Genomic DNA, 82,279 nt, shown 5'->3' on the forward strand with positions numbered 1-82,279 from the left:
CTCTCCCCAATCTAACTTATCTTTCTAAAATCACTCTCAAACAAGAAAGGACAGGCATTCTAATCGAATACCCGCCCCAACAATTGACAAAGAGCCTAATTTAATAGCTTCTAAATATAAATTCATATTAAAACCCCTTTAAAGCTTTTTTTAAAATTATATACTTTAAAGGGGTTTTTTATACTATTTAGATCTTAAATTGTTTGTCATTTGCCACATTTCTTCTGAGGTTTTTAGTGCTCTTGAATTTAATTCAAATGCTCTTTGGGTAACTAAAAGGTCTGTTAATTCTTTTGAAATATCAACGTTAGATTTTTCAACATAACCTTGTTTAATTGAAGAATTTGTAGATTTTGGATTAATACCTTTAAATAGGCTATTTCCGATAGGATATAGATTATCTTCACTATCAAAATCGTAAATATCAATTTTACCTATTATATTTTCGTTGTATAAAATTTCGCCATTTTCTTTAACAGATATTTTGTCATAGTCTATATTATCTTTTGTGTTTAATGATATATCTAATTTGTTACCATTAGAATCAACTAAATTATTATTAGCATCTATATAAAAATTCCCTTTTCTTGTATATAATTCATTCCCTTTACTGTCTATTAATCTAAAGTATCCTCTTCCTTCAATAGCAAAATCTAAATTTCTGTCTGATTTTTCAATAATTCCTTGAGAATCATCTCTAATAAATCCGCTTATTCTAGAACCACTTCCAACAAACTTTTCTTTTTCATTTTCAGTTACTGGTACACCTAATCTATTAACATTTTCAACTAATATATCTGAAAAATTAACATCAACACGCTTATAGCCATTTGTATTTATATTTGCAATATTATTTGATATAGCATCTATTCTTGTTTGATTAGAATATAGACCAGATGTACTGTTCCAAATTGATCTTAGCATTTGATCACCTCATTTTATCTATTGACATTGCCAACTTCATTAACTGTTTTTCCAAGTGTGTCGTCGATAGATTGTATTACTTTTTGATTTGATTCATAGTTTCTCATAACTTTAATCAATTCTGTTATCATTTCAATAGTATCAATGTTAGCTTTTTCAATTTTGTTTTGATGTATAATAGAATTATTATCAATTTCTACATTTGTAGAAGAATACATATTTTCATTTTCTTTTTTCATATCGCCCTTTACAATGTATAGTCTGTAATTACCATTGGTAGTGTTAATCTGATTATTATTAAATTTAAAGTTATTGCTATCAATTTTTATAAAAACTTTTTGATTGTTTTCATTAACCCCTATAACCCTCTTATTATCAGTAGTAGTTAAATAACCATCTTTGTCAATTTTAAATCTACCATTTCGTGTATAATATTCCTTATTATTATCTAAAACTGTAAAAAAACCATCTCCTTCAATTGCAAAGTCAAGGTTTCTACCTGTTTCTTCCAAAATTCCTTGAGAAAAATCTGTCTTTGTTTCATCAATTCCAATGCCCATAGGCATTGTGCCAAGAATTTGCTTAAAATTTGTATTGCCAACTTTTTTATCGTAATTTTGTAAAAGCACTTCGTTAAAGGATTTAAAGCAAATTTTATCGTTTTTAAAACCAGGATTATTTATGTTTGCAATATTGTTACTTAAGTTTTCCTGTTGTATTTGTCGTGATATTAATCCACTTGAAGCAATATAAAGTCCTCTTATCATTTTCCATCCCCTACTTTTTTTCAAAATATGATTTAATTTCATCTGGATATAACATACCTAAGTCTCTTGCCATTTTTTCAATCTTATATTTTGGTATATTGTTATATGAATATGTTAACATAAGAAGGGTTGCTATTAAAATACCAACTCCAAGACCAAGAATGAAATCTTTATTTTTTAAATACGTTTTTATTATATTTATTATTTTTTTAATCCTAATCTTAATAATACTTCCCCCTTTCCTATTCTAAGGGTTGAGGATATTTCTTCAATAGACAAACCTTTATTATGTAATTCCTTTATTTTATCATTTAAGTTTTCACTTTTATCTTCAAAATTTTGATAGGTATCATTAATTTTTATTTTTTCTTTGTTATTTAAAGAACTTAAAATGTTATTATAATTGCTTTGTATATCTTCTATTTTTAAATTTAGAGCAAAAATAGACTCATTTATATAGTTTACATTTTCTTTAAGTTCTTCGATATCTTTTTTATATAAATCTAATTCACTTTTTGTATAATAATTTTTAAATACATTTTTATTATTTTGAATATTTTTTGGATAGTGTGCTTTAGTACCTAACCTGTATGAATAATAGATTAAAGAAGCACCTAATATAATTAATACTAAAGGCATAGTTCCTCCTTAGTCTAAATAGCTTAACTTTTTCATATTTTCTCTTAATCTTATTATGGCTCTGCTATGCAATTGTGATACTCTTGATTCAGTGATTTCTAAAATTTTTCCTATTTCCTTTAGAGTTAACTTTTCATAATAATATAATTGTAGGACAAGCTTGTCCTTTTCAGGTAGCATATTAAGTGCCTTTTTTAAAGTAATTAACATTTCTTCTTCTTCAAATATTTTATCAGGCTGAGGACTATTTTCATTTTCTATCATATTTTTAAATTGTATATCTTCATCATCAGATTTATAAAATATATCTTCTAATGAGATAACAGATAAATAGTTAATATAAGATTCAGTAGTTCTAATATCATTTACAGATACACCAAGATAGTCGGCTAATTCTTTTTCCGTAGGTTCTCTGTTTAATTTTGATTCTAAATTTTCTCTTGCTAAATTAAGCTGAGTTAATTTAGAAAAAGCACTTTTAGGCATCCAACTAATTTTTCTTAATTCATCGATAATAGCACCTTTAATTCTTAAGGTAGCATAGGTTTCAAATTTTATTCCTTTTGTTGGATCGAACTTTTCAATTGCGTCTATCAAGCCTATAATACCATAACTGACTAAATCATCGAATTCAATTCCAGGGGGAATACCTATAAGAAGCCTTGATGCTATATATTTAACATAGGGAATATATTTTAAAATCATTTCCTCTCTTTCATCAAACTGCTTATAGCACTTCAATAAAATCACTCCTATCTAAGCAGTTTACTTTGTTCACGTAATTTATTAAATATAAATTGTATTATCTTATCTCTGGTTTTTTCTTCTATATCTTCATACTTCAATGCTAACTTAAATTTATTTTTTTCTTCTGTATTTTCAATTCTTACTACAGAGCATAAAATATTTATTTCTTGTGGTATATTAATTGATATTATTACATAGTCACCAGGATTGTGGATTTCGTTTGAAACGATTTTAATTCCTCCACCGCTTATATCTAATGAAACTGAATTTATTAATCTTGAAAAATATCCAGAAGGCACATCTCTTAAGGATGTGTATATCCTATCTTTAGGTAATCCATAATATCTAATTGGCATTGTAATAGGTAGTCTGAAATACTCTCTTCTTTGGACTCTCTCTATAACTTCTGGTAAACTTAAAACTAACAAATTAATATTTTCTTCCCTTTTCTTTCCTAAAACTACAGATTTGCATTTTACAATATCTCTTTCTGTTGTAACATAAAATTCTATTACACTACCAGAATGTATTAGAAGTGGTTTATTATGATGAATAGGATAGCTAATACACATACCATCCTTATTTATATCCTGAACAATACTTTTATAGGTAACTTCATTATCTATAATTTCGATGTTTTGATTAATTTTTAAATTAATAGATAAGTTCATTTCCCCACCGCCTTAAATAATTTTGTTATATAATCTTTAAATGAAGTGTATTTACTTTTGTTACTCTCTTCTATCCCCATTATTTTAGCAACAATTTTATTAATACATAGTGTAAATTCAGTATTTGGGTGTTCCGATACATAAGGTGTTTGTTTTTTAATAGCTTGTCCTATTTTTATATCTTCCACAATATATCCTAAGTATTTAATGTTTTTACCAATAAAAGTTTTAACAGTATAGCAAATTTTATTAAATGTTTCTTCGGCATCTTGATTGTTTTTTGCTCTATTTACTACGATATTTATGTTTGAATCTAAATTATTTAAATAAATAATTTTTATAAGACTATAGGCATCTGTTAGTGCAGTAGGTTCAGAATTTGTGACAACAATAACTTCATCAGCTATTTCAATAAATTTTAATACATTTTCTGAAGCACCTGCACCTGTATCTATAATTAAGATATCATAATTATTTAATTTGTCAAATTGTGATATTATTTGATTTTTTTTATCTTCATCAATAGTATAAATTTTACTTAAACCAGAACCACCAGGTATTATTTCAACACCTTCTATTGTTTTTAAAATAATTTCATCAATTGATTTATTTCCTTCTAAAACATCAATTATACTAAACTTTGATATACATCCAAACATTATATCTACATTTGCCATACCAAAATCTGCATCAAGTATACAAACTTTCAAGCCTCTTTTTGCAAGAGTTGTAGCAAAGTTAACGACAAAGCTTGTTTTTCCAACTCCTCCCTTTCCACTTGATACAGTTATTACTTTAAACCTTTTTTGTTGCAATTCTTGTTTCTTTCTTTCTACTAATTGCCTTAATCTTTGTGCCTGATCCATGGCTATTCAGCCTCCAAAATCATGTTTATTAGTTTTTCTTTTTCTGCTTCTTCAATATCATCTGGAACATTTTGGCCTGTTGTTATATAAGATATAGGAACATTTGCATAATATATTGTTGTTAAAATAGAACCATAATAACTGGTTTCATCTATCTTAGTTAGAACTATACTATTATAATCTAATATTTTATAATCTTCTACAATACGCTTTATGTCCTTTTCTTTCGTAATCATACTTATCACTAAATGAACATAATCTGGATTAATTTCTTGTATAAGTCTTTTTGTTTCTTGAATTTGCATAACATTTTTGCTGTTTCTTCCTGTTGTATCTACCAAGATTATATCACAATTTGTCATTTCAGATAATACTTTTTTAATTTCATTTATTGAATATATTACACTAAAGGGTATGCCTAATATTTCAGCATAGGTTTTTAACTGTTCAACAGCACCAATTCTGTAAGTATCCACAGTAATAAGTCCAACTTTTTTGTTTTTATAAAGCGAAAACAAACTGGCTAACTTAGCTATGGTTGTTGTTTTACCAACACCTGTTGGACCAACAAAAACGTGTATTTTCCCATCTTCGTATTTTTTGGTTTTAACTATTGTATTTAATAAAGTTTTAAATTCATTTTGATAAATTTTTTGATTCATTTTTTTGCCTTGATTTTTTCTTTTATTGAATCTATTATTTCAGTTGCTATTTCCTCTGGAACACCAGAATTAATTAAGTTTCGTTTGAACTTGTTTTTATTAACTTCACTCTGTTTGTTTGTTTTTTTGATTGATTGATTATTTAAGTTTTCTATTAAATTTTTTAATTCTTTTATTTCTTTTTCAAGTTCATTTGTTTTAACTGTAGATTCTTTTTGTTTTTTATCATCTACTGCAGCTGTAACTTCAATTTTTTTAGGCCTTAAAAAACCTAAAATACCTTTTTGTCTAATTTTACGTTGACTTACTATTACTGCATCATTTCCTAATTCGTAGCGAATTCTTGTCATTGCTTCGTTCATATTATCAACTATATATCTTTTAATTATCATTGTAATGTCACCATCCCTATGGTTTCTATTTGTATGTCAGTTGGTATTTCATTCATAGATAAAACTTGAACTTGAGGGAATACCATCTCTATCATTCTTCTAAAAGCTGGTCTTATTTTGGGATTTACTAAAATTACAGGTATATCATTATTAAATTGATTTAGTTCGATATTATCCTTAATAGAATGATAAATTTTTGTAGTTATATAAGGTTCTAATGCAGGATATGAACCCTGCAGTGATTTATGAATGTTTTCAGAAATCATATTTTCCAAATTCATATCTAAAGTAATAACGCGAATTATTCCTTGTTCATCAATTAGATTACGGCATATAGTTCTTGATAATGCAATTCGTACATATTCTGTTAAAAGCTCAATATCTTTAGTTAAAACTGCATTATCAGCTAATGTTTCTAAAATTGTAACCAAATCTCTAATTGGGACAAGTTCACGCAATAGGTTTTGAAGAACCTTTTGAAGTTCACCTAAACTCATAAGATTTGGTATTAATTCTTCGACTACTGCAGGATAGCTTTCCTTTATGTTATCAATTAATAATTTTACTTCTTGACGACCTAATAATTCGTATGAATGTTTCTTAATTATTTCACTTAAATGAGTTACAAGGACTGTTGTAGGATCAATAACTGTAATACCCATAATTTCAGCTTCATCTTTTTTATTATCAGGAATCCATACAGCAGGTAAACCAAAAGCTGGCTCTATAGTCTTAATACCATCAATAGGCAGTCCTTCTCCCGCAGGATCTATTGCAAGAAAATGATTACATAATATTTCACCTTTACCTACTATTGTACCTTTTATCTTTATTCTATATTCGTTAGTAGCAAGTTGTAGATTATCTCTGATTCTGATTGGTTGAACAATTATTCCAAGTTCAACAGCACACTGACGTCTTACCCCTGCAATTCGGTCTAATAGATCTCCTCCCGAAGATACATCAGCAAGAGGAATTAAACCATAACCTATTTCAATTTCAAGTGGTTCTACATTTAGTAAATGAAGTACATTTTCTGGTTCTCTTGTAGGAGATGCTTGTATCTCAGAAGTAGCTACTTCACAAATTATTTCCTGATTTTTCTTTTCTTTTGATAAAAGATACGCAGAAAAACCTGTTGCTCCAGACATAATTAAAAATGCTGGTGCTGGTAAATTAGGTATCAAAGCCATTAAAAACATTATAAAGCTTGCAATTGCTAATACCTTTGGATATGAAGTAAACTGCGTTGAAAGTTCTTTACCTAATGAAACATCACTTGATGTTCTTGTTACTATAATACCTGATGCTGTAGATATAAGTAATGCTGGAATTTGACTAACAAGACCATCACCAACAGTTAATAGTGCAAAATGTTTCAATGCCTCAAGTGCAGGAAGACCCAAAAATATCATCCCAATAATTACTCCTCCAATAAGATTTATTATTGTAATAACAATTCCTGCAATAGCGTCTCCTTTAACAAATTTGCTGGCACCATCCATTGCACCATAAAAATCTGCTTCCTGTTGAAGCTTTTTTCTTCTTATTTTAGCTTCTTGCTCAGTTATAATTCCTGCATTTAAATCGGCATCTATACTCATTTGTTTTCCAGGCATTGCATCGAGTGTAAATCTTGCAGATACTTCAGCAACTCTACCTGCTCCATTTGTAATAACAACAAATTGAATAACAATTATTATAATAAATAAAATAAAACCAACAACATAGTTTCCACCAACAACAAAATTACCAAATGCTTCTATTATTTTTCCTGCTTCTCCTCGTCCTAATATTAATCTTGTGGATGAGATATTTAGTCCTAACCTAAATAAGGTGGTTACTAACAGAATAGTTGGGAAAGCAGAAAATTCAAGTACATCTGTGGTAAACATTGTTAAAAGAAGAATTATTAATGAAAAAGTTAAGTTTGTAGCAAGAAGAATATCTAAAACTGTTGGAGGTAATGGAATTATAATCATAAAAATTATAAGAACCACAAGTAATGATATTATTACATCCAGATATTTTTTTATAATATTATTATTTTTATTGAAATCCATTATATTTCACCCTCACTATTTCTTTAAGCTATAGATATATGCGATAATCTCAGCAACTACTTGATATAGTTCAATAGGTATCTCATCATTTATTTCACATTTATAATAAAGACTTCTTGCAACTTCTTTGTTTTCTATTATAGGTACATTAGCTTTATTGGCAACCTCTTTTATTTTTAAGGCTAAAAAGTCACTTCCTTTTGCTATTACTTTAGGTGCACCACTTTGTGCTTTTTCATATTTTAATGCAACAGCAAAGTGCGTTGGGTTTGTTACAACAACTGTTGCCTTTGGTACTTCGTGCATCATCCTTCTCATTGCTATTTCTCTTTGTTTTTGTTTTATTTTTGATTTAATTTGTGGGTTACCTTCGGTCTGTTTCATTTCTTCCTTTATTTCTTCTTTAGACATTTTTAATTCTTTTTTTAGTTGACGTTTTTGTATTACAAAATCAATTATTCCAAGAATAAATAGTATAAAAACTAATCTAACTAATTGACCATTTATTATTCTTGATGCAAATGGAATAATACCCTCTGGATTTAAATCAGATATTTTTAATATATCGAATATTACAGATGAAACATATTTGTAAGAATAATATGCTATTAGTGAAATTTTTGCTATTGATTTAAATAGTTCAATTATTGAGCGTTTTGAAAAAAATCTTTTAAAACCATTAATTGGGTTTAACTTAGATATCTGTGGCTTTAATCCTTCCTTTGAGATAATAAGTCCAATTTGAGCGATATTAGATATAATACCTAATATCATAACTGTAAAAATAATTGGCATAGAAGCAATAAAACCATTCTTTATCATAAACAAAAGAACAGACATTATGGATTTATAGGTTAATTCATTTTTGCTAATTAGCATAAAGCTTTGATTTATAAATGCTCTACCATATTCAAAATAAAAATCAGATAATATTATTAAAATTACTGTTGCTCCCATTAAGATAATAGAAGAAGTTAAGTCTATGCTCTTTGCAACTTGCCCTTTTTCTCTTGCTTCCTTTAGCTTTTTAGGTGTAGGTTCTTCTGTTTTGTCATCTGTAGCTAAAAGAATTACAGGAAACAAACTAAAAAATTTTAGAAAATCGCCATTTAATCCTTCAAATATTTTTATATACATATGAAGTAGGCCTCCAAGAATTGTAGAAATTGATAAAAAGCCTACTATAACTTTTATTGGCATACCTAAAATGAATACATTTATTTGTGGAACTGCACGTGCAATAAGTCCCATTGTAAATTCAGTTATAAATAAAACTAATACAATAGGTGCAGCAAGCTTTACTCCTAAATAAAAACTTTTACTAAAAAAATAAATAAAGGATATAAAAATTTTTTCATTATTTAAGAAAAAACCTAATGGTATGACTTCAAAACTTTTAATAATTGCTGATAATATAATATGATGAAAATTAAGTGTAACAAATATAGCTAAAGATAACCAATAAAAAAACCTCTCAATATTGGTTGATGTACTATTGGTATTAGGATCATAATATTGAGACATTGTAAATCCAATTGAAAAATCAATAAATTGACCAGAAATTCTTATAGCATTAAAAACAAATAAAGCAATATATCCTATAAATAGTCCAATTAGTATTTCGTTTAATATTAGTATGAATAGATCAAGGTTGCTATTTATACTAATATTAAACGGCAAATTATAAATTGATACTATTAAACTCGATAAAATCAATGACAAACCTACTTTAACTATATTTGGTATACTTCTTACTGAAAAAAAGGAGCTACAATCATCATTGAGGTAATTCTAATAATAATTAAAAAATAAATAATAAAGTTTTGCATTATATCACCTAATTATATATAGCATACTATTTATCATAGTTTCTATAAAATTTACCAAAGTATTCAACATCCAGGGCCCAAGTAATAGTAATACAAATATAATAGCTAACATTTTAGGTACAAATGTTAATGTTTGTTCTTGTATTTGAGTAACTGCTTGGAAAATACTAATTATAAGTCCTATAATCAAAGAAACTAATAAAATTGGTGCAGCTACCTTTAATGCGGTAAAAATAGCTTCTTTTCCTATATATTGAATAAAATTTTCACTCATAAAATCACCTACATAAAGCTTTCGATTAATGTTTTAACGACTAAATGCCATCCATCAGCCAATACAAATAGAAGTATTTTAAACGGAAGCGAAATTGAAACTGGTGGTAGCATAAACATACCCATTGACATAAGAACACTTGCCACTACCATATCTATAACAATAAATGGGACATAGATTAAAAATCCCATCTGAAAAGCAGTTTTTAATTCACTTATAACATAGGCTGGTACTAAAATATTAAAAGGTACATCATATTTATTAGAAGGTTTTTGTAGTCCACTGTATTTATAAAATAGTGCTAAATCTTTTTCTCTGGTTTGCTTTAACATAAAATCCTTTAGTGGTTTACTGCCTATATTTATTGCTTCAGTTTGAGTTATTTTACCTTCAACATATGGTTTTATAGCATCATTGTTTATTTTTGTATATACTGGTGACATAATAAAAAAAGTCATAAACAATGCTAGACCTATAAGAACCTGCGTTGGAGGTGATTGCTGTGTGGAAAGAGCGTTTCTTAGAAAACCAAATACAACAATAATCCTTGTAAATGAGGTCATTAGTAATATAATCGATGGAATAAAGCTTAAACTTGTAAGAAGTATTAGTAGTTTAATATTATCAACATAATCCTTTGGATTAGTTGCGTTATCTACAGATATATTTACTTTTGGAACAGTTAAATTGACTGGTTGAGCATATGCAATACCTGAAAATAAAAAAATAGTAAATAATAAAAATAAAATTTTTACTTTCCTTTTCATTCTTTATCTTCCCTCTTTAAATTTAAGTTGTATTTCATAAAATTTAATAAGTCAAATTCCCTATTTTCTTCATTTAATTTTAATGGATTTTCTATTTCAAATAGAATTTTAGATTCATTGTTGTTTGTAGACATAACATATATTTTGTCAATTATTTTAATTAATAATATATAATTATTTGGAGCTATTTGAACTCTATCTATTACCTTAATATGTTTTGATTTATATTGATAATTATTTAATATTTTGGTTGTTAAAACAATTAAAAGAAGAATAAAAGGGAGTATTAATAGTATTTTAAAGGCATAAATTAAATAATTCATATCATTCACCTACTGAATTATTATATCTTGAATATATATATTTATTATTTCTCCATTAGTCAAGTTGTTATTAATAGCTTTTATTAATTCTTTTTTAATATTATCTATGTTGTTAGAATTGAAGTCTGCAGTTTTCTTTTTTCTTAGTATCTCTATAATAACATCTCTTATTGCAGGTACTTTATTTGGTAATTCTTTATCAAGTTTTTTGTTTTTCTTATCATATGCTAATGATATAGCTATTCTTATATACGTTTTATCTTCATCTGATAAATTTACAACAAATTCCTTTAAGTCCATTATTTTTTCTTCAACCTTTATGTTAGTTTGAGTAGATGAGTTTGTTTTGTCCTTAAAGAATATAAAATAACCAAGAACTATACCGAGTCCTATAACTAATATTAGAGTAATAACTACTAATAAAATCAATAATTTATTTCCTTTTTGTTCACTCATTTTTACTTACTCCCCTTGTCCTTTGTTAAAATTAATATATTTACTCTTCTATTTTTTTTTCTTCCTTCAGGTGTATCATTTGAAGCAATAGGTCTAAATTCCCCACACCCTACTGACTGAATTTTTTTAGGGTCAAGTCCCTTAGATTCAACTAAAAATCGAGTAACTTTAACTGCTCTATCTGCAGACAATTCCCAGTTAGACTTATAATATCCAGTATTTATTGGTACATTATCTGTATGTCCCTCTACAATTATTTCATTTTTATATTTTTTTAGTATATCTGCTATTTTAGAAAGAGTTTGTATACTTTCATCTTTTAAAATAGCTTTACCTGGATCAAACAGTATTTTTTCCTGAAGTTCGATAATTACTCCCCTTACGTCTTCTTTTATTGTTATTTTAGTTTGTAGATTATTTTGTTCAATTTCTTTTGATATTGAATTAAATAATTTTGTTGTTTCACTGTTTTCAAGTTCAGATTTATTTTTAATTCCATCTCCAGGGTTTTGGTTTATCGGAACTGGACCTAAATTCCCACCATTATTAATTACACCTGATTTTCCACCAAGTGCTTTGGCTAATGACCAAGAAATTTTCTTGAATTTTATAGCATCTATAGTAGAGAAGGAATAAAGGAGAACGAAGAAGGTGAGAAGCAAAGTCATTAGATCAGCATATGTTGTTAGCCATTCTCCTCCCCCTCCAGATTCCTGTTTCTTTTTTCTTCTACTCATTTTCAGTCACCGCATTTCCTTGTATTATGTTTTCTTGATATCGTTTTCTTTCAGTTGGTGAAAGATATGTTTTTAACTTATCCTCCAATATTCTTGGGTTTACACCAGATTGAATTGTTAAAATACCCTCAAGCATCATTTCTCTTCTATTGGATTCTATTTCACTTTTCAGCTCTAATTTATTTGCTAATGGAGTAAAAACGAGGTTGGCCATAAGTGCACCATAAAAAGATGTAATAAGTGATACCGCCATTGCAGGTCCAAGCTTTGATTGATCCTGAAGTTGAGACAACATTTGTATAAGCCCAATCAGAGTACCAATCATACCAAAAGCTGGAGCTAAACTTGCCCAAGTCTTTAATACAGCAATACCACTTTGATGCCTTTTTTCCATTTCTCCTATTTCTAACTCAAGAATATCTTTAATAGTTTCAGGTTCCAGTCCATCAACTACCATTTGAATTCCTTGTTTTAAAAATTCATCTTCAATTTTAGATATTTCATCTTCTAATGACAACAATCCATTTCTTCTTGCTTTTTTTGAAAGCTCTACAAATGTTATTATTAATTCATCTGTTGGTTTATGTTTATCTATAAAGGCATTTTTTAATACCGCAGGTAATCTTTTTACAGTATCAAAGGGAAATGATATTATAACTGCAAAAAGAGAACCAAAAACGGTTATAAAAAAAGAAGGTGCATTCCAAAACGTACTTAGACTTCCATCCTGAAGCATACCAAATATAACAGCTGCCATTCCTAAAAGCAGCCCTGCAGCAGTAGAAAAATCATTCTTTTTCATTTTAATACCTCCGGTCTTGTTGACATATACGCTCTCTTAAATTGAATGATTCTTTGAATTATAATTTCAGGATCTTCGATAACTACATATTTCTTATTTGTTGTTGTTGTAATAACTGTATCAGGAGTAACTTCAATTTTTTCAATAAGATCACAGTTCAAATAAAATTCATTATTGTTTAATCCTGTTAACTTGATCATATCTTATACCTCATTATCTCTTTAGGTTTAATAGTTCTTGAAGTAATTCATCAGAAGTAGTAATAGTTCTTGAATTAGCCTGAAATGCTCTACTTGTTACGATCATTTCAGTAAATTGTTCTGCTAAATCAACATTAGACATTTCAAGTAGACCTTGTTGAATAGTTCCATAGCCAGGAGAACTTGCCTCACCAAGTTTAGGTTCACCTGAGTTTGAAGACTTAACGTAAAGATTCCCACCCTGCTTCAATAGTCCAACTGGATTTTGGAATGTAGCAATTGCAATTTTTCCAATAATAACTGTATTATCACCATATATAGCTTTTATTGTTCCATCTTTTTCAACATTAAAACTTGTTAAATTTACATTCGTAGGTGGATCTCCAAAAGAGGCTTCTAAAGGAATATATATATTTACTAAATCACTAAGTTGTGTGTTTTCATCAATAATTTGACCAGGATTATATCCTCTAACATGCAATCCTTCAGAAGTAACTAATGCTCCATTTTTGTCAAGGGTGAAAGAACCGTCTCTGGTAAATTTTGTTTCAACATTATTGTATACAACAAAAAATCCATTTCCTTCAATTGCAAAATCTGTTGCTCTTCCTGTAGGCTGTAATCCACCTTGATTCATATTAGTATCAACACTTGCAACACTAACACCTAAACCAACTTGTTTAGCATTTGTACCACCTATATTTTCATTTGGGGCACTTGTACCCTGTAAGGTTTGATTTAACATATCTTTAAAATTAACACGTGCTCCTTTGAAGGCTATGGTATTGACATTAGCAATGTTATTACCTATAACATCCATTTTAATTTGATTAGACTTCATTCCACTTACACCAGATGACAAGGATCTTAACATTAAAAACTCCTCCTTTTATAATTTACTTTCGCTTTCTATTTCATTATTTGAATTCTCTTTTAATTTAACACTAACTATATTATCTAATTTATATTTATAGTCTTTAGACACAAGAAAAACTTCATTGCCTATTAATCTAACCGATTCAACATTAATATTTATAATTGAATTGTTTTCTAAAACTTCGACACTTTTTCCTATTAAATTTGTAGCTTGACTAAATTTTTGAGACAGAAAAAACTTTTCCAAAGTATTATTTAAATTTTGAATTTGTTCTAATGATGAAAATTGTGCCATTTGAGCTATATATTCAGTGTTATCTTTAGCATTTAAAGGATCTTGATTGGAAAGTTGTACAGTTAAAATTTTTAAAAAGGCATTCTTATCTAATACAGAATTATTTGTATTTCTGCTGTTATAAAAATTATTCAGTATTTTATTTACTTCCATGATATATCACCTACATTAAAATTTTCTTGTTCGTCAATATCTTTAAATAATTTAGATTTTATATTTTTTTTGACTTTATATTTATTACTTTCATACTTGTCTCTGTTATTATCTTCAACATTGACATTAATGTTTATTTCTTTATAATTATGTTCATTGTGTTTTATTTGTTCTTTTAATGTTGATAAATTATTTTGTAACATATTTGCTACTTCTTTATTAGAAGATGTTATATTTCCATTAATTTTACCTTCATTGTAAGAAATTTGTATATTTATTTCCCCAAATTCTTTTGGCTTTAAAATAATTTTTAATTCATAAAAATCTTCATTTTTTACATAAAAATCTTCATTTTTTACATTTTTTATTCTATTTGCTACTATACTAATTATTTCGTTTATGCTTTCTATTTTTTCATGTATTATTTGTTGAATATTTTGGTTTTGAAATTGTTCTAAATTATTTGTTTTTAAGTTGACTTTATCAATCATAATAGGATTTTTATTATTATTTAAATAACATATTTTACTTAATTGATCTTCTATTTCTTTTAACTCATTAAATTCAGCTAATTCATTAATGTTATTTTTTAGAACATTATTTAAAATTGATATTGAGTTATTTAGACTAATTTCTTTACTATTAATTTTTTCATTTATTAATAAGATTAATTTTTGTTTTATATTATTAATTACCATATTATCAAAATTATTAATTTGATCGACATTATTTATCATAAAATTATCTTGAACACAGTTTTTTATATTTGATTGCTTGATATTATTATTAATTAAACAATTTGTTATATTAGTTAATGTGTTAAAATTACGTTCAATATTTTCTAAAGGTATAGAATCTATATTATCTATTTTATTTATGTTTGTATTTAAATTTAAATTATTAGTTAAGTAGTATGTATCAAGGTTATTTGTTGTTTCATTGCTTTTATTTATAAAATTTATATTTGAAGAGTTAAAATTAGAAATTATACCACTGAGAATAGAAATAAATAATTCATTTTCAGTTTCATTTAAATTAGTATTTTTCTTTTCTTTACTTGGGGTCGAAGCTTGAATTTTATCTATCTTCATATAATTCCCCCATTCTTTTTAAAATAGTTAATTATTGCCATTTCATCAATTATTTTGTTTTCAATTTTATTTAATTCAGATAAGAATTCGTTATAAGATTTTTCCTTTAGATTTTCTAATACCTTTCTTTCCTTTGTAGCATTTATTAACTGTTCCTTTATTTTTTCAAGTTCATTTTCTAATATAATAAGGTTCTTTTGTTCTTCAATGAGTTTGCTTTCTAAATAATTTATATAACTAATATAATTTTTCAAATCATAGCTAAATGCTGAATTAATTTTATTATTTTTGCTAAAATTTATTTTTTCTTTTATATTTTCTATTTGATCTTTTTTTATCTTTATCTTATTTAAATATTCAGACACTTCTAATTTAAGAGAGTCTTCTCTTTTTAATTTTAATTCCAATAGCTTTTCCAATTTAAATTTATAATTCATATATATAACCACCTATCAATTTATAGAGTTTAACATTTCTAAAACTTCTGTAAAACTATAATGTTCATTCATTTTCTGTTTTAAAAATCCATTTATTTTATCATTTAAGGCTAATGCTTTATCAATCTTGTTGTTACTACCCTTTTGATATGCACCTACATTTATTAAATCTTCAGATTCTTTATAAATTGCAAGAAGGTCTCTTAATTCACTTGCCTTTTGATAGTGATTTTCTTGTGCTATTTGAGGCATCAATCTCGATATACTTGATAATATATCAATTGCAGGGAAATGGTTCATTGAAGCTAATTTTCTTGATAAAACTATATGACCATCTAATATACCTCTTACTGCATCAGCAATTGGTTCATTGAAATCATCACCATCAACTAAGACTGTGTAAAAGGCAGTGATAGAACCTTTATTTGAATTACCTGACCTCTCTAAAAGTCTTGGTAACATTGCAAAAACTGAAGGGGTATAGCCCTTTGTTGTTGGTGGTTCTCCAATAGTTAGACCAACTTCACGTTGTGCCATTGCAAAACGAGTAACAGAATCCATCATTAACATAACATTTAGACCCTGATCTCTAAAATATTCAGCTATGGCTGTAGCAGTAAATGCCCCCTTTAATCTAAGTAGAGGAGGTTGGTCTGAGGTGGCAACTACAATTACGGATTTTTTTAAACCCTCTTCACCAAGATCTTTTTCTATAAATTCTTTAACTTCTCTTCCACGTTCACCGATTAAACCTATAACGTTAACATCAGCTTCACTATATTTTGCAATCATACCTAAAAGAGTACTTTTACCAACTCCAGAACCAGCAAAAATACCAACTCTTTGTCCCAAACCACAAGTTAAAAATCCATCTATTGCTTTAACTCCTGTTGGAATTATGTCGGTTATTCTTTTCCTCTGTAAGGGATTTGGAGGGTCAGAGTCAAGATTATACTTTGCTTCATACATTATGTTTGAACCATCAAGGGGTCTTCCTAAACCATCAAGTATTTTACCAAGTAATTGTTTTCCAACTGGTACCTGCATTTGACTACCAGTTGGAAAAACTAAAGAACCTGTAGATACACCTGTTAAATCTCCTAAAGGCATTAACAAAATACCGTTATCTGTAAAACCTACAACTTCAGCTTGTACATATTTACCATTTAATAATTTTATATTGCAAAGTTCACCTATAAAGGCGTTTATCCCTTCAACTTCTATTGTTAATCCAACAACCTTTTTAACCTTACCTATAAATTTCATTGTTTCTGTGCCTTTAATCCTTTTAATAAGTTTATCATAGTCAATCTGAAACATTGACATCATTCCTTTAATAATTTATTTAAAATAGTTTTTAGTTGAGTTTCAACTGTAGCGTCTATTATACCATTATTTGTTTCTAAATATATATCACCATTTTGAAGATTTGAATCTGCAACAATTATTAATGCACTGCTTGAATCAATAAATTGTTCTAATTCTTCTTGCCTTAATTTTAGAATTTTATAATCATTAATTGATGTTTTTAAAATTATATTGCTTTTTTGTTTTACTTTTGAAAGAGCCTTTTGGGCACAATTTATAATAGCCTCACTACTAATAGATAATTCTGATTTTAAAACTTCCTTTGCTATTTCTACTGCTAAATTGATTATATCATCTTTTGATTTTTCGACATAACCATTGACTTCAGTGTATATTCCTTCTAAATATTTATTTGCTTTTTCAATAATTTTATATGCTTCTTCCTTTGCTTCTAAAATAGCCTTGTTGTATCCGTCATTATAGCCTTTAGTTAAACCTTCTTTATAACCTTCTTCCTTTGCTTCCTCTAAAATTTTTTTAGAATTATGTTTTGCATTGTTTATAATTTCTAAGGCATTTTTATTGGCTTCATTAATTATTTTTTTAGCATCAAATTCTGCATTTTTTTTAATTTCTTCAACTATTTCTTCTATATTTATTTCATCTTTATTTTTTATATTAGTATTAATAAATTTATCAATAGAAGGTGGTGATAGTGTAATCTTATCGCTAACAGAAGTATGTTTAATAACGTTATACGATAATTGCATCATTACCACCCCTTGACATTACAATTTCTCCAGCTTCATCTAATCTACGTATTATAGACACAATCTGTTGTTGTGCCTTTTCAACATCTATTAGTCTAACAGGCCCCATAAATTCTAAGTCTTCCTTTAATGTTTGTGCAGCACGTTTTGACATATTACTGTAGATTATATTTGAAACGTCTTCTGAACATCCCTTAAGAGCAAGGGCAAGCACCTTCATATCAACTTCTCTTAGTATTCTTTGTATTGAAGCATTATCAAGTGTAATAATGTCTTCAAATACAAACATACTATCTCTAATTTTTTCTGCAAGTTCTGGTTGATACCTATCAAGTTCTTCAATGATTGATTTTTCTGTTGTTCTATCTACATTATTTAATATATCAACTAATGTTTGTACACCACCTATAGTTGCAAAATCTGAACGCACTACATTTGAAAGCTTTTTTTCAAGAATTTCTTCAACTTCTTCTATAACTATTGGAGATGTATTGCTCATTGTTGCAATTCTTTTTGCTACATCAGTTTGTAATTCTTCAGGAAGTCCTGATAAGAGCTGTGCTGCTTTTTCAGGTTGCAAATAGCATAAAATTAAAGCAATAGTTTGAGGATGCTCGTTTATTATTACATTTAATAATTGTTGCGCATCTGCTTTACGTGCAATTGAAAAAGGTCTATATTGTTGTGTAATTTCAGAAACCTTTTCTATAATCTCCATTGCCTTTTGTGAACCTAATGCTTTACTTAATAGATTTTTAGCATAATCAAATCCACCCTCTATAATATAATCCTTTGCTTTATTTAAATTAACAAATTCTTGTAATACTTCTTCACGTAATTCTTTTTTAATTTTTTGCATATTTGCAATTTCAAAGGTAATTTTTTGTATATCATTTTCAGGCAATTTTTTTAATATTGGAGCTGAAGCATCAGGACCTAAAGTGATAAATAATATGGCTGCCTTCTGTACACCAGTTAATTTATCCTTATCTTTTGCCATAATTATCACCTCTCATCCTCTGCTAACCAAGTTTTAACCAGTTCAACAACCTGTTCTGGTTTCGTAGATGCATAGTTTTTAATTTCCTTTTCAAGGTTCATTTCTTGTTCTGTATCTTCAAGAACAGGTTCATAGGCAATAGGTTGTTTTTGTATTACATCTCCTATCAGCATATCTATTTGATTTTGTTCTATTTGTTCAACATTTTTCTTGTTTTTCTTTTTGTAAATAAACACTATAGCCAATAGAACTATAAGCCCTGCTACTGCTTCTCCAATCATAATATAAGTATTTCTTTTCTTAGCTAATTCTTCTTGTTTTTTCATCTCTTCTAAATCAGCTTGTGCCTTCTTTTTATATTCATCATTAAAGGCCAATGCTTCAATGTTAATTACATCTCCTCTTTCTTCTGATAAACCTGTAGCAGCTGAAACTATATTTCTAATTGACTGCTTTTCAAGTTCACTTAAATTACCATCAATTACTACAGAAACAGTTAATCTCTTTATTTCACCTGGTGCCTTTATTATCTTTTCTTCAGTTTGTCCAATTTCATAGTTAGTAATTTCTTCTTCTCTATTAAAAACTGATGATTGATTATTGTTCTGAAATGTATTTGACATATTATTATTTATTGGACTCCCTGCTGCACCTTGAGAATTTGAGTCGTTTGAATTTTCTTTTATTTTATGCTGACTTCTTATTATAGAATCTTTATCATATTTGATGGTTGATATTTGTCTTGAGTCAAAATCTAAATCAGCATTTATCTTTACAGTTACTTTATCCTTTCCAAAAACCTTTTCAAGCATATTTTTAACATCTGATTGAAGATTTTTTTCAAATTGATTCTTAAACTCCTGTTGCTTTGTTGAAGTTATGATTCCATTTTGTTCATTTTCAAATATATTTTCACTAAGAAGATTCATATTATTATCTATAATTTCAACATTTTCTTTAGGTAAGTTCTTAACACTTGCTGAGATTAAAGATATTATTGCCTTAACTTGTTCTTGACTTAACTTGCTGTTTCCTTTTAATTTTAAAGTAACAGATGCCCTTGCCTTTTCTTCATCTCTTGTAAAAACTGAATCTTCAGGTAAAACCAAATGGACTCTAGCCTTTTCTACCTCATCAAACCCCTGAATTGTTCTTGCAAGTTCACCTTCAAGTGCTCTTTGATACATTATTTTAGCTTCAGTATCAGTAACTCCGAATTTATTTTGGTCAAATAATTCAAATCCCTTTAAATTTGAAGGTAATGTTGTGTCAGAAAATATTGATAATCTAAGTTCTTCTACTTTTTCTTTTGGCACTAAAATTGAATTTCCTTCAATTTTATATTGTATTTTATCGTTTTTCAATTTTTCTATTACCTTAGAAGAATCTTGAGGTTCTAAGTTTGAAAAAAGTACATCGTATTCTACTCTATTTGAATATATTGCAAATATTATACAAGAAATTATAAGACCAGTTAAAATAATGATTAATGAAATTTTTTTTGATTTTGATAAGTTCTTCCATTTATCACCTACGCTTTTAAAAAAATTAAGAACTTTATTCATTTTTAGCACTCCTTTATGTTAACTATACCTGTATTCTATTTAATTCTTGATAAGCTTCAACAAGTTTATTTCTTATTTGAACTGCTAATTCCAATGAGAGTCGTGCCTCTTCTACCGTAAGCATAACTTCGTGAATATCCTTTGCATCACCTTTTATTAATTCAATTGTCTTATTTTCAGCATCTAATTGTTTTTCATTAAGCTTGTCTAACTTTTCCTTAATTATATTAGAGAAATCAATGTTATTGGTGTTGTTATTTGATTGCTTATTAACTATATTGTTATCTATCAAAAAATTAACTTTATCTATTGGCATTTATATCACCTACTTTCCAATTTCTAATGCTTTAAGTGCCATTTGTTTTTGTGAGTTTAAAGCTGTAACATTTGCTTCAAAGGCACGTGTTGCAGTGATAAGATCAACCATTTCATCTAAAATATTTACATTTGGCATTAAAACGTAACCGTTGCTATCAGCGTCTGGATGATTAGGATTATAAACTTTTTTAAAAGGTGAATTGTCTTCAATTATTTTATCAACTTTTACACCATTGTATTTTGCAGAAGAATTTCCATTTATATTATTTATTTGTCTTTCAAGATTTTCTTTAAATGTTACTATTTTTCTTTTATATGGTCCACCATTTTCAGTTCTTGTAGTTTCAATATTTGCTATATTATTTGAAATAATGTCCATTCTTAATCTTTCAGCAGCAAGACCACTTGCACTTATTCTCATTCCTGTAAAAATATTGTTCATATCATCACCCCTTATTTACCGCTAATAACTGTTCTTCTCATTGCAATTCTTGAATTAGCTTGACTTACTAAAGCATTATACAGTATTTGATTTGCAGCTAAGTTTGCCATTTCTAAGTCAATGTCAACATTGTTTCCATCTAATCTTAAAGAGTTTGATTTGTCCTGTATTATTTCATATTTTATATTTTCAATTGATTTTCCATCATTTATGTGTCTGCTGTTTGTTGTTTTTAAGTTTATCGAAGTGCCATCTAATGCACTTTTTAAATTTTCCTCAAAAACTACCCTTTTCGCCTTATATCCCGCTGTATTTATATTGGCTATATTATTAGAAATTGCTCTTCCTCTTTCGCTTGTTGCATCTAATCCTTTTTTTATTAAATAATATGACAAATTATCTATATTTTTTATCATACATACACTCCTTTTTTGAGTATTTCCAATTCTATATAACAATTTATTACAAATTATATCATAAGTCAACATAAATTACGTTAAATTAATAAAAATTACATATTAAATTTATTATTTAATATGATTATATATCATATTAAATAATAAGCTATATATATTTTATATTAAACTTTAGCATTTGAAAAGTAAAAATTACAACAAAAATAGGCTCTATTTTACAATAGAGCCTATAAATTTTTATTTTTTTATTTTTTTATACGCTTCTTCAAATGCATCCCTTAATTCTTCAGCAAACCCGAGAATTTCTTTTGCTATATTAATATCCTTTTTAATATTAGCTTCCACCAATCTTCTATACATATAATCATATAAAGCCATTAAACTTTTAGATAGTTCTCCTCCAACCTCCATATTTAAAGTTGCCATAAATTCTAAAATTATATTTTGTGCTTTAATTAAGTTGGTATGTGCTTTTTGATAATCCTTTTCTTCAAGAGATGAAATTGCTTGTTTTATAAATCTGACAAGCCCCTCGTACAGCATTAACAATAGTTTTTCCTTTGACGCAGTAAAAACACTATTTTGTTGATATGCATTTAAAGCATTATTATACATATATTTACCCCCTCAAGTCTATTAAATTTCCTGTCTGGTCCTGTAGTGTCCTTAATAGATAATCTATATCATCAATATGACTTTCTATTAAAACATCTCCATTTTTGTTTAATATTTTTAGTTTTACTTTATTCTTTTCTGTTTTTGCCTCTGACCTAAGATTATATTTTGCTAAAAACTTTGCAAATTCTTCTATAGCTCTATTTTGTTTATTTAAGTCGAATTGATTATTGTTATTTTTTTTATTCGCTTGAGCTTCATTTGTATGATGTATAATTCTATCTATTATTTTTGTTTCTATCTGTCTAATTGTATTAATATCTATTTTATCAAGTGTTATAGGGTTAATTGGCATAAGGGACACCCCCTATCTCTTTTCATCAACTATAATACCAGCTATTTCACACATCTTAGCAACCATATCTAATATTTTTTTAGGAGGTATTTCCTTTATTACTTCTCCTGTCTCATCATTAACTATTTTAATCATTATATCCTTTGTTTTGTCGTGTATTTCAAACTTTAAATGTGTGCTTTCGTTGAATACTTTATTTGCTCTATCTACAGCTTTTTCAACATCTTTTATATCTATATTTTCTTTCTCTAAATTTTTATCGCTATTTTGGAACGAATTACCTTTAAAGCTTATATCTAATCTTTGATTAATTTTTATTTGTTCATTTACATTATTAATTAACTTGATATTATCCATAATATCCCCACATCCTTTATTCCTTTAATTATTATAAAATATATATCGTATCTATTTCTAATTACTTTATAGATTATATTAGATTATAAACATTTATTTTCATAATAAAAATGGAGGAAAATCCTCCATATATCAAAGTTTTTTATAAACAAATATTGAATCAACAGGTTCTTTTGGATTGTACTTTGCTGTTATCATTTTTTGCTCTTTTACTTGTTTTAAGTTTATTTTTATTTTATTGTATTTATCATCTAATAATTTTTTTATGGTGTTTTCTAATTCTAAGATGTCTAATTCCTCAATAATATCCTTTAAATCTTTTTTATTTTCAACCTCATCAATTTTTTTAATTAATATATCCCGTTCTTCTAATAATTCATTTAAAAGGTCAAATTCCTCTTTTTCAAGTGCCTTTATTATGTCTTCAGTTATACTTTTATATTCAATAAATAAATCAAAAATATTAATCATTTAAACATCGCTCCTAATTGAGATAAAAGCCAAGCTGATTGATCATTATACTTTTGCATTGCCTTCTCTAATTTAGCAAACTGTTGATAGTATTTATTTTCTTTATCAAATAGCTTTTTGTTTAAATCCTCTATAAGTCTATCCTTTTGCTGCAACTCTTTATATAAAAGATTGTTGAACTCACTGAAATCGCCCTTTAAACCTGCCTTTTCAAGTAAAGCACCCTTTTTACCTGATGAGTTTCTTGTTGTTCTTATATTATCTTCAAGTATATCCTTAATTCTTTGGAAAATTCCTATTTCACTATTTCTATCTCCCCTACCTGTATATGTCTTATTTGGGTCATAGGCAATTGAGGAGGTTTTAGTTAATAGGTTTAACACATCATCAGGTCTATTTTCCAAAGCAGCTTTTAATTTTGACTCATCAATAATTATTTTTCCTTTTTGTGTGTAATCACTTGATGTTGAAAGACCAATTTCTTGTATAGAAATACCTGAATCTTTAAGTGGTTCAAAAAAGGCTTGTCTTAAATTATAAACTAAATCTTGTAATATGCTATCTCCCTTTAAAAGACCTTCTTTAGCCTTCTCTTCCCACTTCTTTATTTCATCTTCCTTCATTTCCTTCTTTTGTTCATCTGTTAAGGGTTTATATGAATATGCTCTTTTTTCTGAAATCTTTTTATTTATTTTATCTATAATTTCGTTATACTTTTCTACAAATTCCTTTATCTTATCTATGGCAGGTTTAGAGTCTATCCCTACAGAAAATTTAATAGTATCTGTTGTAGATTCATTTAAGGTAAATGTTAGTCCATCAATTGTAAAGGTGTTATTTGATTTTGTAACTGAAGCATAATCTGAAGCACCAGGCGTTTTAATCTTAAAACTTGCATCTAAACCTGTATTGGTATATCCATCTGTAATACCTAACACATTAGTATTACCTGTTATTTCTATATTTGAAGTACTTCCTGTTGTTGATGTTTCTATTGTAATTTTTTTCGTTATTTCACTATAATATGCTTTTACTTGTCCATTTGATTTTGTATTTATGGATGTTATTATATCCTTATATGTTGTATCTGAATTGTAATCTATCGTTATATTACTTGTGCCATTGTATTTTATAGTAAAAGAACCACTACTACCAACTTTATCACTTATATTTGTTATTTCTTTTGACTGTGCTTTAGCTGTTTGAGCCAATGTAATATCTTTTATCTCATACTGTCCTGCTCTGGCACTTGCCGTTGCAGTAACCTTAACGGCAGATGTTGAAGTTGACATATTAACGGTATATGGTGATAGACTATTTGGAGATAATATATATTTTTCTGGACTTAATACGTCAAAGTATGTCTTTTTAAATGTATTTAAGTCCCCTATTATTTCTCTATATAAATCTTGTCTCCATTGTATAATCTGTCTATCCTGCTTTACTTTGTCAACCTTAGTTCTTTCAGCCTGCATAAGCTGTTTAACCATATTATCGACATCAAGACCTGTTGCAAGTCCTGTTATTCTAAAGGTACTTGGCATAATTACCCCTCCCTTTTTATTCTTTTTAAGAAATCCTCTGTGTCTTTAAGTGACATTTTGTTTTGTTTCTTTATTTCTTCTATCAATTCGCATCTTACAACCTTTACATCTTTTGGTGCTTCAATACCAATTTTGATATTGCCTTGATTATTTTCTAATATCCTTATTTCTATATTTTCTCCAATTATAATTTTTTCTCCTACTTTTCTTGTTAAAATGAGCATGGTATCTCCTGCCTTATACTATATTTCTTTTCATTTAAAATAACCTGTTTGGCTTTATTATTATTTACATTTATAACAATAGGAGCTAAAAGATTTACTGTTATTTTATCATCCCTTATTGTCATTACATTGAAAACTAAAACGTCTTCATAACTGTTTATTCCTAATAAATTAATCTCTTCATTTGAAAGTTCTATTTCATAATCTTTAAAATAATCCCAAGGATTAATCAATAGTAGACAAATTTCCTTTTCATCTATGTTTTGTAAGCATTTTATATTTGAATCTTCTATATTTAGAATTACATAATTTTTATATTCTTCAAGCCCAGGAATTCCATCCTCAAAATGAATAATATCGTTATTATTTATATTTAAATCTCCAAAAAATTTAGTTGATATTTGCATAACTATCTCCTACCTTAAAAAGTCTAATAAGCTTGGTTGTAGTATTTTTGCTCCAGTTTGTAATGATGCCTGATAAACACTTTCCATTACCTTATACTCCATAACCTTTTGTGCTATATCTATATCATAGGTTTTAGCAAGAAGCTGCGTCATATTAAATGTTTCCATATCATTTTTTTGCATCATATCCTCAAGTCTTTTTTGTTTAGCACCAACTTCAGCCCTTATTTTTAATATATTGTCCATCTCTTTATCTAAATTACCTAATTCGTCTGCTGCACTTTGATTATTGTTTAATTTATTTACTATATCTGTTATCACTTTAAATAACCCTACTTCACCTTGAGAATTTGAACCAGTCTCATTAAAGTCGCTTCCTTTAACTGATACATCAATATAAACACCAAAGGACATCTCCTTTTTTAATCCATTTGTTGAACCTTTATATAGTACATTACCACTTGCATCCTTTACAAATGGAGGTTCTGTTGTATTGTCTCCACCAAATATATATCTTCCATCGTATGAAGTATTCCCTATTTGCATAATTTGATCTTTCAATTGCTCTATATGCTTTTTTAAAGCATGCATTTCTGTTTCAGTATATCCACCATTACCGCTTTGAATAATCTTTTCACGCACTGTTTGAAGTGCATCTCCTATTTGTCCCAGTGCCACATCTACAGTGTCAAGCCATCCAATTCCTTCCTCTATATTCTTTTTATATCTTTCATTGGCTGCTATTGATGCCTTAAGCTCCATCGTTCTTGCAACTTTAAAGGGGTCATCTGATGGTTTTTGTACTTCATGGCCAGATGATAATTGATTTTGAAGTTTTTGCATCTCTTCTAAGTTTATCCTAACATTGTTTAAAAAATTCTTTGAAAGAACTTTATTAGTAATACGCATTTAATCACCTACCTTCTTAAAAGTCCATTAACAACTACATCAAGAAGCTGGTCAATTACACTTATCATTTTAGCATTTGCCTCATAGGCCCTTTGAAATTGTAGCATATTAGTCATTTCCTCATCTATTGAAACACCTGATACAGATTCTCTTCTTATTACAAGTTGGTCAACTAAATTCTCTTGGTTTTTAACCATTCTCTTTGCCTCTTGATTTGAAACTCCAAGTTCAGATATAGTTCCCTTATAATATCCTTCTATTGTTGCGCCAGATGCATTGCTCGTCATTGTCAAATTAGTTAAGTCTAAGCTTACACCCTTTAAAGAACCTATAAAATCATTTCTATCATTTAATTGAGTTATATTAAATCTGGTATTTCTAAGTTGTCCTATAAGAAGTGCCCTTTCTCCATTTCCTGCGTTTGTACCTGTTTTACCTGCATTTATTTTATCTAATTTACCATTCTCAATATCAGAGATTAATTTTAAATTCTTAGCTGCTATGTCACTTGTTTCTGCAACTTTATCAAAGAAATCTCCTTCGTTATTTAAACCATTATGAATGGTATTTACTGCAATTGCTATACCCTTTGCTAATTTGTTAAGTTGGTTTTTGTATTTATTTATTTCATCTGATAATGCCTCAAGTCCTTTAAAGCTTCCATTGGCAAACTTTACTGGTTTTATTCCACTTTGACCTTCTAAAACAACATTAGGATTTTTATTTTCTTCTGTTCCATAAAAAATATGAGGCATTATATTTAAAATTTTATTAGGATTATCTTTGTCCACTTGAAAATAATTTTGTAATTCTTTACTATCATTAATTGTTACCTCTTGAGACTCAAATTGATTGTTAAAATCCCCATTTATATATCCCTTAAATTTTACTGTAATAGGAAAGTTAATGGTCTTTGGAAAATCCTTTTTGTTAATAGTATTATTATTTGAGTCTGTTATTATAGCATCACTTATAAAATACATAACCTTTTCTATTTTTGTATCTGTTATTAATTTAACCTCTCTTGTTTTTGTCATTCCATTTTCATCTGTATATTCTTCATATCCATATAGTTCTATCCCATTATAATCTGTAGGATTTGTTTTAATTGAAAGTCTTTCTGAAATCTTATCCAGCAATAAATCCCTTCTATCCATTAAATCATTTGGATTTTTTCCACCTATTGTTACAGCTTTAATCTGCTCATTCAAATCTGCAATTTGCTTTAGTATACTAGAAACTTCAAAAACTTGATTTTGCATCAAATCTGATACACTAGATTCAATATCTTCAAGTTGTGTATAGTTATGCCTTACACCTTCACAAAGTGCCATAGCATTACTTCTTACAAGTTCCCTTGAAGTTGAGCTTTCAGGGTTAGTAGCTAACCCCTGCCATGAATCCCAAAAGCGAGTTAAAAGTGTTCCTATACCTGTATCAGAAGGTTCGGTAAAAACTGTTTCTATTTGAGATAAAAACTGTTCTCTTGCCTTATAATTTTCAAGTGTACTTGTTTCTTTTCTTATATAAAAATCTAAAAATTCATCCCTTGACCTCGTTATACTATCAACCTTAACACCTGTTCCTATTTGGCCAGGTTCTGCTGAGGTTGTCAATGATGGCATACCAAATGGTGTTGTAGTTTTAAGATTTGCCCTTTGAACAGAATACCCCTCTGTATTGGCATTAGCAATGTTATGTGAAACAACGTGTAGTGACGTTTGCTGTGCCTGCATTCCCCTCTTTGCAACATTAAATGTATTAAAAAGACCACTCATTTTATTTTCCTCCTATATTGTTGTATTAAATATGCTCTGTAGAGATTCATCTACCTTTCCCGTACCCTTGTATGTCACTATTTTATTTTCGTTACTTAATATGTTTGTATACATTTTAATATAGGCTAAAGATTGCTTTGTAAGGAGTGAATTTAACTCATTTTTTTCTTTAACAGTCTCTGTTAATTTAATTATTTCTTCTATTAATTCTTGTTCAATTATACCTTCAGAAATTAGGTCATTAGCAGTTTTATTACCACATATTTCTTTTCTTTTTCTTTCAAGTTTAGATAATTCTAATGCTAAATTTTTCTTTTCTTCTATAATTGTAGGCAGTTTTGATGCTTCGTTGTTTAAAAGTATTTTTCTTTCATCCTCTAATAAAATTTCAAAATTCTTTAATATATTTAATTCAGATGTTAATATTTCCTTTATCATAATTATTCACATCCCTTTAATTCCTTTAATAATGATTTTGCTATTTTATCTGTATCAATGTCATATTTACTATTTTTTATTTGTTCCTTTATTCTATCAACTTTTTCATTAACTACATCATAATCCTTAGCAACACTTAAATATTTAGCTATTTCTTTACTAAAATTGGAAATCTCAATTGAATCGGATCTATTAGATTTAACTGTATTGTTATTTTGGATAGTTCTATTATTTTTATATATGTTAATAATATTGCTTGTTGTAAAGTTAATTTTCATAATATACCACCTCATTATGATTATCGTAGTAAAAACATAAAACTTTAGAGTAAAAAGTCTGCAGTTTTATTTTCCCTGCAGACTTTTTACTCTTTCGGTATTACTAACTATACTTGTTATTCTTACACCAAAATTTTCATCTATTACTACGACTTCACCTAAAGCAACTTTTTTACCATTTACTAAAATTTCAACAGGTTCTTCTGTTAATTTATCAAGTTCAACTAATGAGCCAACAGACAGTTCGAGTATATCTTTTATTGTCTTTTTTGTTCTACCTAATACGACTGATATTTCAAGAGGAACATCAAGAATTAGATCAATATTTTTAACTTCATTAGTAGCAATTGGAGTAAGTGGTGCAAATTCAGCCTTTTGAACATTATTTTGTGGTTTATTATACTCGTGCGGTGTATATTCTACTTGTTGAGCATTTGTGTTAGTATCAATAAAGTAGTTTTCAACATTTGCTTCATTATCAAAAATTTGTTTTTGTTCTTCAACTGTATTTTCTTCTGTACCAGTTAATTTATTTATTATCATTTTGGCTGTTTGTATGGGTAGCAGTAACATTATTTCACTATCTACTAACGCATCAATAGTAAGTCTAAAGGAAATCTTTACTATATCATCATCCTCTGATATTTTTTCAGATAGTTTGTTATTTTTCTCATCCCAAACCGATGCATAAGGAGGTGAAATATTAATTGGCATATTTAACATTTGTGATAATGACGTAGCAGATGAACCTATCATTTGGTTCATTGCTTCAGACACAGCACTTATTTCAATTTCCGATAAAGTGTCTGCTTTTCTTGTACCATCACCACCCATCATTAAATCAGCTATAACTATTGCATCGGTTATTTTAATTAATAATAGATTTGCGCCAATTAAACCTTCAATATATTCAACTTCAACAGATATAATAGGAACATCAAATTCTTTTTTCATCTCGCCTAATGAAGTTATACTAACTCTTGGCGTAGTAATATTAACCATTCTGTTTATTATTGTAGAGAGTGCTGTTGAAGCTGACCCCATTGAAATATTACCAATTTCGCCTAACAAATCCTTATCAGTTTCAGAAATTGTTTCTTTTTGTGTAAAACCTCCATTTAAAAGAGCATCTATTTCCTCTTGTGAAAGTAGTCCATCATTCATAATCTTCCACATCCTTATCTATAATTTCTGCTATTTGTATACCCATTTTTTTACCGATAACACCAGGATATACTTTATAATGTAAGTTATCTTCAATATAATAATTTAATGTACCGTTAATTTTTGTATTAAGTTTAATACAATCACCTACTGTTAAATTTAAAAAGTCTTGAACTGAAATTATTGATCTACCCAATTCAACGTGTGAGTCAACTTCTACATTCATAATATTTTTTTCAAGCTTTTTAGTTACTTCAATATCTGATTCAGTCTTTATATTTGATCTGTATTGTATAACAAGTTTATCTATAAATTTTTCTACTGATATATAAGGAATACACATATTAATAAAACTTTGATTATTATTTATCTGAACTTGCATTGTTATAAGTTCGACTGGTTCATTAGGCGCTAAAAATTGGTTTAAAACAGGGTTTGTTTCTAAGGAATCAATCTTTGGTTCTACTTCTATAATATCTTCCCAAGCAAGTTTTAGCCCCTCAAGCATTTTATAGTTTATTTTTTTAATAATATTTTTTTCAATTTCCGTAAATTCTCTAACTTTAATAAGTTCTTTGCCTTCACCACCGAACATAATATCTATAGTTTGAAATACAAACTGAGGACTTGTTTCAAATAAAAATAAGCCATTAAAGGGTTCTAAATAATATGATATAAGTATTGTCGGATTTGATACAGAATGAATAAATTCCTCATATGTTATTTGTTCGGTGGATATAACTTTAATCTGAACTGATGTTCTTAAATTTGCTGTTAAATAATTCGAAGCTATTCTGGCAAAATTTTCATGAACCATTTCCAATGTTTTTACGTGTTCTTTTGAAAACTTATTTGGTCTTTTAAAATCATATTTTTTTACCTTTTGCTTAGTTTCCTCTGTTTTTTCCTCAAGATTTAATTCACCTGAACTTAAGGCAGACAGGAGGGCATCAATTTCACTTTGAGATAATATTTCTCCCATCTTATCCCTCCTATTACTTTATCAAATTTTCACCGTCTAATAAAGTTACAATATAATCTTTAAAATTAATAACTCCTCTTATTAACGTATTTTCATTATTTATTTTTTCAAGCATATCATCAGTAATATCAACAACCTCTTGAACACTGTCAACCATAAGTCCAACTTTTTCCTCTTGTACTTCTACAATAATAATATTTTCTTGATTTTTTTCAGATTCTATATTCAAATATTTTTTTAAATCAATTACAGAGATAATATTTCCTCTTAAGTTTGCAAGACCGCTAATATAGTGTGGAGATTTAGGAACAGAAGTTATATTCATCATTTTTTCTATACCATGGACAAGTCTTGTTTCTAACGCAAATCTTTCTTTACCAATATTAAAAATTACTACTTGCATTATAAATCAACTCCCTTACCCAAGCACCTTCTTTAATGCTTCTAAAACTCTCTCAGGTTGGAAAGGCTTAACAATGAAATCTCTTGCACCTGATTTTATAGCTTCCATAACCATTGCTTGTTGTCCCATTGCAGAACACATAATTATCTTAGCATTAGGATCAAAGGCTTTAATCTCCTTAACTGCTTGAATTCCATCCATCTCAGGCATTGTTATATCCATTGTAACTACATCTGGTTTTTCTAATTTATATATTTCAACTGCTTTAGCACCATTTGGAGCTTCGCCTATTACTTCATAACCATTTTTTGTTAGTATGTCCTTTAGCATCATTCTCATAAAAGCCGCATCGTCAACTATTAATACTCTTGCCATTTTTAATTCCTCCCTTAATTATAGACCTAATTTATTTAATAATATTTCTAATGAACCTGGCTTTGGTATAAAAAAGAAATTACCTTCTATTTCATTATTATCAACTATGAATTTTGTGTCTATAGCTAAAACATTTTCACTATATTGTTCTGCATCCATAAACGTTGTTGTCATAATTGCAGCCAACATATCGATAGCTACAGATGGCACAGAAGTTACAACTGACATATTTGCTAACTGAGCAATTGCATTTAAATAAGAATTTCCTAAGATGTTACCAACTTCTTGAAAAATTGAGTATAGCATATCTTCGTTTAATTCTGTTATTCCAAACATAAGCGTATTTGTAAACTTTTCTGCTTCTTCATTTTTTATCATAAATAAAATATTACCTAAAACATCTCCAAATACCTTTAAAAGTACTGCAACAACTACATCATCATCATTGCCTACTCTTCTTATCATATCGTTAAATTCCAAAATGTCAAGTTGAGGTATTTCCATATCAACTTTTTTATTTATTAACTGAGACAATGCTGTTGCTGCATTACCAGAACCTATATTCCCAACTTCCTTTAATGCATCAATTTGAAATTCAGTCAATTTTAATTCCATAAAATCACCTACTTTAAACAATTGCAGCGACATCAAGTATTAATGTAACTAATCCATCACCTAATATTGTCGCACCCACATATTCCTTTAAATTTTGCAACAATTTACCCACTGGTTTAATTACAATTTCTTGTTGGCCTAATAACTCATCAACAAGCAGACCAACAGTCTTTTCACCTGTTTTTACAATTACAATGTATTTGTTGTTTGATTCTACTGATTTTAGATTTAATTTTTCAGATAATCTTATGATTGGTATTATTTTATCTCTGTATAGTATTACTTCTTTATTATTTGTTAACTTAATCTCATTTACGTTAATATTAATTACTCTGTCAATAAAACCAAGAGATATTGCAAATGTTTCATCTGATACCTTAACTAATAATGCTTGTATTATAGAAAGAGTTAATGGTAGCCTAATTATGAATGCTGTTCCTTTACCCTTTTCACTAACAACCTCAACAGTTCCACCTAAATTAGATATTTTAGTTTTAACAACATCCATACCAACACCGCGACCAGATATGTCAGTTACTTTTTCACTTGTACTAAATCCTTGCATAAAAATTAAATTTTTAATATCATTCTCTGACATACCTTCAGTGCTTATACCTATAGATTCAGCCTTCTTTTTAATTTTTTCTAAATCAAGTCCTTTTCCATCATCTTCAATTTTAATTACAGCTTTGTTTCCCTCTTGATATGCAATTAACTTTATAGTTCCCTTTGCTGGTTTACCAAGTTTAATTCTTTCTTCTGTTTTTTCTATTCCATGGTCAGCTGCATTTCTAATTAAATGTACTAATGGCTCTCCTATTTCATCTATAACTGTTCTGTCTAATTCAGTATCTTCTCCTTTTATTATCAAATCAATGTCTTTTCCAAGTTCCTGTGATAGGTCTCTAATCATCCTTGGGAATCTATTGAACACTCTTTCTATAGGTAGCATTCTTACCTTCATTACTAAATCCTGAAGATCAGATGTAATTCTTCCTACTTGCTCTAATGTTTCGTGTAGTTCACCTAATCTGTAATTTGTGCTAATTTGCTCCAATCTTGTTCTGTGAATTACTAATTCTCCAACTAAATTCATAAACTTGTCTAATCTTTCTAAGTCAACACGCACTGATTGGTGGGCCTTTTTATTTTTTTCCTCTTCTTTGGTTATTTTTGCTTTTGTATTTTCTTGTTTTTTATTGATATCAACATCGATATTGTTAGATTCTAATTGATTATAAGATTGTTTCTTAGTTTCAATATTATTTACTGATTTAGATGATTCAGCTATTGAATTAATATTGACTTCTTTAATTTCAGATATATTTAAAATTAAATCTTTAACTTCATCTGCATTCTTTTGTGTTAAAAACATAATATAAAATCTATCTTGAAAATTCTCTTGCTCGAGGTCATCAACCGAAGGTACCGTTTTAATTATTTCACCTAAATCTTCAATTGTTTTATAAACTAAAAAGGATCTTGCAGATTTTAAAAGACAGTCATCAGTTAAAATAATTTCAGCTATATATACGTTATAATTTTTTTCTTTTGCCTGTTTTATTATGTTCTCATCATAAATATTTAAGGTAAAATCTATATTGCTTCTTTCATCTTTTTGTTCTTTTTTGCTTTCACCAACATTTTCAAGTTCTTTTATTAAATTATCAATGTTTATTTTTTCATCATTACCATCCCTTATATTATTTATCATTATTTCTAAAGTATCCAAACATTTAAATAAAACATTAATTATGTTTGAATCAACCTTTAAAATATCATTTCGGAATTTATCTAAAACATTTTCCATTTTATGAGTCAATTCAGCTATATCAGTAAATCCCATACTTCCAGCCATACCCTTTAAAGTATGAGCAACTCTGAATATTGAATTAATTATATCTTTATTTTCTGGATCCTTCTCCAGCTCTAAGATATTTTGATTTAATGTTTGTAAATTTTCAGATGATTCTTCCAAAAAAACATCTAAATATTGGGACATATCCATATTAATTACCTCCCGGCTTTCTATATATAAATGTTGATGCTTTTTCATATCCAAATTCCTTATAATTATAAATACTTTCAGTTGCACCTACAAATAGCAATCCTCCAGGTTTAAGAGAATTGTAAAAGTTTTGGTAAATTTTATTTTTAGTTTCTTGAGTAAAATAAATGACTACATTTCTGCAAACTATTAAATCAAAACCAGATTCATATTTATCTAAAATTAAATCGTGTTTTTTAAATGTTACCCTGTTTTTTATATCTTCGGATATATAATATTTATCATCCTTTTTTGTAAAATATTTATTTAAAGTATTGTCATCTACATTTCTTATTTCATTTTTATTATAAACTCCTTGTTTGGCAACCTCTAATATTGTTTGGTCAATATCGGTTGCTATTATTGTATGTTTCTTATTAGGAGTTAGTCTATCCATTATTATAGCAAGTGTATAAGGTTCAGCTCCTATTGAACAAGCTGCACTCCATATTTTTAAGCTATTTTTTTCGGGTCTTAAATAATCCTTTATCTTCTGTTCTAAATCTAAGAAAAGCTCCTTATTTCTAAAAAATTCAGATACATTAATTGTTAAATGATCTAAAAATTTTTTACTTAAGTTTGAATCTGATGATAATTTGGTTATAAAATCAATTTCGTTTTTCGCTCCTGCCCGTTGCATAAAATTTTCTATGCGTCTAATTAGTTGTTTTGATTTATAAGCAGAAAGATTAATTCCATATTCTTTTTGAACAAACTTTTCAATTTTTTCAAATTCCATTGGTTCACGCCCTCTTCAAAAGTTTTAGAATATATTCAAGAATATCACTTTCGTGTAAAACTACGTCTACACAACCAGTTTGTATTGCAGATTTTGGCATTCCAAATACCACTGATGATTCTTCATCCTGTGCAATCACAAAACCACCATATTTCTTTACTTCAATTGCACCTTCTGCACCATCCTTGCCCATACCTGTAAATATCGCTGCTATTGTACCTGATTTATAATATTTTGCAGCACTTATAAATAGTTTATCTACTGCTGGTCTAACTCCGTGTATTTGAGGTGATAAGTCTAATCTGATTTCACCGTTAACTACAAGCATATGGTATCCACCTGGTGCAATATATACAGTATTTTCTTTTATTTTTTGTTTATCAACAGCTTCTACAACTTCTAAATTGCTGGATTTGTTCATTCTTTCAGCAAAAGCCTTTGTAAAACCAACAGGCATATGTTGAACAACAAGAACAGGAATATTTATATCCTTCGGAAGTTTAGTAATTAAATCAAATAAAACCTTTGGTCCTCCAGTGGAAGCACCAAGAAGAAGAGCATTATATTTGTTCTGATTTATATTTATACTTTTATTATTTAAATTAATATTTATTTTTGTATTACTTTTTTTAGTTTTATTTTTATATGCATATGCGTATCTTATTTTTTCAGCAATGTCATCCTTTATTTTATCAATATCAAGAGATATACTACCTGATGGCTTTTGTATAAAATCAAAAGCACCTAATTGTAAAGCTTCAATTGTAATATTAGAACCTTCACTTGTAAGACTACTTAACATTATTACTTGAGCATTCGTATATTTTTTAAGTTCAATTAAAGCTTCTAAACCATTTTTTTTAGGCATCTCTACATCAAGTGTTATTACATCAGGATTTAATTGTTTTGCTTTTTCTATAGCCTCAAGTCCATCTCTTGCTGTTGAAACTACCTGCATATCTCTTTGGGAATTTATTATGTCTGATATCATCTTTCGCATAAAAGCTGAATCATCGACAACTAATACTTTTATTTTTTCAAACATAGTTACAACTCCTTTATACCTTCTCCAGTAATCCTTAGAATTACTGTTGCTGTAGTAGGATCAACAATCATTGTTCTACCTTTATTGCCACCGATATCTTCTGCTATTATAGGTATATTTAGTTCTTTTAATATAGACTTGACAGCTTCTGCATTTCTTTTTCCAATATCCATCATTGGGCTTTTATCTGCAAAACTAAACATACTTGCTCCACCAGCAATTTTAGCCTTTAAATTATTTTTATTTGCTCCAGATGTAATCAGTTTTTGTACTAATAGAGGAATAGCTGTATCAGCATACTTCATTGGATTGTTTATATTTGAAAATGCTTTACTGTCTGGAAGCATTATATGCGATAATCCAGCAATTTTGTTTAAATTATCTATCAAAGCAATACCAATACAAGAACCTAATCCCAAAGTAATAAGTTTATCAGGTGTTTTTGCTATGTTAAGATCTCCTATGCCTACCTTTATTTCTTGCATTTATATCTCTCCATTTATAATGATGTAATACTATTTAATTCTTCCTTTGACAATAGCTTATCTGTATCAATCTTCATTATAATTCTGTCTTGCTTTTTTATAATTCCTTTTATATATTTATTAGAATAACCGCTTATTATTTCAGGAGTTGATTCAGATTCATTTTCATATATATCAATTACTTCTTGGACATCATCCACAAGTAGACCAATAGATTTTGAATTATTTCTTACAACTATTATTTTAGAATTTACATTATCATTTGATTCACGTTTAAATTTTATATTTAAATCTATAAGAGGTAAAATAGAATCTTGATATTTAATAATACCTTTTATAAAAACAGGTGCTTCTGGAACTTGAGTTGGACTAACATAACCAAGTATCCTTTCTACTTGCTGAATATCAACAGCAAAGTCTTCACCATTTAACTTAAAAACAACAACTTTTTCAGTGGACATAAACATCACTCCTAAAGCTTAAATTTTTCTACAATTAATTCTCCCTTTTTAACGTAAGCCTTTAACTTTTTAACAGGCTCATCGATTTTATACTTGATTTCATCAAAAATTAGAATAGTATTTTGATAAGCAATTTCTACTTCGATTACACCTTCCTTTGTTGTTTTTAATGTAGTCGTAACACCGTGTGTTGAGCCTACTTCCCCTGCTTTAATGTATTTTTTTGCTTCAATCTTGCCGCTTCTTAAAACACTATTATTTAGTTTAAATATAACTGAGTTTTCAGCATTTATATTTGTATTATAGCAACCAGTACCTAATATTTCTACATTATTTGTAGAAATAATATTAGAATTTTGACAGTACATTACATAAATATCTGCTGGAGAAATATCAATTGTTATATTTTGTATTAAAGATTCAACAATTTTTAAAGTATTATTGATTAAGTTTATATCTCCATTAACCTCCATTGAGTTTATATAATTTTGTATTACCTGTAGTTGTTTTTTCATGTTTAAATCTAATTTTGGCAGGTTAATCAAATTATTATAATTATTATTGACTTTTTCTTTTTCATTTTTAAATTTGGAAAAAATAATTATTTTTAATAATTTTGATAATTTATCTTGAGTAAATTGTTCATTATTTTTACTTTGTAAAATATCAAATATAGCTCTATTTAATTTTGATAAATAATCCTTAATATCTATTAAATAGTTGTAAATGGTAATATATAGTATCGCTTGAGCACCTACAGTTAAATTCGAACCAATAACGTTTCCAGATATATTAATATCTGAATTAGAATAAATTTCAGCTTGAACAACATTTCCTTTTATAATAATTTCTTTACCACCGACTATCTTTATTCCTTCTAATACATTTCCATCGATATAAATTGAACCATTGTATTCTATATTACCAATTTGTTTATCTACATCACCTTTAATTTTATAGGTAGGAAATACACAAATACTGTCGTTTTTTATTCTTGGCATACCTGATACTTGAGCAATTGCACGTTTAAAATTATCTAATACTTCACACCCAGGCCCTTTTTTTAGCTTTTTTACTTCTCTTTTTCTTGGATTTATTGGTCTTCCAAAAACATCAAAACCAACTACTCCATCTTGTCCAGAATGAACTATTGCTAATACTTTACCTGATTCAACAAATTCAACTTCTTTTATACTATTATAAAAATCGACTTTTTTTTCATTTTCTAAATAGTCATTTTCAATATTAGTACCAAAAAAATATTCTATTTTATCATCAATTGGCTCAACTGGACTTTTACCCTGTGCAATTACACCATATCCGCTGTCTATAATGCTTTTAACATTTTCCCATTTTACACCGTAAACAATTTTATTTTCTTTTAAATACTCATTAATTAACATTGTTATTTCGGTATCTAAAAGAAATTCATCTGTAAATTCAAAATCCAAATTTAAAATAGTAGATTTAGGTGTATTTTTCAAACGCCAATTTTTTAACTTATTTTTATCTAATTTTAAAACTGCTTCAAGTCCATTGTTATTTATTTCAATATTTAAAAATTTTTTATATATGTCTTTATCTATATCAATATCAATTATATCGTCTGGTTTTATCTCACTTATTCCTTCAACTATTTTTCCATTTATTTTAATAAATAAATTTTTATTAAAATTGATTTTAATAAAATCATTACCAAGATAATAATATAACTTGTTGTCTAAAATTTCTGCTTTACTTTCCCCATCAACACTTATAATGTTTTTTTCTATTATCATAACATCACCCCTAATTAAATATTAACGATATTTACAAAAAATATCAACTATAATTTAAAATAAAATTTAATATAATTAAAATAGCTGGCATAATACCAGCTATTTTAATTATTCTATGCAATTACAATCATACATTTTATAGGGGCATTCGATTGGTTTCTCCAAAAGTTTTGTAATTTCATTTTGTAGATAATCAAAGGTATCTCTATTTATTGAATAAAATATCCATTTACCTTTTCTTTGAGTGTTTAATATTCCTGCATCACTTAAAATTTTTAAATGGTGTGATACAGCAGGTTGACTTAAATTTAAATTATCACAGATATCACAAACACACATATCACAACAAGATAACATTTTAATAATTTTAATTCTGTTTTCATCAGAAAGTGCCTTTAGTATATCAACTAATTTCAAATTTATCACCTTACCTCTTATTTTAGTTGTATTATGTATATTATATTATAAATTAAAAGGCACTGCAATGCAGTGCCTTAATCAAATTACTGTTCTGCTAATTTTTTATATACTTCGTATCTTTCCTTCAAATCTTCTTCAGCCTTCTTATACATTAGTTCAGCAAGTTTTGGTTGAACTTTAGATAATGCTGCATATCTTACTTCACCCATCAAGAATTCTTTAATTGACATTGTTGGTTCCTTTGAATCTAATACAAATGGATTCTTACCTTCTTCCTTAAGCATTGGATTATATCTGTAAAGATGCCAATATCCAGCATTTACTGCACGTTTTGCTTCTTCTTGAGTATTTCCCATACCTATCTTTATTCCTTGATTTATACAAGGTGAATATGCAATTATAACTGCTGGTCCATCATAGTTTTCAGCTTCAACTAAAGCCTTTAGATATTGGTTTTTATCTGCTCCCATAGCAACTTGAGCTACATATACATAACCATAGCTCATTGCCATCATACCAAGGTCCTTCTTTTTAGTCTTCTTACCGGATGCAGCAAATTGTGCAATAGCTGCTGCTGGAGTTGCTTTTGATGATTGACCTCCTGTATTTGAGTAAACTTCTGTATCTAAAACTAAGATCTTTACATCTTCACCTGAAGCAATTACATGGTCTAATCCACCAAATCCTATATCATACGCCCATCCATCTCCACCTATAATCCATGTTGATTTTCTTGATAGATAATCCTTATGCATTAAAACATCTTCAACAACTTGCTTAACATTTTCATTTGTAGCATTATATTCCTTTAACTTTTCAACCATTGCTTCAGCTACAGCTCTTGATTGTTTTTTATCATTATTGTTGTTTATATATTTTATAACAGCTTCCTTAACTGCAGCATCATCTATCATTTCAACTATACTTTGTAATTTACTTACCATTCTTTCTCTTATTTGTTTTGCTCCTAAATGAATTCCTAATCCATATTCTGCGTTGTCTTCAAATAGTGAGTTTGCCCAGGCTGGTCCATAACCCTTTTCATTTTTACAATATGGTGTAGAAGGTGCACTACCACCATATATTGAAGAACAACCTGTTGCATTTGCTATAATCATTCTATCGCCATATAGTTGAGTTAAAACTTTTATATATGGTGTTTCACCACAACCTGCACATGCTCCATGGAATTCAAATAATGGTTGTTCAAATTGACTTCCCTTTATTGTTTCCTTATTCATTGGATTAGGTTTCATTGGTAAACTAAATGCATAATCATAGTTCTTTTGTTCATGCATTTGAGTTTCGATTAGTTCCATTTCAAGTGCCTTAGTCTTTGCTGGACATACTTGAACACAGTTTCCACATCCTGTACAATCAAGAACACTTATTTGTAATGCAAAATTATATCCTTCAAAATTCTTTCCTCCACCTGCCTTTAGATACTTAAATCCTACAGGTGCATTGTTAACTTCTTGATCTGTTAATAGGAATGGTCTTATTACTGCATGTGGACATACAAAAGAACATTGATTACATTGAATACAATTTTCTGGTAGCCACTTAGGTACCTTAACTGCTATTCCTCTTTTTTCATATCTTGTTGTACCAGATGGGAATGTACCATCTTCAATACCTACAAATGCACTTACGGGTAATTCATCACCCTTTAATTTATTCATTGGTTCTAATATTTTCTTAATAAATTCTGGTTTATTATTATCTATATTTTTATTTACTTCAGCATTTCTCCAGTCTGATGGAATATCTACTTTAACCAATGATTCTATTGCCTTATCAATTGCAGTATGATTCATCTTAACAACTTCTTCGCCCTTTAATCCATAATTTTCAACTACTGCATCCTTTAAGTACTTAACTGCATCTTCAAAAGGAATTATATTTGCTAGTTTAAAAAATGCTGTTTGCATTATCATATTTATTCTTCCACCTAAACCTATCTTACTTGCAAGGTCAAAGGCATTAATTATATAAAAATTAATATTCTTTTCTGCTAAGGTCTTTTTCATTTCTGCAGGAAGTTTTTCAGATAATTCTTCCTTAGACCACATACAATTTAGTAAGAAGGTTCCACCATCTTTAATTCCTTCTAAAACATCATATTTATATACATAAGATGGATGATGGCATGCAATAAAATCAGCCTTTTTAATCAAATAAGGAAGTTTAATAGGTTTTTTACCAAATCTTAAATGTGATACTGTTACACCACCAGATTTTTTAGAATCATAGGAAAAGTACGCTTGAGCATATAAGTCTGTTTTATCACCTATAATCTTTATGGAACTCTTGTTTGCACCAACAGTTCCATCCGAACCAAATCCAAAGAACTTACATGAAACTGTTCCTTCAGGAGTAACATCCACTTCATCTGCAATAGGTAAAGATGTATATGTAACATCATCTACAATTCCTATTGTAAATTTATTTTTAGGCTCATTAAGCTTTAAGTTGTCAAAAACTGCAATTATTTGACCTGGAGTAGTATCTTTTGAACCTAATCCATATCTTCCACCAACTATAACAGGTCTATCCTTCATATCATAATATGCTGCTCTAACATCTTCATATAATGGTTCTCCCAATGAACCTGGTTCCTTTGTTCTGTCTAAAACAGCTATGTACTTAACTGACTTAGGCATTTCATTTATAAAATGTTTAATTGAGAAAGGTCTAAACAATCTAACTTTTAATAAACCAACCTTTTCTCCCTTTGAATTCAAGTAATCTACTACTGTTTCAATTGTTTCACAAACTGAACCCATTGCAACTATAACTCTTTCAGCATCAGGTGCACCGTAATAATTGAAAGGTTTATAGTTTCTTCCTGTTAGTTTGTTGATTTCATTCATATATGATTCAACTATATCTGGAACGGCATCATAAAATCTGTTTGTAGCTTCTCTTCCTTGAAAATATATATCTGGATTTTGAGCTGTTCCTCTTGTTACTGGGCTTTCTGGTTTTAACGCTCTATTTCTAAATTCTTGTAGTGCTTTATAATCTACAAGTTTAGCCAATTCATCATACTCAAGTATTTCTATCTTTTGCATTTCGTGTGATGTTCTAAATCCATCAAAGAAATGTAAGAAAGGCACCCTTGATTTTATCGCTGATAGATGAGCTACTGCTCCTAAATCCATTGCTTCTTGAACACTTGCAGAAGCAAGTAGTGCAAATCCTGTTTGTCTTGCTGCCATAACATCTTGATGGTCTCCAAATATTGATAGAGCATGTGCTGCTATTGCTCTTGCACTTACATGAAATACCCCTGGTAATAATTCACCAGCGATTTTGTACATATTAGGAATCATAAGTAATAATCCCTGTGATGCAGTAAATGTTGTAGTTAATGCACCACTTTGAAGTGAACCATGTACCGCACCTGCAGCACCTGCTTCAGATTGCATTTCTATAACCTTTACTTCTTGACCAAATATATTTTTTCTTCCTGCTGCACTCCATTCGTCTACTTTTTCTGCCATATTAGAAGATGGAGTTATAGGATAAATAGCAGCTACTTCTGTAAATGCATAGGCTACATGTGCTGCAGCGGTATTACCATCCATTGTTTTCATTTTTCTTGCCATTGGTACCCCTTCTTTCTTATATTATTATATTTATATTATATATTTAAAAATAATCATTATCAATAGAAATTTAATATATTTTTAATTATTATTCCTATAGTATTATTCCCAACATAATTTTTATTTACACCTAATGTTAACAAATTATTAATATTATGCTGCATTATAGCTGTTATAATATTAACGTAATCAAATAATTTATGGAGGGAAATAAGATGTATAAATTAATAGCTTTAGATATGGATGGTACCCTATTAAACGAAAATAAAGAAATTTCAAAATCTAATTTGGAAGCAATACAATTTGCAAGAAGAAAGGGAATTAAGATTGTTTTAGCTACCGGCAGACCAACCAAGGGAATAGAAAAATATTTAAAGGAACTTAGCCTTATAGATGAAAATGAATATGCCGTATCTTATAATGGAGCTATTGTACAAGAAGTGAAGTCAGGTAAAATTATAGCACAAAATGTTATGTCTTTAGATGATTTAAAGCAATTATATAATTTAAGTAAAGAATTAAATGTAAATATACATGCTTTAACTCCAAATAGCTGCATTACACCTAAAATAAATCAGTATAGTGAACTTGAAGCTACTATGAACAACATACCATTGGAAATTGTTGATTTTGATGCTATAGATAAAAATACAACTATCGTAAAAATAATGTTTGTCGATCCTGAGGAAAAGTTAAATAAAGTTATTGAATCGCTTCCAAAGGAATTATATGATAAATATACAATAGTTAGAAGTGCACCATTCTTTTTAGAATTTCTAAATAATAAGGTCAATAAAGGATTTGGCGTAAGATTACTTGCAGAGAAACTTGGAATTAAACCAAGTGAAATAATCTGCATAGGAGATGCTGAAAATGACATACATATGATAGAATATGCAGGTTTAGGAATTGCTATGGGAAATGCATTTCCAGAAGTAAAGAAAAAAGCTGATTATGTAACAAAGACTAACGAAGAAGATGGGGTTGCCCACGTAATAAAGAAGTTTGTTTTAAAGGAAGAAACAGCATAAAAAGCACTGCCAAAGGCAGTGCTTTTATACTAATAAAATTGAGTAAGCCTATAAGCCGAGTTCTGTCGAGAATGGTCATCTATCTAGACCTACTGTTGCCAGTAGGTTCAAGCGACACTACCCGAGGGCGTGCCGGGCCAGCACATATGCCCTTCTATTTGGTCTTGCTCCAGGTGGGGTTTACAGAGCCACACTGTCGCCAGTGCGCTGGTGAGCTCTTACCTCACCTTTCCACCCTTACCACGCAACCAAAGTTGCACTCATCAATCAAAGTGATTGATTATGGCGGTATATCTCTGTTGCACTTTCCTTAGGGTCGCCCCCACTGGGTATTACCCAGCACCCTGCCCTATGGAGCTCGGACTTTCCTCTCCCGTGAATAACCACGGCAGCGACCATTCAGCTTACTCAACATTATTTCGTTGTTACATTTTTAGATTATATCACTTATAATCGACTTTGTAAACAAGAATAATTTACCTATATAAAAGAGAATGGTTGTTTAAAGTAGGTTTTCATAACTTCAATACCATCAAAATTGCTTAACAATAATGTATATATATCTTCAATAAATACCTGCTCAAGTCCAAAATGTGTTGCATCCAACACAACGATGTCATTTTCGATAGCATCGATTGCAATATGATGTTTTACATCTCCAGTTAGAATTAAATCACATCCTTTAGACTTTGCAACATTAATTAGATCGCTACCCGATCCCCCTATAACAGCAACTTTATTAATTTTTTTATTTTTGTCACCGATTAATGTAATCATTTGTAGATTAAATATTTTTTTTACTTGCATAGCAAAATCTTTAGCAGAAAGTGGGATATCTAAATATCCTATTCTTCCTAATCCTTGAGGGAGAGTATTTTCAAGCTTTATAATATCAAATGCTGGTTCTTCATAGGGATGATTTTTAACTAAAGTATTTATAACAGTGTTTAAATTTGAGGCAGTTACAATAGTTTCAATTTTAATTTCTTCAACTCTTTGTAATTTATTTATTTGGCCAATAAATGGGTTAGTTCCATTTAATGGCCTAAATGTACCTTCACCTAAAACATTAAAGGAACATTTATCGTATTTACTAATACAACCTGCCCCTGCATTAAACAAGGCTTCCTTTAGTTCTTCTGCATATTTTGTAGGAATATATGTTATAATTTTATATAATTTTTCTTTATTTGTTTCTTCAAGAACAGACACATTTTTTAAATTTAGTTTTTTTGATATGACATCATTCATACCATCATTAGCTATATCATAATTAGTATGAAGTGCATAAACATTTATATCATTTTTTATTAAGTCATATATCATCGTTGCAAAACTACTTTTTTTATTTAAATTTTTTATTGGCTTAAATATTAATGGGTGGTGACTTATAATTAGATTTACCTTATTTTCAATTGCTTCCTTTACAACCTCTTTGGTAATGTCTACCGTTACTAAAATTTTATTTATTTTGTTATTTTCATCTCCAACTAATAAACCAACATTATCATACTCTTCTGCATATTTTCTTGGATAACGTTCCTCAATAAAATTTATGAAATCTTTTAATATTACAGACATTTTTTCAACTCCTTAAAACTATTTATTAAATTTTCAACTTCTTTATATTTATTATAATGTAAATTAATATCTAATCCCATTAAAATTTTTTCTAAATGTATTATTTTGTCATCTATATAATTTAAAGTTTCTTTACTTTTTTTCATTATATTTACTGGACCTACAAAAAATTCTGCTTGTAAATTGTATTTATTTTTTTTACCATAAGTAACCTTTAATATATGATAATACTTATTTTCATCTTTAATAATTTCCTCATCAATTATATAAAAGTTCATATTATAAAGTTCTTGCCTTAGAATCTCGGGATATTGTACTGGTTGTAGAATTAGGTAGTTTGAATTTTTAGCTACATGTATATCGTTTTTAATAATATCAGCAATTAAATTTCCTCCCATTCCTGCAATAACAATGGTTTCTGCTTCCCCTTCTTTTAAGGTTGTAAGACCAGGACCTATTCTTAAATCTATTTTATCAAGCAAACCATATCTCTTTATGTTTTTTAAAGCAACATCAATAGGTCCTTTTTTTATGTCACTTGCAATTGCTCTTTCACATTTTTCTTCTAATATAGCCTTTATTGGTATGTATCCGTGGTCTGTACCTATATCAGCCAAACATTTTGATTTATCTATCATATTAAATAGAGCTTCTAATCTATTAGACAATAACAATTTCTTCACTCCTTTAAAAATAAAAGGCCTACTGCTGTAAGCCTATTAATCTAAATAATCCTTTAATTTTTTGCTTCTACTTGGATGTCTCAATTTTCTTAGAGCCTTTGCTTCAATTTGTCTAATTCTTTCTCTTGTAACCTTAAACTCTTTACCTACTTCCTCTAATGTTCTTGCTCTACCATCATCTAATCCAAATCTTAATCTTAGAACTTTTTCCTCCCTTGGAGTAAGTGTATCTAATACATCCATTAATTGTTCTCTAAGCATAGTATATGCTGCTGCTTCTGCTGGTGCAGGTGCATCATCATCAGGTATAAAATCTCCAAGATGACTATCTTCCTCTTCACCGATAGGAGTTTCAAGAGATATTGGTTCCTGAGCTATTTTTAGTATCTCTCTTACTTTGTCAACTTCCATATCCATTTCTTTTGCAATTTCTTCTGCTGATGGTTCTCTTCCTAACTCCTGGAGAAGTTGTCTTGAAACTCTTATTAATTTATTTATTGTTTCTACCATATGAACAGGTATTCTAATTGTTCTTGCTTGATCTGCTATAGCTCTTGTTATAGCCTGTCTTATCCACCACGTTGCATAAGTTGAAAATTTATAACCTTTTCTATAATCAAATTTTTCAACTGCCTTAAGGAGACCTAAATTACCTTCCTGAATTAAATCAAGAAATAACATACCTCTCCCAACATATCTTTTTGCTATACTTACAACAAGTCTTAAATTTGCTTCTGCAAGTTTTTTCTTTGCTTCTTGATCCCCTTTTTCTATTTTTTTAGCAAGCTCAATTTCTTCATCAGCTGAAAGTAATGGAACTTTACCAATTTCCTTTAAATACATTCTAACAGGGTCATCAATACTTATTCCTTCTGGAATTGATAAATCAAGGTCTTCTTCTAAAAGTTGTTCTGGGTTAAAATCATCCATATCCTCAAGAACTTCAATACCCATTGATTCTAATATTTCGTATATTTTGTCAATCTGTTCAGATGATAAATCAACATCACCTAATGTTTCCATTATTTCCTTGTATGTTAAAAACCCAGCCTTTTTACCCCTTTCAATTAATTCTTTAACTATTGACATCTTAGCGCCTTTTGATTGATTTTCTTCTGCCTTTTTATCTTGTTTCTTTTGCTTTGATGCTTCTTTTTTCAAAAGTATACCTCCCTTCACAGGCACTATATTTGGTCTAATTTCTTTTGAAGTTCTATTAGATATTCCATTAGTTGTACAGATTTATGTATGTCATTTTCTAATTCACATTTTTTAATTTGGCTTTTTAAATTATTAATTTTTTGTTCTAATGAAAAACGCTTAACAGTTTTAATTGCATCATATAATAATTTTTCCATATCATCTTCACTACCTATTGAATATGAAAAAACCCTTGCTACGTCCTCTATTTTTTCTTGCTCTTGATACTTATTTAAAAAATAATTTTTATCTATTTCTTCACCCTTAGGTATTTTTGTTAAAACTTCAAGGGCCAGTTCTCTGTATACTTCAGTCAAAAATTCTTCAGGCTTTATAGCCGTAAAAACTTTTTCATAAAATGATGGATAGTTTAAAAGTATAGATAGTATGTATGCTTCTGCTTTTTTATTAGCTGGTATTAAATTGTAAATATTTCCTTTAATATTATTCCTTATATTTGAATTATTATTCTTACTTGTTATATTTGATCTATTTTTATTAACTTTATCAATAATAACATTTAGGGAAATTCCTGTTTCTTCTGATAGTTTTTCTGAGTAATGTTGAACTAAAACTTCATCTTTTAGTTTAGAAATTATATCAACAACTTCATTAACATATTTAACCTTATCAAACTGATTTTTAATATTCTTTCCTTCTTTTGCTTTTAATATCCTATAATCAGTAATAAATAATGCATCTTTTATTAATTTTTTAAATTCATCAATTCCATTATTTTTAACAAACTCATCAGGATCTTTACCACTTGGAACAATAATTACCTTTACATTTAATCCTGCTGATTCTAAAATTTCAATTCCTCTTAATGTAGCAGCTTGACCAGCAGCATCAGAATCATAACATATAAAAATATTATTTGTATACCTTTTTAATAATTTAGCATGTTCTGTTGTTAAAGCAGTACCTAAAGATGCAACAACATTATTTAATCCAAATTGATGAAGTTTAATACAATCCATATAACCTTCAACAACAATTATACTTTCTAAGTTTTTATTTTTTATTACATAATTTAAACCATATAAATTCTTACCTTTTTCAAAAACCAAAGTTTCTGATGTATTTAAATATTTTGGTTTACTATCATCCAATACACGTCCACCAAATGCAATAACTCTACCTTTCACATCAAAAATAGGAAACATTATTCTATTTCTAAATCTATCATATATACCCTTTTCTGATTTTACCAATAATCCAGCTAAAGACATTTCTTCTTCTGAATAACCCATATTCTTTAAATGTTTTATTAAAGCATCCCACTCATTTAAACTATAGCCTAATCCAAACCTATTAATTATTTTATTATCAATTCCTCTTGAATATAAATAATTTAATGCAATTTTGGTTGATTTCAAATTATTATAGAAATATCTTGCTGCTTCAAGATTTATTTTATATAGTTTTTCCTTTAAATCTTTATTTTTATCTTTACTTTCATCAAAACTTACATCAATACCTGCTCGTTCTGCTAAATAAAGAAGAGCATCCTTATAATCATAATTTCTAATTTTCATTATAAAACCAATTGTATTGCCTGCTGCTCCACAACCAAAACAGTGAAAAAGCTGTTTGTCAGGAGATACACTTAATGATGGGCCTTTATCATTATGAAATGGACATACACCAACATAATTTCGTCCAACCTTTTTAAGCTTCACATATTCTGATATAACATCGACTATATCATTATATTCAATAATTTTATTAATTATATCTTCTGGTATTCTACCCATCTTATCACCTTTATATTTCTACAAAATTAGTTAAATTCCTCTTTTATAATTAAAAAATTTTAAAATTATTATCTTATATATGACACAATTATATTTATTTCGACATCATATATATAAATCCTTCTTGTTTACAAAAAATTAAAATATTCTTCCCCAAGGCATTGGAACATATATATTAACAAATTCATTAATAGCATATCTATCAGTCATACCTGCTATGAAATCGCAAACAACCCTCTCTTCTCCCCACACATCTATTTTATTTTTGAATTCATTTGGAAGTTTATGTATATTATTTATATAATAATAATACAAAGTTTCAAGCATTTTAACTGCTTTTTCCTCTTCTGTTTTTGCCTTAGAACCAATGTATACATTTTTGAACATAAATTCTCTAAGTTCCCAGGTTGCTTGACCAATTTCTCCTGTTAAAGAAATCTCTCCAAATTTTAACGCATAATCAATTACTGAAGTAATCATAGTATTGATTCTATCTGAATGTCCCTTACCTAAAACTTTTATACATTCTTTTGGCAAATCATCAAAGGATAAAATACCTGCTCTAATTGCATCATCAATGTCGTGGTTTATATATGCGATTTTATCTGCTAACTTTACAACCTTTCCCTCATTAGTATCTGCAATTAAATCACCTGAATGACACAGTATGCCATTTCTAACCTCATATGTTAAATTCAATCCTGTTCCTTTCTCTAAGAAATCAACAACACGTAAGCTTTGTTCATAATGTTTAAAACCATTTTTAGTTATTTTATCAAGCACCTTTTCTCCCGTGTGACCAAAAGGTGTATGACCGAGGTCATGGCCTAATGCTATTGCCTCCGTTAGATCTTCATTAAGACGCAATGCTCTTGAAATTGTTCTTGCAATTTGTGAAACCTCTAATGTATGTGTTAAGCGTGTTCTATAGTGGTCGCCTTCAGGAGCAATAAATACTTGTGTTTTATGTTTTAATCTTCTAAAAGCTTTTGAATGTATAATTCTGTCCCTATCTCTTTGAAAATCAGTTCTTATGCTACATTTTTCTTCGGGTTTTAACCGTCCCATTGTATCTTTAGATTTAGTAGCTAAAGGAGAAAGTATTTTTTCTTCTAATAATTCATACTGCTCACGTATATTCATAATAATCACCACAATATTTTAATCTATTAATTTATAATATACAACAAAAATTTTCATTTACCTTCTAAATTTGATAATTTATTTTTTTCTAACAATTTTATTATTATAGATATGATACTTATTTATTCTAATATTTACATAAAAAACATATAATTTTAATGATAAAAGAGGTGATATTATATGGAATATAATGTTATACAAGCATCAAGAAAAGATTATTCGAAGGAAGAAATAAAATACATACTAAGTCATTTTAATTGTAATGCAATAAAAATCGAGAATATTAAAGCAAAAGATACGGATAAGGCTCGGGCAGTTTATAAAATCTATTCAAATACAGGTAATAAATGCTTAAAAAAAACTTATCACAATGAACCTACTCTTTTATTTATATACTCAGTAATTGAATGGTTAAATATATTTAATATAAAATGTCCCAGATTTTTAAAAACAAATACAGGTATTCCTTATTTAAATTATATGGGTGATTATTTTATATTAATGGATTGGATAGATGGACGCAAATGTGATTATGATAATATAGATGACGTGTTAAATGCCTCTTATTGTTTAGCTAAAATTCATTTAGTAACAAAAAATTTTAAAAGTATAAATGGAAGTAGAATTATATACGGTGACAATGGAATATATGATAGTTATTCAAAACATTTTTCACAGTTACTTAATACATCAAACAAAGCTTTCTATTATAAGGATGATTTTTCTAAGTTATTTATTGATAATGCAGATTACTACATAGAATGTGCTAAAGAATCATTATATCTATTATCACAAATAGATTTTAATAGTAAAGAGTTAGAGAAGTCTATTTGCCATTATGATTATGTCAATAAAAATATCATTTTTAACTCAGACATTAATATTATTGATTTTGACAAGTCAAAATATGATTATTCAATAAATGATTTTTATGTATTCATAAAAAGAATTTTAAAAAGGAAAAGTACATGTTGGGATTTTAATTTATTTAAACAAGCTGTAGAATATTATGAAAAAAATCGTTCTATTAATTATTTAGAATTTAAATTACTATTAGCACAATTGATGTTTCCAAATAAGATATGGAAGATAACACGTGATTATTATAAAAATATTCATCATTGCAATAAAAAAGCCTTTTATAAAATATTGAAAGATACAATCTCACAAAAAGAATACCATAAACAATTTATAGCTAATTCAATTGAATTTTTCAATCAAAAATATTAAGGGGCTGTGAATCAGCCCCTTATGTTATTAGTTTCTTGGATTTTTAACTTGAGCTTGTGCTGCAGCTAATCTTGCAATTGGAACTCTAAATGGTGAACAAGATACATAGTTTAGACCAACATTATGGCAGAATTCAACTGAAGATGGTTCACCACCATGTTCTCCGCATATACCAAGTTTAATATCTGGTCTAGTTTGCTTACCTAACTCACAAGCCATTTTAACAAGCTTACCTACACCTGTCTGATCAAGCTTTTGGAATGGATCATATTCAAATATTTTCTTGTCGTAGTAGTCCTTTAAGAATTTACCTGCATCGTCTCTTGAAAAACCAAATGTCATTTGTGTTAAATCATTTGTACCAAATGAGAAGAATTCAGCTTCCTTTGCAATTTCATCTGCAGTTAAAGCAGCTCTTGGGATTTCAATCATAGTACCAACTTTATATTCTAATTCTACATTTGACTTCCTAATTATTTCATCTGCAACTTTTACTATTATATCTTTGACAAATTTTAATTCCTTTACTTCACCTACAAGTGGAATCATTATTTCAGGTACAATGTTATAACCTAATCTCTTTTTAACATCTATAGCTGCTTCAATAATTGCTCTTGTTTGCATTTCAGCAATTTCTGGGTATGTAACTGCTAACCTACAACCTCTATGGCCAAGCATTGGATTGAATTCCTTTAAGCTATCAACAGTCGCTTTTAATTCTTCGTATGATATTCCCATTGTACTTGCAAGTTCTCTAATATCTTCATCTTCCTGTGGTAAGAATTCGTGTAATGGTGGATCTAATAACCTTATAGTAACAGGTCTATCTTGCATTGCTTCATAAATACCAATAAAATCTTGTCTTTGCATAGGTAATAATTTGTCTAATGCTTTTCTTCTTTGTTCTTCTGTCTTTGCTACTATCATCTCTCTAACAGCTGGTATTCTATCTTCATCAAAGAACATATGTTCTGTTCTACATAGGCCAATACCTTCTGCACCAAATTTAACTGCCTGTGCTGCATCCCTTGGAGTATCAGCATTTGTTCTAACCTTAAGTTTTCTTATGCTATCAGCCCATTCCATAAATGTTCCAAAATATCCTGATATTTCTGGTTCAACTGTCTTAATTTTTTGACCATAAACCTTTCCTGTGCTTCCATCTATTGAAATATAATCTCCTTCTTTTATAACAATATCCTGTACTGTAAAATATTTTCCTTCTTCATTTATTTTTATTTCACCACAACCTGCAACACAACATTTACCCATTCCTCTTGCAACAACAGCAGCGTGTGATGTCATACCTCCTCTTGCTGTTAAAATACCCTCAGCTGCAACCATACCTTCAATGTCTTCAGGTGATGTTTCTGTTCTAACTAAGATTACTCTCTCACCTTGTTGTCTTTTTAATTTTGCTTCTTCTGCTGTAAAATAAACTTTACCACAAGCTGCACCAGGTGATGCTGGCAATCCCTTTGTTATTTCCTTAGCATTCTTTAATTCGTTCTGATCAAACATTGGATGTAATAATTGGTCAAGCTGTTTTGGTTCAACCTTAAGGATTGCCTCTTCTTTTGTTATTAAGCCTTCTTCTACCATTTCTACGGCAATTCTTAAAGCTGCTTGTGCTGTTCTCTTACCATTTCTTGTTTGTAAGAAGAAAAGCTTACCTTGTTCTATTGTAAATTCCATATCCTGCATATCTTTATAGTGCTTTTCAAGTATATTAGCTATTCTCATAAATTCATCATAACAATCTGGCATTACTTCTTTTAGTGTTTCTATACTTTGTGGTGTTCTTATACCTGCAACAACATCTTCACCTTGTGCATTCATTAAGAATTCTCCAAAAATTTTGTTTTCACCTGTAGATGGATTTCTTGTAAATGCAACACCTGTACCTGATGTTTCGCCCATATTACCAAATACCATCATTTGTACGTTAACAGCTGTTCCCCAGTCCCCTGGTATATCATTCAATTTTCTATATACTATTGCTCTTGGATTATTCCAAGAACGGAATACAGCCTTTACTGCTTCTAATAATTGTACCTTAGGATCATTTGGAAAATCTTCTCCCTTTTCTTTTCTATATAATTCCTTATATCTTCTTACAACTTCTTTTAAATTTTCAGCAGTTAAATCAGTATCATATTTTGCATTGTTTTCTTCTTTAACTTCATCTAAAATATTTTCAAACAAATTCTTATCTATTTGCATAACAACATCGCTAAACATTTGTATAAATCTTCTATAGCTGTCATATGCAAATCTTTCATTGTTTGTTAGCTTAGATAAGCCTTCTACAGTTTCATCATTTAAACCTAAATTTAATATAGTATCCATCATTCCTGGCATTGATATTCTTGCACCTGATCTTACTGATACAAGTAATGGATTTGAAGGATCACCAAATTTTTTACCTGTGATATCCTCTAATTTCTTCAAGTGCTCAAAAATTTGTTCTACAATATCTTCCCCTACTACCTGACCATCTTCATAATACCTCGTACAAGCCTCTGTTGTTACAGTAAAACCTTGTGGGACAGGTAAACCAATGTTTGTCATTTCAGCAAGATTTGCACCTTTACCTCCCAATAAATTCTTCATACTTGCGTTACCTTCACTAAAAAGGTAAACATACTTTTTTTGACTCATGTTGATAACCCCCTGTCTTTGTTGCTTTATATTAATTATATTTGTACCAAACCCTATGGGACATATTATGTCCCGCATCCTTATAAAAGCCCCTTTATCTTCCTTCCCCTAATCTAACAAATAGCTTAGTTATATTTGTTTTAGATACTTTTCCTGTGATTTTGTATAATTCCTTACCATCTTCTTGTATAACCTTTTCTACAACAGGTAGACTATCTACTTCGTGTTCAATTATTTTCTTTGCTGCATCAAATGCAAGATCATCATCTGTAACTGTTATTATGTTAGGCATTCTTGTCATAATTATTCCAACAGGAACTTTATGCATATCTGAATTTCCCATTGCTATTTTTAAGAAATCCTTTCTTGAAACTGCCCCTGTTAGATAACCATTATTAACAATAAAAATTGTCCCTGCGTCATTTAAGAATAATTGAACAATTGCATCATATATTGTTGTATCTTCTGTTACAATTGCTGGTTTAGATTTTATTTCTGATACTTTTATATCTTTTATTGCCTCAAAAATTAAGCTATTATTACTTCTTTTTGAATATAAATAACCTACTTTAGGCCTTGCCTCAAGAATACCTGTCATTGTTAGAATTGCTAAATCTGGTCTTAGTGCTGCCCTTGTAACATTTAACATTTCAGCAAGCTTTTCACTTGTTATTGGTTGATTTTTTTTCACTAATTCAATTATTTCTTCTTGTCTTTTTGTCAGTTTAATAGTAATCACCCTCTCTGCATTTATTATGCATAAATACATCTAATATTATATATTATTATATAAATGCAGAGAAATAATTACAATATATTTTATATAAAAACAACAAATTGTAATAATTTTTTGTACATTTTTTATTTTATTTAATTTCTGGTATTTATGTATATTTAATCTTTTATGTATATTTTATCACTATTTCTAAATTTTGCAATAGTATATGATGTCAAAAAATTAGAATAAGTCAGAATTAACTGACTTATTCTTTCTTTTTATTTAATTCCTTCGCAAATTCCTCTATTTTTTCCTCTACATCTGACTTTAAATTTGTTGTATTTTCCTTAATATCACTGACTTTTTCTTGTATAGTATCCTTAACTTCGTCATATTTTTCTTTAATAATATCATTAATTATTTCAACATTTCCATTTGGTCTTTCTATTTCAAGCGAAACCTTTGTTGCAATTGCAGCGATAGCACCGATTACTAAAAGATATGGATTGAGTAATGATAATGCACCCGCTGCAACTCCAGCATTAACTGGTATATCAACTAAAACCCTTGAATCTTTTTTAACTTTTATTCTTGTTACATTCCCTTTTTTAATTATTTCTTTTATTGTTTCAGTTAATTCATTACTTACTTCTACAACATTTTGTGTAAATGTTTTTTGCTTTGATTCTAATTCAATTAGAGCATCAATTAAATTACCATTGTTTTTTTGTAATATTTCTTTTGCTTCTGAATAACTAACATTTGCACGTTGTCTTAGTATATCAATTTTCTCTAATGTAATTTCTTCCATACAACCATCTCCTAAAAAATATTTTTTATAAATTCAACTGTATTTAGTTTTATTGATAAGTGATAGTTAATGTACTTATCTAAAATATCATCTACTAAATTTAATGTTTCTTTATCATAATATATTTTACCCAAATCTTCTAATTTTATATTCCTTATTTGTATTAATAATTCTATTACTTTTTTATTAAGCTTATTCCCTTTTTCATTATTGCAATTATTGCATATAAGTCCGCCTTCAATAATATTGAAATATGCTTCATCTAATGTTTTTCTACCACATTTAATACATTTTAAAACTTGAGGAGTAAATCCAAGTAAAGAAATTAATTTAAAATCAAATGTTACTTTTAGGAGATAGTTATCAACATTACCATCTTCTAATATGTATAGAGTTTTTAATAAAAGTGCCAATATATAAACATTTTTATTTTCACTTTCAATTGATTTATCAATGAATTCTAAGAAATATGTTCCTAACATCAATTTTTTATAGTCATTTAAAAGTGTCTGAAATGAATTATTGAGACTTCCTGAACTTAATACATACATATCTTTACTTTTGCTTAATAAAAATTCCCCAAAACAAAACTGTTGAGTTAAATGAAGTTGCTTACTTTTTGTTCTTCTTGCTCCATTACATAAAACATCGATTTTTCCATATTTATCCGAAAAAATAGTGATGATTTTGTCATAATCACTATAGTTCCGTGTCTTTAAAACAACTCCTTGAACTTTGTGTATAGACAAAATCATCACTCCTTTTATTATTTATATCCTAAACTCTTTAATATAGAATCACTGTCTCTCCAATCCTTCTTAACCTTTACCCATAGTTCTAAATATACATTTGATCCTAAAAATTTTTCTATTTCTATTCTTGCACTCTGACCTATTTTTTTGAGCATTTGTCCACCTTTACCTATTATTATAGCCTTATGGGAATCTTTTTCGCAATAGATTGTTGCATTGATGTTAATACAATTTTTATCTTTATCTTCCTTCATAGTAACTATTTCTACAGCGGTACCATGTGGTACTTCTTCTTGTAAGTTATGTAAAAGTTTTTCTCTTATTATTTCGGCTACAACAAATCTTTCAGGTTGATCTGTAATCATTTCATCTGGGAAATATTTTGGTCCATACGGTAAATTGTTAACTATAACTTTAATAAGTTCATCAATATTTTTTTGCTTAAGAGCTGATATTGGCACTACTTCATCAAAAGCAAAATATTTATAATATGTATCAATTGTCTTTGCTATCTTTTCTTTACTAACAGAATCAACCTTGTTTATAACTAAAATTTTTCTTGTCTTTGAATTTTTTATTTGATCTATTATATACTTATCACCTATATTAAGCTCTTCTTCAGGAGTTGTAACAAAAACTACTACATCAACTTGTGATAAAGTACTTTGTGCAACTTTAACCATATACTCTCCTAATTTATGTTTAGGCTTATGCAAACCTGGTGTATCCATAAAAACTATTTGGTAATTGTCTTTAGTTAAAATTGCTTGTATTGTGTTTCTTGTCGTCTGTGGTTTGTTAGAAGTTATAAGTAGTTTTTCTCCCATTATAGAATTAATTAAAGTTGATTTACCTACATTGGGTCTACCAACTATTGTAACATAACCTGATTTAAAATCATTACTCATTTGTATTGCTCCTTTCAATATCATCACTTGTAAAAGCAAATGGAAGTAATTCAGTTATTTTGTAAACTTTATATTCTCCATTTTTATTAGAACAAATAACCTCAATGTCTTTACCAAATTCTATTATTACTTGTCGGCATATTCCACAAGGATATGTATAATTTGAACTATCGCTGATTATAGCAATTTTTTCAAAGTTTTTGTATCCTTCGGATACAGCCTTAAAAATTGCTGTTCTTTCAGCACAATTTGTTGCTCCAAATGTAGCATTTTCAATATTACAACCAGTAAAAACCTTACCATCAGATGTTAGTAACGCTGCACCTACTCTAAATTTAGAATGTGGAACATAGGCTTTTTCCATTGCTTGTTTTGCTATTTCAACTAAGTTTTTGTACTCCATTATTATTCCCCCTCTATTTTTACTGTAGGAATTATTATTATATATAATTTTATGAAAAATTCAATAGTTTTATCAAAAAAAAAATATAATTTACATTAATCTTAAATAAAAGGGGCATTACCCTTATGATAACAATTTAAAAATAAATATTGTTATCAATATTCCAAGTAATGCCCCAACAATAGTTTCATAAAGCGAATGTATTTTTCCTTCCACTCTACTTTGAGCAACAAGAAATGCTAAAAAGTATACTAAAGTGATTATTAGGAGATCCTGAATAAATAACGATATTGCTGTTGCTGCCGCAAAGGCAAGTGCACTATGTCCACTTGGCATACCACCCTTTAAGGGAGTACCTTCTCCATATATTGCCTTTATAATAACAGTTGCTATTATAACTAATATTAGGCAAATAAATACTACAGTTATATCTGATTGCTTTATCTTAAAAAGAACTGTATTAGATATAGGTTTTAATCTGTCAAAGAATAATAAATAACCAACAATAACAGCATTTATTGCAGATACCAAAACTGCTCCAGCTGCAACGTTCTTTGCTATTTTTGCTAAAGGATGATAATAATTAGCAGTTACATCTATTGTAGCTTCAATAGCTGTATTAATCATCTCTAACACAATAACTAAAGTTATAGTAAAAAACAAAATTAATATTTCAAGTTTAGAAAAGTCAAAAAATAAACTTAAAAATAGTACAAGTATTGCTGCTATAAGGTGTATTTTCATATTTCTTTGAGTTTTTATTGCATATATAATTCCTTCAATAGCATAGTTAAAACTGTCAGATATTTTTTTTAATTTCATATTTTCACCTTACCTTGATAGACCTATATTATTTAATATATCCTCTTCTTTTTGTCTCATTATTATTCTATCCTTTTCTTCTTCGTGATCATATCCCAATAAATGCAGCATACTATGTACAACTAAAAAGGCCAATTCACGTTCAAAGGAATGACCATATTCGACTGATTGTTCCTTTGCTTTTTCCAATGATATAATCATATCTCCTAATACAACAGCTCCACTTTCAGGATTTATATCCTCTATGTCCACCTCAATTTCACCGTCTTCATAATATCCATCATCAAAATCTAACATTGGAAAAGATAAAACGTCCGTTTCTTTATCTATTCCTCTAAATTGTTTATTAATTTCTTTTATTTCATTATTATCAGTTATTATTATGCTTAATTCATAGGGTTTATTAAAATTTTCGTATTTAATAGTGCCTTCTACAGCTTTACTAATCAATTTTTTCATTTCCTCTGTAAAATCAATTTTATTTTGTCTATTATCAATTTCAATCATTTTTATCCTCCTTTGTTGTATCTGGATATTCTATTCTTGTATGAAATATTCCTAATAAAACCTTTATAAACACTTCTTTTATTTTTTCTATATCTTTGAAGGTTAATGGGCATTCACTTAATTGATTATCAGATATTTTTTCATAAATTATTTTTTCCACCATATTTTTTATATCATCAACTGTAGGACTATTTAATGATCTTACTGCTGCTTCAACACTATCTGCAAGCATTATTATTGCTGATTCCTTTGAATTGGGTTTAGGCCCTTCATATCTAAAATTATCCTCTATAATATTTTCTCCTTCATTCAATGCCTGTACATAAAAATATTTTACAAGAGTCGTTCCATGATGTTGCATTATTATATCCTGAATAATATTTGGTAATTTGTATTTTTGAGCAAGCTCTAAACCATCACGAATATGTGAAGTTATAATTGATACACTTAATTTTGGTGTAACTTTGTCATGGGGATTATCATTAGTTATTTGATTTTCTTTGAAGAAATATGGTCTTTTAATTTTACCAATATCATGATAATATGCACCTACTCTTGCAAGTAATGAATTTGCTCCAATTTCATTTGCAGCTGCTTCTGCCAGATTACCAACTAATATACTATGGTGATAGGTACCCGGTGCTTCAAATAATAATTTTTTTAAAAGTATTTGATTTGGATTTGAAAGTTCTAATAATTTTATTGGTGTTAAAATGTTAAATACTTGTTCAAAGATTGGTAAAACACCTATTGCAAAAATTGATGAAACAATTGAATTTAAAAAAACAAAAATACTGCTGTATACAGCCTGTGTATATATTGTATTGTTTAATATATTTATAGCATATAATATTAAAAAATTTAGTATTCCTACATATAGTCCACTTAATAAAATATTGTTTCTTTCATGAACTTTTGATGTAAAAAAAGTACCTAAGATACAACTCATAACATACATAATACAAACATTAATATTAAAGTTTGTAAGTATTATAACTATTAGTGTATTAATAAGTGATATAATCAAACCTGTTTTCGAACCAAATATCAAAGTAGACAATATTGGTAAAAAGCTTGCAGGAATAAAGTAAACTGAAATAATTTTAAAAGCAAATGTTAAAATTGCTGTAATTATAAGTAATATACAAGTAATAACATAAAAACTTAAATTTGAATAAACATTACTTTCATTTTTAACTAAAAATACTAATAAAATAAGAGTTGATAAAATTAATATAGTTACACCTAAAATTAAAATAAAGTCATTTTTTCTATTTTGAGATAATATACCTGCTTTGGACATCAAATTTAAGTGATGTTGATTAATAACTTCTCCTTTTAGAACTATATTTTGATTTTTCTTTATAACTACTGGTTCTATTTGTCTTCTTATTTGCTGTTTCAATTCTTCAGTTTTCTCATAGTCATAGAACATATTAGGCTTTATCGATGCTACCCCTATTGAATTTGCTAAGTCCTTTAAATTTTTATTTAATGTTGAAGACTTTATATAAAAATCAAGGTCTTGTTGTGCTTTTTTAATGTCGTCTAAATTGTTTTCCCTAATATCTAAAGATAGGACTTTAATCAAAACATCATTTAGAAATTTATCTAAAGCGTCTAATTCTTGTTCATTTAATTTCAATAATGATTTAATATCTTCATCACTTAAACTTATCATAACTAAATTCTTTATATTTTCAATTTTAGTAGTCTCATTAGCATTTTGTTCTTTTTGATATTTAACATTCTCAATTAGCTTATTTATATCTTCAATTGACTTTTTTGCAATATTTAAATCTTTATTGTATTTAGGCAAAACTTCACTTAATGCTTTATCTATCTTTTCTTGCGTTGCCTCTTCGTCTTCAAAATCCCTTGGAGCTTTTATATCAATTGGTGCAATATCTCCAATTTGTAATGAATATTTTTTAGGAATAACAGTAAAAAAGCTAATTATAAATAATACTATAAAAGTAATTAAAAAAACTATTATTTTCTTTAATTTTTCACTTATTAAATCTTCAATTATTTTACTTTTGTAATTCATATAATCACCTATTTTCATTTTCTTCTTCATATTTGTTGTATGCTTTTATTATTTCTGAAACCAACTTATGTCTTACTACATCTTTATCACTGAAATAGATAAAATCAATACCTGGAATATTTTTTAATATTTTTGTTACCTGTTTTAAACCTGATACTTTACCTTGTCCTAAATCTATTTGTGTTAAATCACCTGTTACAACTATTCTTGAGCCATATCCAAAACGAGTTAAAAACATTTTCATTTGCTCTGGTGTAGTATTTTGTGCTTCATCCAGTATTATAAAACAATCATCAAGTGTTCTTCCTCTCATATAAGCAAGAGGTGCAACTTCTATAATGCCCGATTCCATATATTTGTTAAAGTTTTCTACTCCTAAAATATCAAACAATGCATCATATAGTGGTCTTAAATATGGATTAATTTTTTCTTGTAAATCACCTGGTAAAAAACCTAATCTTTCACCAGCCTCTACAGCCGGTCTTGTAAGAACTATTCTATTTACTTTCTTATCTCTTAAAAATTTTACTGCCATAGCAATTGCAAGATATGTTTTACCAGTACCCGCAGGACCTATTCCAAAAACTATCTCATTTTTACGTATTGAATCAATATAGGTCTTTTGTCCTAAAGTTTTACATTTTACAGGCTTACCCTTTGCTGTTGTTATTATTACATCATCTAAAATATTTTCAATTTTCTCTTCACTATCTTCTAAAACAAGACTTATTATATAGTTAACTGTTTGCTTATTTATTATTTCATTTCTTTTTGCTATTTCAAGCAACTTTAAAATTGTTTTTGTAGCTAAATCTACTTGTCCTACACCCGTTATTTTAATTTCATTATCTCTATTAATAATAAAAACATTAAAGCATTGCTCAATTATTTTAATATTTTCATCAAACTTACCAAATAGATTAACTAATTGTTCCAAATTATCAATTACTATTTTTGATTCTTTTTGCATTATTAACCTCCTAACTATCTATGCTGTTCATAAGATATATTTTCTTCAGTTATAATAAGTAATCTAACTTTTACTTTATTTTTTTCTATTATTTTATCATATTTTTTATCTAAAATAGTAGCATCTTTTGGAATCTGTTTTTTTATTTCTTGTTCTGCTTTATTTTTAGCTATCTCAATCGCTTCATCTATAGAATAATTAACCTTAGTAACTTTTAATTCATATATTTTTTCTTCAACTTTTTCTATTGGTATATTATATCCTAATAAATTAATCTTAGTTCTATTTTCTATTTTATCATAATTTTCAAATTTAGCATCATTTTTATTTATGTATATCTTTTTTCCATTTATAATCATATATTCATTTTTTATATAATTACCTGTACGTTCTGAATTGTTGTATATTAACTCCTGTTCTTCAAATATTTCATACCAAACTTTAGCATAGACACTTCCTATTGAATGTATAGTTTTTACATATTCCTTTGAGTTATCATTTCTATTAGTTCTAAAAATATCACCAGTAATTAAAATCTGACCTTTTTTAACATATTCACCAGGTTTTATTAGTGGAGTACCTCTGTAGCAAAATATCTTTGTAACAATCCCATCTTTCTTAGCAATAATATCAACAGGACTTTCAATATCTACAATTTCTGGCGGCAAAGTTCTTTCTACTACTTCAACATTTAATTTTACACCATCAATAGAAAGACTAATTAATGATATTTGTTTTATTTCATTTACAATATTATTTTCAATATGTTTTAAATCTAATTTATTTTTCATTACACCAATTTTTATGCCATTTTTATATAGAGCTTTTACAATTTCATCATTAGATATATTCTTATTTCCCCTAATATCAATAATCCAAATTAAATTTGATAAATAATACAAAATAAATATAAAAACTATAATTCCTAAAATAAAAAGTTTTCTTTTTAATACTTTATATACATAAAATCCTAATCCTTTTTTTGTACAATCTTTATTTTTGAGTTGGTAATTTTAGCTACCTTTTTTATTTTTTTAAAGTCATCTGAAGAAATTTTAAACTGTACAGTTATTAAATCTTTTCTATTTATATCCCATAACTTTATCCCGTTATTGTATGCTAAATTTATAAACTTTTCAATACAAAAGGAATTCAATTCAACAATTAAATATCCATCTAAAAACTCTTTATCCCTTCCCATATACCCCTCCAGCTAAATCTTGATAAATTCAAGATTTTTAATCTTGCCTGTAAATACTACTATTTCAGGATTAATTTCTTTAATTAAGAAATCCTTTCCTTCTATTTTTATAATACCAATACTGCTTTTTAAACGTACAATATCTGAACTATATTCAACTATACCTTTGTGATTTTCTATCTGCAATTCATCATTTCCCAATATTCTGATGTATGGCACATTCATAATTACTTCCTTAGGCAAGTCAAGAGATTCGCTAATTTTTCTTTTCATCTTGTTTTTCATAATCCACCTGAAATATAATTGCTTAATTTAATAATATGCTAAAAAGTTTCATATTATTAAGATTAATATATAAAATTTAAGGGGTTAACCTAAGTTAACCCCTTTATATTATTGCAGATACTGCTTTACTATTTGATTTACTAACTTTCCATCTGCTCTTCCTTTTACTTTTGGCATTACAATTGCCATTACTTTTCCCATATCCTTGATTGAATTAGCTTGCACTTCATTCACGGCTTCTTTAACTATTTCAGATATTTCTTCTTCTGTTAATTGCTGAGGAAGGTACTCAAGCAAAATCTCTATTTCTTTACTAGTTTGTTCTACAAGATCCTGCCTGTTCCCTTTTTCAAACTCCTCAATGGAGTCTCTTCTCTGTTTAACCTCTTTATTTAAAACTTCAATTACTTGTTCATCTTCAAGTTTTGTTCCATCAACTTTTTCAGCTTGTAGTATAGCTGCTTTAGCCATATTTAGAACATTCGCTCTAAATCTGTCTTTATTTTTCATTGCAGCTTTCCAATCTTCTTGAATTCTTTCTTTGAGTGACATATTCACCCTTCTTTCATTACTTAAACTTTCTCTTTCTTGCAGCTTGAGACTTTTTCTTACGCTTTACGCTTGGCTTTTCATAATGTTCTCTCTTTCTTATTTCAGAAAGAACACCTGCCATCGCACACTTCTTTTTAAATCTTCTTAGTGCGCTATCTAATGATTCGTTTTCGCCAACTCTGATTTCTGACACCTTTATCCCTCCCTCCGCTTAACATATTGCATACATTATTTTGTTGTACCGTGAATTAAGCACACAATCAAGGACACATTATATTATATATTATGAGTGTAAATATTGTCAATAAAATATAATAAATTTGTTAATTTTTGATTTATTATCATCAACCAGGTGGCCATTGAAAATCTCTTCCACCTATAAGATGAAAATGTATGTGTTTTACAGTCTGTCCTGCCTGCTCACCAGTATTAGTAACAAGTCTAAATCCTTCATTAGTTAAGTTCATTTGCTGTGCGATAATTTTGACTGCATTAAATATTTTGTTTAATATACTTCCATTTGTGTCAATTTCCAAGACTGATTCATAATGTTTTTTTGGTATAATTAATATATGTACAGGTGCAACTGGGTTTATGTCTTTAAATGCAATTACATTTTCATCTTCATATACCTTAGAAGCTTGTATTTCACCATTCGCTATCTTACAAAATATACAATCCACCATCTCACCTCCCATAGACATATTATACCATTTCACCTACTAAAATGTCATTATTCATATCATTAATTTTTGTATTAATAATTTCTCCTTCGATATTATTTTTACTTTTTATTTCAACTTTTACATAGTTTCTTGTATAACCATAATATAAATCTTCTTTTTTCTCCTCTACTAAAACATCCACTATTTTCCCAATAAGTTTTTTATTAAATTCCTTTTCATATTTATCACTAAGTTCTATTAATAATTTACTTCTTCTATCCTTTTCTTCATTATCAACTGTTTCCTTAAACTCTGCTGCCTTTGTTCCTTTTCTTGGACTATATTTAAAAACATGAAGTTTATTCAACTTAATTTCTTCTAAAAAATTATACGTCTTATTAAATTCCTCAATAGTTTCACCTGGAAATCCTACAATAACGTCAGTTGTTATTGAAACATAATTAAAATGCCTTCTTAAATTTAAAACTGCCTCTTTGTACTCGTCAGTAGTATAGCGTCTATTCATTCTTTTTAATGTTTCATTACATCCGCTTTGAAGAGAAAGATGAAAATGTTCACACAATTTATTACAATTAGCAAGTCTTTTAATATTGTCTATGTTAAAAAATGATGGTTCCACAGAACCTATTCTTATTCTTTCTAACCCATTTACTTCATTTAATTTTTCTATTACATCAACTAAAGTTATATTACCAATGTCTTTTCCATAAGAAGCAACATGTATACCCGATAATATCACTTCTTTATATCCATTATCAACAAGTTTATTTACTTCTTCTATTATTGTTTCAAACTTTTTACTTCTTACAGGTCCTCTTGCATATGGAATTAAACAGTAAGAACAAAATCTGTCACAGCCATCTTGTATTTTTAGAAATGCTCTTGTTTTATCTTGATAATGGTCAATTTCCATTTCTTCAAATTGTCTTACTGTCATTATATTTTTCACTTTATTTAATTTTTTCTTAGATTGATTAAATTCATTGATATAATCTAATATTTTGCTTTTATTGTCAGTTCCAATTATTATATCAACATCATCTATTTTTGATACCTCATCTGGTGCAACTTGAGCATAACACCCAACTGCTATCACAATTGCATCTTTATTATTCTTTTTTGCTCTTCTAATCATCTGCCTTGATTTTTTATCACCAATACTTGTCACAGTACACGTATTTATTACATAGACATCAGAATAATCTTCAAAATTTACAACCTCATATCCGTTTTTTTCAAATATTTCTGCCATAGCTTCTGTTTCATATTGATTAACCCTACATCCTAATGTATAGAATGCTACCCTTTTCATTTCATTCCTCCTATATCAGACAACTCGTATAATAAAATAGTACTTGCTACTAATCCTGCTGTTTCCGTCCTAAGTATTCTTGGCCCTAACGTAATTGGCTTAAAACCATTTTTTATGAATATATTTATTTCTTCCTCACTAAATCCACCTTCAGGCCCAATTATTACTGCAATATTTTTATAATCTCTACTCTCATTAAATAACTCCTTAAAACTTGTAGACTTTTCCTTTTCATATGGAACAACAACCAAATCAAACCTTTTTAATATATCTAATGCTTCTTCAAAACTTATTAAATTATTTACTGTTGGTATTATACCTCTATTTGATTGTTTAGCAGCTTCATACGATATTCTATTCCATCTTTCTAACTTATTACAAATATCTTTTCCATCAGTTTTTACAACTACACGTTCTGTTATAATAGGATAAAATTCCTTAACTCCAATTTCAACACCCTTTTGTATAATAAGTTCCATTTTTTGAGCTTTAGGCAATCCTTGAAACAGTACTATATTTATATTAGATTCATTTCTATTTTTAAATTTCTCTTTAATTTGGCATATAACATTTTTTTTGTTTATTTCTACAATATCACAAATATATTCATTTTCATTTCCATCACATATTTGAATAGTATCGCCGATTTTTAGTCTTAGAACTTTTGTAATGTGTTGTATATCGTCATTAGTTATGTTTATTTTATCATTTATGATATTATCTGTTTTGACAAAAAACTTGTGCATAATAACCTCCTTATTTTTTTGCTACAATTGCCACCCATTCTCCTTTATTGTTTTTATCTATTATTTCGAAACCATTTTGAATTAAAACTTTTTCAACTTCATCTTGTTTATCTTTTATTATTCCTGATGATATAAAAAGTCCATTATCCTTTATATAATTTCCTACAAATGATGATAAATATATTACTACATCAGCTATTATATTTGCTATAACAATATCTGCTTTTCCATCTACAACATCGACTAAGTTCCCGTGAAGAATCTTTACATTATTAACTTTATTGTATTCAACATTAATCTTGGCAGCATCTACTGCTACCTCATCTAAGTCAACACCTATTACTTCATCGGCACCTAATTTTGAAGCAACAATGGATAATATTCCTGACCCAGTTCCTATGTCAAATACTCTGTCTCCCTTTTTACAATACTTTTCTAAAAATTCAATGCACATCATTGTTGTTTCATGAGTTCCTGTTCCAAAGGCCATTCCAGGATCTAATTCTACAATTATTTCGCCTTCTTTTGGATTATAATCCTCCCATTTAGGTTTTATAATAATTGAAGTTCCTATTTTTGTTGTTTTATAATACTTTTTCCACTCGTTTGCCCAATCCTCTTCTTGCACCTTATTTCTTATAACTTTACCACTTCCTATATCAATTCCTAAATCTCTTAACTCTTTTAATTTCTCCTCTATAAAATTCAATATTTCTTCTATTTGTTCTTCTTTGCTAAAATAAGCTTTAACAATAGCAGCATCCTTTCCATATTCAAATATATTATAATCAGCATAATCCCAAGTGAATGGTCCTGAAGGGCGTTCAGTTATATCATTAGGGTCTTCAATTGCAACCCCCTTAACATCAAGTCCATAAAAAATACCTGATACAGGTTCTACTGCTTCACTTTTAGTAACAACTTTAATTTCTATCCATTCTCCGTTCATTATCCTTCCTCCTTAGTTGATTTTACCGTTTTATTATATCATAATAATGTTTTATAACAATTGTATTTTATTAATTTTTATTATATGTAAAAAGGCATGTATTAAACATGCCTAACTAAACATATCCTTAACTTTATCAGCGAAAGTCTTCTTTTTATCTATATCCTCACCAAATTCTTCAGCTAATTTTTTTAACATTTCTCTCTGTTTTGAATTAATATTCTTTGGTATTTCTACCTTTATTTTAGCATACAAATCTCCTCTACCTGCACCACGTAACTTAGGTACACCTTTTCCCTTTAATTTGATAATTTCACCTGGTTGTGTACCTTCTGATAAAATGTGTTGAACATCTCCATCAAGTGTAGGGATTTTGATTTCTCCTCCTAATATAGCCTTTATAAAGGATACAGGAACTTCACAGAATATATCTGTTCCTCTTCTCTCAAATTTTGGATGTGGTTTAACTCTAATATTTATATATAAATCCCCTGGCATTCCACCTCTTATTCCAGGCTCACCTTGACCTCTTAATGGAATAGTATTACCATTATCAACACCAGCTGGTATATTTATACTTATAATTTTTTTCTTCCTTACTCTACCTTTTCCTCCACAATTTGTACACGGCGTATCAATCACCTTACCTTCACCATGGCATTTATCACAAGTTGTAACACTTACAAAGCTTCCAAATGGAGTATTTTTTTGAACCTTTACTTGTCCTGTACCATGACACTTATCACAAGTTTTTGGTGATGTACCAGGTTTAGCACCTGTACCATGGCAAACATCACAATCTTCATTTCTATATATCTCTATATCTTTTTTAACACCAAATACTGCCTCTTCAAATGTAAGTTCTAAATTATATTCTAAATCAGCTCCTCTTTTTGGACCAGTCCTTTCTCTTCTTTGTCCAAACATACCACCGAATATATCTCCTAAATCATCAAATATATCAGAGAAGCCTCCAAATCCTCCAAAATTTGAAAAATCAAATCCTCCAAAACCACCTTGACCATTAAAATCAGTTGTACCGAATTGATCATATTGTGCCTTCTTTTGAGGATCTGATAATACTTGATATGCCTCATTTATTTCTTTAAATTTTTCTTCTGCCTCTTTGTTTCCAGGATTTCTATCTGGGTGATATTTTAAGGCTAATTTTCTAAAAGCACTTTTTATCTCTTCATCAGTTGCATTTCTATCTAAACCTAATATTTTATAATAGTCCTTTGCCAAATAATTCACCACCCTTCATTATATAAGGAGGGAATACTCCCTCCTTGTTGAAAATTACTTCTCGTCTTTTACATCATAATCTGCATGAACTTCATTTTCATTTTGTGTTCCTGCTGTCTCATTTTGTTGTGCATATTGTTGATATATTCTTGAAGATATTTGATAGAACTTTTGAGTTAATTCATCAGTAGCTGATTTAATTGCATTTATATCAGTACCATTTAATGCATCCTTAACCTTCTTAATATGTTCTTCTATTGTATTTTTCTCTTCTTGAGTAAGCTTACCTTCTAATTCCTTTAATGTCTTTTCTGTTTGATATACAACAGAGTCTGCATTATTTCTTATCTCTATCTCTTCTTTTCTCTTTCTATCCTCTTCAGCATATTTCTCTGCTTCTTTCACAGCCTTTTGAATTTCTTCTTCTGTTAAATTTGTTGATGCAGTAATAGTAATGTTTGCTTCTTTACCTGTTCCTAAGTCCTTTGCAGATACATGTACAATACCATTTGCATCAATATCAAATGTTACTTCAATTTGAGGAATTCCTCTTGGTGCAGGTGGTATACCAGATAGTGTAAATCTTCCAAGTGTCTTATTATCCTTTGCCATTGGTCTTTCGCCTTGAAGAACATGAATTTCAACTGAAGTTTGACCATCTGCAGCTGTTGAGAATATTTGGCTCTTTCTTGTTGGTATTGTTGTATTTCTTGGTATTAATGTTGTAAATACGCCTCCTAATGTCTCTATACCTAATGAAAGTGGTGTAACATCAAGAAGTAGAACGTCCTTTACTTCACCTGTTAAAACACCAGCTTGAATTGCAGCACCAACTGCAACACATTCATCTGGATTTATTCCCTTAGTTGGTTCTTTTCCAGTAAACTTTCTAACAGCTTCTTGAACAGCTGGAATTCTTGTTGAACCTCCTACTAAAACTACTTTATCAATTTGATCTATTGAAAGTCCAGCATCTCTTAATGCATTTTTCATAGGTTCTATTGTAGCTTCTACTAAATCGTGAGTTAATTCTTCAAATTTAGCCCTTGTTAAAGTAACATTTAAATGCTTTGGACCAGTTGCATCAGCTGTAATAAATGGTAGATTTATTTCAGTTGATAATAATGTTGAAAGCTCAATTTTTGCTTTTTCTGCTGCTTCTTTTAATCTTTGCATTGCCATCTTGTCACTTCTTAAATCTATACCATTTTCAGCTCTAAATGTTTCAACAAGATAATCTATAATTCTTTGGTCAAAGTCATCTCCACCAAGATGTGTATTACCATTTGTAGCTTTAACTTCAAATACTCCATCTCCTATTTCAAGTATTGAAACATCAAATGTACCTCCACCTAAATCATATACAAGTATCTTTTGGTTTTTATCCATCTTATCTAATCCATAAGCCAAAGATGCTGCTGTTGGTTCATTTATTATTCTTAATACTTCAAGCCCTGCTATTCTTCCAGCATCCTTTGTTGCTTGTCTTTGACTATCATTAAAATATGCTGGAACAGTAATAACTGCTTGTGTAACTGGTTCTCCAAGATAAGCCTCAGCATCTGCCTTTAGCTTCATCAAAATCATTGCTGAAATTTCTTGTGGAGTATATTCCTTATCATCTATTTTTACCTTGTGATCTGTTCCCATATGTCTTTTAATTGATATAATTGTTCTATCTGGGTTTGTTATTGCTTGTCTTTTTGCAACTTGACCTACAATTCTTTCTCCATTTGGTTTAAATGCAACTACTGATGGTGTAGTTCTTGAACCTTCTGAATTTGGAATTACAACTGGTTCTCCACCTTCCATTACGGCAACACAAGAGTTTGTAGTACCAAGGTCAATTCCTATTACCTTTCCCATTTTATCTCCTCCTCTTTATTAATTTGCGACCTTAACCATACTGTATCTTAATATTTTTTCTTTATATTTATACCCTTTTTGGAAAACCTCAACTATTACATTTTCCTCAAGGTTTTCATCTTCTATATGCATTACTGCATTATGAAAGTTAGGATCGAATTTTTCATTAAGAGCAGGTATTTCTTCAATACCTAACTTTGTTAAAGTATCTTTAAACAATTTCAATGTCATTTCTACACCTTCATAAAGTGGTGTTCTTTCTTCCGTTGAAATAACAGCTCTCTCTAAATTATCAAGAATTGGTAATATGTTTTTAATAGCATCAGCAAATCCATCATCATATATTGTCTCTTTTTCTTTTTGTGTTCTTCTTCTGTAATTATCAAATTCAGCCTTTGTCCTTCTTAAAAGTTCTAAATACTCATTACACTCCTTAGTCTTTTCATCAAGCTGATTTTTTATATCAATTAGCTCGTCTTTGTTTTCATCATTTATATCATTATTTACTTCCTTTTCAGATTCTAAGTCTTCTATTTTTTCAATTATTTCTTCCTTCTCTTCCTTTTCAAGTTCATTTTCATTCACTTTTATTTCCTCTGTCACACTATCACCTCTACTATAGAGTTTTTTCAAAAACTTCACTTAAAACATTAGAAATTGATTTTAATATGCCAATAACTCTTGCATAATCCATTCTTTTAGGACCAATTATTCCAATTGTACCTGCAGTTTTATCTGCAATATTATATGTTGCCTTTACAATACTACAATCTTTTATTTTATCATTTTCATTTTCACAACCTATATAAACACAAAAATTATTAGTATCTTCAGCAAAAACATTTGTAAGTAATTTTTTGTCCTCTATAAAGGATAAAAATGTTTTTGCTTTATCTTTATCATCATATTCAGGGTATTCAAATATGTTAGTTGTTCCCTCAAGATATACTTCTGCATCATCTTCCTTTAAACTTTCATATACAACAGATATGATAGCAGAAAATATCTCACTATATTCCCTCATATGACTTTGTATATCAGAAATTACTGTAAGTCCAATATCATTAATAGTTAATCCTGATAATTTTTCATTTAATAGATTATTCAATTTTAAAATTTTAGAATCATCGACTGCATTAGGTGATTTTATCACTACATTTTTTATAATACCTGTATCTGTAACAACAACAGCAACAATATCGTAGTCACTTACACGTATTAACTGGAGTGACCTTATTGAACTCTTTCTAACAGAAGGAGTCAGTACAGCAGATGTATATTTTGTGATATCAGATATTAATTTAGTTGTCCTTTTAATAATTTTATCTAATTCATTTATAGTTTGAATTTGAAGCATATATTTAATTTTTTCTATTTCCTGTGGGGATGGATATTTAATTTCCATTATTTGATCTACATAGTACCTATATCCTCTGTCAGAGGGAATTCTTCCAGCCGATGTATGGGGTTGTTCTAATAGTCCTAGATCTTCTAAGTCCGCCATTTCATTTCTAATGGTTGCTGGACTTATATCAGTCAAATATTTTTTAGCTATAGTTCTTGATCCAACTGGTTCAGCAGTTTCTATATAATCTGTCACAATAGCCTCTAATATTTTTCTTTTTCTCTCTCCTAGTTCCATTATTCCACCCCCTTTTCTTGTTAGCACTCATTAATCACGAGTGCTAATCACTACGATTTTAAAATATCACTATTAAAATATTTTGTCAATATATGCATTATTATAATAAAATTTCATTTTAAAAAGGAAACAAAGACTAAATTGGATAAATCTCGTCCTTTCTCTGTTAATCTTATATTTTCTCCATATTTCTCAATTAATCCCTTATCAATCAGGTCTAATATCTCATTACCATAGACCTGCATAACATCCTCATTAAATTTACTTTTAAACTTATTAATATTTATTCCACAATTCATTCTTAAACCTAAAAACATAAATTCAGCCATATGTTCTTCCTTAGTCAAAATATTTTTTTCTTCTATTGCATTACCATAGTTTTTTATATTATAAATATATTTTTTTATATCTTTAACATTACTATACCTAATACCATTTATATATGAATGTGCACCTGCACCCACCCCAATATACTCATCGTCGCTCCAATAAATAATATTATGTCTACATTCATAGCCTATTTTTGCAAAATTTGATATTTCATATTGGTTATAGCCATTCTCTTTGAGCAGACTTGTCATTTTATGATAAAGCAATCTTTCCTCTTCTTCATCAAGCAAATTTAATTCATCATTTTGATATAAATTATAAAATTTGGTATTCTCTTCTATTATTAAGCTATAACAGGAAATATGCTGCGGCTCTAACTTTATTACATTTAACAATGTCTCTATGAATTCCTTTACATTTTGATCCGGCAAGTTAAACATCAAGTCCACATTTATATTTTTAAAACCCAAACTTTTTGCATCTTTAAAATTAATTAAAAACTGTTCATAGGTATGAATTCTTCCTAATTTTTTCAATACTTTATTATCTGTACTTTGTAAACCTATTGATAATCTATTTACACCATATTTTTTTAACATATTAAGCTTCTCTAAATTTAAAGTACCAGGATTGGCTTCTATTGTAAATTCCTTTGGTGTAAACTTTTCAAGCGAACTTAATAATTTTTCTAAATTTTTGATAGATAAAATGGTGGGAGTACCCCCACCAATAAAAATTGTATCAAAATTTTTTTCTTCTAATAAATTTATTTCCCTAATCAAAGCCTCAATATACTCATCCTGATATTCTGTATTCACAATTGAATTAAAATCACAATAATAACATTTGCTTTTGCAAAATGGTATATGAATATACAATCCCTTCATTATTCCACCTTCAATACAGCCATAAATGCTTCTTGTGGAACTTCAACAGTTCCTATTTGTTTCATTCTCTTCTTACCTTCTTTTTGTTTTTCAAGGAGTTTCTTTTTACGTGAAATATCTCCACCATAACACTTTGCTAAAACATCTTTCCTTAACGCTTTTACGGTTTCTCTTGCAATTACTTTTGAACCAATAGCTGCTTGAATTGGTATTTCAAACAGTTGTCTTGGTATAATCTCCTTTAACTTTTCAGCAATAGCTCTTCCCTTTTGATATGCCTTCTCCTTTGGAACAATTTGTGACAAGGCATCTACAGGATCTCCATTTAATAAAATATCAAGTTTAACAAGTTCAGACCTTTTATATCCTGCAAGTTCATAATCAAGTGATGCATATCCCTTTGTTCTTGACTTTAATGCGTCAAAGAAATCATAAATTATTTCATTTAAAGGAATTTCATAATGAAGCATAACTCTTGTTGTTTCTAAATATTCCATATTTTTGAATATTCCTCTTTTTTCTTGGCATAATTCCATTACAGCCCCTACATAATCTGAAGGACATATTATACTTGCATTAACAATTGGCTCTTCCATATAACTAATCTCAGTTGTAGGAGGCATATTTGTTGGATTAGTAAGTTCTATAATTTCTCCATTAGTCTTTATAATCTTATAAATAACACTTGGGGCTGTAGTTACTAAATTCAAGTTATATTCTCTCTCTAATCTTTCTTGTATTATTTCCATATGAAGTAAACCTAAAAAGCCACATCTAAAACCAAAACCTAATGCAACAGAAGTTTCAGGTTCAAAAGTTAATGCCGCATCATTTAACTGTAGTTTTTCTAAGGCATCCTTTAAATCATTGTAATCTGAACTATCGGCTGGATAAATACCACTATAAACCATAGGAATCGCTGGTCTATAACCAGGCAATGGTTCAGTTGCTGGTCTTTCTGCCTCTGTTATAGTATCTCCAACTCTTGCATCTCTTACATTTTTAATACTTGCAGTTACGTAACCAACATCACCAGCTTGTAGCTTATCAACCTCCATAAAACTTGGTCTAAATATACCTAATTCTGTAACTTCATATTCCTTTCCTGACATCATAAGTTTTATTTTTGTGCCTTTTTTTATAGTTCCTTCCTTTACCCTTACATAACATACAACGCCTTTATATGGGTCATAATAACTGTCAAATATAAGAGCCCTTAAAGGTGCATCTTCATCACCATTTGGACAAGGAATTTTTTCAACTATTGCTTTTAATACATCCTCTATTCCAAGCCCAACCTTTGCTGATATAAGAGGTGCATCACTACAATCAAGTCCAATCACATCTTCTATTTCCTTTTTTATTTCTTCAGGTCTTGCACTTGGTAAATCTATCTTATTTATTACAGGAACGATCTCTAAGTCATGTTCTAAGGCCAAATAACAATTAGCAAGTGTTTGTGCTTGAATTCCTTGTGTTGCATCCACAACTAATATTGCACCTTCACAAGCAGCTAAACTTCTTGATACTTCATAGTTGAAATCTACGTGACCTGGTGTATCTATCAAATTTAGGATATACTCATTATTGCCATCATTATGAATTAATCTAACTGCCTGAGCTTTAATTGTTATTCCTCTTTCTTTTTCAAGCTCCATTGTATCTAATACCTGTTCTTCCATTTCTCTTTGAGTTAATGTACCTGTTTTTTCTATTAATCTATCTGCCAAAGTTGATTTACCATGATCTATATGAGCTATTATACAGAAATTACGTATTTTCTTTTGTCTATCACTTGGCATAGCCTAACCTCCTTAAAATTATACAAAAATAGTCATAATTGATTATAACACAATATTTTATAAATATGTCAACATTGAATTTATTTAAAATAGGAATGTCCAAAGACATTCCTATTTTAAATAGATCGCAATTGATTTTGCAATAATTTTACTTGTTCTTATAGCTTCATCTAATGAATTAAGGTTAGAACCTACTTCAAGTAAAATCATTTTATCAGATAAATCTTGATTATATTTCGCATTTTGCTTAACAATTCCCCTACTAAGATTTGGATACATATTGTTTATTATTGTATTTAATTTTTCCGCTTTTTCATAATTAGCTTTATAATTTTTATTTTTAGCACCAACTACAAACATCAATCTTGCGTGTCTTTCATCATTAATAATAACAGTTGTTTTGCTTGATGAAGTAGTAGCATCTCTATGTAAATCAATTATTATTTTTAAACTTGGATATTTTTTTAAATAAGAAGAAACAGTAGGCCTGGATTTTTCATAACCCTTTTCTCTTGTTGGTAAATCGTGTATTGTTATATCGTGCACTACTGCAATACCATACTTTTCTTCTAACTCCCTTTTAAGCTCTTCACCAACCTTAACAATATTTAAATTATAATCAGTTGTAAAATTTCTATCTTTTAAATTGTTAGGATTAAAACTTTCTGTAGTATGAGTATGAAAAATTAGAACTAAAGGCTTCTCCCTATCAATTTTTTTCTTTTCAACATCATTTTTATCATTTGGCTTAACTACTGGTATAGAATCATCATCTTTTTTGTAGGTTCTTTTGGTTCATCAATTTCAACATCATTTTCATCCTCATTTTTTATGTCATTATCAGCTACAATATTTATTGGGTTATCATTATTAGTTATTAAATTAGAAATGTCTATATATCCAATCAATGGTACTTGTGTTTCAAAGTAACTTGTAGGGTCCTCTATATCTACCCCAACTAAATGTTTTAATATTAATGGCAATATACTAACTTTATCTTCATCCTCTATATTTCTATATACAAAGTCCATAATGCCATTGGATTTACTAATAGTACTGATATAAAAACTACTGGAATATAAATTTTTAGCAACAATTATAGGTGAAACTATTGATAGTAAAATCCAAATAAGAACGAAAATATAAATAACATTCAAAACAATTTCTTCATATCTTTTTTTCATTCCCTCATCCCCTTTGTAAATAACCTCTTAAAAATATATTATTTTTAATTCAAAAATATTACTGAAGGTATTTATTTAAATCTTCTTTATCTAATGAAGGATGAAGAGCCAAATTTATAGAATTCGCAATTATTTTTGACATATCATCTATTAGTGCATCTATTTCCTTTGGTGTTACCATCAAATCACTAATATACGGGCTTAGAATTTCCCTAATTAAAATATATTTTTCATTTTTATCAACCTTTTTAACAATGTCATAGAAATCTTTATTATCCTTGCTTTGTCTTATCAATTCATCTATAATCATATCAATTGTATCATTGGCCATTGTTGCTGCATCAACAACAGTAGGTACACCAATTGCAATTACAGGTACTCCTAATGTATCCTTATTTAAAGCCATTCTCTTATTTCCAACTCCAGAACCAGGTCCTATTCCTGTATTTCCTATTTGAATAGTTGAAGCAACTCTTTCCATTTTTCTTGAAGCTAATGCGTCTATAGCAATAACATAATTAGGTTTTACCTTTGAAATAACTCCCTGTATTATCTCCGCAGTTTCTATACCTGTTAAACCTAAAACACCTGGTGCGATTGCACAAACTGGATTAATCCCCTCGTCTATATGCTCAGGCATTAATTGTTTTAAATGTCTTGTAATTAGAAGCTTAGAAACCACTTTAGGTCCTAATGCATCTGGAGTAACATTCCAATTACCTAAACCTGCAACTAAAATCGTATCCCCATCCTTAATTCCAATCATATCTTCTAATTCTTTAGCTAAAACCTTACTTATCTTATCATGTGCCTCTGCATCATAATGTTTTATTCCTGGCACCTCTATTGTCACGTACCTTCCAATTTCTTTACCCATTACTTTTGCACCACGTTCATCTTTAATTTCAACAACTGTTACAGATACATCCTCATATGGTTTTTTAACATCAACTTCAACACCAGGAACTTCTGTGTTATTATCCTTTTTATACATTTCCCTTGCTTCAACTGCTAAATCCGTTCTAATGTTTATCACAATAATCCCTCCCTTAGTATTTAGTATATACATCCAAATTTTTTTTATTTTTATTTTAAATTCACTTGCTAATTTTAGTTCATAATGATATAATACTATCGTTACGAACAAACTGTTCGCCGTGTCCCCAAACTGCTGTAATGTCCCACTTATTAAAATTTTTCAGGAGGGATATTAAAATGGCAAATATTAAATCAGCTATCAAAAGAATAAGAGTTACTGAAAGAAGAACTCTAAGAAACAAAATGGTAAAGTCAGCTGTTAAAACTGCTATAAAGAAATTTGAAATAGCTTTAAACAGCGGCAATATCGACGAAGCAAAGGTTTTATATGCACAAGCAGTTAAAGCACTTGATAAGGCTGCAGCAAAAGGTGTAATACATAAAAATGCTGCATCAAGAAAGAAATCAAGACTTACTGTTAAGCTAAACAAAGCCCTTGCATAATAAAAACACCCTAATGGGTGTTTTTATTATGCACACAATTCTATTATTAAATTTTCAACAGCAATAGAAGCATTTAGTTCTCCCTGTTTTATTTTTAAATCATATTCATAGCATCTCTTTATATTTTTTTTCAAATCACTTAATTCATATTTTTTAATCCATTTAATATAATTTTTAAGTGCAAAGTCTCTTATATTATATTTTTTTACTACATCATTATAATTCTCACCATAAATTTTTAACAGATACATTATTTTATAATTTCTAAATATCATACTTAAAATCATAAGTTCTTCTTCACCTTGAAGAATCATCTGATTATAAACCATTACAGCATCATCCAGTTCCTTTATTATAATATAATCTAAAAGTCTAAAAATATTATTTTCAATGCTTTTTGATAAAATTAAATCTATATCTATTTTGTCAACAGTTTTTTTATCTCCTAAATAATCTACTAATTTTTTTAATTCTAAATCAATATTCTCATTACAAAGTGCAAGTTCTGATGTCAAATATAATAAATTGGACTTTGTAATAATTTTATTTTTCTTATTTAAAAAGTTTTGAATGTATTCTTGAAGGTTTTCTCCCTTTAATTTTTTATACTCTATAACCATTCCATTTGTCCTAAATAACTTATATAAGTTTCCACTTTTATCAACATTTGAATAGCTTGATAAAAGCAAAATATTTGTATCAGGTATATTATTTAAGTATTTTGAAAGTTCATTAGAAAGTGCATTGTTTTCAAAGATATAATTAGCATTTTTTATATGTATAAGTCTTTTATCCGACATAAATGGTGTAGTTTCACAAGCATTAATTATAGATTCAATGCTTACCTTTTCACCATCCATAATCAATACATTAATTTCTTTAAATTGTGTAATTAAATCATAAACTAATTCTATTGTCTTGTTTATAATTGTTTTTTCCTGACCATAAACTAAAATTAATGATTTTATGTTTTTTATGTTATTTTTAAAATCAGAAAAATTATTTAACTCCATTATACATCATCCTTTATACTATTTATTTATACTGTATTTTTCACCATCTGTCCTTATTTGAATAGTTCCATCTCTATCCGTTCTGTAATATTTTATATCATTCTCTTCTAACAAATCAATAACTTCTTTAGCTGGATGATTAAAGTTATTCCTACCAACAGTAAATATTGAATTTTGAATTTTAATATTATTAAGTATTTCTTCATTAAAGGAGTATCTTGAGCCGTGATGTGGCATTTTTACAATCTCAAATTCTCCACTAATTTTCTTCATTAACGACAATTCTGCATCAGCTGTTAGAAGAAAATCAAATTCTTTATATTTACCTATTATAACCAAACAATTTTCATTAATATTTTCACTTGTTTCTGATTCATTAGTTAATATATTAAGTTCAACGCCATCAACTATTAATTTATCGCCATTTTTTAATTCTATAAATTCTTTATTATTCGGCTTAAATGCAAATTTTGATTGTACCTGCAGATTATTTATAACATATTGCAATCCACCAGCGTGATCATTGTGAAAATGTGTAATTATTAAAACATCAATCCTTCTATATCCTTTCTTTTTAATAAAGGGTACAACTCTATTTTGGGCCATATTATATCCATTTATGTTCCCACCAGTATCTATCAATATTGTCTTTTTATTAGGTGTTTCTATAAATATAGAATCACCTTGTCCTACATCTATAAAGCTTATTATTAGCTGATTTTTAGGGTAAAAATTAAATAGAAATACTGCTGATAAAACGATTAATATTGCTTTTTTAAATTTATCATTTATTTTAATTAAATCAAAGAATAATATTATAATAATATAGCTAATAAAAAGCATATATAAAGAATAATTTGGGATATATAGATTTATATTTATCCATTTTAAAATATTTAATAACTTAATAAACAAATTACCTAAAATTAGGACAGCATATAAAATCATCTGACTCTTTACCAAAGAAAATATTATAAATGTTATCAAAGAAAAAATTGTGATAAAGGCTACTAAATATGAAACAAACAAATTAGTTATAACAGAAAATATTGATACATAACCACTTAAGAATAATATAATAGGCATTGAAAATATAAACGCTGATAGATTAATAGCTATCCTTTTATCCATTTTCTGTTTTAAAACAGGAGTTAAAATAATTATACCAAAGGTAGAAACTATCGATAATATAAAGCCGATATCATAAATGATGTAAACATTAGTTGCAGTCATTATAATAAAAGTCGTAACTAATATATTTAATGAATTCGGATATTTTTTTAAAGTTTGAGCTAATGTAACAAATAAAATCATTATAAAGGCCCTAACTGCAGAATGAGAAAAATTAGCTAACACAATATAACTATAAGTAAAAAACAATAGAGCAAAATATCTTACCTTAAAATTGGATGAAAAAAGTATCACTGTAAATAGTGCTAAAATTCCAAGATGACTTCCTGATACAGCTACTATATGACTTAAGTTTAATTCCCTCAAAACATCTTTAGTATATTCTTCTAAACCCTCTGTATCACCTGATAAAAATCCATTTATTATAGCTCCTGCTTCTTTATCAATTTTAATTAAATTCCTTTTAAAATTATCACTCATTTTATATAGACTTATAAAAAAATTGCGTTTAGTTCCAATCTTTTTAAATTCTATTACTTTTAAATAGGCATTAATGTTTTTACTAAATATCTTATTATAATTAATATCAGTAATAACTGTTCCCGTAAATATTATTTCATCTCCTACAGATAAATTTTTATTATTATCAAAATATAACTTAAATGTATATTCATTGTTTTTAACAATACAACTTTTACTATCTAATGAAATCTTAGTTACAACTCCTATATATTTTTTTTGATCTTCTATACTTTTTAATTTATTTTTAAAAGAATAGAAGGAAATAAAAGCTACAAATACACCTAATAATAGAAAAAGTATATAGATATGAGAATCTCTTTTATAAATGATCATATAAACTAAAAATAGTGCAACAGCTGTTGCACCTAAAATTAGTCTATACTCTTGTAAAAAAAATAGTATGCCCAAAATATATGGTATAACAATCCTTATCAATATACTTTTAAACATACTCTACCTCTAATGTTTTTTAGCATTTCCAATATATCTAAGATCTGCTTCTATATTTATCATATGTGCATTTCTATTATAATTAATGTTTATATTTTGTGGTTCTCCATCATCTTGATGTATTTTAAGGTAGTGATTTAATATTTCTGAAGCTATGTTTTCCGAAACATTATCATATACTAAAAAGTATTCCTTTTCTGGTATTTGCAATGATAAATGATATACTCCATCCTTTACAGTTCTAGTTTCTCTTGATTCATTAAACATATCATCGCCTCCTACGTTAATAGCTATTTAAAGTATTAACATATTTTTTCTCATTTATACAAATAAAGAGGATGTTTTAACATCCTCCAGGCTGTTGAAAAAGTTATATATTGATTAGCCCTATGAAGGATTTCTTGGGCATTCGTTCATTTCGCTAATCAATTCTAAGCTTTTCTTTGTTTGAAAAGTCCTACCCTCGCGATGCCATC

At 28.3% G+C, this 82,279-nt stretch carries 86 protein-coding genes, 1 other RNA gene and 4 pseudogenes; 3 read left to right on the forward strand and 88 right to left on the reverse strand.

Going from position 1 to position 82,279, the window contains the following annotated elements; all coding sequences use genetic code 11:
- Window positions 1-183 precede the first annotated feature (183 nt).
- The 52 genes and pseudogenes from JG776_RS03810 to nifJ form a co-directional block, all read right to left on the reverse strand.
- Entirely contained in the window at window positions 184-924 is a 741-nt protein-coding gene (locus JG776_RS03810) for a flagellar hook-basal body complex protein (protein WP_291964854.1), read from the reverse strand.
- 14 nt (window positions 925-938) lie between these two features.
- Window positions 939-1,691 carry a flagellar hook-basal body complex protein gene (locus JG776_RS03815; RefSeq protein ID WP_291964855.1) on the reverse strand — a complete coding sequence of 251 codons (753 nt, stop codon included), beginning with the start codon at window positions 1,689-1,691 and terminating at the stop codon, window positions 939-941.
- A 201-nt stretch (window positions 1,692-1,892) separates the two neighbouring features.
- The gene (locus tag JG776_RS03820) at window positions 1,893-2,330 is read right to left on the reverse strand and encodes a hypothetical protein (protein WP_291964857.1); all 438 of its coding nucleotides are present in this window, start codon (window positions 2,328-2,330) and stop codon (window positions 1,893-1,895) included.
- Window positions 2,331-2,339: 9 nt separating this feature from the next.
- The gene (locus JG776_RS03825) at window positions 2,340-3,071 is read right to left on the reverse strand and encodes a FliA/WhiG family RNA polymerase sigma factor (RefSeq protein WP_291964859.1); all 732 of its coding nucleotides are present in this window, start codon (window positions 3,069-3,071) and stop codon (window positions 2,340-2,342) included.
- Between the two features lie 11 nt (window positions 3,072-3,082).
- Window positions 3,083-3,748, reverse strand: a complete 666-nt coding sequence (locus tag JG776_RS03830; protein ID WP_291964861.1) for a PilZ domain-containing protein — start codon at window positions 3,746-3,748, stop codon at window positions 3,083-3,085.
- Window positions 3,745-4,614, reverse strand: a complete 870-nt coding sequence (locus tag JG776_RS03835; protein WP_291964863.1) for a MinD/ParA family protein — start codon at window positions 4,612-4,614, stop codon at window positions 3,745-3,747. The genes JG776_RS03830 and JG776_RS03835 overlap by 4 nt, the downstream gene beginning before the upstream one ends.
- Before the next feature lie 2 nt (window positions 4,615-4,616).
- Window positions 4,617-5,668, reverse strand: a pseudogene (gene flhF, locus JG776_RS03840) (flagellar biosynthesis protein FlhF).
- Window positions 5,665-7,731: a flagellar biosynthesis protein FlhA gene (flhA, locus tag JG776_RS03845; protein ID WP_291964864.1), complete on the reverse strand. Its 2,067-nt coding sequence runs from the start codon at window positions 7,729-7,731 to the stop codon at window positions 5,665-5,667. The pseudogene flhF and the gene flhA overlap by 4 nt, the downstream one beginning before the upstream one ends.
- A gap of 15 nt (window positions 7,732-7,746) precedes the next feature.
- The gene (flhB, locus tag JG776_RS03850; protein ID WP_291965002.1) at window positions 7,747-8,868 is read right to left on the reverse strand and encodes a flagellar biosynthesis protein FlhB; all 1,122 of its coding nucleotides are present in this window, start codon (window positions 8,866-8,868) and stop codon (window positions 7,747-7,749) included.
- Window positions 8,854-9,486, reverse strand: a pseudogene (gene fliR, locus JG776_RS03855) (flagellar biosynthetic protein FliR); the annotation flags it as partial. The gene flhB and the pseudogene fliR, both read right to left, overlap by 15 nt.
- Before the next feature lie 78 nt (window positions 9,487-9,564).
- Window positions 9,565-9,834, reverse strand: a complete 270-nt coding sequence (fliQ, locus tag JG776_RS03860; protein ID WP_291964866.1) for a flagellar biosynthesis protein FliQ — start codon at window positions 9,832-9,834, stop codon at window positions 9,565-9,567.
- An 8-nt stretch (window positions 9,835-9,842) separates the two neighbouring features.
- Window positions 9,843-10,601: a flagellar type III secretion system pore protein FliP gene (gene fliP, locus JG776_RS03865; RefSeq protein WP_291964868.1), complete on the reverse strand. Its 759-nt coding sequence runs from the start codon at window positions 10,599-10,601 to the stop codon at window positions 9,843-9,845.
- Window positions 10,598-10,924 (reverse strand): flagellar biosynthetic protein FliO, encoded by a 327-nt coding sequence (locus tag JG776_RS03870; protein WP_291964870.1) that lies wholly within the window; start codon window positions 10,922-10,924, stop codon window positions 10,598-10,600. Before JG776_RS03870 ends, fliP begins: the two co-directional genes overlap by 4 nt.
- 9 nt (window positions 10,925-10,933) lie before the next feature.
- On the reverse strand, window positions 10,934-11,380 hold the full coding sequence (locus JG776_RS03875; RefSeq protein ID WP_291964872.1) for a flagellar basal body-associated FliL family protein: 447 nt from the start codon (window positions 11,378-11,380) through the stop codon (window positions 10,934-10,936).
- A gap of 2 nt (window positions 11,381-11,382) precedes the next feature.
- Window positions 11,383-12,117, reverse strand: a complete 735-nt coding sequence (locus tag JG776_RS03880; RefSeq protein ID WP_291964874.1) for an OmpA family protein — start codon at window positions 12,115-12,117, stop codon at window positions 11,383-11,385.
- Complete coding sequence (locus JG776_RS03885; RefSeq protein WP_291964876.1) at window positions 12,110-12,919, reverse strand: motility protein A; 810 nt, start codon at window positions 12,917-12,919, stop codon at window positions 12,110-12,112. Before JG776_RS03885 ends, JG776_RS03880 begins: the two co-directional genes overlap by 8 nt.
- Window positions 12,916-13,119 carry a flagellar FlbD family protein gene (locus JG776_RS03890; protein WP_291964878.1) on the reverse strand — a complete coding sequence of 68 codons (204 nt, stop codon included), beginning with the start codon at window positions 13,117-13,119 and terminating at the stop codon, window positions 12,916-12,918. Before JG776_RS03890 ends, JG776_RS03885 begins: the two co-directional genes overlap by 4 nt.
- A gap of 13 nt (window positions 13,120-13,132) precedes the next feature.
- Window positions 13,133-13,993, reverse strand: coding sequence for a flagellar hook-basal body complex protein (locus tag JG776_RS03895; RefSeq protein WP_291964880.1), 861 nt, complete (start codon window positions 13,991-13,993; stop codon window positions 13,133-13,135).
- A gap of 186 nt (window positions 13,994-14,179) precedes the next feature.
- Window positions 14,180-14,443 (reverse strand): annotated as a pseudogene (locus tag JG776_RS03900) (flagellar hook capping FlgD N-terminal domain-containing protein); the annotation flags it as partial.
- Complete coding sequence (locus JG776_RS03905; protein WP_291964882.1) at window positions 14,434-15,534, reverse strand: flagellar hook-length control protein FliK; 1,101 nt, start codon at window positions 15,532-15,534, stop codon at window positions 14,434-14,436. The gene JG776_RS03905 and the pseudogene JG776_RS03900, both read right to left, overlap by 10 nt.
- Entirely contained in the window at window positions 15,531-15,971 is a 441-nt protein-coding gene (fliJ, locus tag JG776_RS03910; RefSeq protein WP_291964884.1) for a flagellar export protein FliJ, read from the reverse strand. The genes JG776_RS03905 and fliJ overlap by 4 nt, the downstream gene beginning before the upstream one ends.
- A gap of 15 nt (window positions 15,972-15,986) precedes the next feature.
- A complete protein-coding gene (gene fliI / locus JG776_RS03915; protein ID WP_291964885.1) occupies window positions 15,987-17,297 on the reverse strand; it encodes a flagellar protein export ATPase FliI in 1,311 nt (436 codons plus the stop codon).
- On the reverse strand, window positions 17,297-18,049 hold the full coding sequence (locus tag JG776_RS03920) for a FliH/SctL family protein (RefSeq protein WP_291964886.1): 753 nt from the start codon (window positions 18,047-18,049) through the stop codon (window positions 17,297-17,299). Before JG776_RS03920 ends, fliI begins: the two co-directional genes overlap by 1 nt.
- Window positions 18,033-19,049 (reverse strand): flagellar motor switch protein FliG, encoded by a 1,017-nt coding sequence (gene fliG / locus JG776_RS03925; RefSeq protein WP_291964888.1) that lies wholly within the window; start codon window positions 19,047-19,049, stop codon window positions 18,033-18,035. The genes JG776_RS03920 and fliG overlap by 17 nt, the downstream gene beginning before the upstream one ends.
- A gap of 5 nt (window positions 19,050-19,054) precedes the next feature.
- Window positions 19,055-20,614: a flagellar basal-body MS-ring/collar protein FliF gene (gene fliF, locus JG776_RS03930; protein WP_291964891.1), complete on the reverse strand. Its 1,560-nt coding sequence runs from the start codon at window positions 20,612-20,614 to the stop codon at window positions 19,055-19,057.
- Window positions 20,615-20,636: 22 nt separating this feature from the next.
- The gene (gene fliE / locus JG776_RS03935; RefSeq protein WP_291964892.1) at window positions 20,637-20,930 is read right to left on the reverse strand and encodes a flagellar hook-basal body complex protein FliE; all 294 of its coding nucleotides are present in this window, start codon (window positions 20,928-20,930) and stop codon (window positions 20,637-20,639) included.
- A 9-nt stretch (window positions 20,931-20,939) separates the two neighbouring features.
- Entirely contained in the window at window positions 20,940-21,374 is a 435-nt protein-coding gene (flgC, locus tag JG776_RS03940; protein ID WP_291964894.1) for a flagellar basal body rod protein FlgC, read from the reverse strand.
- 11 nt (window positions 21,375-21,385) lie between these two features.
- Window positions 21,386-21,790 (reverse strand): flagellar basal body rod protein FlgB, encoded by a 405-nt coding sequence (gene flgB / locus JG776_RS03945; RefSeq protein WP_291964896.1) that lies wholly within the window; start codon window positions 21,788-21,790, stop codon window positions 21,386-21,388.
- Window positions 21,791-22,027: 237 nt separating this feature from the next.
- Entirely contained in the window at window positions 22,028-22,405 is a 378-nt protein-coding gene (fliS, locus tag JG776_RS03950; RefSeq protein WP_291964898.1) for a flagellar export chaperone FliS, read from the reverse strand.
- Between the two features lie 4 nt (window positions 22,406-22,409).
- A complete protein-coding gene (locus tag JG776_RS03955) occupies window positions 22,410-22,760 on the reverse strand; it encodes a hypothetical protein (protein ID WP_291964901.1) in 351 nt (116 codons plus the stop codon).
- A gap of 12 nt (window positions 22,761-22,772) precedes the next feature.
- Complete coding sequence (locus tag JG776_RS03960; RefSeq protein ID WP_291964902.1) at window positions 22,773-23,117, reverse strand: flagellar protein FlaG; 345 nt, start codon at window positions 23,115-23,117, stop codon at window positions 22,773-22,775.
- A 132-nt stretch (window positions 23,118-23,249) separates the two neighbouring features.
- Window positions 23,250-23,588, reverse strand: a complete 339-nt coding sequence (gene fliT / locus JG776_RS03965) for a flagellar protein FliT (protein WP_291964905.1) — start codon at window positions 23,586-23,588, stop codon at window positions 23,250-23,252.
- Window positions 23,585-25,132: a flagellar filament capping protein FliD gene (gene fliD, locus JG776_RS03970; protein WP_291964907.1), complete on the reverse strand. Its 1,548-nt coding sequence runs from the start codon at window positions 25,130-25,132 to the stop codon at window positions 23,585-23,587. The genes fliT and fliD overlap by 4 nt, the downstream gene beginning before the upstream one ends.
- Window positions 25,133-25,134: 2 nt before the next feature.
- A complete protein-coding gene (csrA, locus tag JG776_RS03975) occupies window positions 25,135-25,356 on the reverse strand; it encodes a carbon storage regulator CsrA (RefSeq protein WP_291964909.1) in 222 nt (73 codons plus the stop codon).
- Window positions 25,344-25,763 carry a flagellar assembly protein FliW gene (gene fliW, locus JG776_RS03980; protein ID WP_291964911.1) on the reverse strand — a complete coding sequence of 140 codons (420 nt, stop codon included), beginning with the start codon at window positions 25,761-25,763 and terminating at the stop codon, window positions 25,344-25,346. Before fliW ends, csrA begins: the two co-directional genes overlap by 13 nt.
- 9 nt (window positions 25,764-25,772) lie before the next feature.
- The gene (gene flgL / locus JG776_RS03985) at window positions 25,773-26,672 is read right to left on the reverse strand and encodes a flagellar hook-associated protein FlgL (protein WP_291964913.1); all 900 of its coding nucleotides are present in this window, start codon (window positions 26,670-26,672) and stop codon (window positions 25,773-25,775) included.
- An 8-nt stretch (window positions 26,673-26,680) separates the two neighbouring features.
- Entirely contained in the window at window positions 26,681-28,450 is a 1,770-nt protein-coding gene (gene flgK / locus JG776_RS03990) for a flagellar hook-associated protein FlgK (RefSeq protein ID WP_291964914.1), read from the reverse strand.
- A gap of 12 nt (window positions 28,451-28,462) precedes the next feature.
- On the reverse strand, window positions 28,463-28,888 hold the full coding sequence (locus tag JG776_RS03995) for a flagellar protein FlgN (protein ID WP_291964916.1): 426 nt from the start codon (window positions 28,886-28,888) through the stop codon (window positions 28,463-28,465).
- A gap of 2 nt (window positions 28,889-28,890) precedes the next feature.
- On the reverse strand, window positions 28,891-29,166 hold the full coding sequence (flgM, locus tag JG776_RS04000; RefSeq protein ID WP_291964919.1) for a flagellar biosynthesis anti-sigma factor FlgM: 276 nt from the start codon (window positions 29,164-29,166) through the stop codon (window positions 28,891-28,893).
- A 66-nt stretch (window positions 29,167-29,232) separates the two neighbouring features.
- Entirely contained in the window at window positions 29,233-30,330 is a 1,098-nt protein-coding gene (gene fliY, locus JG776_RS04005; protein WP_291964921.1) for a flagellar motor switch phosphatase FliY, read from the reverse strand.
- Window positions 30,323-31,312 carry a flagellar motor switch protein FliM gene (gene fliM, locus JG776_RS04010; protein WP_291964923.1) on the reverse strand — a complete coding sequence of 330 codons (990 nt, stop codon included), beginning with the start codon at window positions 31,310-31,312 and terminating at the stop codon, window positions 30,323-30,325. Before fliM ends, fliY begins: the two co-directional genes overlap by 8 nt.
- 13 nt (window positions 31,313-31,325) lie before the next feature.
- Complete coding sequence (locus tag JG776_RS04015) at window positions 31,326-31,715, reverse strand: chemotaxis protein CheW (protein WP_291964925.1); 390 nt, start codon at window positions 31,713-31,715, stop codon at window positions 31,326-31,328.
- Window positions 31,716-31,730: 15 nt separating this feature from the next.
- A complete protein-coding gene (gene cheY, locus JG776_RS04020; RefSeq protein ID WP_027307555.1) occupies window positions 31,731-32,090 on the reverse strand; it encodes a chemotaxis protein CheY in 360 nt (119 codons plus the stop codon).
- Window positions 32,091-32,108: 18 nt separating this feature from the next.
- Window positions 32,109-32,705, reverse strand: a complete 597-nt coding sequence (locus JG776_RS04025) for a chemotaxis protein CheC (protein WP_291964928.1) — start codon at window positions 32,703-32,705, stop codon at window positions 32,109-32,111.
- A 13-nt stretch (window positions 32,706-32,718) separates the two neighbouring features.
- The gene (locus JG776_RS04030; RefSeq protein WP_291964930.1) at window positions 32,719-34,713 is read right to left on the reverse strand and encodes a chemotaxis protein CheA; all 1,995 of its coding nucleotides are present in this window, start codon (window positions 34,711-34,713) and stop codon (window positions 32,719-32,721) included.
- A 1-nt stretch (window position 34,714) separates the two neighbouring features.
- Window positions 34,715-35,491, reverse strand: a complete 777-nt coding sequence (locus JG776_RS04035; protein ID WP_291964932.1) for a protein-glutamate O-methyltransferase CheR — start codon at window positions 35,489-35,491, stop codon at window positions 34,715-34,717.
- A 4-nt stretch (window positions 35,492-35,495) separates the two neighbouring features.
- The gene (locus tag JG776_RS04040) at window positions 35,496-36,536 is read right to left on the reverse strand and encodes a chemotaxis response regulator protein-glutamate methylesterase (protein ID WP_291964934.1); all 1,041 of its coding nucleotides are present in this window, start codon (window positions 36,534-36,536) and stop codon (window positions 35,496-35,498) included.
- Between the two features lie 2 nt (window positions 36,537-36,538).
- Window positions 36,539-37,021, reverse strand: coding sequence for a chemotaxis protein CheD (locus tag JG776_RS04045; protein WP_291964936.1), 483 nt, complete (start codon window positions 37,019-37,021; stop codon window positions 36,539-36,541).
- Between the two features lie 14 nt (window positions 37,022-37,035).
- Complete coding sequence (locus JG776_RS04050) at window positions 37,036-37,482, reverse strand: chemotaxis protein CheW (protein WP_291964938.1); 447 nt, start codon at window positions 37,480-37,482, stop codon at window positions 37,036-37,038.
- An 11-nt stretch (window positions 37,483-37,493) separates the two neighbouring features.
- A complete protein-coding gene (locus JG776_RS04055; RefSeq protein WP_291964940.1) occupies window positions 37,494-39,260 on the reverse strand; it encodes a DUF342 domain-containing protein in 1,767 nt (588 codons plus the stop codon).
- Between the two features lie 108 nt (window positions 39,261-39,368).
- Window positions 39,369-39,677 (reverse strand): metalloregulator ArsR/SmtB family transcription factor, encoded by a 309-nt coding sequence (locus JG776_RS04060; RefSeq protein ID WP_291964942.1) that lies wholly within the window; start codon window positions 39,675-39,677, stop codon window positions 39,369-39,371.
- Window positions 39,678-39,763: 86 nt separating this feature from the next.
- Entirely contained in the window at window positions 39,764-43,291 is a 3,528-nt protein-coding gene (gene nifJ, locus JG776_RS04065; RefSeq protein ID WP_291964944.1) for a pyruvate:ferredoxin (flavodoxin) oxidoreductase, read from the reverse strand.
- A 215-nt stretch (window positions 43,292-43,506) separates the two neighbouring features.
- Here nifJ and yidA point away from each other — a divergent pair, with 215 nt between their 5' ends.
- Window positions 43,507-44,322: a sugar-phosphatase gene (yidA, locus tag JG776_RS04070; RefSeq protein ID WP_291964946.1), complete on the forward strand. Its 816-nt coding sequence runs from the start codon at window positions 43,507-43,509 to the stop codon at window positions 44,320-44,322.
- A gap of 35 nt (window positions 44,323-44,357) precedes the next feature.
- Here yidA and rnpB read toward each other — a convergent pair.
- The 6 genes from rnpB to JG776_RS04100 all read right to left on the reverse strand — a co-directional run bounded on the left by rnpB (window position 44,358) and on the right by JG776_RS04100 (window position 50,686).
- Window positions 44,358-44,733, reverse strand: an RNA gene (gene rnpB, locus JG776_RS04075) — RNase P RNA component class A.
- 69 nt (window positions 44,734-44,802) lie between these two features.
- Window positions 44,803-45,903: a Nif3-like dinuclear metal center hexameric protein gene (locus tag JG776_RS04080; RefSeq protein WP_291964948.1), complete on the reverse strand. Its 1,101-nt coding sequence runs from the start codon at window positions 45,901-45,903 to the stop codon at window positions 44,803-44,805.
- Window positions 45,894-46,577: a tRNA (adenine(22)-N(1))-methyltransferase TrmK gene (locus JG776_RS04085; protein ID WP_291964950.1), complete on the reverse strand. Its 684-nt coding sequence runs from the start codon at window positions 46,575-46,577 to the stop codon at window positions 45,894-45,896. Before JG776_RS04085 ends, JG776_RS04080 begins: the two co-directional genes overlap by 10 nt.
- 45 nt (window positions 46,578-46,622) lie before the next feature.
- Entirely contained in the window at window positions 46,623-47,753 is a 1,131-nt protein-coding gene (gene rpoD / locus JG776_RS04090) for an RNA polymerase sigma factor RpoD (protein ID WP_027308591.1), read from the reverse strand.
- A 17-nt stretch (window positions 47,754-47,770) separates the two neighbouring features.
- Window positions 47,771-49,543, reverse strand: coding sequence for a DNA primase (dnaG, locus tag JG776_RS04095; protein WP_291964952.1), 1,773 nt, complete (start codon window positions 49,541-49,543; stop codon window positions 47,771-47,773).
- Between the two features lie 138 nt (window positions 49,544-49,681).
- Window positions 49,682-50,686 carry a deoxyguanosinetriphosphate triphosphohydrolase gene (locus JG776_RS04100; RefSeq protein ID WP_291964954.1) on the reverse strand — a complete coding sequence of 335 codons (1,005 nt, stop codon included), beginning with the start codon at window positions 50,684-50,686 and terminating at the stop codon, window positions 49,682-49,684.
- Window positions 50,687-50,866: 180 nt separating this feature from the next.
- Between JG776_RS04100 and JG776_RS04105 the strand changes: the two genes are divergently transcribed.
- Window positions 50,867-51,916: a CotS family spore coat protein gene (locus JG776_RS04105; protein ID WP_291964956.1), complete on the forward strand. Its 1,050-nt coding sequence runs from the start codon at window positions 50,867-50,869 to the stop codon at window positions 51,914-51,916.
- 27 nt (window positions 51,917-51,943) lie between these two features.
- On the opposite strand, the gene ppdK is transcribed toward JG776_RS04105, so the two are convergent.
- The 27 genes and pseudogenes from ppdK to gpr form a co-directional block, all read right to left on the reverse strand.
- Window positions 51,944-54,577, reverse strand: coding sequence for a pyruvate, phosphate dikinase (gene ppdK, locus JG776_RS04110; RefSeq protein WP_291964958.1), 2,634 nt, complete (start codon window positions 54,575-54,577; stop codon window positions 51,944-51,946).
- A 94-nt stretch (window positions 54,578-54,671) separates the two neighbouring features.
- Window positions 54,672-55,307 carry a helix-turn-helix transcriptional regulator gene (locus JG776_RS04115; RefSeq protein WP_035166071.1) on the reverse strand — a complete coding sequence of 212 codons (636 nt, stop codon included), beginning with the start codon at window positions 55,305-55,307 and terminating at the stop codon, window positions 54,672-54,674.
- 253 nt (window positions 55,308-55,560) lie between these two features.
- Entirely contained in the window at window positions 55,561-56,106 is a 546-nt protein-coding gene (locus JG776_RS04120; protein ID WP_291964960.1) for a DUF4342 domain-containing protein, read from the reverse strand.
- Between the two features lie 11 nt (window positions 56,107-56,117).
- Entirely contained in the window at window positions 56,118-56,855 is a 738-nt protein-coding gene (gene recO, locus JG776_RS04125; RefSeq protein ID WP_291964962.1) for a DNA repair protein RecO, read from the reverse strand.
- Between the two features lie 17 nt (window positions 56,856-56,872).
- A complete protein-coding gene (gene era, locus JG776_RS04130; RefSeq protein ID WP_291964964.1) occupies window positions 56,873-57,766 on the reverse strand; it encodes a GTPase Era in 894 nt (297 codons plus the stop codon).
- Window positions 57,759-58,169 (reverse strand): cytidine deaminase, encoded by a 411-nt coding sequence (locus JG776_RS04135; RefSeq protein ID WP_291964966.1) that lies wholly within the window; start codon window positions 58,167-58,169, stop codon window positions 57,759-57,761. The genes era and JG776_RS04135 overlap by 8 nt, the downstream gene beginning before the upstream one ends.
- Before the next feature lie 123 nt (window positions 58,170-58,292).
- Window positions 58,293-58,991 (reverse strand): diacylglycerol kinase, encoded by a 699-nt coding sequence (locus tag JG776_RS04140; protein WP_291964967.1) that lies wholly within the window; start codon window positions 58,989-58,991, stop codon window positions 58,293-58,295.
- 9 nt (window positions 58,992-59,000) lie between these two features.
- The gene (gene ybeY / locus JG776_RS04145) at window positions 59,001-59,498 is read right to left on the reverse strand and encodes an rRNA maturation RNase YbeY (protein WP_291964968.1); all 498 of its coding nucleotides are present in this window, start codon (window positions 59,496-59,498) and stop codon (window positions 59,001-59,003) included.
- Window positions 59,491-61,548 (reverse strand): HDIG domain-containing metalloprotein, encoded by a 2,058-nt coding sequence (locus tag JG776_RS04150; RefSeq protein WP_291964969.1) that lies wholly within the window; start codon window positions 61,546-61,548, stop codon window positions 59,491-59,493. Before JG776_RS04150 ends, ybeY begins: the two co-directional genes overlap by 8 nt.
- 4 nt (window positions 61,549-61,552) lie before the next feature.
- Window positions 61,553-62,518 carry a PhoH family protein gene (locus JG776_RS04155; RefSeq protein ID WP_291964970.1) on the reverse strand — a complete coding sequence of 322 codons (966 nt, stop codon included), beginning with the start codon at window positions 62,516-62,518 and terminating at the stop codon, window positions 61,553-61,555.
- Between the two features lie 14 nt (window positions 62,519-62,532).
- Window positions 62,533-63,719, reverse strand: a pseudogene (yqfD, locus tag JG776_RS04160) (sporulation protein YqfD).
- A gap of 12 nt (window positions 63,720-63,731) precedes the next feature.
- Window positions 63,732-64,004, reverse strand: coding sequence for a sporulation protein YqfC (gene yqfC / locus JG776_RS04170; RefSeq protein WP_291964972.1), 273 nt, complete (start codon window positions 64,002-64,004; stop codon window positions 63,732-63,734).
- A 108-nt stretch (window positions 64,005-64,112) separates the two neighbouring features.
- On the reverse strand, window positions 64,113-64,556 hold the full coding sequence (locus tag JG776_RS04175; RefSeq protein WP_291964973.1) for a GatB/YqeY domain-containing protein: 444 nt from the start codon (window positions 64,554-64,556) through the stop codon (window positions 64,113-64,115).
- Window positions 64,557-64,572: 16 nt separating this feature from the next.
- Window positions 64,573-64,749 (reverse strand): 30S ribosomal protein S21, encoded by a 177-nt coding sequence (gene rpsU / locus JG776_RS04180; protein WP_027308575.1) that lies wholly within the window; start codon window positions 64,747-64,749, stop codon window positions 64,573-64,575.
- 151 nt (window positions 64,750-64,900) lie between these two features.
- Window positions 64,901-65,242, reverse strand: a complete 342-nt coding sequence (locus JG776_RS04185) for a histidine triad nucleotide-binding protein (protein WP_291965007.1) — start codon at window positions 65,240-65,242, stop codon at window positions 64,901-64,903.
- A 19-nt stretch (window positions 65,243-65,261) separates the two neighbouring features.
- A complete protein-coding gene (gene mtaB / locus JG776_RS04190; protein WP_291964976.1) occupies window positions 65,262-66,554 on the reverse strand; it encodes a tRNA (N(6)-L-threonylcarbamoyladenosine(37)-C(2))-methylthiotransferase MtaB in 1,293 nt (430 codons plus the stop codon).
- Complete coding sequence (locus tag JG776_RS04195) at window positions 66,551-67,300, reverse strand: 16S rRNA (uracil(1498)-N(3))-methyltransferase (protein WP_291964978.1); 750 nt, start codon at window positions 67,298-67,300, stop codon at window positions 66,551-66,553. The genes mtaB and JG776_RS04195 overlap by 4 nt, the downstream gene beginning before the upstream one ends.
- A 10-nt stretch (window positions 67,301-67,310) precedes the next feature.
- Window positions 67,311-68,249 (reverse strand): 50S ribosomal protein L11 methyltransferase, encoded by a 939-nt coding sequence (gene prmA / locus JG776_RS04200; protein ID WP_291964979.1) that lies wholly within the window; start codon window positions 68,247-68,249, stop codon window positions 67,311-67,313.
- A 111-nt stretch (window positions 68,250-68,360) separates the two neighbouring features.
- Window positions 68,361-69,494 (reverse strand): molecular chaperone DnaJ, encoded by a 1,134-nt coding sequence (gene dnaJ / locus JG776_RS04205; RefSeq protein ID WP_291964981.1) that lies wholly within the window; start codon window positions 69,492-69,494, stop codon window positions 68,361-68,363.
- A gap of 54 nt (window positions 69,495-69,548) precedes the next feature.
- A complete protein-coding gene (dnaK, locus tag JG776_RS04210) occupies window positions 69,549-71,360 on the reverse strand; it encodes a molecular chaperone DnaK (protein WP_291964983.1) in 1,812 nt (603 codons plus the stop codon).
- Between the two features lie 18 nt (window positions 71,361-71,378).
- Window positions 71,379-71,963: a nucleotide exchange factor GrpE gene (gene grpE / locus JG776_RS04215; RefSeq protein ID WP_051350636.1), complete on the reverse strand. Its 585-nt coding sequence runs from the start codon at window positions 71,961-71,963 to the stop codon at window positions 71,379-71,381.
- A 13-nt stretch (window positions 71,964-71,976) separates the two neighbouring features.
- Window positions 71,977-73,002, reverse strand: a complete 1,026-nt coding sequence (gene hrcA / locus JG776_RS04220) for a heat-inducible transcriptional repressor HrcA (protein ID WP_027308567.1) — start codon at window positions 73,000-73,002, stop codon at window positions 71,977-71,979.
- Between the two features lie 113 nt (window positions 73,003-73,115).
- Window positions 73,116-74,219, reverse strand: coding sequence for a radical SAM family heme chaperone HemW (gene hemW / locus JG776_RS04225; protein WP_291964989.1), 1,104 nt, complete (start codon window positions 74,217-74,219; stop codon window positions 73,116-73,118).
- Window positions 74,219-76,021 carry a translation elongation factor 4 gene (gene lepA, locus JG776_RS04230; RefSeq protein ID WP_291964991.1) on the reverse strand — a complete coding sequence of 601 codons (1,803 nt, stop codon included), beginning with the start codon at window positions 76,019-76,021 and terminating at the stop codon, window positions 74,219-74,221. The genes hemW and lepA overlap by 1 nt, the downstream gene beginning before the upstream one ends.
- A 111-nt stretch (window positions 76,022-76,132) precedes the next feature.
- Window positions 76,133-76,783, reverse strand: coding sequence for a stage II sporulation protein P (locus tag JG776_RS04235; protein WP_291965009.1), 651 nt, complete (start codon window positions 76,781-76,783; stop codon window positions 76,133-76,135).
- Complete coding sequence (locus tag JG776_RS04240) at window positions 76,774-77,205, reverse strand: hypothetical protein (RefSeq protein WP_291964992.1); 432 nt, start codon at window positions 77,203-77,205, stop codon at window positions 76,774-76,776. The genes JG776_RS04235 and JG776_RS04240 overlap by 10 nt, the downstream gene beginning before the upstream one ends.
- A 58-nt stretch (window positions 77,206-77,263) precedes the next feature.
- Window positions 77,264-78,241: a GPR endopeptidase gene (gpr, locus tag JG776_RS04245; protein WP_291964994.1), complete on the reverse strand. Its 978-nt coding sequence runs from the start codon at window positions 78,239-78,241 to the stop codon at window positions 77,264-77,266.
- Window positions 78,242-78,420: 179 nt separating this feature from the next.
- Here gpr and rpsT point away from each other — a divergent pair, with 179 nt between their 5' ends.
- Window positions 78,421-78,687, forward strand: a complete 267-nt coding sequence (rpsT, locus tag JG776_RS04250) for a 30S ribosomal protein S20 (protein ID WP_027308563.1) — start codon at window positions 78,421-78,423, stop codon at window positions 78,685-78,687.
- Between the two features lie 26 nt (window positions 78,688-78,713).
- Here the strand turns inward: rpsT and holA are convergent, their stop codons facing one another.
- Genes holA through JG776_RS04265 form a run of 3 tightly spaced genes read right to left on the reverse strand, consistent with a single transcriptional unit; the run spans window position 78,714 to window position 82,070 of the window.
- Entirely contained in the window at window positions 78,714-79,700 is a 987-nt protein-coding gene (gene holA, locus JG776_RS04255) for a DNA polymerase III subunit delta (RefSeq protein WP_291964996.1), read from the reverse strand.
- 18 nt (window positions 79,701-79,718) lie between these two features.
- Window positions 79,719-81,803, reverse strand: a complete 2,085-nt coding sequence (locus tag JG776_RS04260; protein WP_291964998.1) for a DNA internalization-related competence protein ComEC/Rec2 — start codon at window positions 81,801-81,803, stop codon at window positions 79,719-79,721.
- A 9-nt stretch (window positions 81,804-81,812) separates the two neighbouring features.
- Window positions 81,813-82,070, reverse strand: coding sequence for a hypothetical protein (locus tag JG776_RS04265; RefSeq protein ID WP_291965000.1), 258 nt, complete (start codon window positions 82,068-82,070; stop codon window positions 81,813-81,815).
- Between the last annotated feature and the right edge of the window lie 209 nt (window positions 82,071-82,279).

This window comes from Caloramator sp. (assembly GCF_020054765.1).
In the GTDB taxonomy this organism is placed as follows: Bacteria; Bacillota; Clostridia; order Clostridiales; family Caloramatoraceae; genus Thermobrachium; species Thermobrachium proteoclasticum.

Excerpts from the sequence above, each read along its gene's own strand:
- JG776_RS03810 (WP_291964854.1), bottom strand. The coding sequence starts at position 924 with ATGCTAAGATCAATTTGGAACAGTACATCTGGTCTATATTCTAATCAA.
- JG776_RS03815 (WP_291964855.1), bottom strand. The coding sequence starts at position 1,691 with ATGATAAGAGGACTTTATATTGCTTCAAGTGGATTAATATCACGACAA.
- JG776_RS03820 (WP_291964857.1), bottom strand. The coding sequence starts at position 2,330 with ATGCCTTTAGTATTAATTATATTAGGTGCTTCTTTAATCTATTATTCA.
- JG776_RS03830 (WP_291964861.1), bottom strand. The coding sequence starts at position 3,748 with ATGAACTTATCTATTAATTTAAAAATTAATCAAAACATCGAAATTATA.
- JG776_RS03835 (WP_291964863.1), bottom strand. The coding sequence starts at position 4,614 with ATGGATCAGGCACAAAGATTAAGGCAATTAGTAGAAAGAAAGAAACAA.
- flhA (WP_291964864.1), bottom strand. The coding sequence starts at position 7,731 with ATGGATTTCAATAAAAATAATAATATTATAAAAAAATATCTGGATGTA.
- flhB (WP_291965002.1), bottom strand. The coding sequence starts at position 8,868 with ATGTATATAAAAATATTTGAAGGATTAAATGGCGATTTTCTAAAATTT.
- fliQ (WP_291964866.1), bottom strand. The coding sequence starts at position 9,834 with ATGAGTGAAAATTTTATTCAATATATAGGAAAAGAAGCTATTTTTACC.
- fliP (WP_291964868.1), bottom strand. The coding sequence starts at position 10,601 with ATGAAAAGGAAAGTAAAAATTTTATTTTTATTATTTACTATTTTTTTA.
- JG776_RS03870 (WP_291964870.1), bottom strand. The coding sequence starts at position 10,924 with ATGAATTATTTAATTTATGCCTTTAAAATACTATTAATACTCCCTTTT.
- JG776_RS03875 (WP_291964872.1), bottom strand. The coding sequence starts at position 11,380 with ATGAGTGAACAAAAAGGAAATAAATTATTGATTTTATTAGTAGTTATT.
- JG776_RS03880 (WP_291964874.1), bottom strand. The coding sequence starts at position 12,117 with ATGAGTAGAAGAAAAAAGAAACAGGAATCTGGAGGGGGAGGAGAATGG.
- JG776_RS03885 (WP_291964876.1), bottom strand. The coding sequence starts at position 12,919 with ATGAAAAAGAATGATTTTTCTACTGCTGCAGGGCTGCTTTTAGGAATG.
- JG776_RS03890 (WP_291964878.1), bottom strand. The coding sequence starts at position 13,119 with ATGATCAAGTTAACAGGATTAAACAATAATGAATTTTATTTGAACTGT.
- JG776_RS03895 (WP_291964880.1), bottom strand. The coding sequence starts at position 13,993 with ATGTTAAGATCCTTGTCATCTGGTGTAAGTGGAATGAAGTCTAATCAA.
- JG776_RS03905 (WP_291964882.1), bottom strand. The coding sequence starts at position 15,534 with ATGAAGATAGATAAAATTCAAGCTTCGACCCCAAGTAAAGAAAAGAAA.
- fliJ (WP_291964884.1), bottom strand. The coding sequence starts at position 15,971 with ATGAATTATAAATTTAAATTGGAAAAGCTATTGGAATTAAAATTAAAA.
- fliI (WP_291964885.1), bottom strand. The coding sequence starts at position 17,297 with ATGTCAATGTTTCAGATTGACTATGATAAACTTATTAAAAGGATTAAA.
- JG776_RS03920 (WP_291964886.1), bottom strand. The coding sequence starts at position 18,049 with ATGCAATTATCGTATAACGTTATTAAACATACTTCTGTTAGCGATAAG.
- fliG (WP_291964888.1), bottom strand. The coding sequence starts at position 19,049 with ATGGCAAAAGATAAGGATAAATTAACTGGTGTACAGAAGGCAGCCATA.
- fliF (WP_291964891.1), bottom strand. The coding sequence starts at position 20,614 with ATGAATAAAGTTCTTAATTTTTTTAAAAGCGTAGGTGATAAATGGAAG.
- fliE (WP_291964892.1), bottom strand. The coding sequence starts at position 20,930 with ATGCCAATAGATAAAGTTAATTTTTTGATAGATAACAATATAGTTAAT.
- flgC (WP_291964894.1), bottom strand. The coding sequence starts at position 21,374 with ATGAACAATATTTTTACAGGAATGAGAATAAGTGCAAGTGGTCTTGCT.
- flgB (WP_291964896.1), bottom strand. The coding sequence starts at position 21,790 with ATGATAAAAAATATAGATAATTTGTCATATTATTTAATAAAAAAAGGA.
- fliS (WP_291964898.1), bottom strand. The coding sequence starts at position 22,405 with ATGTATAATAATGCTTTAAATGCATATCAACAAAATAGTGTTTTTACT.
- JG776_RS03955 (WP_291964901.1), bottom strand. The coding sequence starts at position 22,760 with ATGCCAATTAACCCTATAACACTTGATAAAATAGATATTAATACAATT.
- JG776_RS03960 (WP_291964902.1), bottom strand. The coding sequence starts at position 23,117 with ATGGATAATATCAAGTTAATTAATAATGTAAATGAACAAATAAAAATT.
- fliT (WP_291964905.1), bottom strand. The coding sequence starts at position 23,588 with ATGATTAATATTTTTGATTTATTTATTGAATATAAAAGTATAACTGAA.
- fliD (WP_291964907.1), bottom strand. The coding sequence starts at position 25,132 with ATGCCAAGTACCTTTAGAATAACAGGACTTGCAACAGGTCTTGATGTC.
- csrA (WP_291964909.1), bottom strand. The coding sequence starts at position 25,356 with ATGCTCATTTTAACAAGAAAAGTAGGAGAAAAAATTATAATTGGAGAA.
- fliW (WP_291964911.1), bottom strand. The coding sequence starts at position 25,763 with ATGCAAATATCAACTAAATTTTTTGGAGATTTAAATATAAATAATAAC.
- flgL (WP_291964913.1), bottom strand. The coding sequence starts at position 26,672 with ATGCGTATTACTAATAAAGTTCTTTCAAAGAATTTTTTAAACAATGTT.
- flgK (WP_291964914.1), bottom strand. The coding sequence starts at position 28,450 with ATGAGTGGTCTTTTTAATACATTTAATGTTGCAAAGAGGGGAATGCAG.
- JG776_RS03995 (WP_291964916.1), bottom strand. The coding sequence starts at position 28,888 with ATGATAAAGGAAATATTAACATCTGAATTAAATATATTAAAGAATTTT.
- flgM (WP_291964919.1), bottom strand. The coding sequence starts at position 29,166 with ATGAAAATTAACTTTACAACAAGCAATATTATTAACATATATAAAAAT.
- fliY (WP_291964921.1), bottom strand. The coding sequence starts at position 30,330 with ATGAATGATGGACTACTTTCACAAGAGGAAATAGATGCTCTTTTAAAT.
- fliM (WP_291964923.1), bottom strand. The coding sequence starts at position 31,312 with ATGGGAGAAATATTATCTCAAAGTGAAATTGATGCCCTCCTGTCTGCC.
- JG776_RS04015 (WP_291964925.1), bottom strand. The coding sequence starts at position 31,715 with ATGCAAGTAGTAATTTTTAATATTGGTAAAGAAAGATTTGCGTTAGAA.
- cheY (WP_027307555.1), bottom strand. The coding sequence starts at position 32,090 with ATGGCAAGAGTATTAATAGTTGACGATGCGGCTTTTATGAGAATGATG.
- JG776_RS04025 (WP_291964928.1), bottom strand. The coding sequence starts at position 32,705 with ATGGAATTAAAATTGACTGAATTTCAAATTGATGCATTAAAGGAAGTT.
- JG776_RS04030 (WP_291964930.1), bottom strand. The coding sequence starts at position 34,713 with ATGGATATGTCCCAATATTTAGATGTTTTTTTGGAAGAATCATCTGAA.
- JG776_RS04035 (WP_291964932.1), bottom strand. The coding sequence starts at position 35,491 with ATGGAATTTGAAAAAATTGAAAAGTTTGTTCAAAAAGAATATGGAATT.
- JG776_RS04040 (WP_291964934.1), bottom strand. The coding sequence starts at position 36,536 with ATGTTTGAAAAAATAAAAGTATTAGTTGTCGATGATTCAGCTTTTATG.
- JG776_RS04045 (WP_291964936.1), bottom strand. The coding sequence starts at position 37,021 with ATGCAAGAAATAAAGGTAGGCATAGGAGATCTTAACATAGCAAAAACA.
- JG776_RS04050 (WP_291964938.1), bottom strand. The coding sequence starts at position 37,482 with ATGTCCACTGAAAAAGTTGTTGTTTTTAAGTTAAATGGTGAAGACTTT.
- JG776_RS04055 (WP_291964940.1), bottom strand. The coding sequence starts at position 39,260 with ATGATAATAGAAAAAAACATTATAAGTGTTGATGGGGAAAGTAAAGCA.
- nifJ (WP_291964944.1), bottom strand. The coding sequence starts at position 43,291 with ATGGCAAGAAAAATGAAAACAATGGATGGTAATACCGCTGCAGCACAT.
- yidA (WP_291964946.1), top strand. The coding sequence starts at position 43,507 with ATGTATAAATTAATAGCTTTAGATATGGATGGTACCCTATTAAACGAA.
- JG776_RS04080 (WP_291964948.1), bottom strand. The coding sequence starts at position 45,903 with ATGTCTGTAATATTAAAAGATTTCATAAATTTTATTGAGGAACGTTAT.
- dnaG (WP_291964952.1), bottom strand. The coding sequence starts at position 49,543 with ATGGGTAGAATACCAGAAGATATAATTAATAAAATTATTGAATATAAT.
- JG776_RS04100 (WP_291964954.1), bottom strand. The coding sequence starts at position 50,686 with ATGAATATACGTGAGCAGTATGAATTATTAGAAGAAAAAATACTTTCT.
- JG776_RS04105 (WP_291964956.1), top strand. The coding sequence starts at position 50,867 with ATGGAATATAATGTTATACAAGCATCAAGAAAAGATTATTCGAAGGAA.
- ppdK (WP_291964958.1), bottom strand. The coding sequence starts at position 54,577 with ATGAGTCAAAAAAAGTATGTTTACCTTTTTAGTGAAGGTAACGCAAGT.
- JG776_RS04120 (WP_291964960.1), bottom strand. The coding sequence starts at position 56,106 with ATGGAAGAAATTACATTAGAGAAAATTGATATACTAAGACAACGTGCA.
- era (WP_291964964.1), bottom strand. The coding sequence starts at position 57,766 with ATGAGTAATGATTTTAAATCAGGTTATGTTACAATAGTTGGTAGACCC.
- JG776_RS04135 (WP_291964966.1), bottom strand. The coding sequence starts at position 58,169 with ATGGAGTACAAAAACTTAGTTGAAATAGCAAAACAAGCAATGGAAAAA.
- JG776_RS04140 (WP_291964967.1), bottom strand. The coding sequence starts at position 58,991 with ATGAAATTAAAAAAAATATCTGACAGTTTTAACTATGCTATTGAAGGA.
- ybeY (WP_291964968.1), bottom strand. The coding sequence starts at position 59,498 with ATGATTGAAATTGATAATAGACAAAATAAAATTGATTTTACAGAGGAA.
- JG776_RS04150 (WP_291964969.1), bottom strand. The coding sequence starts at position 61,548 with ATGAATTACAAAAGTAAAATAATTGAAGATTTAATAAGTGAAAAATTA.
- JG776_RS04155 (WP_291964970.1), bottom strand. The coding sequence starts at position 62,518 with ATGCAAAAAGAATCAAAAATAGTAATTGATAATTTGGAACAATTAGTT.
- yqfC (WP_291964972.1), bottom strand. The coding sequence starts at position 64,004 with ATGAAAAACAAGATGAAAAGAAAAATTAGCGAATCTCTTGACTTGCCT.
- JG776_RS04175 (WP_291964973.1), bottom strand. The coding sequence starts at position 64,556 with ATGTCACTCAAAGAAAGAATTCAAGAAGATTGGAAAGCTGCAATGAAA.
- JG776_RS04185 (WP_291965007.1), bottom strand. The coding sequence starts at position 65,242 with ATGGTGGATTGTATATTTTGTAAGATAGCGAATGGTGAAATACAAGCT.
- mtaB (WP_291964976.1), bottom strand. The coding sequence starts at position 66,554 with ATGAAAAGGGTAGCATTCTATACATTAGGATGTAGGGTTAATCAATAT.
- JG776_RS04195 (WP_291964978.1), bottom strand. The coding sequence starts at position 67,300 with ATGCACAAGTTTTTTGTCAAAACAGATAATATCATAAATGATAAAATA.
- prmA (WP_291964979.1), bottom strand. The coding sequence starts at position 68,249 with ATGAACGGAGAATGGATAGAAATTAAAGTTGTTACTAAAAGTGAAGCA.
- dnaK (WP_291964983.1), bottom strand. The coding sequence starts at position 71,360 with ATGGGAAAGGTAATAGGAATTGACCTTGGTACTACAAACTCTTGTGTT.
- hrcA (WP_027308567.1), bottom strand. The coding sequence starts at position 73,002 with ATGGAACTAGGAGAGAGAAAAAGAAAAATATTAGAGGCTATTGTGACA.
- hemW (WP_291964989.1), bottom strand. The coding sequence starts at position 74,219 with ATGAAGGGATTGTATATTCATATACCATTTTGCAAAAGCAAATGTTAT.
- lepA (WP_291964991.1), bottom strand. The coding sequence starts at position 76,021 with ATGCCAAGTGATAGACAAAAGAAAATACGTAATTTCTGTATAATAGCT.
- JG776_RS04240 (WP_291964992.1), bottom strand. The coding sequence starts at position 77,205 with ATGAAAAAAAGATATGAAGAAATTGTTTTGAATGTTATTTATATTTTC.
- rpsT (WP_027308563.1), top strand. The coding sequence starts at position 78,421 with ATGGCAAATATTAAATCAGCTATCAAAAGAATAAGAGTTACTGAAAGA.
- holA (WP_291964996.1), bottom strand. The coding sequence starts at position 79,700 with ATGGAGTTAAATAATTTTTCTGATTTTAAAAATAACATAAAAAACATA.
- JG776_RS04260 (WP_291964998.1), bottom strand. The coding sequence starts at position 81,803 with ATGTTTAAAAGTATATTGATAAGGATTGTTATACCATATATTTTGGGC.
- JG776_RS04265 (WP_291965000.1), bottom strand. The coding sequence starts at position 82,070 with ATGTTTAATGAATCAAGAGAAACTAGAACTGTAAAGGATGGAGTATAT.